The sequence below is a fragment of the Aggregatibacter kilianii genome, from assembly GCF_003129965.1.
GTDB classification, from domain to species: Bacteria; Pseudomonadota; Gammaproteobacteria; order Enterobacterales; family Pasteurellaceae; genus Aggregatibacter; species Aggregatibacter kilianii_A.
Map to the genome: position 1 here is coordinate 1 of NZ_NRCJ01000005.1, position 115,343 is coordinate 115,343.

Sequence of the window (115,343 nt, forward strand, 5' to 3'; positions counted from 1 at the left end):
GCGGTGGGCCCACCTGACTCCATACCGAACTCAGAAGTGAAACGCCGTAATGCCGATGGTAGTGTGGGGTATCCCCATGTGAGAGTAGGTCACCGCCAAGCCTAATTGAAAAGCAACCCCTGATGTGGAAACACGTCGGGGGTTTTTGGTTTTTTAGGCATAGGGTTTTTAGATTAAATAAAAGGTATGATAAACAGCGTAAAAACAAGAACAAAACACAAGCAAAAACCGCACTTAAGTGAATAAAAGTGCGGTCCGTTTTTAAAATGTTTTTAGTGTTTCACCATTTTTTTTAGCTGATACAAATACGCCAATGCCTGTTTTGGGCTTAATTCATCAGGATCTAATTCCTGCAACATATGCAACAGCATATCCTGCTTTTCATCTTCTTCATTATCAAAAGCTAATTCGCCTTGGCGTTGATTGAGCAAACGCAGATCTTGAATTTGCTGATTCGTATTTTGATGTGACAATTTTTCCAATTGAGCCAATTTTTGTTTTGCTAATTTGATCACTTGCTGTGGCACCCCGGCTAACGCGGCGACCGCTAAGCCGTAACTTTTGCTCGCGGCGCCGTTTTGCACGGCATGCATAAACGCTATCGTGTCATTATGTTCTATGGCGTCTAAATGAATGTTGCCGATACCGTTGACCTGTTCCGGCAGTACGGTGAGCTCAAAATAGTGCGTGGCAAATAAGGTTAACGAGCGAATTTTCTTCGCCAACCACTCTGCACTCGCCCAAGCAAGTGATAAACCGTCGTAGGTGGATGTCCCACGTCCGATTTCATCGATGAGGACTAGGCTTTTCTCGGTTGCCTGATGCAAAATATTTGCCATTTCCGTCATTTCGACCATAAAGGTGGAGCGACCGGAAGCCAAATCATCGGAGGCGCCGATACGGGTAAAAATACGATCAATCGGCCCGATTACGGCGCTGTCCGCCGGCACGAAACTGCCCATGTAAGCCATCAAGGTAATCAACGCGGTTTGTCGCATATAGGTGCTTTTACCGCCCATATTCGGTCCGGTAATGATAAGAAAATGCTGCTGCTCGGTAAGCACCGTCGGATTGGCGATAAACGGCTCTTTTAACACTTGTTCGACTACCGGATGACGCCCATTTTGAATGTGAATGCCCGCTTGTTCCGAGAAGCTTGGTGCCACATAATTCAAGCTTTCCGCCCGTTCGGCAAGATTGGTGAGCACGTCCAATTCGGCTAATGCCAGACCGGCGAGTTGTAGTCCGCCTAAGTGCGGTAATAATTGGTCGAAAATTTCATCGTATAACTGTTTTTCCAGCGCCAACGAAGCCCCTTTCGCTTTCAGCACCTTATCTTCATAAGTTTTCAGTTCGGGAATAATATAGCGTTCGGCATTTTTCAGGGTTTGCCGGCGCACATAATGAATCGGTGCTTTATGCGCCTGCCCTTGACTGATTTGAATGTAATAACCGTGCACGGCATTAAAGCCGATTTTCAACGTATCAATGCCAGTGTTTTCCCGCTCCCGCTGCTCCAAATCTTCCAGATAACGAGTAGCGCCGTCGGCAAGCTCGCGCCATTCATCCAATTCCGCATGGTAGCCCGGTGCAATGACACCGCCGTCACGAATTAAGACCGGCGGGTTTTCAATAATTGCCCGTTGTAAGAGCTCAAATTGCTCCGAAAAATCACCTAATTGCTGATAAAGTGCGGTCACAAAATCCAACGGATTTTGAACGTTGGCTTTGCCAACGGCCCCATTGGGGCGAACAATCGAATTTGATTCGATTGTGAGTAATTTTTCGGATGTTTTTTCTGCCAGCAGATGTTTAATATAAGGAATCTGTTCCAATGCAGTGCGTAAACGGGTTAAGTCTCGCGGACGTGCCGTGCGCAACGCCACGCGCGCCAGAATACGTTCCATGTCGCCCACTTGTTGCAAATAAGGCTGCAAATCCGCCACTAAATCTTGTTCTAAAATCGCGCTGATCGCTTGTTGCCGCTGCGTGAGTTTCATCACATCGCAAATCGGCTGATGAATCCAGCGTTTGAGCAGGCGGCTGCCCATCGGCGTAACACATTTATCCAACACTGCCGCCAGCGTATTTTCCGTGCCGCCTGCCAGATTTTGGGTGAGTTCCAGATTACGTCGGGTTGCCGCATCAAGCTGAATGTTTTCGCTGTGTTGAATCAGGTGAATGCTTTGAATATGCGGCAACGTGCTGCGCTGAGTTTCGCGTGCGTATTGCAATAAACAACCGGCGGCGCATAAGCCCAGAATCGCTTTTTCCACGCCGAACCCGCGTAAATCTTTGGTGTTGAACTGATGACAAAGCTGTTGAATGGCGGTTTTCAGCTCGAATTCCCAAATGGGACGACGGCGTAAACCTTTGGCGTGTTCAATCAAATGAAAGTCGGCAAAATCTTCGCAATAAAGCAATTCCACCGGCGCAATGCGTTGTAATTCCGTTTGTAAATCCGCTTGGGATTGCGGTTCGGACAACTGAAAACGACCTGAGGTCATATCCAGCGTTGCCAAACCGAAGTGGTCTTTTTCCTGATATACGGCGGCAATGAGGTTGTCCTGACGTTCCGGTAACAAGGCTTCATCACTTACCGTGCCCGGCGTAACAATGCGCACGATTTGGCGTTCGACAGGGCCTTTCGCCGTATTTGGATCGCCGATTTGTTCGCAAATTGCCACGGATTCGCCCAGTTGCACCAGCTTTGCCAAATGGCCTTCTACGGCATGATAAGGCACGCCTGCCATGGGAATCGGCTGCCCTGCGGATTGTCCGCGCTTGGTCAATGAAATATCCAACAGCGCGGAGGCGCGTTTCGCATCGTCGTAAAACAGTTCGTAAAAGTCGCCCATGCGATAAAACAACAAAATATCTGGGTTCTCCGCTTTGAGTTGCAGATATTGTTTCATCATCGGTGTATGCTGTTCGAAATTTTCTTTTGACATCATCTTGTTATCTTATTTTGCGGTTTCCGTAGCGGCAGTTGCGCTTGGTTTGCGGCGTTTGCCGATATTTTTACGATCCTGGTGGCGTTGTTTGATTTTTTTCTCCGCTTTCTTTTGCGCTTCGCGTTTTTCCTGCTTCTTCGCTTTTTGTTTTTTGCTGACGGTTTTGATTTCACCGTCTTTAGGCGCTTTCGTGCGAGGCTCCAAACCTTCAATCACGCGGGCTTTCAGGATTTCGCCGGTATAACGTTTGATTTTGCCGAGCAGGCGATAATCGTGCGCTTCCACGAAAGACACTGCAGTGCCCTTTTTGCCGGCGCGTGCGGTGCGTCCGATGCGGTGCAGATAAGTATCGGCGCTGTACGGCAAATCGAAATTCATAATGTGACTGACGTCATCAATATCAATGCCGCGCGCGGAGACGTCCGTAGAGACCAACACCGCGACCACGCCGCTTTTCAGTTTATCTATGGCATTGTTACGTTGGGTTTGCGCCATTTCGCCTTCCAGATAGGTGCTACGAATGCCGCGTTTACGCAGATTTTCCGCCAATTCGCGCACATCTTCACGACGGCGGACAAACACAATGCCTTTGCTCACTTGTTCCTGCTCAATGAAACGTGCCAATAACTTGAATTTATGTTCGTTGCTGTCCGCATGATAGTACCATTGCTGAATTTTCTTGCGTTCGCGACGGCTCGGTTCCGCATCGATTTTTACCGGCTCGTTTAACGTGCGGGCGGCGAAATCTTCCAATAACTCGCCTTCCAGCGTCGCCGAGAACAATAGGGTTTGCTTACGCCAACGGGTTTCCGCCGCGATCTTCTCCGCATCCTGCCCGAAGCCCATTTGCAGCATTCTGTCCGCTTCATCAAAAATCAGAATTTCTACCGCGCGGCAATCGAAATTTTCTTCTTTAATGTATTGCAACAAACGCCCCGGCGTTGCAACTACAATATCCTGATTTTTATTGAAAATTTCCCCGTGATTTTGATATGCTACGCCGCCCGTAATGGTAGCGATGCTGAGTTTGGTGAAACAGGCAAGTGCTTTCGCCTGTTCTGCCACCTGCATGGCAAGCTCACGGGTTGGCGTCAACACCAACACGCGCGGCGCACCCGGTTTACGGCGCGGATAATCCAGCAAATGCTGAATCGCCGGCAGTAAAAACGCCGCCGTTTTGCCGGTGCCGGTGGGCGCGGAACCCAGCACATCGTCGCCTTCCATTGCCGCCGGAATGGTTTCCTGCTGAATGGCGGTCGGGCGTTGGTAGCCTTTTTTTTGAAGTGCGTTGAGTAATTCGGGCGCGAGATCAAAATCTGCAAATTGGATGAGGTTTGTCATTGGTATTTGTCGTTCATTAGCATTAAAATTGCGCCGAATTATACCGCACTTTGCCTTTAAAGTGCGGTCATTTTTGACGGTGTTTTTTAATGAGTAAGACGGGTTTTCGGTTTAAACAATTTCGGGTGAATCACGATCGCTGTGCCATGAAAGTGGGCACGGACGGCATTTTATTGGGCGCATGGGCGGATGTGGCACAGGCAAAACGGCTGTTGGATTTAGGCTGTGGCAGCGGGCTTATCGCGTTGATGTTGGCGCAACGCAGCGCGCCCGAAAGCCGAATTTGCGCGGTGGAAATCGATCCTGCCGCCGCACAACAAGCGGGTGAAAATGTCTCGGCGTCACCCTGGAAGAATAAAATTCAGGTGTATCAACAGGATATTGCCGCTTTTTGTACGCAAACCGAAGAACGCTTTGATGTGATTGTCGCCAATCCGCCTTATTTCTACGCGGGCGTCGATTGCCGCAACGAGGAACGCAATACTGCCCGTTATTTGAGCGCCCAAACCCATTTGCATTGGTTAGAAAGCGCTGCTTCTTGCTTGGTGCCGGAGGGTAAAATCAGTTTTGTATTGCCTTTTGAGGCGGGCGAAACGCTGCTAAAAAGCACCGCACTTTATTGTGTCGAGCGTTGCGATGTGATCACCAAGCAAGGCAAAGCGCCACAGCGCATTTTGCTGTCTTTTGCCAAACAACCGCAAACCTTGCGGCATAGCGAGCTGGTCATTTACGACGAACAGAATCGCTATCACGCGGATTTTGTGGCGTTGACGCGGGCGTTTTATTTGGCGTTTTGAAAATGTTAAAAAAGATGACCGCACTTTTGTATGAGTAGCAAAAGTGCGGTCGGTTGTTGATGTGAATTTCAGGCTATCAACCTTGTTTCGCCAGTTTCGTCCAGTTGTAATAACCGTATAGCGAGTTGAGCAAATAGGCACTGTACATCAGATACATTGCCGGCGTTTCCGCCCACAAGGCGATGGACAAAATGTTTAGCAAAATCCACAGTAGCCATTGTTCGCGATAGCGTAAAATCATCAATAATTGGGCGGCGACGGTGATGATGGTAGTTAAGCCGTCCAAGCCGGTGGAACTGCCGCCTGCCGCATTCAGCGCCTGTACGAATAACAGCGTGCCGATGCCAACCGTGGTGGCGAGGACAATCCAGCCCTGTAAGGTCAATGATTTGGTGATAACGCTTTCGCCTCCGCTACTTTCCTGCTGCATGTGGGTTTTCCACATGAAATAGCCGATAAATTGCGCAGGAATGTAAACGTAGAGTACGGTGTTCATTTCGCCGATGAAATTCGAGCCCCAAGCCACATAAAAATAGGTGTAGGCAAAAATTAGTCCGAAGAAGTAGTTACTGATTTTCCCTTTACTGACAAACACTACGCAAATGACGCCCGCAATGCCGGAAATCATGGCTAATGGGGATTGTGGGTCTAAAACAAAAGCAATAATTTGCGCAACGACAAACAGCAGTAGCCAAAAAACCTCAAAGGGTTTCCAGTCGGAAAAGAGTTCCTGTTTGACTTTGTGTAAAAGTTGTTCCGAATTCATACTCACCTCGCTTATGACATAAAGTGCGGTCATCTTAGAAAGTATTTTTAAAAATGTAAAGGATTTGCTACGTTTTTGTGGGGTAGATCACAAAATTTTGGTAAATTTGATATTCACAAAAAATGAATAGCGCGTTTATTTTTCAAGCGAACGCCGCTAAAATAGCGCCTTTTTACGAACAGAGAGAACATCATGACTTTTGCGGTTGGGCAGCGTTGGATCAGTGAAACGGAAAATCATCTGGGGTTGGGCAGAATTGCGGCGATTGAAAATCGCCAACTTGTGATTGATTTTCCGGCGGCGCAGGAACAGCGCATCTATGCCCTGCAAAATGCGCCGCTAAGCCGAGTACAATTTCGTATCGGTGATCAGATTCAACATGTGGAAGGCTGGCGCGGTGAAGTGATCAATATAATGGAAAACAATGGCTTATTGTTCTATTTGGTGCGTCAGCCGAATCAACAGGAAACCGTTGTAGCCGAAATGGCACTGGCGCATCAGATTTCCTTCAGCCGACCGCAGGAACGTTTATTTTCCGCACAAATTGACCGTAGTGAGCATTTCGCCCTGCGTTATCAAGCGCTGCAATACCAAAAAGCGCAATTTCAATCGCCGTTGCGCGGCTTGCGTGGCATTCGCGCCGGGCTGATTCCCCATCAGTTGCATATTGCCAACGAGGCTGGGCAGCGCATTGCGCCTCGCGTATTATTGGCAGACGAAGTGGGGCTGGGCAAAACCATTGAAGCGGGCATGATTTTGCAGCAGCAATTATTTGCCGAAAAAGTACGGCGCGTGCTGATTATCGTGCCGGAAACCTTGCAACATCAATGGCTGGTTGAAATGTTGCGCCGTTTTAACTTGCCTTTTTCCCTGTTTGACGAAGAACGTTGCGCCGATTTTGCCGCCACCGACGAGCGTGAAGAAGTGAATCCGTTCACCATCGAATCGCTGATTATTTGTGCACTGGATTGGCTGGTGCAAACGCCGAAACGCGTACAACAAATTCTCAGCGCGGATTTTGACATGCTGATTGCCGATGAAGTGCATCATTTGGTGTATGACGAGGTGAAGCCGAGTACGGAATATCAGCTTGTGCAGCAGTTGACGCAACAGATTCCCGCCGTGCTATTGCTCACCGCCACGCCGGAACAGCTCGGGCAGCAAAGCCACTTTGCCCGTTTGAATTTGCTGGATGCCCACCGCTTCCATGACTATCAGGCATTTTTACAGGAGCAACAGAATTATCAGCCTATCGCCGAAGCAGCACAGGCGTTGTTGGCAAATCGCGCCTTAAGTGCGGTGGAAAAAAACAGTATTTCCGCGTTGCTGGGTGAGCCCATTGATTTTGAAAACGTGAATAAAGCGGCGTTAATCAAGCAGCTTATCGACCGCCACGGCACGGGGCGTTTATTGTTCCGTAATACACGCCAAAGCGTGCAGGGCTTTCCGAAACGGGTTTATCACCCCATTGCCTTGCCGTTGCCGACGCAATACGCCAATTTAGTGAAAAGCTTTACCGCTTTCGGCGGAGATCCGCTACAAATTGCCCTTTATCCTGAACATTTCATGACGGAACTGAATCCGGAGGCGGCATGGTGGGATGCTGACCCGCGTGTATCGTGGCTGATGGATTTTATTGCACAACATCGCAGAGAAAAGGTGTTGGTGATTTGCCGCTATGCGAATACGGCGATTCGATTGGAACAGATTCTGCGAGAAAAACAAGGCGTGCGCAGTGCCGTGTTCCACGAAAAAATGTCCATTGTGGAACGGGATCGGGCGGCAGCTTATTTTACCCAACAGGAAGGCGGCGCACAGGTGTTGTTGAGTTCGAGTATCGGTTCCGAAGGACGCAACTTCCAGTTCGCTAACCATTTGGTGCTGTTCAACCTGCCGGAAAATCCCGATTTGCTGGAACAATGTATCGGGCGTTTGGATCGTATCGGACAGACCCGCGATATTCAGATTTATCAGCCGTATTTCGCCGACAGCGCGCAAGCGGTGCTGGCGGATTGGTATCATTTGGGCTTAAATGCCTTCAATGAAACCTGCCCGATGGGTGCGTTGTTATTTGAGCAGTTTGACGAGGAACTGCAAAAAACGCTGGAAAATCCCACCGCACTTGAGGCACGTCAAAACGTCATTGAGCGCACTCGGGCGGAACGGTTACGCCTAAAACAACTGCTGGAACAAGGACGCGATGTGTTGTTGGAACTGAACTCCAACGGCGGCGAGCAGGCGAAACAGTTGGCACAGGCGATTGCCGCGCAAGACGGCAGCCCCGAGTTGGTGAATTTTGCCTTGAATCTGTTTGATGTCATCGGTGTGGAACAGGAAGATTTGGGCGAGCAATCCATTGTGATTACGCCCACGGGCACGATGCTTATGCCGGATTTTCCGGGGCTAAAAGAAGAAGGTGTGACGGTAACCTTCGATCGTCAACTGGCGTTGGCGCGCGAGGAATTGGAGTTTCTCACTTGGGATCACCCGATGATTTACCACGGCATTGATTTAATTGTTTCCGGCGACATCGGCAAAACGGCAGTCGCCTTGCTGGTGAATAAAAATCTGCCGGCAGGCACGCTGTTGCTGGAGCTGATTTATGTGGTGGAAAGCCAAGCGCCGCAAGGGTTACAATTAACCCGCTTTTTGCCACCGACGCCGATTCGTCTGTTATTGGATAACCGTGGCAACGATTTGGCGGCACAGGTGGCGTTTGACACATTACAACGTAAATTGAAACCGATAGATCGCAATGTAGCGAACAACGTGGTGAAAATGCTCCGTCCGAACATTGAAGCCCTCATTGCACAAGGCGAGCGTTTGGTGGTAGCGCAAAGCGAACACATTATTGCCGATGCGCAACAACAGGCGACACAGCAACTGGACGCGGAACTCAACCGCTTAATCGCCTTACAAAAAGTAAACAAAAACATTCGCGCAGAAGAAATTCTCACGTTAGAAAATCAACGCACGCAAATTTTACAGTTGCTACAACAGGCAACGTGGCGTCTGGATTGCCTGCGCGTGATCGTAACCAATAAGGAATAAACATGGCTCTGATTGAATATAATCCACCGCTGGAACCTTGGCTGGATTTGGTGTATCGCGATGATTACATCGCCGTGGTGAACAAGCCGAGCGGCTTGCTGTCGGTGCCGGGCAATCAGCCTCAATATTATGACAGTGCCATGTCGCGGGTGAAAGAAAAATACGGTTTTTGCGAACCGGCGCATCGCCTGGACATGGCGACCAGCGGCATTTTGCTGTTTGCTTTGAGCAAAGCGGCAGATCGCGAATTAAAACGCCAATTTCGCGAACGCGAACCGAAAAAATATTATCAGGCGCTGGTTTGGGGACATGTAGAGCAAGATCACGGCGTGGTGGAATTGCCGCTGATTTGCGATTGGGAAAACCGCCCGCGCCAGAAAATTTGTTTCGAACGGGGCAAAAGAGCGGTCACGTTTTACGATGTTTTACAGCGTTACCCGAATAACACCACCCGCGTCAAACTCACGCCTATTACGGGACGTTCCCACCAATTACGCCTGCATATGTTGGCGCTTGGACACCCGATTTTAGGCGACAAATTCTACTCCCATCCACAAGCTAAAGCCCTCTCTCCACGCCTTTGCCTGCACGCCGAAAGCCTGCAAATTCAACATCCAATCACGAGAGAAACCATGGAATTTACCGCGCCGGTGGGGTTTTAAGAAAAAGTGCGGTGAGAATTTCAGGCGTTTTCCCCAAAAAACTACGGAAAACTGACCGCACTTTTACCTCTCATTGGAAATAAAAAAAGCAATGAATTCACTTCATTGCTTTCGTTATCTCATTATATTGTCAAATATTTTTCCTTTTTAATCATCGTCATCATAGTAACGATGGTGATGTCTTCTGTGATGGCGGCGGCGCTCCCAACGGTCGTCGTCATCATAATCTCGATCTTTTTGGATTTGGCTACCGATGACACCGCCTAATGCGGCGCCTCCGAGTGTTGAGCCCATATCTTTGCCCAGCCAGTTACCGGCAAGACCGCCGATTGCCACACCGGCCGCGGTGTTGCGTTGCGTTCTGTCCATTTCGCAGGCAGAAACTGAAGCGACCAATGCTATAATAGTTAACCCTTTGATAAATTTAGATTTCATGAATCTACTCCTCGTTTATTAGGGATAATTAACGTTACATCGTGTAACGGAATGTAAAACATTCATGGGTGTAAAAATCGATTTATCACTTATCGGATAATCATCGTATGGCTTTTACCGACACTTTGACTGCGGAGGAAAGAAATTAGTTCAAATTTGGCGTTAGGTGGGAGGAATAACGAGTGGAGAAAATATCGTAACTGATTGTGAATTCATGTTTTTTTAAAGAAAAAGTGCGGTGTAAAAATACCGCGTTTTTACACCGCACTTTGCTTTCGATGTCGTCCGACTACAAAATTACCTCTAATTTATCGTAAGCGCGACGGGCTTTTTCCAAGGCTTTTTCGACGCTCACATCACGTGCCAAAATCACACCCAGACGGCGATGTCCGTTGACTTCGCCTTTGCCGAAAAGGCGCAAGTTGGTTTGCGGTTCGGCAAGTACTTGCGCTAGGTTGGCGAACTGTACTTGTTTGGATTTGCCTTCCACCACAATGGCTTTGGAGGCGGACGGGCTGATAAAGTCGATGGTCGGAATCGGCAAGCCCAGAATGGCACGCGCGTGCAGGGCGAATTGTGACAATTCCTGTGAAATCATGGTAACCATACCGGTGTCGTGCGGGCGCGGGGAGACTTCGTTGAAAATCACTTCATCGCCGCGTACGAACATTTCGACGCCGAAAATACCGCGTCCGCCGAGCGCGCCGGTGATTTTTTTGGCGATCTGTTGCGCTTTTTGTAATGCGCTTTCCGACATGGCTTGTGGCTGCCAGGATTCGCGGTAGTCGCCGTCAACCTGAACGTGTCCGATTGGGGCGAGGAAGGAGGTGCCGTTGATGTGACGCACAGTGAGCAGGGTGATTTCGTAATCAAACTGAATGAAACCTTCTACGATCACGCGACCTGCGCCGGCGCGTCCGCCTTGTTGTGCATAATCCCAAGCGGATTGGATTTGGTCGAGACTGCGAATAACACTTTGTCCGTGTCCGGAGGAGGACATGATCGGCTTGACCACGCACGGAACGCCGATTTTTTCCACCGCACTTTTGAAGTCTTCAAAGTTATCCACGAATGCGTAAGGTGAGGTCGGCAAGCCTAATTCTTCCGCGGCAAGACGACGAATACCTTCGCGGTTCATGGTGAGTTTGGTGGCTTTCGCCGTCGGAATGACGGTGAAGCCTTCCTGCTCTAATTCAAGCAAGGTGTCGGTGGCGATGGCTTCCACTTCCGGCACGATAAAATCCGGGCGCTCCTTTTCCACCAAGGCACGCAATGCGCCGCCGTCCAACATGGAAATGGTGTAAGCGCGGTGTGCTACTTGTTGTGCGGGCGCGTTTTCGTAGCGATCTACCGCAATCACTTCAACGCCCAGGCGTTGTAATTCAATGACAACTTCTTTGCCCAATTCGCCGGCGCCGAGCATCATGACTTTCAGCGCTTTTGGGGTTAATGGCGTGCCGATGGTGGTCATAAGTGTCTCCTTATTGTTTCAGCAGGCTTTCGTCTAAGGTTAAATCTTCGTTCTTATTGACGCCGATACCGCGATCTAACACATTTTGCGCAATTTGATGGGCTTCTTCCAAAGAATGCTCGGTGTAAGTGCCGCATTGATATTCATTGAGCTCCGGAATTTCGCTTTGTTTCTTTACATTCAGAATGTCCTGCATAGAAGCTGCCCAAGCCTGTGCTACCTGAGCTTCATTTGGAGTGCCGATGAGGGACATGTAAAAACCGGTGCGGCAACCCATCGGGGAAATGTCGATGATTTCCACCTCCTTGCCGTTTAAGTGATCGCGCATAAAACCGGCAAATAAATGTTCGAGGGTGTGAATGCCTTTCGGCGGCAGGTTTTCTTTATTAGGAAGGGTGAAACGAAGGTCGAAAACGGTGATATTGTCTCCTTTTGGAGTGCTCATGGTCTTCGCAATTCGCACCGCAGGGGCTTTCATACGGGTGTGATCGACTTTAAAACTATCAAGTAATGGCATATTTTTTCCTCAATTTTAGCTGTTTTTGATTAAAAATTAAGCGTTCGTAAATTATTTATAAATTTTTGTAAATTTCTCCGAACTTTTTCCGTTATACTATTGTCATAGATTACGAGCAACTTGCAGTTGTTTTAATAAAATTGGTTCCTTAGGTTATTCGCCTCTCTTCGGAGAGGCATTTTTTTATCCATTTTACAGGAAAACCGCGGGGTTTACAGAAAAGCCACGCCTAAAAACAACAAAAAAACATACCGCACGATTTTACCCAGCGTAATAAAAATCAGACACGCCAACCAGTTTAGCCGCAACCAGCCCGCCACCGCGCAAAATAAATCCCCGATAATCGGTAACCAGCTGAAAAATAACATGACACTACCGTAGCGTTGCGTTTTTTCCAGTGCCCAAGCCAGTTTTGCATTTTCCGGCGGTTTGTTGAAAGCGGGTAGCCATCGCCCTAAAAGATAAGTGGTCAGACTTCCTAATGCATTGCCGATAACGGCAATCCATAGCAGATATTGAATGTCTGTAGAAAAATAATCGGCACCGGTCCACAGTAGAGGGGCGGCGATGGTGAGAAAAATAATTTCAGAATTGCCGGGTAATACGGTGGAACTGAGGAAAGCGCTGGCGAACATAATCCAAAGCCGATGTTCACCGAATACGGATTGCCACCAATCCCAGCTAAAGAGATCGAGCATCATTCAATGTTCGGCAAGTAAGTGCGCAGATAATGTTCACGATCTGCCGCATTGATTTGGCGCACCACGCGGCAAGGGGAGCCCATGGCGATGGCATTGGCGGGAATATTTTTGGTGACCACGGAACCTGCGGCAATTACCGCATTATCGCCGATAGTCACGCCGCCTAAAACCACCACGTTGCCGCCAAGCCACACGTTATTGCCGATGGTAATGGGTAACGCCTGCTCCCAGCCGGCAAGGCGCAATTCGGGATCGAGGGGATGCCCCACCGTGTATAAACTCACGTTGGGCGCAAACATGACGTCATTGCCGATGGTGACCGGCGCGTTATCTAAAATTGTGCAGTGATAATTAGCGAAGAAATTTTTTCCCACTTTAATATTGCTACCGTAATCGCAATAAAAAGGCGCATTGACGTGAGTCGTTTCGTCGGCTTTACCAAACAATGCCAAAATCAACCGCACTTTTTCCGCCTTATTGCTCGGGCGGGTTAGAATATTGAAGTCATAAAGTAACTCTTTAGCCCGCAAACGCATCGCCGCCAGTTCCTCGGTGTAAGGCTGGTGGGCGAGCCCTGTGAGCATTTTGTCTTTTTCGCTTAGCATCAATTTTCTCTCAGTAGTTTATTTACGCGCACATCAAACACATCCATGCCCGCACGTAATCCCGCCTGAATGCCCAAATCGCCGTCTTCAAACACCAAACAACGTTGCGGTTTCACTTTAATCAGCTCGGCGCAGCGTAAAAAGGTATCGGGCGCAGGTTTGTGGTGTTGGATGTCTTCGGCGGTGACAATGGCGGAAAAATATTTCTCAAAATCGAATTTATCCAACAGAATCTGTGCAATGGGGCGGTAGGAGCCGGTGCCCAGTGCCAACGGTTTTTTGTTATAAAATGAGCGGACGACATTGGCGGCAGGTAACAGCGTTGCGTGCTGCATAATTAATTTTTTGCCGTATTCCCGTTTTAATTCAATCACATCATTTAATTTATCTAATGGCATGGCATGACGTTTCATCATTTCTAAAGCGATAGCCCCCACTGTTGCGCCGCCCATTTCATATAACAAATTGCCGTCAAACGGATAGCCAAAATGCTGACCCACCATTTCCCACGCTTTGGCGTGGCTTGGCATGGTGTCAATTACCGTGCCGTCCATGTCAAAAATTAAACCGTCATATTGGTTTATTACATCATTATCTAACATATTGCCTTCCGCATTGTCTTAGTTACAACAAGTAAGGTGGCTATTGTGCAACAAATTTGTGATCCGTGCATCGTTTAATTTCAGCGGATGCGGTTATACTTAGCTAATTTGATGTGAGAGCAGGTAAATGGATATTCAACAACGGCTGTGGGTTTTTCAAACGCGGGAGTTCATTGATGATCATATTGTCGAAACCGTGTTGAACATACGCCGGCATTTGCAGCAGCGGTGGCAGGTGGATGTGGAAACCGAGCAGGTAAAAATGATGCTGGTACACATTGCCAGCGCGTTGGGACGAATTCAGCGCGGGCATTGCGCTTCGCCGTTGTATGCGGAATTTTTGTTGGAAATCAAAAGTGCGGTCATTTTTCCGCAAGTTTTGCAAATTCATCAAAAGGTGCTGGAATTAATCCCGTTGGATATTCCGGAAGAAGAACAGACCTATTTCTTAGCGAATGTTTACGGTTTGGTGCTAGATCAGCCGCAAGTGTTGGAACGGGTGAGCTAAAAAACGCATAGAAAAACGACCGCACTTTTTGCGTCTGAAGAAGAAAGTTGGAAAGTATTAAAAAGTGAAATGGCGCACCCGAAAGGATTCGAACCTTTGACCGCTCGGTTCGTAGCCGAGTACTCTATCCAGCTGAGCTACGGGTGCGTAGTGAATGTTTAATTCGCTCAAACCATTTTAAACAATAGAGTCGATTTAAAATGGCGCACCCGAGAGGATTCGAACCTCTGACCGCTCGGTTCGTAGCCGAGTACTCTATCCAGCTGAGCTACGGGTGCGAGACAAATTAAACAAATGGCGGTGAGAGAGGGATTCGAACCCTCGATGGAGTTTTTGACCCCATACTCCCTTAGCAGGGGAGCGCCTTCAGCCTGCTCGGCCATCTCACCACAATCGGTTTGTGGGCGGTATGATACGGGTTTATGACAATAAGTCAAATTATTTTTTCCGAAAACTGCCTGAAATCAAGTTGGTTGGCTGATTTCTGGACAACTTCCGACACGCATTTTCGCCCTTATTTTCCGCGTAAAATCGCCCGTAAATTGGCAATGTGGCTTTGCGTTTTTGCCTGTTGCTGCTCCGCGCTTAACGGCGGTTTATCCCGCTCCCATTGCAAATCATTTTCCGGCAATTCCAACAGAAAGCGGCTGGGTTCCGGACGAATTAATTCGCCGAATTGACGCCGTTCCTTACACAACGAAAACCACAGATTCTGTTGCGCACGGGTGATGCCCACATAAGCCAAACGGCGTTCTTCCTCCACGTTGTCTTCGTCAATGCTGGTTTGATGCGGCAAAATGCCTTCTTCCATGCCGATTAAAAACACATGGGGAAATTCCAGCCCTTTGGAGGCGTGCAACGTCATTAACTGCACTTGATCGCTGTCGTCTTCCTCTTCGCCGCGTTCCAACATATCCCGCAAGGTTAAGCGGGTGACGATTTGGTTCAGGTTCATCGGTTCGTTAAATTCGTCGCCTTTCAGCATACCGGCGACCCAATCGAACAACGTCGCCACGTTTTTACTTTGCATTTCCGCCGCTTTCGGGCTGGTGGCGTATTCGTACAAATATTCTTCATAATGTAACGCTGACAGCATAGAACGCACCGCCCGCTCCGGCTCGGCACGCTGAATTTCGTCGTTCAGTTCCACAATCCAACGGGCGAATTTCTGCAACGCGTCGTAGGCTTTCGGCGTGATCCGTTGAATCAGTTCAAAATCAAAAATCGCTTCAAACAAACTGACGTGTTTTTCCTGCGCCAGCGAACCCAACTTTTCCAGCGTCGCCGTGCCGATTTCCCGCTTCGGCGTGTTCACAATGCGTAAAAACGCCGCGTCATCGTCCTGATTCACCACCAAACGCAAATATGCCATCATGTCCTTAATTTCCGCGCGGGAGAAGAACGATGTGCCGCCGGAAATTTTGTACGGAATGCGGTTTTGCATCAGGATTTTTTCCAGCAGGCGCGATTGATGGTTGCCGCGATACAAAATCGCATAATCGCGATAATGGGTTTTGGCGATAAAACGGTGGGCAATCAGTTCGCCCACCACGCGCTCCGCTTCGTGTTCCTCGTTTTTCGCTTCGATAATTTGTAGCTTTTCTCCTTCGCCCAAATTGGAAAACAGTTTTTTATCGAAAACGTGTTCGTTGTTATCAATGAGAATATTGGCGCAATGCAAAATCCGCTGGCTGGAACGGTAGTTTTGTTCCAGTTTAATCACCTGTAACGCCGGGAAATCGTCGCGTAGTCGCACCATATTCTGCGGGCGCGCGCCACGCCAAGAGTAAATGGATTGATCGTCGTCACCCACCACCGTAAAACGTGCACGGCTGCCCACCAACAGCTTAATCAGCTCATATTGGCTGGTATTGGTGTCCTGATATTCGTCCACCAACAGATAACGAATTTTCTCCTGCCATTTTGACCGCACTTCGGCGTTCTGTTTAAACAGCAGGGTCGGCAGCATGATCAAATCGTCAAAATCCAAGGCGTTGTAAGCACGCAGTTGCTTGTTGTAGCGATCATAACAATGAGCGAAGGTTTGTTCCTGATTATCGTGCGCCAACGCCATTGCCTGTTGCGGGCTGCGTAAGTCGTTCTTCCAGTTGGAAATGCGGTTAATCAGCGTGCGCAGTAGTTCTTTGTCTTCCTGCAATAGGTCGGCGGTGAGTTCTTTTAACAACGCCATTTGATCATGTTCGTCAAACAGCGTCATATTGGATTTAAAGCCTAAGTGTTTGTATTCACGCTTAATAATGTCAAAACCGAGGGTGTGGAAGGTGGACACAATCAGACCTTTGGATTGTTCCTTGCCGATGGATTGTGCCACGCGCTCTTTCATTTCGCGGGCGGCTTTGTTGGTGAAGGTGACGGCGGCGATTTGCTTCGGGAAATAACCGCACTTATCGATTAAATGGGCGATTTTGTTAATAATCACGCGGGTTTTGCCGGAACCGGCGCCCGCCAAAACCAGGCAGGGACCGGAGACATATTCCACGGCTTGTTGTTGTTGCGGATTGAGTTTCATATGATTATTCGCTTTGCGACCAGGCATAAGGCAACAGCGCGGTATCCAGCAGGAACGACAGCGGCAAATCCAAAATCGGCAAGCCCCAGCGTTTTGCCATCTCGAAGTCGTACTTGGTGCCGGCATAGGCGCTGTAAGGTTCTGTCGGATCGATCAGTTTTACCACCGTGCCGCAACCGCCAAGCGTAAAAAGTGCGGTCGAAAATAAAAGTGTTTTTAGGGGTTGTAAGTTCATAAGCGGGCGGATTTTACACCAAATCGGCGCAAAGCAGGAGAAGGGCGCATAAAAATATTGCGCCGCAGGTTGCCCGGCAGCGCAATGGTATGGCAATGAATTCAGCTTAGAAACGATAAGTGGCGTTTGTGCTGAACGTGTTGCCTCTGATTTTCGCACCTTCAAATTTGTCGTGGGTTCTTAAATATTCCACTCCCAATTCAAAGTTTGGTGTTAAAGCGGCTTTCACACCGGCACCGAAACCGATACCGTTTTTGGTGTCGCTGTGTGTTGAGGAATAGCCACCGTCTCTCCATTCACTTTTGAATTTGGTGGTTTGCAAGCCTACTTTTGCGTAAGGAAGAATGTTTGGTGTCACACGATAACCTTGTAAGTAACTCACGCCTAAACGTGCTTTTTCGGTGAGTTTGTAGTGGTAACCCGGACCGTTGTCATCATGTAAAGTAGATTTGTTTAATTTCAATTTACCTTCGATGATACCCACGAAGTTGTTACCGTAGTCGATACCATAGTCAGCGATTAAATCAACGTTGGAAGTGCGTTTTGCATCTTTGTACTTTGTCGTACCTACACCCACACCCACACCAAAGCCGGTAAAATCAGATGCCACCGCGGAGGTTGACACAAGAACAGCTGCGCTAAGCGCTAAAAGAGTTAATTTTTTCATAAAAGTCCTCTGTTAGATTTAATTAAAATCGGCTTGAGTATAGGCACTTTAGCTAGACGGATCAAGATCTTTCGTTGTTTTTGCGGATCCTGAACCTTAAAGTGCGGTGGTTTTTCCCTGTAATTTTAACCGCTTATCCGCACCGCATTTTTTATGCGTCACCCCCTGATTTTCGCTATAATGCGGCAATGATTTATCAACCTTACGAGATGATTATGGCAACGATTGCACCCAACCCGCTTGTCCTGGTGGACGGCTCTTCTTATTTATATCGCGCGTTTCACGCCTTTCCGCCGCTGACCAATTCCGCCGGCGAGCCGACAGGCGCCATGTACGGCGTGCTGAATATGCTGAAAAGCCTGATTTCACAAGTGCAGCCGAGCCACATTGCGGTGGTGTTTGATGCCAAAGGCAAAACCTTCCGTGACGAAATGTTTGAGCAATACAAATCCCACCGCCCGCCGATGCCGGACGATTTGCGCAAACAAATTCAGCCCTTGCACGATATGATCTGCGCCCTCGGTATTCCGCTGTTGGTGGTGGAAGGGGTGGAGGCCGATGACGTGATCGGCACGCTGGCGCGCCAAGCTTCGCAAAACGGACAAAAAGTGCTCATCAGCACCGGCGATAAAGACATGGCGCAGCTGGTGGACGACAATATTATGTTGATTAACACCATGAACAACAGCCTGCTGGATCGTGCGGGCGTGATTGAAAAATATGGCATTCCGCCGGAGCTGATCATTGATTATCTGGCGCTCATGGGCGACAGTTCCGACAACATTCCGGGCGTTGCCGGCGTGGGCGAAAAAACCGCGCTGGGGCTGTTGCAGGGCATCGGCAGCATGGCGCAGATTTATGCCAATTTGGAGAAAGTCGCCGAGCTGCCCATTCGCGGCGCGAAAAAATTGGGCGAAAAATTGCTCGCCGAAAAAGCCATGGCGGATTTGTCTTACGCTTTGGCGACCATCAAAACCGACGTGGAACTGGCATTTTCCCTACAAGAACTCACCTTCGGCGACAGCAATAACGACGCGTTGATCGAATATTTCGGGCGTTACGAATTTAAACGTTGGTTGGGTGAAGTGATGAGCGGCACAAGCTCCGTGACGCAGCCTGCCGAACAGTCGGTAAAAATCAACCATTATCAAGCCACGCCCGCCGCAAAAATCAATGAAAGTGCGGTCGAAAATACCGTTAAATTTCACATTGACCGCAGTCGTTACGAAAACATCCTGACCGAAGCGGCGTTGGCGCGCTGGCTGGAAAAACTGAGTGCCGCCAAACTGATCGCCGTGGACACGGAAACCGACGGGCTGGATTATATGTCCGCCAATTTGGTGGGCGTTTCTTTTGCCTTGGAAAATGGCGAAGCGGCATATTTACCTTTCCATTTGGATTATCTCGGCGCGCCAAAAACACTGGAAAAAAGCACCGCTCTTTCTGCCTTGAAGCCGATTCTGGAGAACCCGAGCATCGGCAAAATCGGGCAAAATCTCAAGTTCGATATGACCATTTTCGCCCGTAACGGCATTGATTTGCAGGGCATCGAATTCGACACCATGCTGCTTTCCTACACCTTGGACAGTACCGGACGACACAACATGGACGACTTGGCGAAGCGCTATCTCGGACACCAAACCATTGGTTTTGAAGACATCGCGGGCAAGGGGAAAAATCAGCTGACGTTCAACCAAATCCCGTTGGAACAGGCAGGCGAATATGCGGCGGAAGATGCTGACGTAACCCTAAAATTACAGCAGGTGTTGTGGGAAAAATTACAGCCGCAGGCAAGTTTGGTCGAACTTTATCAATCCATCGAATTGCCGTTGCTCGGCGTGTTGTCGCGCATGGAACGTTGCGGCGTGCTGATTGATTCCGACGCGCTGTTCCTGCAATCCAACGAAATTACCGAAAGATTGACCGCACTTGAAATGCAGGCGCACGCCCTGGCGGGGCAGCCGTTCAATTTGGCGTCCACTAAGCAGTTGCAGGAAATTCTGTTCGACAAACTCGGCTTGCCGGTGTTGCAAAAAACCCCGAAAGGCGCGCCGTCCACCAATGAAGAAGTGCTGGAAGAGCTGGCGTACAGCCACGAATTGCCGAAAGTGCTGGTGGAACATCGCGGTTTGAGCAAGCTGAAATCTACGTACACCGACAAACTGCCGCAAATGATTAACCCGCAAACGGGGCGCGTGCATACCTCTTATCATCAGGCAGTGACGGCGACGGGGCGGCTTTCTTCCAGTGATCCGAACCTGCAAAACATCCCGATTCGTAACGAAGAAGGGCGTCGCATTCGCCAAGCCTTTATCGCGCGCGACGGCTATAAAATCATCGCCGCCGACTATTCCCAAATCGAGCTGCGTATCATGGCGCATTTGTCCAACGATGCGGGCTTAATCAACGCCTTCGCGCAAGGCAAAGACATTCACCGTTCCACCGCCGCCGAAATTTTCGGTTTGCCGTTGGAACAGGTCACAAGCGAACAACGCCGCAACGCCAAAGCCATTAACTTCGGGCTGATTTACGGCATGTCTTCCTTCGGGCTTTCCCGCCAACTCGGTATTTCCCGCGCCGACGCGCAGCGTTACATGGATTTATATTTCCAACGCTACCCGGGCGTGCAAACCTTCATGCACGACATCCGCGAAAAAGCCAAAGCGCAGGGCTATGTGGAAACCCTGTTCGGGCGCCGTTTGTATTTGCCGGAAATCAATTCTTCCAACGCCATGCGTCGCAAAGGCGCGGAGCGGGTGGCGATTAATGCGCCGATGCAAGGCACCGCCGCCGACATTATCAAACGCGCCATGATTAAACTGGACGAAATCACCCGCGACGACCCGGACATTCACATGATCATGCAGGTGCACGATGAATTGGTGTTTGAAGTGCGGTCAGAAAAAATCGCGTTTTTCAGCGACCTCATCAAACAACAGATGGAAGCCGCCGCTGAGCTTGTCGTTCCGTTGATTGTGGATGTGGGCGTGGGCGAAAATTGGGACGAGGCGCATTAAGGCTAAAAAATAAGTATTTAAGTATTAAGGAATCAATTTATGAAAAAAGTTTTGTTCATTTTAGGATTGTTATCACCATTGTTAGTGAATGCCGAAACGGTTACGGTAGGGGATTCGCAAATCGAGTTAACCGGACCTCACGGCATGGTAAAAGTTTCGCCTGAAATGGGGGAGTTTTTTACACTTCTTCAAGCAGCCAATAAGGAATTTCAGCCGATGAATTGGGTTATTGCAAATTATGTTTTTCAGGAGAATCTGGAAAATGATGAAGAGGATATGGGCGAGTGCAGTATTACTATTCCTTATAAACTGGTAAATAAGCCGCCCGTTTCTAGCGATTACTTTAATCAGGTTACAACAGGATTAAAACTTTTTTTAGGGAATTCAAACCACAAGAAAACAGCCTTGTTGGAAAATGTTGTTGAAAGAGAAAAAAAAGCCTATACCGCGTTATCTCTTGAGACACCAAATAATATTGAAAAAGATCTCAATCAGTTGGAAGTATTACAAGAAAATGATCGCTCAAGTATTCTTCTGACGACACTTGTCGAGAAAATAACGAATGCGGATAACAGAGAAGAAGTGAGCATAGAAAAAACCGCTTTGGCGACAATTTATGTGAAGGACAAAATATTGACGTTAAATTGCAGAAGCCCATATTCTAGGAATGATTGGCTTAAATCAACAATAATAAATTGGACAAATGAAATACTGACTAAAAATGAATAAGTAATGGTTTTATTCATTAACGAAATATATTCAAAATATCGGAGAAACCATGACACACAAAATCATTCGTAGCGCAGACTTCACCGCCGCCCGTGCATGGGGCGGTTTGGACATCACCGAAATGAACGGCATCAGCGTACGGTTACATTGGACGGACGAGCCTTACAAATGGCACATCAATGACGGTGAGGAAGTGTTCGCCGTGATGGATGGCGCGGTGGAAATGCACTACAAAGAACACGGCGAAGCCAAAAGCGTTTGGCTTGAAACCGGCGACATTTTCTACGCCGGCATCGGCACCGAACACGTTGCCCACCCGCAGGGCGAAGCGCGGATTCTGGTGATTGAAAAGGCGGGCAGCGTTTAACGCATAAAGATAACAAGTGCGGTCAAAAAACGCAGAGAATTTCAATCGCACTTTATAACAAGAATAACAAGAACTTGAGACCATTTTGATGATTGATAATACCCGATTGGAACAAATTGAAGACGCGTTAATTGCTATCGTAAAATGCGATGTTGTGCCCGCTTTGGGCTGTACGGAGCCGATTTCCCTCGCGCTCGCTTCCGCCACGGCGGCGAAGTTTTTGGGCAAAATGCCGGAACGCATTGAAGGCAAGGTGTCGCCGAATTTAATGAAAAACGGCTTGGGCGTTGCCGTGCCGGGGACGGGCATGGTGGGTTTGCCGATTGCGGCGGCGATTGGCGCCCTCGGCGGTGATCCTGACGCGGGATTGGAAGTGCTGAAAAACATCACGGCGGAACAGGTCGCCTGCGCCAAAAACTTGTTGGCGGAAAAGCGGGTGACGGTGGGCATTCAACAAACCGAGCATATTCTGTATTCCGAAGCCACCTTATTCGCCCGCAATGAACAGGGCGGCGAAGACCGGGTGAAAGTGGCGATTCAGGATCAGCACACCAACATTATTTTGATTGAGAAAAACGGCGAGGTGTTGCACCAAAAAGCCAAAACAGACCAAAGTGCGGTGGATCCTTACGTCGTTTTTCAAACAGTCAAAGCGCGTGAAATTTTTGAGTTTTGTCAGCAGGTGGCGGCGGAAAAAATCCGCTTTATCGAACAGGCGGGCGCGCTCAATCAAGCCTTGTCGCAAGAAGGCTTACGCGCCGATTACGGTTTGCACATCGGGCGCACGTTGCGTAAACAGGTAGGCAGCGGCTTGTTGTCCGATGATTTACTCAGCAAAATCATGATTGAAACCACCGCCGCTTCCGATGCCCGTATGGGCGGCGCGACCCTGCCCGCGATGAGCAATTCCGGCTCCGGCAACCAAGGCATTGCCGCCACCATGCCCGTCGTGGTGGTCGCCGATTATCTTAAGGCAGACGAAGACAAACGCCTGCGCGCCTTGTTTCTGTCGCATTTAATGGCGATTTATATTCACAGCAAACTGCCGAAACTCTCCGCCCTTTGCGCCGTCACAACCGCCTCCATGGGCAGCTGTGCGGGCATCGCTTATCTGCTCACGGGGAAATTTGAAACCGTTAGCATGGGCATTTGCAGCATGATCGGCGACATCAGCGGCATCATCTGCGACGGTGCGGCAAACAGTTGCGCTATGAAAGTCTCCACCAGCGTGGCGTCGGGCTACAAATCCGTGCTCATGGCAATGGACGAAACCCACGTCACCGGCAACGAAGGTATCGTGGAGCACGATCTCGACCGCACCATCGACAACCTCTGCGCCATCGCCAGCAAAAGTATGCAACACATCGACCGGCAGGTGATTGAGATTATGGTGAGTAAGCCTTGTCCGTAATCGTTTAGTTATTTCATTTTCAACAGGAGCCCCAATTATGAAAAAAAATGTCATTTCATCTTTAATTTTAACCGCACTTTTCCTCACCGGCTGTGAAGACAAGGATGGCAAAATTGCCCAGCTGCAGCAAACGCTGACTCAACAGGAACAAACCATTAACCAACTGAATCAGGAAAATACGCAGTTAAAAATCGAACTTGCTACGGGAAAAGCCAAAATTCCGGCTGTCATGGGTGAAAAACAGGTGATTTTCGAGAAAGGTGAAAACGTTAAATTTGCGCAAAAAGATGAATTCGCAGGGGATGAAGGTGTGCTAACTTACAGCATTAGTACCTTTAAAACGAATATTGACTGGCTAAATAAGGCATTGTTACAAGCCATTAGCTTGGGAGACGATGACGACAATATGGGGGACTCGGTTGAGCAACTTCAACAAGTGCTTACCAAACACTTTGAAGCGCATAAAAAAGAGCTCGCCGAGATGCCGGTGAGTGGCATTGATCGTTCTTCTTGGGCGAATTTTATTTCCCAAAGAGGCAAACTGGCGTTGTTTGAAGTGGCTAACTACGCTTTTGATGGGGGCGCTCACGGCTTTGGTTTTTCGCAATATTGGAATTTTGACTTGGCACAACAAAAGGCATTGAAGTTGGAAGATATCTTTGAACAAGCACAATTAGAGAAAGTTAAAGAACAGCTTTGGAAACGTTATCTGGAAGAATTTAAATGGGAAGAAAGCGAGGCGTTTACCAACAAGGCGAACTTTTATGTCAGTACTAATTTTTACCTAACTAATGATGGCATGACTTTTAGCTACGCCCCTTACGCAATAGCCGCTTATGCCGTAGGACAACCGGAATTGTCGCTTACTTGGGGCGAACTGAATAAACTCGTTAAACCTGAATTTAAACAACAGGGATATTATTCCTACAACGAATAGCCTTAGCATCATGGCGTGATGGCGAATTAAGTGCTTAAAAGTGCGGTCGAAAAATACAATGAATTTCGACCGCACTTTTTCTTTTAGAACCAAAAAACATACCTCGTAGCCAAAAGTTATTGGCGTTTTCCGCCTGCTTTTTTGGAGAATATTCCTTCTTATGGTCTTAACTAGAAGGAATGTTTTATGTTATTAACCGGCTTGCTGTGCGGTATTTTGCTCGGCTTCGTCATGCAACGCGGACGGTTTTGCCTTACCGGAGCGTTTCGCGATATGTATGTGACAAAAAATAACAAAATGTTTATTGCGCTGTTATTGGCGATTACCGTGCAATCCATAGGCTTCTTTTTGTTAAAAGAAATCGGCGTGTTGAACGTGGATCCAGCCGAAAATTTTGCTTTTTTGGCGGTGATCATCGGTGCTTTTGTGTTTGGTATCGGTATCGTGTTGGCAGGCGGTTGTGCCACCGGTACCTGGTATCGTGCGGCTGAAGGTTTGGTCGGCAGCTGGGTGGCGTTATTCACGTATATGCTGCTCAGCGCCATGATGCGTACCGGTCCGCTGGGCGAATTTAACCGCACATTGCGCGGGATTAATATCGAACAACGCAATATTTATGACACGTTCGGCATTTCCCCTTGGTGGTTGGTGGCGCTGCTCACTTTGGTGACCGGCTATTATGTGTACCGTCATTTAAGCAAGCCGGCCCCGAAAATGGCGACATTAAAACCGAAGAAAAGCGGGCTGGCGCATATCTTATTTGAAAAACGCTGGCATCCTTTCGTGTCAGCTGTGTTGGTCGGGCTTATCGCTTTATTGGCATGGCCGCTAAGCGTGGCAACAGGGCGCGAATTCGGGTTAGGCATTACCGGTCCTTCCGCCAATATTATGCAATATCTCGTTACAGGTGACGGTAAATTCATCAACTGGGGCGTATTTTTGGTGTTAGGTATTTTCATCGGATCCTTTATCGGTGCGAAGGCAAGCAATGAATTTCGGGTGCGCGTGCCGGATGTGACCACCATTTTACGCAGCGCTCTGGGCGGAATTCTGATGGGCATCGGCGCCACCCTGGCAGGCGGATGTTCTATTGGGAACGGTTTGGTAGAAACCGCTTTTTTCTCGTGGCAGGGCTGGGTTTCATTGCCGTTAATGGTGCTGGGCACTTGGGTCGCCGCGTATTTCACGATTATCCGCCCGCAGCGTTTAAGAGCCGCGCGGGCGTAAATTATGTTATTAGGAGAATAAAATGATTGTTAAATTACCTACCTTGGGTTTGGTTTGCCCGTTTCCGTTAGTGGAGGCAAAAGAAGCTATGGCGAAATTGAATAAAGGCGATGGGCTGGAAATTGAATTTGACTGCACACAGGCCACCGAAGCCATTCCTGCATGGGCGGCGGAAGAGGGTTATGAGGTCACGAATTTCGAGCAGATTGATGATGCCAAGTGGACCATTACCGTAGTGAAATAAGGTAAAAGTGCGGTCGAAATTCATTGTGTTTTTCGACCGCACTTTTTCATTTAATCAACCGCCGTCCCCAGTGCATCAGGGCAAGTCCGGAAACCGCTAACAGCCCGCCGATAAATAATGACGAATCCACTTGCTCCTTCAACCAAATGGCGGAAAAGATAATGCCGAAGATCGGAATGAGCACGATGTAAGCGGCGGCATTGCCTGCACCTAAATGTTTCACCCCGTCAAAATACCACGCGTAAGCCAACACCGTGGCGCCTAAAGATAACCCGATTAAACTCATCCAAACGCTCTGCGACAGCGTCAGCACCGAGCGCCAGTCGGTGGTGTTTTCCAGCGTTAAGGCGGCGATAAAAAGTAAGAGGAAGCCGAACACGGACGACACGGTGGTGGCGGTGAGAGAATCAATGCCTTGTAAGACTTTGCGCGCTAACAAGGTGTAACTGACCCAGCAGAACATCGCACAGATGAGCAACACTTGCCCGAAGCCTAACGCCTCCAGCATTTGCAACGGATGCCCTTTCGTGATGGCGATTAACGGCCCGCTAATTGCCACCGCCATGCCCAGCAAAACCCATCGATTCCATTTTTCGTTAAAGAGGAAAATGGCAAAAATCATGGTGAACACCGGATTGGTGGTGACAATCACCGCCGCCTGCCCTGCCGGCACATATTTCAAGCCCCAGATAAAAAACGTGGAATAGGCGAAAATCCCTAACACCGCCGTGAAAAACAAGCCAAACCACTGCGCGGGACGTAGTGTTTTCACATGTTTAAACCTTGTGGCGGCATAAAGCCAAATCAACAGCGGAAAAATGGCAATGAAAAAACGGCTTGCCGACGCCGTAAAAGTCGGCATCGCTTGCGCCACCACTCGTCCCCAAGGCCAAGATGCACCCCATAAAATTGCCATGCCGATAAGTTGGAGGTGGATGCGGAGGTGGTTCATGTCGAGCGCCTTGTGATGAGAGAAGATGAGCAAATTTTACACATTAGTGTGTAAGATGGCTATGGGAGATTGTGGGGCTTCGGCGCATAAAGTGCGGTGAAAATAAAAAACGTTTTTAAAACTGACCGCACTTTTGGGCAATGAGGTCTGACCTTTAAATGCACGCCACTTTTTTTGATTTATGTCAGATACGAAAAGCACATTTTCTTTTTTAATGAAAAGGCAGTTCATTATTCCGGGAGAATATGATGGAAAAAACAATTCATTTAGCAATTAACCGCAGACTACTTCTTAAAACCGGCGCAGCCCTTGCCACGGTTTCTCAATTAAACCTTCCTTTTACCGCCAAAGCGGAAACCCGACCTATTACGGCATCTCACGAAAAAACCGTGTGGAATACCTGCCCCGGCAACTGTCACAGCCGTTGCGCACTTCGTTTACACGTGAAAGATAATGAAGTCTATCAAGTGGAAACGGACAACACCGGCGACGATATTTATGGTAATCACCAAGTGCGCGCCTGTTTGCGCGGACGTTCTATTCGTCGGGTGATGAATCATCCTGATCGCTTGAAATACCCTATGAAACGGGTGGGCAAACGCGGTGAAGGTAAATTTAAACGCATTAGTTGGGAAGAAGCCTTCGACACCATTGCCGATAACCTAAAACGCATTGTGAAAGACTACGGCAATGAGGCGGTGTACATCAATTACAGCTCCGGTGTAAGTGCAGGAAATATGCTCCGCTCGGCGGCACCGACATCTCCCTTTGCTCGCTTAATGAATTGCTATGGCGGTTATTTGAGTTATTACGGCACTTACAGCCGCGCCCAAGTTTCTATGGCGATGCCTTATACTTATGGCACGAACGAAGGCAATGCAACCTCTGACATCATCAACAGCAAACTGGTGGTGTATTTTGGCAATAACCCGATGGAAACCCGCATGAGCGGCGGTGGCATTACCTACCACTTGGAACAAGCACGCGAAATCTCGAAAGCGAAAATGATTGTCATCGATCCGCGTTATACCGATACCGCAGCCGGGCGTGAAGATGAATGGGTACCGATTCGTCCCGGTACAGATGCTGCATTGGTTGCAGGCATGGCGTATGTGATGATCAGTGAAAATTTGGTGGATCAAGCATTTTTAGATAAATACTGTGTAGGTTACGACGAGAAAACCTTGCCGCCGAGCGCGCCGAAAAATGCCCATTACAAAGCCTATATTCTCGGCTATGGTGAAGACGGTATTGCTAAAACGCCAAGCTGGGCGGCAAAAATCACCGGTATTCCGGAAGAAACCATTATTCGTCTCGCCCGAGAAATCGCTATGACCAAGCCTTGTTGTATCGTTCAAGGCTGGGGAATTCAACGTCAATCTAACGGTGAGCTGGCTGTCAGAGCAGTCGCGATGTTGGCTATTTTAACGGGCAATGTTGGGATTCACGGTGGCAATTCCGGTGCGCGTGAAGATACTTACAAAATTACCAATGTTAAATTCCCAACCCTAAAAAATCCGGTAAAAACCAAAATTTCTGTATTTATGTGGACGGATGCCATTGAAAGAGGGGCAGAAATGACCGCACTTCGCGATGGTGTGAAGGGCAAAGACAAACTCGATGTGCCAATTAAATTCATCTGGAACTATGCGGGTAATACCATCACCAACCAACATTCCGACATCAACAAAACTCATCGCATTCTGCAAGATGAAAGCAAATGTGAAATGATTGTGGTGGTAGAAAATTTCATGACGGATTCCGCCAAATATGCCGACATTTTATTACCGGATTTGATGATCACCGAACAAGCGGATCTCACCCCAAATGAATACGCCGGCAATATGGGTTATTTGATTTTCGGGCAACCTGCCACTAAAGCAAAATTTGAACGCAAACCGATTTATGAAATTGCTGGCGAGATAGCTAAACGCTTGGGGCAAGACGTGTACGATAAATTCACAGAAGGCAAAACCCAAGAGGATTGGATAAAGTTCTTGTATGCGGAAATGATGAAAAAAGACAAAGATCTGCCGGATTATGAAAGCATGAAGAAAATGGGTATCTTCAAAAAACGGGACCCGAAAGGGCATTTTGTGGCGTACAAAGCTTTCCGTGAGAATCCCGAAAAAAATCCGTTGAAAACGCCATCGGGTAAGATCGAAATCTATTCCGAAGCCTTAGCCAACATTGCGCAAACTTGGGAATTGGACGAGCAGGATGTGATTCATCCGTTGCCGATTTACCATGCCGGTTTTAACGGTGTAGATGATCCGAAACGCAAAGATTATCCATTCCAAATGATTGGTTTCCATTACAAAGCGCGTACCCATTCTTCCTATGGTAATGTGGATATTTTACAAGCGGCAAACCGCCAAGAAATTTGGATTAACCCGATTGACGCTCAAGCTAAAAATATCCAAGATGGCGCCATAATCCGCGTGTTTAATGAAAATGGCGAAGTTCGCATTGCCGCCAAAGTCACCCCACGCATCATGCCCGGTGTGCTTGCTATGCCACAAGGTGCGTGGCATAAAGCGAATATGCACGGCGATCAAATTGACCATGGTGGTTGTATTAATACGCTCACCACACTCCGTCCTTCCCCACTGGCGAAAGGTAATCCGCAACATTCTAACCTAGTGCAAATTGAGGCTATTTAATAACAATTATCATTATATCAATTTGATTTTAATCATCTTTTTAGCGTTTTTTTCTATTCATTTTTGTTCGTGTGATCGGGCTCAAATTTTGATTTTTTAAAAGATGATTAAATCAAAACTCTTTAGTAATTACTCAATCTGACTGTGGGGGAACGATATTATGAGTAATTTTGATCAAATGAGTCGCCGAAATTTTATTAAGGCGTCATCGGCAGGTGCGGCGATTGTCGCGGCAGATATCTCTCTGCCTTTCAATGCCATGGCGGCAGAAATGCCTGCTACACCTGAAAACAATGAAGAAAAAATTGTTTGGAGTGCGTGCACGGTAAACTGTGGAAGCCGTTGCCCGTTGCGTATGCACGTGAAGGATAATCGTATTACTTATGTGGAAACGGATAATACGGGCACGGAAACCTATAACGTCGATCACCAAGTGCGCGCCTGCTTGCGTGGACGTTCCATGCGCCGGCGCGTGTACAATCCTGACCGTTTGAAATATCCAATGAAACGCGTGGGCAAACGTGGCGAAGGCAAATTCAAACGCATTAGCTGGGATGAAGCCTTAACGGAAATTGCCGATGCACTCAAACGCAATATCGAGAAGTTCGGTAACGAATCCATTTATTTGAACTATGGCACAGGCACGCTTGGCGGCACGATGGCGAAATCTTGGCCGCCTGCATCCACCATGGTGGCGCGTTTTATGAACTGTATCGGCGGTTATTTAAATCACTATGGCGATTACAGTACCGCGCAAATTGCCGTAGGCTTGGATTACACCTATGGTGGTGGCTGGGCGTTAGGCAACGGCATGGCAGATATTGAGAATACGAAACTTATTGTGCTATTCGGCAATAACCCTGCTGAAACCCGTATGAGCGGCGGTGGTTTGACGTATTGTATCGAACAAGCCAAAGCCCGTTCTAACGCCAAAATGATCATCATCGATCCGCGCTATAACGATACCGGTGCCGGTCGTGAAGATGAATGGATTCCAATTCGCCCGGGTACGGATGCTGCGCTTGTCTCTGCCTTAGCCTATGTGATGATTAAAGAAGATCTCGTTGATCAACCTTTCTTAGATAAATATTGCGTAGGTTATGACGAAAAAACCTTGCATGCCGACGCACCAAAAAATGGCCACTACAAAGCCTATATTCTCGGTGAAGGCGATGACGGCATTGCCAAAACGCCTGAATGGGCGGCGAAAATCACCGGTATTTCGGCTGATCGCATTATTAAACTCGCCCGTGAAATCGGTGGTACTAAGCCGGCATTTATTTCGCAAGGTTGGGGGCCACAACGTCGCAGCAACGGTGAATTAATTTCTCGTGCCATTGCCATGTTGCCGATTTTAACCGGTAATGTTGGCATCCATGGTGGCAACACCGGCGCACGCGAAAGTGCTTACAGTATCCCATTTGTACGCATGCCGACTTTAGAAAATCCTGTGAAAGCCAGCATTCCGATGTTCTTATGGACAGATGCCATTATTCGCGGCACGGAAATGACCGCACTTACCGATGGTATTCGCGGCGTAGATAAACTTCCCGCGCCAATCAAAGTGATTTGGAACTACGCAAGTAACTGCTTGATTAACCAACACGCACAAATCAACCGCACGCACGATATTTTGCAAGATGACAGCCAATGCGAAATGATTATCACCATTGATAATCACATGACATCTACCGCGAAATATAGCGATATTCTGCTACCGGACTGTACCGCTTCCGAACAAATGGACTTCGCTTTAGATGCTTTTGTGGCAAACATGAATTATGTGATTTTTGCCGATCAAGTGATTAAACCCTCTTTTGAATGTCGTTCTGTTTACGATATGTTGAGCGATTTAGCAGAAAAAATGGGCGTGAAAGAGAAATTCACCGAAGGCAGAACGCAAGAAGAATGGTTACGCCATATTTATGAACAATCCCGTGCGCAGTTGCCTGAATTACCAACTTTTGAAGATTTCAGAAAACAGGGCATCTTCAAAAAAGTCGATCCAAATGGCTTTAAAGTGGCATATAAAGAATTCCGTGAAGATCCGGAAAAACATCCACTAAAAACCCCATCAGGCAAAATTGAAATCTATTCTTCTCGCTTAGCGGAAATTGCGAAAACATGGAAGTTGGAAAAAGATGAAGTGATTCATCCGTTACCGGTGCACGCACAAAGTTTCGAGCATTACGGCGATCCGCTCATGGAAAAATATCCGCTACAACTCAGCGGTTTCCACTACAAAGCCAGAACCCACTCTACTTATGGAAACGTAGATGTGTTGAAAGCCGCCAATCCGCAGGAAGTGTGGATGAACCCGATTGATGCGGCACCACGCAACATTAAAAACGGCGACATGATTCGCATCTTTAATGATCGTGGCGAAGTGCGCATTAATGTGAAAGTCACCCCGCGCATTATCCCTGGGGTGGTGGCATTAAGCGAAGGGGCGTGGTATGCACCGGATAAAGACCGTATCGACCATTCCGGCTGTATTAATGTACTGACAACGCAACGTCCGTCGCCACTGGCGAAAGGTAATCCGCAACATTCTAATTTGGTTCAAGTGGAACGCTTGTAGGGAGTGAATAATGGAACAATATGGTTTTTATTTTGATTCTGAACGCTGTACAGGCTGTAAAACGTGCGAATTAGCCTGTAAAGATTACAAAGATCTTGGCACGGACGTGAATTTCCGTCGCATTTATGAATACACAGGCGGCAACTGGAACCAACAGGCAGACGGTTGCTGGCATCAAGATGTGTTCGCGTATTATATGTCCATTTCATGTAACCACTGTGCCGATCCTGCTTGTACCAAGGTTTGTCCTACAGGTGCGATGCACAAAAATGAAGACGGCTTCGTAATTGTGAATGAAGAAACCTGCATCGGCTGTCGTTACTGCCACATGGCGTGCCCTTATGATGCGCCACAATATGATGCTCAAAAAGGTCACATGACAAAATGCGATGGTTGCTATTCTCGCGTGAAATCAGGTCAAAAACCGATTTGCGTGGATGCTTGCCCATTGCGCGCCTTGGATTTTGCCCCAATTGATGAACTTCGTGCAAAATATGGCGAACAGGCTTCTATCGCCCCATTGCCACCGGCTGAAATAACCCATCCGAATTTAGTGGTGAAACCAAACAAACACGCCCGTCCAAGCGGCGATACGAGTGGGTTCTTAGGCAACCCGAGAGAGGTGTAAGATGAACGCAGGATTACATGAACTTCCGTTAGTTTTTTTCACCGTGTTGGCACAAAGTGCGGTCGGTGCGTGGCTTGTTTTTACGTTCGTGCTACTTAGCGAAAAAAGTGCGAAAAGCCGCGCTTACGTTCACAAAGTGATGTTTGTGCTTTTAGCGTGCCTAGGTTTGGGATTTGTCGCTTCCATTATGCACCTAGGTTCCCCAATGCGTGCCTTCAACTCATTGAACCGTGTCGGCGAATCTATGATGAGTAATGAAATTGCAACAGGTGCAATTTTCTTTGCTCTTGCCGGTTTCTACTGGCTAATTGCCATGACAGGCAAAATGCCGGCAGCGCTTGGCAATTTATGGCGAATTTTGACCGCACTTGTGGGTGTGGTGTTTATGTATGCGATGAATCAGGTTTATCATATCGCCAGCGTACCAACGTGGAACACACCATTGACATCCTGGTCTTTCTATCTCACCGTGGCGTTAGGCGGTTTGGCGTTATCTTATGCGTTATTGATGCCGAACAAATCACGCGATTATCAACTCCATTTCGTGCCAAGCTTATTCACTCTTGCGGTGTTGTTCGTCGCCGTGGTGGCGGTATATCAAGGCTTTAGCTTGCAAGGCATTCATAGCGCCATCCAAAATGCTGCGGCGCTTGTGCCGGATTATGCCGTCATGAACGCGGTGCGCTTATGCTTGTTAGCGATTGCAGCATTCCTTTTATTCCGCGCGAAAAATGCCGGATTATTAGGCGCCGCAGTGATTCTTACTTTATTCGCTGAAGGCATTGGTCGTGTGATTTTTTATGGATTACATATGACTTACGGGATGGCAATTAGCGGTTAATACTAATTCAAAGTGCGGTCATTTTTTTCGGAGATTTTATGCAACACACCTTTCAACAGATTTCCCTTTACGGGCGTTTACTCGGTGCGGCTTTTTATTACGAACCGAGCGATTCCCGCCTTGCCGGCATTTTAGATTTCTTTCGCCAACCCACTTGGGCGCAAGAATGGGAAATTGAATGGGATGAAAAAACGCGCGAAAAAATCACCGCACTTATTGAACAAGGGTTACACCAAGATCTAAACGATCAATACCAACGCTTATTTATCGGCCCGAACGCTTTGCCCGCACCGCCTTGGGGTTCTGTTTATCTGGATCCGGAATGTGTCATTTTCGGTAATTCGTTGCTGGAATTGCGTGAGTTTCTTCGCCAGCACCAAATTGAATTCCAATCCCAGCAAGATGAACCGGAAGATCATATCGGGCTGATGTTAATGCTTTCTGCCTATCTTGCTGAAAATCAACCGCACTTGGTTGCAGAATTTTTGCGTCGTCACTTGCTTACTTGGGCACCTCATTGCCTGCAACAGCTTACCGCACAGGATGATTGTCCGTTTTATCAGGGGCTGGCGTTACTGACATTAACCACGTTGGAACAATGGCGCCAAGCGCTAAATCTCGTTGTACCGAACGTCCGTTTTTATCGTTAACGGGGAAGCGAAAATGCCAAAAAATGAAGCCTACTACCAAGCCTATTTAAGTCATAACCAAATTTCCCGTCGGGGGTTATTTCGCGGCATTTTCAACACGACGGAATACCCGCCTGTCGAAACTCGACGTACCGCAAATCGCCCGCCTTTTGCCGCGCGGGAGGATTTATTTTTGGCGGTATGTAACGGTTGTGGCGCATGCGTTTCCGCTTGTCAGAACGGTTTATTACGGGTGCAGGAAAACAAGGCGATATTGGAATTGGATTATCTGGCGTGCGATTTATGCGGCAAATGCGCTGAAGCCTGTCCGACTCACGCCTTGTATCCGCATTTCCCCGCCGACACCGAACTGCGCCCGTCATTCTCCGCAGAATGCCTGAAAAAACGGGGGCAATACTGCAGCGCTTGTATGGACATCTGCCCGCAACATGCCATTGACGCCGATTTAACGATAAACTGCGACCTATGCAATGGTTGCGGCGAATGCAAAATCGCCTGTTTTGTTTCCGCCATTCGGCTTGAACGCGCATAAAGTGCGGTCAAAATAAAAAACGTTTTTAACACCGACCGCACTTTTCCCCAACCTTATCCTGCCAACAGTTTTTGATAAATTTCCCGGTCCAAATCCTTAAACACATTAAATATCACACACATTTCCGGATTTTCCACCAAAAATGCCCGCACGGTTTTCACCGCAATTTCTGCCGCTTCTTGGTTTGGGAAACGAAATTCGCCGGTGCTGATGCAGCAAAATGCGACGGATGTTAGACCGCTTGTTTTGGCAAGTTTCAAGCAGGAACGATAGCAATCGGCAAGTAAAGTGCGGTCGGTTTCGGAAACGGCATCGTAAATAATCGGCCCGACGGTATGCAGCACAAAACGTGAAGGCAAATTAAATGCAGGCGTGATTTTCGCTTTGCCGGTGGCTTCCAATTCGCCTTGTGCGTTCATCAAGTCAAAACAGGCTTGGCGCAATTGTAAGCCGGTGGCGGAGTGAATGGCGTTATCGATGCAGGCGTGTAGCGGGTGGAAACAGCCGAGCAGTTGGCTATTTGCCGCGTTTACAATGGCGTCCACTTTCAAGCGGGTGATGTCCCCTTGCCAAAGGTAAATTTGCTGTGCGATGGGGGTGAGATCGTCCAAACTCACCACACCTTTTTGTCGGGTTTCCGCTTGTAACAGTTCGTCTTGCGCCACCCAAAATGTATCAGGGATTGGATCATTCGGGTTGTGCACGTTCATCACCGCGCGCAATAGTTGCCGTTGTTCATGGGGATTTTCTGGGACGTCCAAATCGGGGCGAAGGGTTTGGATAAGGAATTTGGTTTTGTTCATTTTATGCTCCTTAATTTCCTCTCACCCGCTTGCGGGAGAGAGACAGCCGTAAAGTGCGTTTAGCACTTGGAGGCAGAGAGAGGGGAAACGAGGCTAATTTTCCCCTCTTCCTCCAAAAATTCTACGAATTTTTTCCACCCTCTCCCGTAAACGGGCGAGGGGAAGTTAACGCAGAGATCACTTCCTTCGGAGCTTCCGTAAACGCTACCGTTCTTCCTGCCGTTTCCGCAAACCCTTCTGACTCATCACGGTTTAATCGCACTAACAAGCCGTTCGGGTTGTGGTAAACCATTTGCTCGAAAGGGTAGCGAATGAGCGTTGGCGTGTTAAAGCCTACCCCCAATTCTAAATAGACCGTTTCGCCTTTGAGGGCTTGTTCGGCAAATGCAACATAACGGGCGTGGGCGGCGTGCCAATCGGCGTTTTCCACAAAATTGCCGTCCACCCGTAAGTGCATTGCCATTTCGCCGCCGCATTTTGGGCAATGCGGCACAAGTGCGGTTGGAATTTCCAGCGTTTTTTCATCGGTTTCAGCAAGCCATTGTTTGACTAATTCTTCGTTGCTGTAAAGCGTATCATGGCAGGCGCGTTTGCATTGCAATTTGCCGTAGTCCCCTTGCATCGCGAACAAGCGGTTTGGGTTGAAGCCTGCTTTCTCAAATTGTGCGTCCACGTTGGTGGTGAGAACGAAATAGTTTTTATCTTTCACCAGCTCAAACAATGCACGATAAAGCGGCAACGCATCGGGCTGCCAGCGGTTGTGCCAAACGTGTTTCGCCCAATACGCCCATTTTTGTTCGGGCTTGTCGAAGGGATAAAAGCCTGCGGAATACATATCCGTCATACCGTATTTTTCGATAAAAGGTTGGAAGTTTTGCGTGAAGCGCACGCCACCGTAAGTTAGCCCTGCTGCTGCCGAAAAGCCCGCACCTGCACCGATAAGGATGAATTTTGCATTTTGTAGCGCGGATTTGACCGCTTGTAATCGGGTTTCAAAGGTCATTTTGTCTCCTTAAAGACGAAAAAGCCTAGGGTAACAAGTTACCCTAGGTTAGGCATAATTCAACCCCTTTGGGGTTGGACGTTAGAAGTTCCCCAAAGGGGAATGTTTATGCATAACCGTGGGCATCGATACCCACGGATCAAGCGGTTGATTACAGAGCCTGTTTAACCGCCACTTCTAACCCTGCTGTCGGGCGACCCAACAATTTCTCAAGAGTTTTGTCTTCTGAGAATAACGCACCGTTTGACGCGTCCACGTCCCATTGGGCGATTAAGCCTGCGAAACCTTCGTCTAAGCCTGCTTGTACCAACGCTGCGGCATAGTCTGCTGCGGGAATATCAACGTACGGGATGTCTTTGCCGGATTGTTTGCTGATTTCAGCGGCTAAGTCTGCCAAGGTGTAGCTGGTTGAGCCTGCAAGTTCGTAAGTTTGGTTTTCATGCCCTTCGCCTAGGGCAACGTTTACCGCTGCTTCGGCTAATTCAGCACGCAGTACCGATGCAATTTTGCCGTTTTTTGCCGAACCATAGAATGCGTTGTTTGCAAGTGCTGCCGGGATTGAAGCGGTGTAGTTTTCGGTGTACCAGCCGTTGCGTAAAATGGTGTAAGGGATGCCTGAGGCTTTTAATGCCGCTTCCGTTTCAACGTATTCGCCGGCGAGTGATTTCACGGTGTTATCGTTGGTTGCGCCTAATAAGCTGGTGTAAATAATGTGTTTCACGCCTGCTTTTTTCGCGCTTTCAATCACGTTGTTGTGTTGTGCGAAACGCTGACCGATTTCGTTGCTTGACACTAAAATCAAGGTGTCCACGCCTTGTAAGGCTTCTACTTGACCTTCGGTTTTTGAGTAATCAAATTTTCGGGCTTCAACACCGGAGATTTTTTCCGGTGAACGCACAAGGGCGATGACGTTGGCATTTTTCGCTTTTAATAAATCTAATGCGATAGCACCAAATTGACCTGTTGCACCTGTGATTGCGATAGTTTTGTTAGACATAATGTTTTCCTCTTTAAGTTTAAATTGACGTTGAACATTTGATTGTTCGCTTGATGTGACGTATTATATTTCATAACTTACTTTTGAGAAGTACTTACATAAACGTAAGTTTTGAGATTTTTTGAAAATAAATTTTAAGCGATTGATTTTTAAGGAAATAAAAATGGGAAAAAGTGTTGAGCGCGGCAATGTGTTGGCTTCTGCCTGCCCTTCCCGCCAAATTTTGCAGCATTTAACCAGCCGTTGGGGGGCATTGGTATTAGTGAGTTTGCATTCGGGAACGAAACGTTTTAGCGAGCTGCGCCGATCTGTTGGTGGATTATACGTTCACGGAGTTTGGTTTACAGGTGTTGAATAAATGCGTTGAATTAGGAAGATTGGATTAAATGATATGACGTTAATTATTTTGGTTTTGGGTATGTTCACTCACTTCTAAACTTTCCATTTTTTAGCTTATTTTTCAAAGCAGTATACTGCTTTTACTTTACCTTGACAGCTAAAGTAAAAACATATTGCTAAACAAAAAGAAAGTTAAAATTTATGGGAAGTTTTAATTACCATTCGGGCGTTAATTGGAATTTAGTATTAGATGCTGAACAATTATTGATTAGTCAAGTAATTGAACGCCGTAATATCCGCTGGCTTTGTCATTTTACCCCTCGCTCAAATTTAGAAAATATCAAACAGAATGGTCTAAAAACAAGGGATCAGCTTTTTTATGGGGAAGTGAAGGTGACAGATCCTTCTCGTTATGATCAATATAGTAATGCAATTTGTTTGTCTATTAGTCAGCCCAATAAATGGATGTTTAATAAGAAACAAGAGCAAGGTTTTGATCTTTGTTTACTATTAATTAATCCTGAAGTTTTATATCGGAAGAAATGTCTTTTTTATCCCCATAATGCTGCAACTGCAAGTTATCGTAATATTAATGTTGAAAGTCTAAAAGGCGAAAATGCATTGGAAAATATGTTTGCTAATCCGATTTCTTTCCAGAAATCAGGTAAAGCTCCTCAAGATATTTTTCGATTTCACTATTTATTAGATTGTGAAGCAACATCAGATCAAGCAGAAGTGCAATGTTTAGAAAATATAGAACTCCAATATATTAAGCATGTTTTTGAAGAGGATATTCCTTTAACTTATTATGAAATTTTAAATCAAATGGAACCTTCAAAAGGTTTTTATCCATCTATACAGGAACAATCTCAATTAGTTAAAGAAAGTACAGAGAGAAAATCAATTAGAGAGTTATTCCCTCATTTAGATACGCAAGCGGTAATTAGCGATATTGGAACAAATAAATGGAAGAACTCTAAAACTGAAAGATGGAATGATTCCTCTTTAGAAAGTGAGCTAGAGTCTAAAAAAGAAAAAATAGTTTTAGAAACTCAGAAAAAAGATGAAAATTATTCTAAGCCTGAACCAGATATAGCTGATTTATTAGGTTTGCTTGATCGAGTTGTGGATAAAACATTAGATGGTGTAGATAAAGCATTATACAAAGTAGCAGATAAAGCAGATGAGTTTTTAGAAAAAGATAAACCTAAGAAAAATAATTCTTCAAATTCAAGTTCATCAGGCGATGGTTGCTTAGTCTTTATTATTCTTATTATTTTAATAATCATTTTTGTGTTATAGGTAAAATATGGCAAAAACTATTGGGAAAACAATTAGACCTATTTTTATTCCTCAAAAAAATGGAATTGGTGTTATTGAACAAAATATCGAATTTGATTGGCATATGGGAATGAGTGCTGAGGTGCGTAGACGTTCCATTATAAGCCTGCATGAAAAAGCGAAAGAAGCAGGTTTTAACTATATTTTGGAAGCTTCAAGTAAGTCAGAACAGTCTATTGGAATTCAGTTAAGTGCTTTTTTCTTAAAGAATATTAAAGGTTATCCCGTCGAAAACCTTTTTCAAAGTAGCAAAGTGTTTGTAAATGGCGGACCTTATCGTGACCTTTTAACCGTTACACCGAGAGAAGCAAAAAAAGATAGTCGATTAAGAGAAAGTGGTGAGATGATTAAATTTACCTTTAATCAAAAAGATTTTCCGCTAGAGCCAAAAAGCCTTTTTTATGATTGGTTATATCTGAATGTGTTATTTTCTGATCGCAATATTGATTTAAAAGATGAATTTTTTAGTAACCATTTTGATGCCTTTAGCGATATTGAATTTAATCCACAAAAATCATTTAGTTGCCAAGCAAGAACATTAGCATTGTGTGTTTCGCTCTATGAAAATGAGAGTGTGCAAGATTTTATTCAAGATCCTGTGAATTTTTCACAACAATTTGATTTATATGAGAAAAAAACGCAAGAAAATATTCAACTTGGTTTAGGTATTTAGGAGGAAATGATGTTTCAGAAATTATTTCAGCAGATTTTCTCGTTTCAACCGGATCATGTAAAAATAATTTACAATGATGGTGTGAATGCATTAGCAAGAGGAGATCTAGATAAAGCAATTCCACTGTTTAAACAGATTTGTGAACAGCACCCTTCTGCTGCTTATAATTTAGGGCTTATCTATCTCGATGGAGCAGGACAAATTACACCTAAATATGGCTTGGCACGAAAATATCTTCAAATAGCGGATAGTTTAGGACATGAAAGAGCAAGAACTTCTGCCCAAATTATTGGCTTGAATGGCGAGCGTAAATTTTCACAACAAGAGCAATTGGAAGCTTTTTTCTTTGCTGTTGCACAATATGTTGCAGGTCGCCAACAATTAGGTAATTTAGCTTACATGATAGCTTATGATATTAAACGTAATATCTTAGAAACAAGTTCAAACGAGTGGTATAGTTTAGAACGTTTCTTATCTTATGAAGTATATTGTATTCGAAATTATGGTGATGAAGATGTGATGAAATTGTATGAAACTTCATCTCTAACTGATTGGTATATTACAGATGAAGAAGATTGGGAAAATGGTGAAACAGCGATTATTTCCGATTATCTAAATGAAAAAGTATTCGCAGCTATTATGCAATTAGGTCAAGGTGAATTGCAACTTAATAAGTTGGGAACGCTTAGATTGGCGGCTGTGAATGCTGTGTATGAGAATTATCTGTAAAAGTCTTAATTGTATATGAAATGACTAGATTGGCTTGAAAAATGGAAATAAATGCATACCACTAGAAAAAATGGAAAATTGGTTGTTACCTGGCATTCTTCATAGCCATTAGGAAATTTAGTAAATAAAATCGCTTTAAAAAGCGGTTTTTTATTGCTTAAACTTCATTTCTTACTTTTGGGAAGTAATTATGTTAAAGTAAGTTACTTTCATAAATTTATTAAGGAAATAAAAATGGATAAAAGTTTTGATCGTGGCAATGTGTTGGCTTCTGCCTGTCCTTCCCGCCAGATTTTGCAGCATTTAACCAGCCGTTGGGGGGCGTTGGTGTTGGTGAGTTTGCATTCGGGAACGAAGCGTTTTAGCGAACTGCGCCGATCTATTGATGGTGTGAGCGAACGTATGCTGACGAAAACGTTGCAGGAACTCGAAACGGATGGGATGTTGATTCGTAAATCCTATAACACCGTGCCGCCGCAAGTGGATTACACGCTCACGGAGTTTGGCTCGCAGGCATCCAATAAAATGTTTGAGTTGGTGGATTGGTTGGAAACGAATTTAGGGGAGATTTTGGCCGAGCGCGCGGGCAACGCATAGCATTTGCTGCGTCATTCTTCTTAAAGTGCGGTTGAAAATCCACGTGTTTTTTGCACCGCACTTTTTTCCGCCTTTCCTTTATCCCGCCTTGTGTTTCCAGTATAATGGCGCATATTTTCAACCCTTCAATTTATAGAACCGATGATGACAACATTTAACGTAAAAACTTTTCAGGGCATGATTCTTGCCTTACAAGAATACTGGGCGAACCAAGGTTGTACGGTAGTGCAACCCTTTGATATGGAAGTGGGCGCGGGTACATCGCACCCGATGACCGCTTTGCGTGCGTTAGGGCCGGAGCCAATGGCATTTGCTTATGTGCAACCGTCCCGTCGCCCGACCGACGGTCGCTACGGCGAAAACCCGAACCGCTTGCAGCATTATTATCAATTCCAAGTGGTGATTAAACCGTCGCCGGACAACATTCAAGAGCTTTATTTGGATTCCTTAAAAATGCTCGGTTTCGACCCGACGCAAAATGACATTCGTTTCGTGGAAGACAACTGGGAAAACCCGACGCTGGGTGCTTGGGGTTTAGGCTGGGAAGTGTGGCTGAACGGCATGGAAGTAACCCAATTCACGTATTTCCAACAAGTGGGCGGTTTGGAGTGCAAACCGGTGACCGGCGAAATCACTTACGGCTTGGAACGCTTGGCGATGTATATCCAAGGCGTGGACAGCGTGTATGATTTGGTGTGGTCCGACGGCCCGCTCGGCAAAACCACTTACGGCGACGTGTTCCATCAAAATGAAGTGGAACAATCCACTTACAACTTTGAATACGCCGACACCGATTTCTTGTTCTACTGCTTCGATCAATACGAAAAAGAAGCGCAATCCTTATTGGCATTGGAAAAACCGCTGCCGTTGCCGGCTTACGAGCGCATTTTAAAAGCGGCGCACAGCTTTAACTTGTTGGACGCGCGCAAAGCCATTTCCGTCACCGAACGCCAACGTTACATTTTACGTATTCGCGCCCTCACCAAAGGCGTCGCGAAAGCCTATTACGCCAGCCGCGAAGCCTTGGGTTTCCCGGGTTGTAAGAAGTAATGCAGAAAAGTGCGGTGAATTTTTACCGCACTTTTTAGTGGAGTTCATGATGAAACCGATTCTTTATTATGCCGAACAATGCCCCGACACTGCGCCGTTCGTGGCGGAATTAAAACGCCTAGGCGTGGAATATGAGGCTGTGGAAGTGCTGTCTTCCATTCCGAACCTGAAACAATGGTTGCGTTTGCGTGATCGCCATGCCGCCTTTGATAACGCTAAAGCACAAGGTTATGCCGGCTTTCCCGCCTTATTGCTCGAGGATGACCGTGTCATTTTAGACCTTAATTTGCTGCAAGAGACGTTTAAAAAATGATGAAAAAAGTCTTAAGTGCGGTCATTTTTAGCGGTGTTTTAAGCGCCTGTGCACACACTCAAAACGAACCGATTGGCGGACAAAAAGATGCACACGGTTGTTTGATTGCAGCGGGACAGAGTTATTCCTTTTTAAAACAACAATGTGTTCAAGTATTTGATATAGCGGATATTAAGTTCAACGATCCGACGAACGATATGCTGGCGGTATTGGGCATTTTATCCGAAGATAAACAACAAGTAGAAATCTTCGCTGCCGGTTTACCTGAAAACACGATTTTACAGGCGGTGAAAGGCGGCTATGCCTCAAAAGACCGTAAAGTGCGTTTAATCAAAACGAAGAAAAGTTGGAAAATCCGTAGATGATGCCAAAGCAGAAAATCAGTTTTTGGCAATTTCTGTTTAAAATTGGCGATGATTACCTGATGTTTTTACGCAATTTAACGCCGGTGATTTTATTTTTATCACTGGCGTTATTTGCATTGCCGCACATTCGTGTCGAACGCTGGAATATGGATGATGTTATTTTGGCGATTTTTTCCGCTAGCGCTTTTTTCATTGCCGCCAGCGTGATGTTGGTCAATTTGGTTTCTTTTGCCAAAAAAACGTTGAAAGCGTTACGAATTTTGCATAATCAGGAAGAAAAAGACACAGAAGGTTGCTTTGAAACCTTGAAAGAACTATGGCATGCAACCAATGCCAAACAGCTACTGTTTTTTCTGACGGTGACCGTCGCCGCCATAATTATGGTGCTGATTTACGGCATGAACTACGCTTTTAATTTTTATCGAACCATTGCCAGTATTGCGGAATAAGATAACCGCACTTTTATCATTATATTTCAATTTATTAACCTACCAATTTTATGAAAAAAACAATCTTTAAACCGAATTTATTAACCTTATTTATTTCCTCCGTTCTTACGTCCTCCGCTTTCGCCGGACACGTCCGTTCCGACGTGGATTATCAATATTTCCGTGATTTTGCCGAAAATAAAGGCAAGTTTACGGTGGGGGCGAGCAATATTGAGATTTTTGATAAATCAGGCAATTCGTTAGGCTTGATGATGAAAAATAACATTCCGATGCTTGATCTGGCAGTCTTGAGCCGTAGCGGTGTCGGCACCTTGGTGGGCGATCAATATATCATCAGCGTGGCGCATAACAGCGGCTATGGCGATGTGGATTACGGCGCCGAAGGAAACAATCCCGATCAAAAACGTTACAGTTATAAGTTGGTGAACCGTAATGATTACCCCAAAAAACCAACAGCCGAGCACCCACTTCCATGGGATTATCATCAGCCGCGCCTGAATAAATTCGTTACCGAAGTGGCACCCATTGACATGATCGAAGATGGTATGCACGGTAGTATTTACAATAATCGTACCCGTTATCCAATGCGCGTGCGTGCAGGTACCGGTATTCAAAAAATTCGTAATCCGGATGGTTCTTTAACGGATTTGGTGCGCGCTTATAACTATCTGACTGGCGGTAATGCACAAATTGGTGGTGGTCGTGATAGCTGGATTGACATGGGCGGCGATTTATTTGTTGCCAATGATTACGGTCCGATGCCGATTGTGGGCGATGGTGGCGACAGCGGTTCACCGATTTTTATCTATGATGCAAATAAACAAAAATGGTTTGTCAATGGCGTGCTAAATTTCGGTAACGGCGGGCAGGGCAATACTTACAGCGTGGTGCGCCCTGACTATTTTTATGAAATTTTAGAACGCGATTCTTCTACTGTTATTCAAAATGCGAATCCGAAAAATACTTATCTTTGGCGCAACGAAAATAATGGTAACAGCACATTTAGCCTAAATGGCAAAACCGTTGCCAAATTGGGACTTGCCAACAATGCGGATGTTGATCATGGTAAAAATATTACCTTTGTAGGTTATCAACCCGCAACCGTTGAGTTGGAAAATAGTATTAATCAGGGTGCCGGCGGGCTGTACTTCCAAGGCGATTTTACCGTTCGCAGTAAAAATAACAACGACACTTGGTTGGGCTCGGGGATTTCTATCAGCGAAGACAGCACTGTGAACTGGCAGGTAAAAAATCCGAAAGGGGATCGCTTATCAAAAATTGGCGTCGGCACGTTGGAAGTCAATGGCACCGGCGAAAATCTGGGCGACATCAGCGTGGGCGACGGCAAGGTGATTTTAAACCAAACGGCAGACGCAAACGGCAAACAGCAGGCATTTGCCAATGTGCAAATCGTCAGCGGTCGCCCGACGGTTACTTTGGCTGCTGAAAACCAAGTCAATCCAGACAACATTTCCTTTGGTTTTCGTGGCGGACGATTGGATGTCAACGGGCATGATTTAACCTTTAACCGCATTCAAAACACCGATGAGGGTGCGCGCATTGTCAATCACAATAAAGACAAAGCGGCAAATATCACGATTCTTGGCAACAAAACCATTAACAAAGAAAGTGATATTAACCAGTCTAAAGCCATTGCCTTTAACGGCTGGTTTGGCGAAACCGATAGTGGATTGCATAACGGCGAGTTAAATTTAACCTATGCACCGACTCATGCCGAAAGCCAATTATTGCTTTCGGGCAGCACAAATCTAAAAGGCAACATTACACAAAAGGATGGAACGCTGGTATTAAGCGGTCGCCCAACGCCACACGCCTATAATCATTTAAACAATAAAAAAGCCATTGATTATCCAAAAGGCGAAGTTATTTTTGAAGATGATTGGCTTAATAGAACATTCAATGCCGAAAAATTTATCATCAACGGCGGAAGTGCGGTCGTTTCCCGCAACGTTTCTGAAGTACGTGGCGATTGGCAGTTAAGCAACAACGCGAGTGCCACTTTAGGTGTTGCCGATAAGCAAGAAAACTTTATTTGCCAGCGTTCCGACTGGACGGGGCTGACCACTTGTAGCAATCAAACCCTATCCGACAAAGCCTTTGCCAGCATTGAACGCACACAAATTAAAGGCAATTTTACCCTTAATAACACCGCTAAATTGTCAGTGCTTGGGCTTGCTGACGTAACGGGCAATGTGGCGTTAAATGCACAAAGCCAATATCGTTTAGCCCATAACGCAACGCAAACCGGCACGCTTGCGGTGAATAACCAGGCGACGGCAACGGTAGAAAAGGCGACGTTGAAAGGCGATGTTACGCTTTCTGATCAAGCAAAATTAAATTTAATCAATACCCGTTTTGATTATCAAATTCAGGGAAGCAAAGACACGCAGGTTTCCTTGTCGGATAACGCCAACTGGACGCTGCCAAGTAGCACAACGATTGGCAATTTAAATCTTGATAACAGCCAAATTACGCTGAATCCGGATTTTACCGCTCAAGCCAACAACCAAACCTTTAACACGCTTACCGTGCAAGGCGATTTAAGTGGAAACGGCACCTTTAATTACCGCACTTATTTGCAGGAAAACAAAGGCGATCACGTGGCGGTAAACGGTTTGGCAACAGGGAATTTTGTGCTAAACGTGCGTAACACCGGTTCGGAGCCACAAACGCTGCAAGAGTTAAGCTTGCTAACACTTAAAAATGCGGCTCAGACGAACAATGTGAATGTTTCTTTAGGCAGTAACACCGTTGATTTGGGCGCGTACCGTTACGAGCTAAAAAATGACAACCACGACTACCGCTTATACAACCCGAAAAAAGAGCAAGAATTGGCAGAACAAGCTCGTTTAGCGGAAGAAAAACGTAAAGCGGAAGAAGCTGCACGAATCGCTGAAGAAAAACGTAAAGCGGAAGAAGCCGCTCGTTTAGAAGAAGAAAAACGTAAAGCAGAAGAAGCGGCTCGTCTCGCGGAAGAGAAACGTAAAGCCGAAGAAGCAGCTCGTTTAGCGGAAGAAAAACGTAAAGCGGAGGAAGCAGCCCGTTTAGCAGAAGAAAAACGCAAAGCAGAAGAAGCGGCTCGTCTGGCGGAAGAAAAACGTAAAGCGGAAGAAGCCGCTCGTCTCGCGGAAGAAAAACGCAAAGCGGAAGAAGCAGCTCGTTTAGAGGAAGAAAAACGCAAAGCGGAAGAAGCGGCGCGTTTAGCCGAAGAGAAACGTAAAGCGGAAGAAGTCGCGCGTCTAGCGGAAGAAAAACGCAAAGCCGAAGAAGCCGCGCGTTTAGCGGAAGAAAAACGTAAAGCGGAAGAAACCGCGCGTTTAGCGGAAGAAAAACGTAAAGCGGAGGAAGAAGCCCGTTTAGCAGAAGAAAAACGCAAAGCAGAAGAAGCGGCTCGTCTGGAGGAAGAAAAACGTAAAGCGGAAGAAGCCGCGCGTTTAGAGGAAGAAAAACGTAAAGCCGAAGAAGCGGCGCGTTTAGCGGAAGAAAAACGTAAAGCGGAAGAAGCCGCACGTTTAGTGGAAGAAAAACGTAAAGCAGAAGAAACAGCACGTTTAGAAGAGGAAAAACGCAAAAATCAACAACCAAAACAAAAAGAGTTGATCAGTCGTTATTCTAACAGTGCGCTTTCTGAGCTTTCTGCAACGGTAAACAGCGCGTTATTGGTGCAGGAGCAAGTCAATAAACATTTGGAATCGGATGACCGCGCTCAGGTCTGGGCGAATACGTTGAATGCTTCCCGTCGCTATGACGCCGATGAATTCCGTGCGTATAAACAGAAAACTTACCTCAATCAAGTGGGCGTTCAACATATTGATGATCGCTACAGAATGGGCTTGTTGTTCTCTCACGCGAAAGCGGATAATACCTTTGATGACAATATCAGTAGCAAAAATAGACTCACGATGTTGTCTGTTTTTGGCAAATACGATTTTGAGAATGGATTAAATGTCATGGCTGATGCCGGTTATGGCATAAGTGCGGGCGAAATTCGCGGTGAATCGCAAGATGGCAAAATGAAACGTCATGTGACATCTTTTGGTGTCGGCATTGGTTATAAATTAAACATTCATAACTTCTCGATTAAACCGAATGTGAGCGTGCATCGCTATTTCCTATCTTCCGATAGCTATAGTTATGACAACGTTTATGTTCATTCGCCATCCGTGAATTTCAATGCTTACCAAGCGGGTGTGACGGTGGATTATGCCTTTATGCCTTGGCAAGGTGTGACAATCCGCCCGTTGGTTAGCGTGAATTATGTGGATGCCTCCGATTCCAAGCTGACTGTACAAGTCAACCAAGTGCCGTTGATGCAACGTTTTGACCGTTATTGGCAACAAGAAATTGGTGTAAACGCCGGTTTTGGCGGCTGGCAGATTGGCACTTATGCGTCCCAATCTCGTGGTAAACAGTTGGATAAACAACGTCAACTTGGTTTGAAAGTGGGTTATCGCTGGTAACGAAAAAAGAGGAAAACATGCATATCCATTTCATTAAACACGAAAGTTTTGAGCAGGCGGGCGCTTATTTAATTTGGGCGCAACAGCGCGGTTATGAGATTTCTTTCAGCAATGTGTATCTGCGTGACAAGCTGCCGGATTCTGCCGATAAAATGGATATGCTGATTGTGTTAGGCGGACCACAAAGCCCGGAGAAAGACGAAACGGCATTTCCTTATTATGATCCGCAGGCGGAACAACGCCTAATTCAACAGGCGATTCGCGCCGACAAAGCGGTGGTGGGCGTCTGTTTGGGCGCGCAACTGATTGGTGCAAGTTATGGCGTGGGGTTTTCTCACAGCCCAAATAAAGAAATCGGCAATTTTCCGATTTTTCTGACCGACGCCGGCGCTAAAGATGATAAAATCGCCCACATCGGTGCGCAGTTGACGGTGGGACATTGGCATAACGATATGCCGAACCTCACCGAACAGGCAGAAGTGCTGACATATAGCGAAGGTTGCCCGCGACAAATCGTGCGTTATGCGGAGTTAGTTTACGGTTTGCAATGCCACATGGAATTTACGCAGAACATAGCGCAGGATATTGTGCACATAGAAAAACAATTAAATCGCTTAAGCGAGCAATATCCTTATGTGCAAGCTGCTGAGCAAATTGTCAATTTTGATTATCGGAAGATGAACGAGGCGCTATTTCTGTTTTTGGATAAACTGGTTGCGGCGTATTTAAAACAGAAGGAAAAAACGTTTTAAAAAATGACCGCACTTTAATTAGAGTTTGCTTTGATATAGATAGAATGTTCTTATGCAACCTTATGAAAAGTATTTAAAAGTCAATGCTCAGAAGCTTCGAGCCAATCAAACCGATGCGGAAAATAAACTTTGGCAAAGAATCAATCGGGATCAATTATTAGATTTTCGGTTTAATCGCCAAAAGCCACTTTTAAATTATATTGTGGATTTTTATTGTGCTAAGGCGATGTTGATTATTGAGTTAGACGGTAGCCAACATTATGAGCCTGAATATCAAGAAAAAGATGCATTGCGAGATGCGGAGTTGGCTTCGTTAGGTTTTACCGTGATGCGGTTTAGCAATGATGAAGTGATGCTTGAAATTGAGAGTGTGGTTGAGCAGATTTATTTATTTTTAGAGAATGTAAGGGTTAATTGAGTATGAGGTTGGATTAATTTCTGCCACAAACGCTTGCGTTTGAACGTTGCTTTAGCAACGGCACGAAGTGCGAGCGAAGCGAGTAAATCTCCCCTACCCCTCTTTGCTAAAGAGGGGAATTCTTTAGTAAATTAATAGCAACTGGCTCATTTACATTTTTAATCACTGCGACTTATTCACATATTCATTTTGAACGATGTTAAAGTAAAACACTGATATTTAACTCTGCAGCGATCCAATCCCCTCTTTAGCAAAGAGGGGTAGGGGAGATTTGGCAGAGGTGAAAACGAAGAAAATAAGAATTTAATCCACGGAATTTTTAAATAAGAGAAACAAAATGACAACCCAAAACTTCCTAGTAGAAATCGGCACGGAAGAGCTGCCGCCAAAAGCTCTGAAAACATTAGCGACTGCCTTTGCGGATAACGTGCAGGCGGAATTGAACCAAGCAGGCTTATCTTTCGACAAAATTGAATGGTTTGCAGCGCCACGTCGTTTGGCGGTGAAAGTGTTGGCACTTGCTACACAACAGCCAAGCAAAGAGATTGAAAAACGTGGGCCTGCGGTGTCAGCAGCGTTTGATGCTGAAGGCAAACCAACCAAAGCGGCAGAAGGCTGGGCGCGTGGTTGTGGGATTACCGTGGATCAAGCGGAACGCCTTGCGACCGACAAAGGCGAGTGGCTGGTTCACCGTGCGAAAATTGAAGGTCAGCCGACCAAAAACTTGCTCACTGATATCGTGGCAAATGCTTTGGCGAAATTGCCAATCCCTAAACCAATGCGTTGGGCGGACAAAACTGTGCAATTTATTCGCCCTGTTCACACGGTAACCATGTTGCTCGGCGATGAGTTAATCGAAGGCGAAATTTTAGGCGTGGCGAGCGCGCGCACTATTCGTGGTCACCGCTTCTTAGGCGAATCTGAGTTTGAAATTCAACACGCTGATCAATATCCGCAATTGTTGCGTGAAAAAGGTTCTGTGGTGGCAGATTTCAACGAGCGTAAAGCAGAAATTTTGGCAAAATCTCAGGCAAAAGCGACCGCACTTGGCGGCGTGGCTGACATTGAAGAGAGCCTGCTGGAAGAAGTCACTTCCCTTGTGGAGTATCCGAACGTATTGGCGGCGAAATTTGAAGAACGCTTCTTAGCCGTGCCGGCGGAAGCCTTGGTTTACACCATGAAAGGTGACCAAAAATACTTCCCGATTTATGATAAAGACGGAAAACTTCTACCGCACTTTATTTTCGTATCGAACATCAATCCTGAAGATCCAAGTGCGATCATTGAAGGTAATGAAAAAGTGGTGCGCCCACGTTTAACGGACGCGGAATTCTTCTTCAAAACCGACTTAAAACAAAAACTCGTGGATCGCTTACCTCGCTTAGAAACCGTGTTGTTCCAACAACAACTCGGCACATTACGCGACAAAACCGACCGCATTGAGCAATTAGCAGGCGAAATTGCGAAACAAATCGGCGCAGACGAAGCGAAAGCGAAACGCGCAGGCTTGCTCTCAAAATGTGACTTGATGACCAATATGGTGTTCGAGTTCACCGACACCCAAGGCGTGATGGGTATGCACTACGCCCGCCACGACGGCGAAGATGAAGAAGTGGCTGTGGCATTAAACGAACAATATATGCCACGTTTCGCAGGCGATGAATTGCCGAAATCTTTAGTGGCAAGTGCGGTCGCGTTGGCGGACAAATTCGACACCTTAACGGGTATTTTCGGTATCGGACAAGCGCCGAAAGGCAGTGCCGACCCGTTCGCCCTTCGCCGTGCGGCATTGGGTGCGTTACGTATTATAGTAGAGAAAAACCTTCCTCTTGATTTGGATGATTTAGTAAGAAAGTCTATTGGAACATATAAGCACTTATTAGGATCTGGTCGTCGCTCTCCAGAACAAAGTCCATTTACTCGTTATAAGGGGATTATTACGAGCAAAGATGGGGTAACTGCTCCAGATGCATCAGTTCCAACTGTTGATGAGGTAACAAATGAGGTAGTAGATTTCATGCTCGGTCGTTTCCGTGCGTGGTATCAAGATGAAGGCATCGCGGTGGACGTAATCCAAGCCGTATTGGCTCGTCGCCCAACCCGCCCGGCAGATTTCGACGCTCGCGTGCGTGCGGTTTCACACTTCCGTACTTTAGATTCTGCAGAAGCCTTGGCAGCCGCAAACAAACGTGTGGCAAATATTCTTGCGAAAGCGGATAGTGCAATCGGCGAGATCAATTTAACCGCTTGCGTAGAGCCGGCAGAAAAAGCCTTGGCGGAAGCCGTGCTTGCGTTGCAAACCGAAGTGCAGCCGTTAATCGCACAAGGCGAATATACTGCCGTGTTGGATAAACTGGCGAACCTCCGCACGCCGGTGGATAACTTCTTCGACAACGTGATGGTCAACGCGGAAGAGCCAGCCCTGCGCCAAAACCGTTTGGCTATTTTGAACACGTTGCAAGGGTTATTCTTACAGGTGGCGGATATTTCCTTGTTGCAATAAAGAACAAAAGTGCGGTTAAAAAAACACATGGATTTTCGACCGCACTTTCCGTACAAAAAAAGCCGAATATCACTATTCGGCTTTTTCTTTTCATTTTTTATGAGTTACTTATTTTTCCCTTCCAAATACAACCATTCCGCCACTTGTTTGGCGAAGTAAGTGAAGATGCCGTCGGCGCCGGCGCGTTTGAAGCAGAGCAGGGATTCCATGATACATTCTTTTTCTTTCAGCCAGCTGTTTTGGATTGCCGCCATGTGCATGGCGTATTCGCCGGAGACTTGGTAGGCGAAGGTCGGCACGCCGAATTGCTGTTTTACACGATAGACCAAATCCAAGTATGGCATGCCCGGTTTCACCATCACCATGTCGGCGCCTTCTTCCAGATCTAACGCCACTTCCTGCAAGCCTTCGTCGCTGTTGGCAGGGTCCAGTTGGTAGGTTTTCTTATCGCCGCCTTTTAAGTTGCCGGAAGAGCCTACCGCGTCGCGGAACGGTCCGTAATAGTTGGAGGCATATTTGGCGGAGTAGGCCATGATGAGGGTGTTAATAAAACCGTGTTGTTCCAAAGCATTGCGGATTCTGCCGATACGACCGTCCATCATGTCACTCGGCGCCACCACATCCGCGCCTGCTTCCGCGTGGGAAAGGGCTTGTTTGATTAGCACCTCGGTGGTGATGTCGTTCAGCACATAACCTTCTTCGTCGATAATGCCGTCTTGTCCGTGCACGGTGTAAGGGTCAAGCGCCACATCGGTTAATACGCCAAGTTCCGGATAAGCGGCTTTCAATGCTTTCACCGCGCGTTGTACCAAACCGTTCGGATTATAGGCTTCCTCCGCCATTAAGGATTTTTTCGCCTGCTCCACCACTGGGAAAAGTGCAATCACCGGCACGCCGTATTTCATCAATAAGCCCGCTTCGATTAACAGTTGGTCAATGGTTAAGCGTTCTACATTCGGCATGGAAGGGACGGCTTCGCGATGATTTTCGCCTTCAATAATAAACACGGGATAAATCAGATCATCAACGGTCAGTTTGTGTTCCGCCATGAGGCGACGGCTGAAATCCTGCTTACGCATGCGGCGCAAACGGCGGGTCGGGAAACCGGTGAAAATTTGTTGTGTCATATTCTCTCCTGAATTTGATTATTGATTACTGTTGTCGCTTTCATTTTGTTTATTTTCATCATCTTCACGCGGGCGATAGAAACGGGCGAACAGTACGCCCACTTCAAACAACAGACACATGGGAATGGCGAGCAGGGTTTGTGAGAACACGTCCGGCGGGGTTAAAATCATGCCGATAAAGAACGCGGCGACAATAATATAAGGACGTTTGGCTTTCAAATCTTCCGGCGTGGTGACGCCCGTCCAACAGAGTAAAATAATGGCGACCGGCACTTCAAAGCACACGCCGAAAGCGAGGAACAGAGTGAGCACAAAATCCAAATAGCTGCTGATGTCCGTGGCGATGGCGACGCCTTCCGGCGCGGTTTTGGTTAAAAAGCTGAACACCAGCGGAAACACCACATAATAAGCGAATGCCACGCCTAAATAAAACAGCAGGGTGCTGGAAAATAACAGCGGGTAAATCAGGCGTTTTTCATGTTGATATAACGCCGGCGCCACAAACGCCCAAATTTGGTAAAGCAAATACGGCACGGAAATAAAAATGGCAACCACGCCGGTGAGTTTAATCGGGGTGAAAAACGGTGTGGCGATGTTGGTGGCGATCATGCTGGAGCCGTTCGGCAGGTTTGCCGTTAAGGGTGCTGCCACAAAGTTATAGATTTCGTTGGAAAAGTAAACTAATGCGACAAACACTACAGCAACAAAAATAATGCTGCGTAATAAGCGGTTGCGTAGTTCTACCAAGTGAGTGATGAGGGGTTGAGTGTCGTCAACGCTGGTCATAAGTTATCCTGATGTAAGGCGATGCGAAAGGGTTAACTTTTCTCTGAAGTTTTGTCCGACGTTTCTGCGTCTGTGTTGGCAGGCAACGGATTGTCGGGATCATATTGATTGATGTAATGCGCCAACTTTTCATCCAGCTCGATTTCTTCCTGCTCCGCCTGTTCCGCCGGAGAAAGTGCGGTCAAATTTTTCGACATTTCTTCCACCGCTAAAGCGTCGGTGTGTTCGGCATAATCTTCCACATCGAGAATGTCGTAATTTGCCATCGGGTTGTGCTGGTTTGCGCCGGGGTGGATGTACTCAATTTCTTCGGCAGTTTGCACCGCACTTTTGTCTGCTTGAGCCTGTTTCAGCTGATCAACCTGATCTTGGAAGGTTGTGTTGGTGTCGTTGGCTTTTTGTTCCAACTCGGAACGCAGTTTGTCGGCGGAGGCTTTCAGTTCTTCCACGGTTTTGCCTAATTCCGGCGACAACGCTTTCAGATTCAGGCTTTCCGCTTTTTTAATGCTGTCTTGCAATTCCTGCAATTTTAGTTCTTGCTTGAGCTCGTTTTGCACGTTCGCCGCCAGGCCGCGAATGGTACGCACCCAAGTCATGACGGTACGAATTGCCACCGGTAAACGTTGTGGGCCTAGTACCACTAAGCCCACAATGCAAACTAATACAATCTCGGAAAAACCAATATCAAACACGGGTTATGCCTGTTCTTTGTCTTTGCTTTTTTCTTGTGTCGGTTGTGCGTTTTGTTTTTGTTCAACCTTGTCGAACGTCGTATCTTCCGGTTTGGCTTCTTCGTTCATGGCTTTTTTGAAGCCTTTCACGGATTCACCCAAGTCTGTGCCTAAGGTGCGTAATTTTTTCGTTCCGAACAGCAATACGATGATTAAGACTAAAATCGCTAATTGCCAAATGCTAATACCGCCCATAAAAACCTCGTTATTTTGTCGTAATTGATAAGTAAAAACGTGCCTGACTATACCCGTTTTACGCGGTTTGAACAATAGTCAGGATTGATTATTTTTGCATTTCTTGACGTAGTTCATATTACCTTTTCCGCTTGGCGGGCAAGGGCTAACACAACAGCAAACCGAGCAGCCAAATCACAAAAGCCAGTGAAAAAAGCACCGCACTTAACCAGCCCGGCAACTGCGGGAATTGCCACATGGTCGCAAGAAACACCAGCGCGCCGATGATTAAGCTATAAGACTTGCCAGCAGCGTTTTGTTTTTTCTGCATTTTTCGATTTAATTCAATCAGTTGATTGGCGATAACCCGTTGTTGTTGTAATGCGTCCATCACGTTTTCCGGCAGCTCGGCAAAATGCTCGCGCCAATACGGCAGTTTTTGTTTTACCGTTTTCAACACCGCTTTCATGCCCATTTGTTCATCCAGCCAGTTTTGCAGGAACGGCTTGGCGGTGTCCCATAAATCCAGTTGCGGGTAAAGCTGACGCCCCAAGCCTTCAATGTAAAGCAAGGTTTTTTGCAATAACACCAACTGCGGTTGCACTTGCATATTGAATTCGCGTGCCACGTTAAACAGATTAAGCAACACATGCCCGAAGGAAATTTCCGATAGCGGTTTGGCGAAAATTGGCTCGCAGACTTCGCGGAACGCCTGCTCGAATTCGTCGATATTGGTGTCGGCGGGCGTCCAACCGGATTCCACGTGCATTTGTGCTACGCGGCGATAATCGCGGTTAAAGAACGCCACAAAACTTTCCGCCAAATAGCGTTTGTCGTGGTCGTTCATGCGCCCCACAATGCCGCAGTCGATGCCGATGTATTGCGGATCTTCCGGGTGTTGCGGATTGACGAAAATATTGCCCGGGTGCATATCGGCGTGGAAGAAACTGTCGCGGAATACCTGCGTGAAAAACACCTGCACGCCGCGCTCCGCCAGCAGTTTCATGTTAGTGCCGTTTTGTTCCAAGGTCGCCACATCGGACACCGGAATGCCGTAAATGCGCTCCATCACGATAAGGTTTTGGCGGCAGAAATCCGAATACATTTGCGGAATGTACAACATCGGGCTGTTTTCAAAATTGGCGCGCAGTTGAATGGCGTTTGCCATTTCGCGGCGCAAGTCCAGTTCGTCGCGCAAGGTTTTTTCATACTCGCGCACCACTTCCACCGGACGCAGGCGATGCCCTTCCGCCGATAAACGGGGGATCCAGCCAGCAAGGCGATACATCAGCGCCAGATCCGCATCAATTACCTGCTGAATATTCGGACGAATCACTTTCAGCACCACTTCCTGTCCGGCTAACGGCTGGTCGACATTGAATTTCGCCGTGTGCACTTGGGCGATGGACGCGGACGCCAGTGCGTTTTCATCAAATTCGTCAAACCAAGTTTCCAGTTTTCCGCCCAGCGCACGTTCAATTTCCGCACGCGCCAGTCTGCCGTCGAAAGGGTCCACTTGATCTTGTAACAAGGCCAGCTCATCGGCAATTTCCGGCGGGAACAAATCCCGTCGGGTGGACAGCATTTGCCCCAGCTTAATCCACACCGGGCCGAGTTCCTGCAAGGCTAAACGTAAGCGCGCACCGAAGGATTGTTGCGGGTGCTTGTTGCGCAGCCAAAACAGGGTTTTACGCCAACAACGCAGCGGACGGGTATAGCGATTATGCGGTAACGCCTCGTCAATGCCGTACACCAAAAAGGTGTGAATAATTTTGTACAATCGTTTCAGATTTGCCAAATTCATCGGGTTTCCATGAGTTGATTAATTTTTTGTTCTAAAAGTGCGGTCTGTTTTTCCAACGTTTTTACCTGATCGCCGAAATCTGCGAGGGCAAGGCTTGGTGAAATCACCTGCCATTCTTCCGTTAGGCGTTCGCCCCAATAACGTTGGCTTTGGCTGATTTTTTGTTTGCCCACGGCAAGAATTTTGCGTAAAAAATTGACCGCACTTTGCGCCGCAATGTCGCCGACATAAGGCGACAGCAGTTCCGCCGGATCTTTTTCCAGAAATTCCACCAGCGCGGCGAAATCCTGCAATACCTGCAAGTCGCCTTCCAATATCAGCGATTTATCGTTAATCCATTGACTGATTTGGGATTTTTTCAGCGGCGTGAAGAGCAGATTCGGATTGAGGGTAACGGCGCAATCGGGAGTCGCTTCATATTGGTGCAACACGTCGATGCGTTGTTCGGAAAACAGAAAATAAAAGGTGGTTTGTACGCCTTTAATGCGAATTTGCAGGCTTTTGTCCGCCAGTTTGCGCAAATAAGGCGCGCAATGCGCGGTGCGTTGAATGAGGTGATTTAACACCCTTTCCAGCCCGCTGTTCAAAAGTTGCGGCAACATCAGTTGTTGCGGTAATTGTTGCGAGAGTGCACTGAGGTTGAAAAGCATAAGCCGTCCTTCATTAGCCTTAGAATTTATAACCGCGATGCAACGCCACAATGCCGGCGGTGAGATTGTAGTAACCCACCTGTTCAAAGCCCGCCTGTTGCATCATCTCTTTGAGCGGTTCCTGTGCCGGGTGCATACGAATGGATTCCGCCAAATAACGGTAACTTTCGCTGTCGTTCACCACCACTTCGCCGATTTTCGGCAAAATATTGAAGGAATAGAAATTGTAGGCTTTGCTTAAGGGATCCAAAATCGGTTTGGAAAATTCCAACACCAACAAACGACCGCCCGGCTTCAGCACGCGATACATGGAGCGCAGGGCTTTGTCTTTGTCCGTCACGTTGCGCAAGCCGAAACTGATGATCACGCAATCGAAGGTGTTGTCGGGAAACGGCAGGGCTTCTGCGTTCGCTTGCACATAATTGACGTTGCCCACCACGCCGAGATTGCGCAATTTCTCACGCCCCACCTGTAACATGGAATCGTTAATATCCGCCAACACCACTTCGCCGCTCGGGCCGACCAAACGGGAAAATTTCGCCGTAAAATCGCCTGTACCGCCTGCCAAATCCAACACTTTCTGCCCCTTACGCACCCCGCTGCAATCAATGGTAAAGCGCTTCCACAGGCGATGAATGCCGAACGACAGCAGGTCGTTCATTAAATCATATTTGCCTGCTACGGAATGAAACACATTCGCCACCAGTTTTTGTTTTTCCGCTTTAGCAACGGTTTGAAAGCCGAAATGGGTCGTTTCCTGATGGTCGGCTTGGGTAAAGTGCGGTTGATTTTCAGCGTGTTTTTCAGTTTGTGAAGGGGAATTTTGTTCGCTCATATTCGGCTCGGCTCAGTTAAAAAATGATGCCTAGCATAGCAAAAAAACGGGCGGTTTTCTTGGGGAAATGGCGGGAATGTTAAAAATCCATTGGATTTTTTGACCGCACTTTACGGTTTGTGTGAGTAGGAAAATATTTTCAGTGCATTTCCATTGAAATTCTGATAGTTTTCATCGGATTTATTTTCTCCTAACCAAAGGAATACTATTGTGAAAAAATGGCTACCGATTTTATTGTTGATAATAGGTGGGAATGTTTATGCCTATGATGCAACGCGAGGCGCATTACAAAATGATCCGTCATTGTGTGGATATGGATATAATCCAAATTGCTCATCCGGAAGCGGAACATCCGGAGGCTCTTCAGGAACTTATTTTGCTCCACTTCCCAACTTTTATTATTTTGGTGTAATCGCTGTAAATCCCAAAACAGGTGATTGGGGGTGGTCAACAGGGAATACGTCTTTAGATTTAGCTAGACAAGTTGCAATTGAGAATTGTGAAAAGTCCGGTAGGGGTGAATGTCAATGGGTCGTTACTCAATCTAATGGTTGCATCGCAATGGCATCCTATCGTGGTAAAGATGGCAGTTGGGGACATTCTTGGTCTGAGTCAGGCATTTGTGGACAAGTTGAAAAAGAAGCATTAAAGGCTTGTAATGCCAATAAACCCAATAAAGGGAAAAAGTGTAAAATTGAAATCCCGCAACTAGATGTCCGTAATAGATATTATTAATTTATTGCTTAATAATATGCGTTTCTTTAGTTTGTGCCTAATGTAAAAGAAAAAGGCACGCGTTGGGAAACGCGCGCCAGCGGTGTTGTTAAAATTCTCCAAAGGGGAATAACGCTACTTAACTTAGAGCAACTCGTTACCCTAGGGCAGTCTAAACCGCTTGTTTTAACTTCTCAATCGCCTCTTTATTGAACAAATAATGCGTGCCGCAGCATTCGCATTGCATGTCGATGGTGCCTTGGTTTTCGGCAAGGATTTGTTCGATTTCGTCTTCCGGCAAGAGCAATAAGGCGGAGCCGGAGCGTTCTTGCGAGCAGCCGCAGTGGAAGCTCACGGCTTGCGGCGCGAAGAGTTCGACGGTTTCTTCGTGGTATAAGCGATACAGCAATTCTTCCGCGCTTAAGCCGAAAATTTCCTCGTCTTTGATGGTCGCCGTTAAGGTTGCCAAATGTTCGAAATCTTCCGGGGAGCCGGAACCGTCCGGTACGATTTGTAGCAACACGCCGGCACTGACCGGTTTGCCGTCGTATTCGCCGGTGCGGATAATCAACTGGGTTTGTAGCTGTTCGGAACGCACGAAATAGTCTTCCAGGCATTCGCTGATGGTCGGTTTATCCAGCGGGACAATGCCTTGATAACGCTCGCCTTCTTTAGGTGCGATGGTGATCACCAACACGCCTTTGCCGATCATTTGGTGCAGGCTCATGCCGCTGTCAATATCGCCTTGCAAGCGGGCAAGGGCGCGGATTTGTTGTTGGTCGTTGCCGTTCACCAGCGCCAGTTTTAACGGACCGTTGCCTTGAATTTGCACGGTGATGTCGCCGTTAAATTTTAAGGTGGCAGTGAGTAAGCTGGTGGCGACCATCATTTCGCCCAATAAATTGCGTACCGCTTGCGGGTAATGATGGGTGTTTAAGGTGTCGTTAAAGGTTTGGTTTAAGCGTACCCATTCGCCGCGCACCGAGCGATCTTTGAACAGATAGCGATAAAGTTGGTCGTTGTCTTGAATGTAATTTGTCATCTTTTTTGTTCCTAAATGAATCACGTTCGCCAAATATGTGGGCGTTTCCGCCGATTACAAGGGCGCGCTTATTCTTGGTTTTGGTGCTTGAATTTGAGTAAATCGCGGCGTTCTTTTTTGTCGGGGCGGCGATCAGGATGCGGCATGGAAAGGGCGTTCATTTTGCGTGCCATGGCGAGTTTTTCACGGTTGGCGACGCTTTGTTCCGTTTCGCGATAAAGCAATTGTGCTTCCGGTGCGCCCCGCCGTTGGGCGGAAAGGGCGAGCACGACAATTTCCTTTTCTTCGTTGCCTTGACGTAATTTGAGGGTAGCGCCCACCTCCACGATTTTGTTCGGTTTGCTGCGTTGCCCGTTGTAATGCACTTTGCCGCCGTCGATCATCTCTTTGGCGAGGGTGCGGGTTTTGTAAAATCGAGCCGCCCACAGCCATTTGTCCAAACGCACTGCTTCTTTTTCTTCCGTTGCCTGAGCATGTTTTGCCATGGTGTCGCTCCGTTACAGTAAAGTGCGGTAGTTTTTGATGGAGAAATGCCGTTCGAAGGATTTATCCGCCAAGGTGCTGTCGGGATTTTCTACGCCGACGGTGTAGGCGATGCCGAATTGTTTGGCGCTGTCGAGCACCGGTTCGGTGTCGTCGATGAAAAGGGTGCGACTCGGATCGAACGGGGTGAATTGCTGCAAACGGTGCCACAGGGATTGTTCCACTTTCGGCGCGTTAAATTGGTGGCTGGAAAGTAGCAGATCAAAGTGCGGTGCTAAATCGCAGTGTTTTAGTTTTTCCGCCAAACTGAACGGGTGGCTGTCGGTGAGCAAAATCAATTTTTTGCGACGCTCACGGGTAGCCTGTAAAAACGGGTACACATCCGACCGCACTTTGATGTAGTCGCGCTGTTGCTGCAACAATTCACGCAACGGCAAATCCAGATTTTCCGCCCAGAAATCAATGCAATACCATTGCATACTGAATTCCACCTGCTGATAACGGCGATGAATCAACTCGCGGCTTTGTTCCACGGACAGCTTGAATTTGTCCGCGTATGCCTGCGGTACGACGTTTTTCCAGAAACGATGATCGAAATACAGATCAATCAGTGTGCCGTCCAAATCCAGAATCACGGTGTCGATTGCCTGCCAGTTAAATTTTTGTTGTGCCATCCCGTTGCGGTCCCTTTTCTTTGTGAAAATAGTGGGGTATGGTATCGCTATTTCGGCAGTTTGTAAAACGAGGGAACAACATGACGGGGTTAGTCAAACCGCAAATTTTAAATATAAAAACGGTAGCAAAATCAACCATTTTTGAAATTCAGTCGGTGGATTTGAAATTCGCCAACGGCGAGCACCGCACTTATGAGCGTTTTCGCCCCGGGAAGTATGCGGCGGTGATGGTGGTGGCTATCGACGGTGAGGATTTATTGCTGGTGCGCGAATATGCCGTGGGCACGGAGCGTTATGAATTGGGCTTTGTGAAAGGCAGAATGGACGCGGGCGAAACGCCGGAGCAGAGCGCCAATCGCGAATTGCAGGAGGAAATCGGTGTCGGCGCGAAATCCTGGGTGCATTTGCGCACTGTTAACTCGTCCGTCGGTTTTATGAACAACCCGATGCATATTTTACTGGCGCAGGATTTTTATCCAAGCAAATTGGAAGGCGACGAGCCGGAACCGCTGGAACTGGTGCGTGTGCCGTTAGCAAATATTGACGAATTGCTGCACGATCCGGATTTCAATGAAGCGAAAAATCTGACCGCACTTTATTTGGTGAGGGACTATTTACAGCGAGAAGGGCGGCTTAATAAATAAACAACTTAACAAATAGATCCGGTTACATTAAACGGTATTTGCCCGGAGAAACGCCGTAGTAGGATTTAAAGACTTTGGTAAAATGCGTGTCCGATTGGTAGCCCACTTCCGAGGCAATGACGGGAATGGATTTTTGGCTGTTTTTCAGTAACATTCCCGCCATGTTCATGCGCATGATGGTCAGAAATTTACCGGGTAAAATCCCGGTTTTTTGTTTGAACATGCGGATAAAATTCGCACGGGACATCGCGCAACTTTCCGCTAAGGCCTCCATGCTCCAGCTTTCTTTAGGATGGCTCATAATGGCGTTGACGGCATTTTTTAACCGTTTGTCCTGCAATGCACCGAGTATCCCTTTATTTACCTCATTGTGTTGGAGATAGTCTCTGATTAGGTAAGTAAAAAGAATATTACATAACGCATTGACGACTGCTTTATTGCCCAAGTTATCTTCCGTTTCTTTGCGTAATAACTCAAGCAACGCCATGATCGAGGCATTATTGGTGGAAAGATGCCAGTGGGGCAGATTAAACAAGGCGCTTTGGGCGACGTTTAGATAACGAAAATAGCCGCAGAACATTTCGAAATCGTCGGCTTCTTTTTCGTTATTGCGATGAACGGTAAATGCGCCTTGTGTGCTTTCGGTAATGGACGTTTCGGTATTGGTGCCGTGATAAATACTATGTTCTTCGCCGTAAGGCAGAAAAATCACATCCCCCGGTTTGAGATGACAAGTTTGGTGTTTTAGCCGAATTTGGCATTCGCCTTTGGATACAATATGAAATTTGCCGATTAAATTCGGTGCCTGTTTTTGGTGAACCAGCCAGTCGCCCTGAAAACGGCAGAGTATATTGATTTCTCCTTCAATACCCGATAGTCGAATAAGCTGATCTAAATAGTCCATGTTTTTATTTTTACCTTAAAGCGAAGAAGCCTATCACAAGGTGATAAGCTTCATTGCGGTTTTATTTATTAGGCGGATTGTTTTTGCTTCAGCCAGCGATTCGCACATTCGGCAGCGGCAACCAATCCTCCCGCCATCATAATAATATCTTTAATAATCAGTCGTCCTGCACCGGATAAATAAGGGAAGCCATAATTCGGTGTCGGGAAATCCCCACCTAGGTTCGGTACCCAGGTTTCCGGCGTGAAAATGAGAAACGACAGGGTGACGATAGACATACCGAACGTCAGTAAGCCGCCGAATAATCCCAAAGTCGGTGACCAGATACCCGCCAAGGTTAATAGACCGATGGTCACAATCATAGCGCCGATAATGTAAGACGCGGTATAGGTACCATTGGCTTTATGCCATTCGATATTTTTCGCTACCATTTTACCTTCAGGATTCTTATAAAGGGTATATTCTTTGACTAATTCGCCTTTATCATTTTGTACTAAATTCGATCCGTTTTTATAGAGGAAACTTAAAAAGGGGCTATTTGACACGAAATGTGCAATACCGTCTGCTTCATATTGACAGACTTTTAAACCGCCGATCCATACCATGACAATACAAATGGCAATGCGTACAAAATTAATAAATTGGCGTTGCATCGGCGCAACGATTTTAGCAAGTAATTCAACTAATGCATTCATTTTCCAGCCTCACGGAAATTCATAATTAAGTGGATGATACAAAACTTTTAAGGGTTATCTACCTAAATAGAATTAGGTGCGGCGCACTATATCGGATATTAAAAATAAATAAATTGACGAGATTCGCTATTTTTTGCGGTTGAGACTAAAGCAGATGAATTTAAGATTATAACGCCGTCAGGCAGATTCTTATTTGTGGGGGGGGGGGATATCCGATGAAAAGATTTAGCGTTAGAAAAAAAATTTAAAAATATGCGGTTATTTTAAATAAAATTCAATTTAAACAAAATTAACTGAATGAATCTTGATTGTTTGGCGTTTTTTTGCCAAGGTAACGCGGTTTTTTTATAAAAATTAATGAACAGGTATATTATGCAATCGACAAATTTAAAAGAACTCACTTTCCGAGGTATGTTGCTCGGGGCGTTGATTACGGTGTTGTTTACCGCATCCAACGTGTATTTGGGACTGAAAGTCGGGATGACCTTTGCGTCTTCGATTCCGGCGGCGGTAATTTCCATGGCAGTGCTGAAATTCTTTAAAGATTCCAGCATTTTAGAAAATAATATGGTGCAAACCCAAGCTTCTTCGGCGGGTACGCTGTCTTCCGTGATTTTCGTCTTGCCGGGCTTGTTAATGATGGGCTATTGGCAAGACTTTCCGTTTTGGCAAACCATGTTGATTTGTGCCGCAGGCGGTACCTTGGGCGTGTTGTTCACGATCCCTTTGCGTCGTGCTATGGTGGTAAACAGCGACTTGCCTTATCCGGAAGGTGTTGCGGCGGCGGAAATTTTGAAAGCCGGCAACCATTCTGACGGCGATAGCGGCGTGAAAGACATTGCTTACGGCGGTATTTTTGCCGGCTTGGTAGCGTTCTTGACCAATGGTTTACGCGTGATGGCGGACGGAGCAAGCGCATGGATTCAAACCGGAAAAGCCGCTTTCCAACTGCCAATGGGCTTCTCGTTAGCTTTGCTTGGTGCGGGTTATTTAATCGGTATCGTGGGCGGTATTGCGATGTTAATCGGTGTGATTTTAACTTGGGGCGTTGCCGTGCCATTCTTTAGCGCGTCAGGTGATGTCGCAACGGATGCCAGTTTAATCGATACTGCGTGGACAGTATGGAAAACCAAAGTGCGTTTTATCGGCGTGGGCACTATCGGTATCGCGGCAATCTGGACATTATTGGTGTTGATGAAACCAATGGTTGAAGGCATGGTGCATTCTTTCCGTATGTTAAAAGGCACACATGGCGAGTCAGAACATCGCATCGATATCGATCTTTCACCAAAAACCATGATTTACATCTTAATTGCTTCCGTGGCGTTAATCGTGATTTCCTTGCATCACTTCATCGCAGCTGCGCCGATTTCGCCTGAACTGGCGTTGTTATTGGTTGTCGTTTGTACTTTCTTGGCGGTGTTTATTGGTTTCTTTGTAGCGGCAGCGTCAGGTTACATGGCGGGGCTTGTGGGCTCCTCCTCCAGCCCGATATCCGGTATCGGGATCATTTCCGTCATCGTCATTTCCTTGGTGTTGGTGTCTATCGGTAATGCTTCCGGTTTATTTGAAACTGCCGACGGACAGAAATTTTTGACCGCATTGACGTTGTTTACTGCGTCCATCGTATTGACTACGGCAACCATTTCCAACGATAACCTACAAGATTTGAAAACGGGTCTATTGGTGGAAGCGACACCATGGCGTCAACAGGTGGCGTTGATTATCGGTTGTTTCGTGGGGGCGTTGGTGATTGCGCCGGTATTGGAAATTCTGTATCACGCTTACGGCTTCACAGGCGCGTTACCGCGTGCCGACATGGATCCGGCACAAGCCTTATCCGCTCCGCAAGCCACCTTAATGACCACCATTTCACAAGGGATCTTCTCCAATAAATTGGAATGGACTTACATCTTAACCGGTGTTGGTTTAGGCGCGGTATTAATTATTATTGACAGCTTCCTGAAAAAAGTGAGCGATAAAAAATTCGCCTTGCCGGTACTTGCCGTGGGGATTGGTATTTACTTACCGCCGTCTATCAACATGCCGGTCGTTTGTGGCGCGTTCTTAGCTTGGATCATTAACCGCCATATCACAAAATACGCCGCGCGCACCGGCGACAAAGACGTCGGCAAACGTGCGGAACGTTTCGGTACCTTATTCTCTGCCGGTTTAATCGTGGGTGAAAGCCTGATGGGCGTGATTTTAGCCTTCATTATCGCCGCCTCCGTGACTTCCGGTGGATCCGAAGCGCCGTTGGCGTTAAATCTGGAAAATTGGGATACGATTGCCGAAGTGCTCGGGTTAGCCGTCTTTATTGCCGGCGTCGTGATTTTCACTTCCCGCGTATTGCGTGCAAAAAAATCTGCGTAATTGTTAAAATTCCTCTACAATAGGCGATCCTTGGATCGCCTATTTTTTTACTCGGGAACCCTATGTCGTTAAAATATCCTTATATTAAAACATTGGTTTTATTTCCTCTGCTTGCTCAAATTATCGGCACCATCGTCAGCATTTGTGTGGATGACAATGCAGACGGCGTATTTAGCACTGCCGATTTGGTTTTGTTTAGTCTGTTATCGACTTTTCTCGTGGCAACTGTGCCCGCTTTTCTCATTGCTTTGTGGACAAAAATTTATCGCTATACGCGCTATAACATGGTGGCGATTGTGTTAATCTCGCTGATTATCGCTTTTTGTTATGGCAACATAGTGAGCTTTATCTACATGACGCTCTCTCAGCCGAACATGACGTTTGGCATTTGGCTGCGTGGCGGTGGTATTGATATGGCGTTTTTACTGAGTTTCGGTATGGCGTTGTATTCGGTTCTCGTCTTGCCCTTGCTGTTACCGAAAACCAGATAAAAACGGCGAACTACGATTGCGAACATAGGAGGGAAAACTATGCCAATCCTCACGACCCATTTATTGCAGGATGTAATAGATATCGCCCAACAGGCGGGTGAGCATTTACGTCGCTTTTATCAACGTTCGGTGGCGGTTCAAATCAAAGAGGACAACACACCGGTGACCGAGGCGGATTTATTCGTCAGCCAATTTTTAACGGAAAAACTGACCGCACTTACACCGCAGATTCCCATTTTATCGGAAGAAAATTGCCACATTCCCCTTGCCGAGCGGCAGGCGTGGCAGTCTTATTGGTTAATTGATCCCCTCGACGGCACACAGCAATTTATTAATCGCACAGACCAATTTGCCGTGTTAATCAGCTTAGTAAAAAATCACCAGCCTGTGTTGGGGGTGATTCATGCACCGATGTCAGGCTGCACCTACTATGCTATGCAAGGCTTCGGTGCCTATAAACACCATGACGGGCAGCACCTCAAACTCACTTTCCGCGATATCGATCCCGACAGTGCCTTACGCATCGCCGTGGGATCCGCCTCGGCGGCAGAAAAAGTGCGGTCGATTTTAAACAAGAATTTAGCCTACGAATTTCATATTTGCGGTTCCAGCGGGCTGAAAAGCACCTTGGTGGCGGACGGCGTGTGTGATTGTTACATTCGTTTAGGTTGTACCGGCGAATGGGACACTGCCGCTGCTGAAATTTTACTGGCGGAAATGGGCGGAATTATATTTGACCTGAATTATCAACCGCTTACCTATAATAAACGGGAATCTTTCGTGAATCCGAATTTTGTCATGGGCATTACGCAGGATTTCCCGTGGGATAAAATCTTTCACTCCGATTAATTAGAGCGATTGGAAAAGCGGGATAATTTTACCTATTATACGAAGCATTTATTCAACATATAACATCAACGTGGTAACAAAATGAAAGCAGAAAATTGTTGTATTGTGATCTTTGGCGCCTCCGGCGACCTGACCTATCGTAAACTTATCCCGGCTTTATATAATCTCTATAAAATTGATCGACTGGGCGAAGATTTCTCCGTGCTGGGCGTGGCGCGTACCGAACTGAACGATGAATCTTTCCGTGAAAAAATGCGTCAAACGCTCATTCAAAACGAGGGCGCGGAAGGTGAATGTTTGGAGCAGTTTTGCAGCCACTTGTATTATCAGGCGGTGAATACGGCGGACAAAGCCGACTACGCCAAACTCATCCCGCGCCTTGATGAACTGCACGAAACCTATCGCACCGAAGGCAACACTTTATATTATCTCTCCACGCCGCCGAGTTTGTACGGCGTGATTCCTGAATGTTTGGCAGAGCAGGGCTTGAATAAAGAAGACCACGGCTGGAAACGCCTGATTGTGGAAAAACCGTTCGGTTATGACCGCAAAACCGCTGAAGCCTTAGACATTCAAATTCACCGCTTCTTTGAAGAACATCAAATCTATCGTATTGACCACTATCTCGGCAAAGAAACCGTTCAAAACCTACTCGTATTGCGTTTCTCCAACGGTTGGTTTGAACCGCTGTGGAACCGTAATTTCATTGATTACATTGAAATTACCGGTGCGGAATCTATCGGCGTAGAAGAGCGTGGAGGCTACTACGACGGTTCCGGCGCCATGCGTGATATGTTCCAAAATCATTTGTTGCAAGTGCTTGCCATGGTGGCGATGGAACCGCCAGCGATTATTAACGCTAACTCCATGCGTGACGAAGTGGCGAAAGTGCTGCATTGTTTGCGCCCACTGACACAGGAAGATGTGGAGCATAATCTGGTGCTGGGGCAATATGTCGCCGGCGAAGTGGATGGCAAAATGGTGAAAGGCTATCTGGAAGAAAAAGGTGTGCCGCCGTATTCTACCACGGAAACCTACATGGCGTTGCGTTGCGAAATTGAAAACTGGCGTTGGGCGGGCGTGCCGTTTTATGTGCGTACCGGTAAACGCTTGCCGGCACGCGTCACCGAAATCGTAATTCACTTCAAAACCACACCGCACCCGGTGTTTAGCCAAAATGCGCCTGAAAACAAACTGATTATTCGCATTCAACCGGACGAAGGCATTTCCATGCGTTTCGGCTTGAAAAAACCGGGTGCAGGTTTTGAGGCGAAAGAAGTCTCCATGGATTTCCGCTATGCCGATTTAGCCGGTGCTACCGTCATGACCGCTTATGAGCGTTTGCTGCTCGACGCGATGAAAGGCGACGCCACTTTATTCGCCCGTACCGACGCCGTGCACGCCGCATGGAAGTTCGTGCAACCGATTCTGGATTACAAAGCGCAAGGCGGCAGAATCTATGATTATGAAGCCGGCACTTGGGGACCGACGGCAGCCGATAAACTCATTGCCAAAAGCGGCCGCGTATGGCGTCGCCCGAGTGGTTTGATGAAGAAAAAAGTGTAGTTGGCAAACCTAGGGTAGGTATACCCTAGGTTAGTCATCATTCTACCCCGCTGGGGTAGCGCATTTATTCCCCCTATTCCCCAAAGGGGAATCACTATAACTAACCGTGGGTATACTTACCCACGGCATAACAACGGAATAGCCATGAACACCATCACCTTCCCCACCGCCCAACACGCGGTCGAAAAAATCGCCCAAGAATTCGTGATTTACAGCCAAGTCAATCACCCGGTACACATTTCCCTTTCCGGCGGTTCTACCCCGAAATTATTGTTTAAAACCCTTGCGCAAGCGCCTTATGCCACAGCAATTAACTGGAATAATCTGCATTTCTGGTGGGGCGATGATCGCATGGTTCCGCCGTCCGATCCGGAAAGCAATTACGGCGAAGTGCAAAAATTATTGTTCGATCACATTCAAATTCCTGCGGAAAATATTCATCGAATTCGCGGCGAAAACGAACCGCACTTGGAGCTTAAACGCTTTGAGGAAGAATTAAGTGCGGTCATTTCTGACGGCGTTTTTGATTGGATCATTCTCGGCATGGGGGGCGACGGTCACACGGCTTCCCTTTTCCCACATCAAACCAACTTTGATGATGAAAACCTTGCTGTCATCGCCAAACACCCTGAAAGCGGGCAAATCCGCATTTCCAAAACCGCAAAATTAATCGAACAAGCGAAACGTATTACCTATTTAGTCACCGGCGAAGGCAAAGCGGAAATCTTAAAAGAAATCCAAACCACACCGGCAGAAAACCTGCCCTATCCCGCAGCGAAAATTCACGCGAAAAATGGCGTGACGGAGTGGTATTTGGATAAAGCAGCAGCGGGATTGTTATAAGGAATCACATGAAAAAATTTTTATTGTTCACCTTGTTGCCTATGGCAACTTTTGCTACGCCGATTAAAGGCTTTGAAGCCAACTATCAAGATTGGGATTTGGTTTGTGATAATACGGGCACTTGCCGTATGGCGGGCTATCAAAATGAGGAAAAGGATGAGGCACTCCCTGTATCTCTTTTATTTACTCGTTTGGCTGGTGAAAATGCTTCCGTTTCAGGCGAGCTTTATATTTTGCCGATAGGGGAAAATGAAGAAGATGTTAAAGCAGGCGAAAATATTGAAATTTGGCTAAATGGGAAATCATTAGGAACGATCACACATCTTTCCGATGAGAATCCCGATAAACTGACACCCACTCAAACCAAGGCGTTACTGAACGGGCTGAAAAAATCAAGCGAGATCCGCGTTACCTATGGCAAAAACTCTCGCCCGCTATCCGATAAAGGCGCTATGGCGGCTATGCTTAAAATGGATGAATTCCAACAGCGATTAAACACGCCGTCGGCACTGATTCGCCAAGGTGAAAGCAAAAAAGCGGTGTTAGCACCGCAAAAAGTGCCGACGATTCAAGCAGTGAAAGTGCCAAATCAAAAAGAAACGAGGATTGAACGGGGTTCGGCACAGTTTGATAACCTGTTGGCGTTATTACGCCAAGCAAATGGCACTGATGAAAGTAAGGATAATTATTGCTATGGTTTGGAATCCAATAAAGAGTATCCGACTACAGAAGCAATCACGATTTATCCTCTCACGCAAGGTAAAGTGCTTGCTGAAGCGCTTTGTTATGGTGGCGCCTATCAATACACGAATTTCTATGCAGTGCTAGATGATAAACTCACTAAAGTCGATCAAGTGCTTGCTAATCAATATAACGTCGCAGGTTACGATAAAAAATCGGGCTATGCCTATGTGGCGGGCGAATTTAAAGCGCGTGGCTTAGGCGATTGTTGGGTTTCAGAAGAAGCTGTGTGGAATGGCAAAATCTTCTTACACAGCGGCAAAGGCAGCAGTGGTAGCTGCAAAGGCTTTGGTGGCGGTGCTTGGGGGCAGCTCCCAATTTTTAGCACGAACATTGTGACAAAATAAGGTGAATGTGGCGATTTGTAAAATGACCGAAAAAATGACCGCACTTTTGGAGCACATGGGAGATTGAAATGAAAACATTAGGTATTCTCGGCGGAATGAGTCCGGAAAGCACAGCGACTTATTACACTGAAATAAATCGTTTAGTCAACCAACAAAAAGGCGGTAATGTTTCAGCACTCATTGTGATGTTCAGTGTGGAATTTGAAGAAATCGTGCAATGCCAAAAGCAAAGTGAGTGGCAAAAAGCGGGTGAGATTTTGGCGCAAGCGGGCAAAAAATTAGAAACGATTGGTGCGCAGGGCATTGTGCTTGCGACCAATACCATGCATAAAGTCGCGCCGCAAATTGAAAAGGCGATTTCTATTCCGTTTCTCCATATTTTAGATGCCACGGCGAATGCCATTAAAGCGCAAGGGTTTCATAAAGTCGCTTTATTAGGCACAAAATTCACCATGAGCGATAATTTTTATCGCGATGGTTTAGTGGCGCGCGGTATTATGCCAATTGTGCCGAATGAGGAAACTCAAAATGAAATTCATCGCATTATTTTTGATGAACTTTGTGTGGGAAAATGCCTGCCGCAATCAAAAGCGTTTTATTTAGAGACGATAGAATCCTTAAAACAACAAGGTGCCGAGGGCGTGATTTTAGGTTGTACGGAAATCGGTTTATTAGTGAATCAAACCGATTCTCCGTTACCGTTTTTTGATACCGCCAAATTGCATTCGCAAATGGCGGCAGAATTTGTTTTGGACGTAAAAAACACTTAGAAAAACGACCGCACTTTTGGGTTTTTGATAGCGCACGCTTCATAGCGTGTGCTTGTAGATAAAGGCACACGTTGGGAAACGTGCGCTATCAGAGGTGATAGTAATGTCAAATTTTATAAAATTAATACAGGAATATAATGAGATAATTCCTACTATAATAACAGCAGTAGGCGGGATATATGGACTATTTAAAAGCGCTTCAAATTTCACTCAAAATGCCGCAATAAAGAAGTTAGAGTTATTTAAAAAATATTTTTCAAAAGAAGAGATCAGTAAACTAGATCAAGAGTCTAAACTAATTCAATCACTTACATGTAATGTATTTCCTTGTTTTGCTGGAATTACCTATAAAGAGGTAAAGAAATTAGTGAAAGCTAATATTGATCATAATTTCCTTATATTTTTTGAGCTATATCAGAAAAAGCTGGTAAATATAGATGCAAAATTGACATCAGAAGGTAAAAAGAAGATAGAGAAAATAAAACTAAAGAAATATTCTTTTATTGGTCTTTTTGTATTGTGGTGTATAGCTATTATTATATTTCTATCGTCTTACTTCCCTTTGCCATTAAATATTAGTGGTTGGTTTATTTTAGGTATAGGAGTAGGTATTCCAGAAATTTTTTTGTTAAATTATCTTGAGTTAAGAAAAAATTTAGAAACGTTTAATAAACCTTAAAAAGATCATAATCGGTGGGATTATCCCACCCTACCAACAGGAGAAAAACATGTCAGTAAAAGGCGACATCGGTGTTATCGGCTTAGCCGTGATGGGGCAGAACCTCATTTTAAATATGAACGACCACGGCTTTAAAGTGGTGGCGTTTAACCGTACCACGTCCAAAGTGGATGAATTTTTGGAAGGCCCGGCGAAAGGCACGAACATTATCGGCGCGTATTCTTTAGAAGATTTGGCGAACAAATTGGAAAAACCGCGTAAAGTGATGTTGATGGTGCGCGCGGGTGACGTGGTGGATCAATTTATCGACGCATTACTTCCGCACTTGGAAGAAGGCGACATCATCATCGACGGTGGTAACTCCAACTATCCGGACACCAACCGTCGTGTGGCGGCGTTACGCGAAAAAGGCATTCGTTTCATCGGTACCGGCGTTTCAGGCGGTGAAGAAGGGGCGCGCCACGGGCCATCCATTATGCCGGGCGGTAACGAAGAAGCATGGCAATATGTGAAACCTGTGCTACAAGCCATTTCCGCCAAAACCGAACAAGGCGAACCTTGCTGTGACTGGGTGGGTAAAGACGGCGCAGGCCATTTCGTGAAAATGGTGCATAATGGTATCGAATACGGCGATATGCAATTAATTTGCGAAGCCTACCAATTCTTAAAAGAAGGCGTGGGTTTGTCTGATGACGAATTACAAGCCACTTTCAACGAATGGCGCAACACCGAATTAGACAGCTACTTAATCGACATCACTGCGGATATTTTGGGCTACAAAGATGCGGACGGCGCACGTTTAGTGGATAAAATCTTAGACACAGCCGGTCAAAAAGGGACAGGTAAATGGACAGGTATCAACGCATTGGATTTCGGTATTCCGTTGACACTCATCACCGAATCCGTATTCGCCCGTTGCGTATCTGCCTTTAAAGATCAACGCGTTGCGGCAAGTCAATTGTTCAACAAAACCATCGGCAAGGTGGAAGGCGATAAAAAAGTCTGGATTGAAGCGGTGCGTAAAGCGTTATTGGCATCTAAAATCATCTCTTATGCACAAGGCTTTATGTTGATTCGTGAAGCGTCCGAAAACTTCAACTGGAACATCAATTACGGCAACACCGCGTTGTTGTGGCGAGAAGGTTGTATCATCCGCAGCCGTTTCTTAGGCAACATCCGCGATGCCTATGAAGCGAATCCGGACTTGATTTTCTTAGGTTCCGACAGCTACTTCAAAGGCATCTTAGAAAACGCCATGGGCGACTGGCGCAAAGTGGTAGCGAAATCCATCGAAGTGGGTATTCCAATGCCTTGCATGGCGTCAGCAATCACCTTCTTGGACGGCTACACCTCAGCCCGCTTGCCGGCAAACTTGTTGCAAGCGCAACGTGACTATTTCGGCGCACACACTTACGAACGCACCGACAAACCGCGTGGTGAATTCTTCCACACCAACTGGACAGGTCGCGGCGGTAATACGGCTTCAACCACTTATGATGTGTAGTCTGTAAAAACACCCTGTAAATCGACCGCACTTTTTGAGCGAAAGTGCGGTTATTTTTTCCCTTATTTTGGAGGAAAGCATGCTATCTCAAGAACGATTAAATCAACTCACCAAAATGGAAAGCATCTTGAATGAATCCAATGATTTTCTAGCTGAAGCAGAACAATTCCTAGAAAAATGGCAGGCGTTTTTGCCGAAGATGAAACAGCTTGAACATTATTATTTTGATGGCAACTGGCGTGAAGATTTTGAGGCTTATGAACAAGGCGAGGTGCCAAAAAATGTAGCCTGCGGTGTGTTATCTGAAGATTTAGTCTTTAACGCCAGCGTCGGACAACAAAGCCTTGCGATTGAATATCTCAAAGTGATTACTGCAATTTTAGATCAGCAAAATCGCTAAGCATGTTTGGTACCTTTATTGTTTGCTCTAATCAAACATCACAAAAACAGCGTGGAGAGATTCTGATTATTCATCACTTAACCGAATACGTCCATGACGCAGGTAAGTCTTACGCTGTTCAGTAAACGCCCACCAAGGCTTAGCCTCGTTTCCTTGCATAAAGTCGGTTAAGGAGAGAAATACGTCAATCATACAAGGATCGTGCTGCGTTCCGGTTAATTCACAGAGCTCATAATACATGGCATAAGCATCACGTCCCGTCAAATCCTGTGGCTTGTTAATCCCGAGTTTTCGCAGGTCATCTGCAACCGCTTTACCGACATTCGGTAAATCCGTCAGTTGCGATAATTTGTCCCGATTGACTTTGGTTGGATTCATTTTACTATCTCCCATCGGTTATGATTTGCTGACGCACCATCAGAAGTGAAAAAGTGCGGTCGTTTTTCCCGACGTTTTTCACCCCGCCAGCGCTGCCTGCAATCTTCCCTGATTCCGTGCCAAAACCGCTTCCGCCTGTGCTTTATCCAACCCGCTTAACAACATCATGATCGCCAGTTTGGCGTTGCCGTCGGTGGTGTGCAGGGTGTGTTCGGCGGTGGTGGCGTCGCAGTCGGTGGCTTGCATGACAATGCGGATGGCGCGGGCTTTGAGTTTTTGGTTGGTGGCTTGCACGTCCACCATCAGGTTTTGGTAGCATTTGCCGAGGCGAATCATGGCGGCGGTGGTGAGCATATTCAGCACCATTTTTTGCGCCGTACCGGATTTTAAGCGGCTGGAGCCGGTGAGGGCTTCCGGCCCGACCGCGGTGGTGATGGCGATGTCTGCGATGTCGCTCATGGGCGCATTCGGGTTACTGACTAAGGACACCGTCGTCGCGCCGAGTTGTTTGGCGTAGTTCAAGCCGCCGATCACATAAGGCGTGCGACCGCTGGCGGCGATTCCCACCAACACGTCTTTAGCGCAGAAATGAATATTGCGTAAATCCTGTTCGCCTGCCTCAATATTGTCTTCCGCCCCTTCCACGGCGTTGCGCAATGCCGTTTCGCCGCCGGCGATTAAGCCCACCACCATGCCGGATGGCACACCAAAGGTCGGCGGACATTCGGAGGCGTCCAGCACGCCAAGGCGACCGCTGGTGCCGGCACCCATATAAACCAAGCGTCCGCCCGCCTGAAATGCCGCTACAATGCGTTCCACCGCCTGCGCAATGTGCGGCAGATTTTCTTCCACCGCCAACGCCACCCGTTTGTCTTCGTTATTTAATAAGGTCACGATGTCCAACGGCGACAGGGAATCAATATGCAAGGTGTTCGGATTGCGTTGTTCGCTTAACATTTTTGCGAGGCTGTTTAATAGATTCTGTTCGCTCATGAGATTTTCTCCGCAGGAAAAATAGCGCCCAAACTGACCGCACTTTGGGCGCCGGTCACGCTTGGCAAATTGGAAGGCAGGTTATTAATGCGACGATAGGCAAGCCAAGCAAAGGCGGCGGCTTCCACATAATCGATGTCTAACCCCGCATCGTTGGTCGGAAGGCATTGCCATTGCGGCAGTAACGCTTGTAAACGTTCCATCAGCAAGCCGTTTTTCGCCCCGCCGCCGCACACCAACAAACGGCGTGGTAGTTCGGTTTTAAGCTGATTTAAGGCAAGGACAATGCTTTGTGCAGTGAATTCCAGCAAGGTGGCTTGCACGTCTTGCGGCGGAATGTCGCCTAAAAGTGCGGTGGTTTTTTTCAGTGTTTTTTCAAGCCACGCAAGATTGAACAATTCGCGCCCCGTACTTTTCGGCGGCGGCAGTTGGAAGTAAGGCTCCTTCAGCATTTCCGCCAGTAATTCCGACCGCACTTTGCCGCTGCGCGCCCATTGCCCGTCGGCGTCATAAGGTTTACCCAGATGGCGCTCGATCCAGCCGTCCATTAAGGCGTTGCCCGTGCCGGTGTCGTAGCCGATAATCGGCTGATTGGGAAACAGCACGGAAATATTGCTGATGCCGCCGATGTTCAGCACCACTGTCGCCCAACGTTCATCATAAAACAGCGCTTGATGAAACGCGGGCACCAGCGGTGCGCCTTGCCCGCCGAATGCCATGTCCTTACGTCGAAAATCGCCCACCACGTCAATGCCGGTGCGTGCGGCAAGCAGATTCATGTCGCCTAATTGCATGGTGAACGGGAAATCGCCCTGTGGCGCGTGCCACACGGTTTGTCCGTGGCAGCCGATGGCGCGGATGTGTTGCGGTTGAAGGTGATGGGTGGCGAGGAAACGATTAACGGCGTCGGCGTATAACAAGCTCAAACGGTGATCCAGTTCGCCCAGTCGTTGCAATGTGGTGCTGCCTTGAGAAACTAATTGCAATAAATCTTGTCGTAAATCCGACGGCATAGGCGTAAATTGACCTGCGATAAATTGCGGTGGTTCGGTGAATGCCATCAGGGCGATGTCCACGCCGTCCAAACTGGTGCCGGACATGATGCCGAGATAATATTCCTGTTGCATATTGCGGCTTATCCTTAACTTAACTCGAAATTGCAAGAATGATATACTAGCGCGCAATTTTTAGCGAACAAAAGAGACATTTTTATGACAACTCAAGCACTCAGCGTAGTAATTCTGGCTGCCGGCAAAGGCACCCGTATGTATTCCGATTTACCGAAAGTGTTGCACCCTATCGCGGGCAAACCGATGGTGAAACATGTGATCGACACCGCCAAACAGCTTGGCGCGCGCAATATTCATTTGGTTTACGGACACGGCGGCGATTTAATGCAACAACGCTTGGCAGGCGAGCCGGTGAACTGGGTGTTGCAAACGGAACAGCTCGGCACGGGGCACGCTATGCAACAGGCGGCACCGTTTTTCGCCGATGGTGAAAACATTTTGATGGTGTATGGCGATGGACCGATGATTACACCTGAAACTTTGCAAAAGTTGATTAATGCCAAACCGGAAAACGGTGTTGCAGTATTGACGGTAGTATTGGATAACCCGACAGGATATGGTCGAATTTTACGTGAAAATGGTAAGGTTGTTGGAATTGTGGAGCAAAAAGACGCCTCACCGGAGCAGCAGGAAATTCGGGAGATTAATACGGGGGTTTTGGTTGCCGACGGTGCGGGTTTTAAAAAATGGCTTGCTCAATTAGATAACAATAATGCGCAGGGTGAATATTACATTACGGATGTAATTGGTTTGGCAAATCGTGACGGATGTTCGGTCGTTGCTGTGCAAGCAACAGATTTTATGGAAGTTGAAGGCATTAATAATCGCCAACAATTAGCGCGTATGGAACGTTATTTCCAACGTAAACAAGCGGATAAACTGATGTTAGCCGGTGTGATGTTGTTAGACCCTGAACGTTTTGACTTGCGTGGCGAACTGACTCACGGCAAAGATGTAGAAATTGATGTGAATGTGATTTTAAACGGCAAAGTGCGGTTGGGAAATCGGGTGAAAATCGGTGCCGGTTGCGTGCTGACCAACTGCGACATCGGTGATGACGTAGAAATTAAGCCTTATTCTGTGCTGGAGGATGCCTCCGTCGGCGCCAACGCCGCTATCGGGCCGTTCTCCCGCTTACGCCCGGGGGCAGAACTCGCCGAAAACACCCATGTGGGCAACTTCGTGGAAATCAAAAAAGCGCACATCGGCAAAGGCTCAAAAGTGAACCACTTAACCTATGTGGGCGATGCGGAAATCGGCAAAGATTGTAACATCGGTGCAGGCGTCATCACCTGCAACTACGACGGCGCCAACAAATTCAAAACCACCATCGGCGACAACGTGTTCGTCGGTTCCGACAGCCAACTTGTCGCCCCGGTCACTATCGAAAGCGGCGCCACCATCGGCGCAGGCTCCACCATCCGCTATGACGTCAAACGCGACGAACTGGTCACCACCCGCGTCCCGCAAAAACACGTTCAAGGCTGGGAAAGACCGACAAAGAAGAAATAAGTTGTTGAATTAATTTGAAAGATAAAGAGCAACATGGCTAGGCTGTGTTGCTCTTTTTGATAGACGAAGTGCGGTGGGTTTTAAAAACGTTTTTTAAATCCACCGCACTTTTTATTACCGTATCTTATTTCTCGGTTTTCTTGGCACTGAACGTGCCTACGTACTTATCATGATCGTTATACACGCCCGCCATTTCCGCCGCATTCGGACCAAAAAATCCGCCGTTGACGGAAAACACATCCTCGAGGTTTAGCGTCGGATCTCGCTCGGTGGCAAACTTGTTGCCGCTGATTTTGGCGGTAAACTGATTACTCAACAAGTTTCCGTTGACGGTTTTTTCACCAAAATTAACCAAAAACGTGTTTTTATGATCGACATATTCGGCAGTGCCGTTCGTCGGCATATCTAGGGTTTCGAAACCTTGGACAAAATAAATATGTTTAGGTAAGTTAGGATCATAACCTACCGAACTTAAACTATCTCTATCGATTTCGCAGTTTATATCGCCCGCAGCACAAGGTTTGTTTGTGGGATAGGTATAAGCGCCGGTAACAGCATACTGCAAATCGGTATTCAACTCTTTAGTGATGATCACTCTGCCATGCTCATTTTTCTCTTGTGTTTCGATTGTTCCTCCTATTTTTGCGCCCTCAGGGAGCATATCAATCTTTTGTCCATCGACCACCAATGTGTACAGATTATCGGTTTTTTCCGTTTTCATATAGGTGGCTTCTAAGGGATCGATATAAGGCGGCATTTCTCTAAGACGGGGCTCCATATATTGCCGTGAAAACCCGGTGATTTCCTTAGCGATATTTTCCGTCGGTTTTGCAGGCTCGGCAGGCTTAACTTGTTCGCTCGGTTTTTCCGGCAGATTATTCGCGGTGTTATCGGTTGGTTTTTCTGATGGGTTATTTGCGGGGTTATCAGTTGGTTTTTCCGGCGGATTACTTGCGGTGTTATCAGTCGGTTTATCTGTTGGATTTTCAGCAGGCTTGTCTGTCGGAACATCAACCACCGGCGGTTTTGCAGGTTCTTTTTGTGGCTCGGTTACCTTGCCCTGTGTCATGTTCTCCTGATTCGCTTGGGTGTTACCTGTTCCGTTGTCTTGCGGTTTTACGGTTTGTTCTGCCTGAGTGGCAGATTGAGGCGGTGTAGGATTGGCAGCTGGCGTTGATTTGTTCCCTGAGCAGGCGGACAAAATTAAAGCGGTAAGTACAATCGGACAGCTACGTACAAATATTGATGACATAAAAACTCTCCTTTTGAAAATAGATTGGGAATTGTGGTGTAAATGCTGATTTCTCAGCAGAAATATTATAGCACTTTGTATAATTAATAACCGTTTTAGGTGGGCTTTTTAGAGGGAAAAAGTGCGGTCAGAAATGTTTGTGTTTTAGAGTGAAATTGTAGGGAACCATACAAATAGTACGAGCTTCATAGCGTGTACTGTAACTTATTGATATAAAAGATATGGGCAGGGCGTGTACTATCGGTTGGCGTGTTCCGACCATAAAAAAGTGCGGTGAAAATTCACAGCGTTTTTCAACCGCACTTTGGCTTGGGATGCGACCCAATTGCATTGCAAGATTAATCTTGTAATGCTCCGCTATTAAACATTGGCAAGCCCATGGTTTTTAGGCTGTCGCGATAGATTCCCAGTAAATCTTTTTCACTCACTTTTTGTAACTCGTCCAACGGCTTATCCAGCGCCGCGACGGTTTCGATTTTGATACCCTGCGGGCCGGATTCCAAGACGGCGATTTCAAATAACGCTCGACCGCGTCGCACATGGCTACCGGAGCTGATAAGCACCGCCTGTTTGATGTGGTGTTTCGCCAAGGCATAACGGGAGAACAGGGCGTTTTCCACAGTGGAACGGGCGTAATTGTCGGCATAAATACGTTTGGCGTCGATGCCTTTGTCAATCAGCCATTGCTTCATTAACGCGCCTTCCGTTTGGTTATTTTGCGGTACACCACCGGTGACGATGATCAAGGCGTCCGGGTTTTGCTTGGCGATTTCCAAGGTTTTTTCCAAACGTTGAATCAAAATGTCGTGCATGCTACCGTCCGGATTTAACGCGTAACCCAAGGTGATAATGGCGGAATCCGCCGGCAGTTTATGTTCTAACTTATCGCTAATCGGCTGACTTGCGGCGTTATCAATAATTTTAAACACATCCTCCAATTCTGCCGCTTTTTGCGGTGCCAGCGCTTTTAAACGGGCGAAATATTTATCAGACTCCCCTTGGTTTTGTTTAAAACGGTTCCACGCGGTTAAATAAATATGCGCTTTCACATCATCGGGCGCCACTGTGAGCACTTTTTGATAAAGCGCAATGGCTTTGTCCGTGTTGCCGTTGTAAATATTGGCGTTTGCCGCGCCGAACAGAAAATCAACGCGATACGGCTCCAGTTCATAGGCTTCCAATAAAATGGCGGCGATACGTTCCATGTTGCTCGGCAACTTCGCCGTGAAGCCTGCATTGGATACCCGGGCCGGGGAGTTTTGAATTTTTACCGCCTGCGCGATTAAATCGTCCACCACCTGACGTTGGGTGAGCAACTGTTGATAATTAACTTGGGGTTCCAACACCTCTATGGGGTGCGTATTTGCCGTGGCGTTAAACGCTAACGCGGAAAGCATGGCAAGCAGGGAAATTTTTAAGGTTTTCTTCATCCTATTCTCCTTGGATTGTTGTTTATAGTGTATTGCAATGAGATTTTAAAACTGCGATCAGGATCACATTTTTGGCTTTTTTTGTTTAAAAAAACGCCATGAATATCATGGCGTTTGGATTGATTTTTTATTAAAAGGCATAGCGTAACTGCGCATTCACACCATTGGATTGGGTATCACGATTGTATGCACCTTGATAACCCACTTTTACACTCAATGCCGGGGTAATATTCGCTTCAAGCGCCACACCTGTGGTGACTAAATGAGTGAGTTTTTTACCATAAAGCACGGCTTCTGCATTATCGTTAACCACCATGGTAGCTTGTGGGGCACGATCATGATGGAAACGATGATAAGCTACGTCGCCTTGTAAACTCAAGGACACGCCACCTAAACTAAACGGAATGCTTGGACGCAAGCCCATAGAAGTCACAAGCAGATTGCGTTTATTCTCTTTCACGCGAATTTCACCTTCTGTGAAACCATCGGTTTTAATATGCAGATAACTTACGCCGGCATAAGGCTCAAGGGCAAAATGTTCGCTTTGCACCGCGTTATACGCCAATTCTGCAAACACATCTGCCGTTTTACTATGGGTTTTATGTTGATTAGCAACGGCAAGGCGTTTTTCCTCTTTGCCCCAAGAATGAATGAGTCCGCCTTTCACGTTGAGATTTTCGGTGAGGGCATAATCGCCGTACACGCCTAAATGCAATGCGCGATCTTTAGAAGTGCGGTCATTTTTGTGGGTGTTTTTTGTTGCGCCGAAAAACACGCCAAGGTTGGCGTTATCCGTCACGGCTGTATCTACACCCAAAAGTTGATTATAACTGCGGGTGCTTAATCCATCGGTACTTAAATGGTGATAAGTGCCACTCGTCCAAAGCTGAGTGCTTTGATTAAGTTTTGCTTTCACGCCTGCCGGTTGAGCAAGTTGTTGACGCAACATAAAATTGTTCACCAAATTATGTTGTTGCGCGGCAAGATCCGAATCGTAACTCAAACGATTAAGTTGATCATAAGCATTGGCTTGATTGGATAAAATTAAGCCCTGATAAATCGCACTTCTGCTTGAGTTTTCAATCGCGCTCAATAATGCCGCTTCGTTATCGTTACGCGCAGTCTCTGCCATCGCTTGTTTTTCAAAGGTATTGGCTTCCGTTGTTTTACTGAAGAAAGCGTAATTATCCGTTAATGTTTTACTTAATGATGACAACAATGCGCCATTATCAAATACGATGCTGACATTATTCACACCATCATTGAGTAAATATTTACCGCCTTGATGAATTGTTGCCGTTACCGTTTGTGGTAGTGAAGTAATCGTGTCTGTCACAAAGCCGTTTTTACCCGGTTTTGTCACGGCGGCCTTAGGCAACATTTCTAATGCTCCGCCTTGATTGACTACCACTTCTTTTGAGGAAGCAAGCGATTGATTCAACGCGGAAAGCTGTCCTTCGTTGACAGTGACTGTGCCGGTAAATGTATTGGTTCCGGTTAACGTTAAGGTGCCCGTGCCATTTTTTACCAAAGTGCCTTCGTAGCCTTGTGCAACACGTTGGTTACGTGCAGTTTCACGATCTAAGCCCACTTGGTATTCCGCTTTTTCTTCAGCGGTGGCACCGGCTCTATCCTGCATTGCAGCTTGTAAAATTGGTTTACGTGCCGCCCATTCTTTCGCTTCTTGCTCATCTTCCACTTTGCGGGCTTTAATGGCTTTATCGCTGATATCGTTAGACCAAACGTCATCTTGATTGAGGGAAACGTTAAATTCACCGAGGAATTGTCCCGGTCCGAACATCGCTTTGCCTAAATCAAGAATACCCCAACCCCACACTTTGCTTGGTACGCCAAGTTCTGATTCCCAACGTTCTAATTTTTGTCCTTCAATGCCTTTGCGCATGGTGGTTTGGCGCGCGGTGGTGAGCATGACATCACGGGCTTGATCCGTCGTCATATAAGGATAACGGGAGAAAATCACGCCTAATGCGCCGCTGACGTGTGGCGCTGCCATGGAGGTGCCGCCGGCGGAGCGATACATTGCCTGCCCGTAAGTTTGATCGTTTTGCAGTTCAACATAAGCGGAATAAATGTTTTCTGCCGGCGCGGCAATCGTCCACCATTTTGAATGCCCGGCAAGGTTGAATTCTTGTATGTCCGAGGCGGCTTTATTATCGTAAACGTCGCGACTGGAATCGTTTGGATAGCCTTCACCCCCAGCCTGACCGGTGACATTCACCCAATATTTTTCCGCATCCGGTCTGAAATAAGGCAACATGGCGCGGGTAAAAGATTCCGCCATCATGCTACGATTTCCCGCTGTGAAAACCTGAATCACCTGTTTATTTTTCGCGACTTCATACGCCGCATCTACAAAATTTTTCTCGCTGCCGGTGACGAATTGGTAGTAGGCTTTTTTGGCTTCCGTTAAATCTTTTAAATAAATGTGGGCGCTTGGATCGTTAATCGGGTCTGGGGCTTTTGCCACATCATAATATTCCACACCATATTCGGGCACATCGCGCCATTCATATTTTGCTTTATAACCTAAGGCGCCGTTAAAGGAAGAATTTACTCTGCGGTTTGAGCCCCAGCTGTTATTAATTACTTTCGCCCCTGCATCAGCAAGCGCGGTGTAACCTTTCAAAAAGAATTGATAATCTTGGTTCGGGCCGTAAGTCATGTTGTCGTTGCCGCCCGTATTTGCCGAATATAAATTGGATTCGAACGCCACGCCGTGCATTTCGCTACCGTCACGACTTGCCGCCATGGTGCCGCCGACGTGTGTACCATGGGCGTCATTGGTAAATTTATGCCACGCGCCGTCAATATCAAAGGTTTTGCCTTTCTTGAAATTGCCGTTGTCGGTTTTGTCAAAATTCCGTTTGCCGTCTTTCACCGGTGCGTTTTTGTTAATCGGTCCGTTACCATAAGCTGCATCGGGATAGCGCATTCCATCCTTATCGTAAGTGCCAGTGGTTTTGACAACATGAATACGCCCGTCCTGAAATTCAGGATGGCTTAATAATACGCCGGAATCCATTACACCGATGTTCACGCCTTTGCCGGTAAAGCCCATCGCATAAGCGGTGGAGGCATTCATGGAAGTCAGCCCCCAGTCTTTTTGATATTCGGCACTTTCCCAGCTTTTTATGTTACCTAACTGCCCGGCTTCGGTGTAAGCGAATGCGCTACCGGCATAAATACTGACAAAAAGCGCAACTGCGGTTTTTCGGAGGGGGATAAGATGTTCCATTTTTCGTTCCTTCTAAAAATAGGTTATTGACGGTATCTTCGGATGAATTTGCGTTATTTCACCAACATCTTCGGCACGTCGCCAAAGCCTGCCGGCAAGGGTTGGTTGGAAATCAGCAGATCAAATTGCGCCAGTTCGCCGATGTAGGCTTGTTGGACTTTGTGCACTTTGTGGTGATCAAAAACCAAAATGGCTTGTTGGGTTTTTGCTATGGCTTTTTGTTTCACTTTTGCTTCCTCCACGCTAAAGCAGGTTACGCCTTGCTTCACATCCACGCCGGCGGCGGAAATAAAGGCTTTGGTGGTGCAAATGGCATCCAGTTCGCTGTGTAATTGCACGGAGGTCAGGAAAGAATTATGGCGCGAATAATGCCCGCCGCACAGAATTACTTCGCAGTGCGGCTTATCTTGCAACGCCAGAAAACTATTTATGGAGCAACAAAGTGCGGTGAATTTTGTTTGCGGATCGATTTGCGAAATGATAAACGGAATGGTGGTGCCACAATCGAAAAACACCGTGTCGCCGTCCTTGATGAGGTTGGCGGCAAGTTTGCCGAGCCACATTTTTTCCGTAATGTGGCGCGCCTGTTGGTCAAAAATCTGATAATTGTTTCCGCTTTTTTGCGGATTCATCACAATATAACCACCCAGCAACACCACATTGCCGCCGTCGGAACTCAAATCCCGCCGTAAGGTCATTTCCGATACATCCAACATTTGTGCCGCATCGCGCAGATGGATTTTGTCCATTTGCTTGAGCAAAAATTCCAGTTTTTGCACCCGTGAAGTTTGTTTTTTCTCCATATACTTTCCTAACACATTGATTAATAAGTGCTATCGGAATCTTGCAAGCCGTGGATAATGGCAATGCCTGCACTCGCGCCGATACGGGTGGCGCCCGCGTCAATCATGGCTAAGGCGGTTTGCGTATCGCGAATGCCGCCGGAGGCTTTCACGCCGATGTCGCCTACAGTGCGTTTCATCAATGCCACATCTTCCACGGTGGCACCTCCCTTATTGAAGCCGGTGGAGGTTTTCACAAACGCCACATTCAACGCTTTGCAGATTTCGCAGGCGTGCACAATTTCTTCTTTGCTCAGCAAACAGGTTTCCAAAATGACTTTTAACGGCGTGCCGTTGCAGGCGGCAAGTACGCCTTGAACGTCCTCTTTCACCGCCTGCCATTTGCCGGATTTAATCCAGCCTACGTTAATCACCATATCGATTTCATTGGCACCGGCGGCAATAGCTTCTTTCGCTTCAAAGGCTTTCACGGAAGTTAAATTCGCCCCCAAAGGGAACCCCACCACCGTGCAGATTTTTACATCGGAACCGGCAAGTTTTTGTTTTGCCAACGGAATATGGCAGGAATTGATACAAACGGAAAAGAAATGATGTTCAAGGGCTTCGTCACACAGCTTCAAAATATCCGCTTCGGTTTTCTCGGCAGTGAGGGCGGTGTGGTCAATATAGCGTGCGATTTGTTTTGCGTTCATCGATAACTCCTTATTGCAACAAATAGTGAAGGAATTATAACGAAAATAATTTTTAGGAACGTGATCTGTTTAACATTTTTGAGGTTTTCTATTGGGCGACGTGGTTTTTGTGAGATTTGTAACATTGCGGGGCGAAAAAGTGCGGTGGTTTTTTAGGGCGTTTTAGTAGGGTGGGATTTATCCCACCATTTTATTAATTTATGTTGAGCGGTGGGATAAATCCTATGATAGCGCCAGCGTCTACGCTGGTGCTTTTGGGTCCAAGCGTGGACGCTTGAACCATCGTAGGGGTGGACGCCGGCGCTATCATAGGTAAAACGGGAGAAAAAAGTGCGGTCGAAAAAACACTTAAATTTTTAACCGCACTTTTGGCTTAAAACGTTGCCGTTAAGCCCAGCTTCACGGTTCTGCCCGGGCCCGGCATGGAGGAGCGGGTCATTGGGTCGAGGTAGTAGCGATCCGTTAAATTGGTGACGGAAAGGGTGGCGGCGAAGTTGTCGTTGAATTTGTAATTCATGTACGCATCCACCAAGAATACCGGCTGCCAGCGCGGGTTGTTATTGTCGTTGGCGAACCAGCCCGCATCACGCAAGGATTTGTTGCGGGTTTCTTTCACATTGGTGTGATACACCATGCGCGTGCCGATTTCCAACCGTTCTTCCAAGAAGCGCAAGCCGAGGTTGGAGGTAATGCTGTATTTCGGCAAAATGGTATTTTTTAAATAACCATTTTCGTTGCCGCCGTTCACGCATTCGGGAAGCGGTTCAAATGCATGCAAATCACCAATGTTGCCAACATCCCGAATTGCCGAGCTTTTATCGCAGAATTTATTTTTGATGTTGTAGCTAATGCCGAAATCGGCGAAGAATCTGCCTTGGTCGTAGCGGGCGGAAAATTCCACCCCTTCCAGAATCCGCTTGTCGAACTGTTTCATTTCATAGGTGATGTCACGATCGAAAATGTTACGGGTGGTGTTTTTATACCAATTTATCCGAATATCGGCGCGCCGCAGGCTCGGGAAGAAGCCGCGCAAATCATGCACATAGCCCACTTCGATGTTTTTGCTGTGTTCCGGTTTGCGTTTGTAAAGGGGCGTGAGAATATCAATAGAATAGCCGATGGTGTCTTCAAAAATGCTTGGCATGCGCTTGGTTTCGTCATAACGTACATACACGCGGGCGTTGTCGGTAAGAAAAACGGTGGCGCTAAAAGAAGGCGCCCACGCATGATCTTTGCGTTCCGCTTTTTTCATTTGCTCCCATTGCGCTTTGGTGATGGGGATCACCTCCGGACGGTTGGTAAAATTCAGATCCATTTGATAAATAAAATTAGAACCGGGCTTGTCCAGAATAATCCCTTTTTTGGTCAGCATTTCTTGGGTAATGCGTCCGTCGGTAAGGGGGAAGGTTTCCGCCGGGAAGTTGCCGTATTCATCCCGTTCCCAATAAATGGTTTGATCATGTTCCGTTTCATAGAAATCATCTCCGAAAGCGAATTTGAGCAATATCTCTTCTTCTTCCGGAGTCAGGGTCGGCATACGTTCCTCAATATAGGTTTCACGTCTATTATTCCATGCATCATATTTTGCCCCATTATCTTCGGTAATATCCGGTGGTGGATTATTTTCCTCAAATGCAGAATTAAGTTTATCACGCATACCCTGTTTTTCGATTGCACTAACATAGAGGCGATTTGTTTCCGGATCGACTTGTTTGTACTTTCTGATTCTAAAAGGAATGCGCCCGTGAGTCGTCACGTCTTCCATGTTCATGCCGGCGATTTTTTCCTGCAAACCGCGATCTTTGGATTTGTAATGAGTATATTTCATGCCGGCGGTGAGCAACAACCAATCCGTCGGGGCATATTCAAATTTAAAACCGGCGGTGAACTCGTTGCGTTTGCCTTTGCGATTGCCCGAACGGGCGGAATTGGACATCCGACAAATCCCTTGGTGATCACTATCAACGCATGAGAACGTGCCGGTTTCCGTCGTATCGGTTGTCTGGTCGTCATAGCCATAAGCATTAATGGAAGACACTTTATATTTGTCCCAAAGTTCATACACGTTGGTGCTGTCTAAGGTTTCGCGCCGATAGTTCGCCATCACGCTTAAGCGCAATTTCGGCGTGAGATCCATGGCGTTGCTGAAGGTAATGCCCATGTGATTATCACGGGCAAATTGCACCTGCGCAGGTTGGGTGTTAAAAATGCCGTCGATGTTTTTAAATTGCGGGTTTTTCATGTAGGCTTCGACTTTCGGGTTATAAAGGTCATAAAGTCTTTGTAAAACCCGTTCTTTTTCCACCGGATCTTGAATTTCACTTAGCTCATACGCCTTCGTCTCGCCTACTTCTGCCGCCAGTTCATTGCGGCTCTCTACAGTAAAGACGGAAAGGTTCCCGTCACTGAACAAAATATCGCCGGGCGAACCGCCGGAGGTGTTGGTTGCCGTGGTGTTTCTCACCGCCCAAGCGCCCACTTTCAAATCGACCCATTTGTTATCGGGCGGGTTGTAAGAAAATTCCACGCTACCGGTTTTTTGCTTCACATCGGCAAGCGGCCATTCCGCCACTGTCTTGTTGGTGGAAAAGTTATATCCCAAGCGGGAAGGCATAATGTCGCCGTAATTGATTTTGGTGTCGCGGAAATTGGCGGAAAGAGAGGTGTGTTTGTTGAAATGCAATTTTCCTTTCCACAACCAAGAACGGCTTTCATACGAGGTGTTCGGCACTTCTTCGCCCGGTTTATAAATCAGCGCAATTTTCGGTACATACGGGTCGTCGGAATTGAGTTCGGCAACGGCCTTCGCGGTTTCTTCGGTTAATCCTTGCCCGTATTTCTTGCCACCTTTGTTGCCGGCAAAATAATTGCCCTTGGAACGATAAGCATAGGCGCCCAAGATTTCATAATTATCGTCTTTTGCCGCTAAGGCCAAGCGCACGGCGTTATCTTTTAACGGCTTATTGCGCCCGCGCTGGCGCGGCACCACGCGGTCGTCATCTTTATAATACACCGCCCATTCGTTCCATTGGGCGCTGCCGTCCGACGCCACCAGCCGATAATCCTGCCCGATAGGCACGCCCTGATAAGGACGGGCTTTAATGGAGTTATTCGCGGTTTCGGTTTTTAGCTCAATGCCCCATTTTTTGCCGGGTTTGATGATGTCGTCGGGATTTAAGGTCGTCATACGAATCGTACCTGCCGCGCCGGAGCGCAAAGTGCGGTCTAAATTCGGGCCTTTTTCCACGTTCACCGAACTGACTAAAAATGGGTCTAGATAGTTGCGGTTATTCACCCCGGCATAACCGCGCCAAATGGTAATGGATTGCTCGGTGTCATCTACCACGACCGGAATTCGCCCTTGACCCCAAGAGCTGCGAATAATCGGGTCAATCGCCCCGCCGTTACGCGCATCGCCGCTATACACGCCGGTCACGCCGCTTAATAAATCGGCAACCGACTGGTTGTGGAACGTTTCAATTTCCTTTTTGCTTTTGTATTCCGTGCTGTTGTTTTTGCTGTAAACCTCGTCCTTGCCGGCAATGGCCTTATTCTCGGCGGTGGCGTTCACGTTGATGGTCTCTAATGTGGCGGAATCACCGTCTTGATCGGCAAGTGCCGAGAAAGACAAGCCCAGCAACGTGAACATGAGTAGGGTGGCGAGGGAACGGGGTGGGGTATTAGTTGAACATATCATGCTTTCCTCCATGAAATAAAATAAGAACGTTTCTCATTCTAGAGAGTGAAAAGCAAGATTTGTAAAATTTATGTAAAAAATGAAACCTGGATCACAAAATTTTGTATGAAAATTCACCTATCATGTCTCACATACACATCAAATCGGTGATTTTTGGTTTCGCGGGAAAAGTGCGGTGGTTTTTGGGCGAGAAAATCGGCGTAGTCGGGGCGTTTCACCACCACGCGTTGGTGGGCGAGTTGTAGGGCGGGGGCGAGCAGTTCGTCGGCGTCTAAATCGGTGCCGACCAAGTGTTGAAAGACGCGCATTTCTTTTTTCACCAAGGCGCTTTTGGCTTTGTGCGGATACATGGGGTCGAGATACACCACGTCGGCGAAATCCGTTTCGGGGTTGAGTTGATTGATGTGTTGATAAGGCAACAGTTGCATATTGCGTTGCATCCACGCGCCGATTTCCTCATCGGCGTAAGCGCGTTGCAAACCGTCCTGTAACAGCAGGCGAACGACGGGGTGGCGTTCAACCAATTTCACTTGGCAACCGAGTGCCGCCAAGACAAACGCATCGCGCCCCAAACCTGCCGTGGCGTCAATGACTGTGGGTACATTCTCCTGTTTCACGCCGACTGCTTTTGCCACCGCTTCACCGCGTCCACCGCCGAATTTGCGTCGGTGCGCCATCACGCCGCCCACAAAATCCACAAACACCGCGCCCAGTTTGGGTTCGTCCAATTTGCGTAATTCTAACCGTTCCATGCCGTCCGCATCCGTCCACACCAGCGCCAACGGGCTGTTCGGATCGTGCGTTAAGCCGGCTTCGGCAAAAAGTGCGGTCGATTTTTGCGGTGTTTTTGTTTCGCAGAGAAGTTGGATGTTCATGTTTTGCCTTTGATTATTAAAAACTTCCCCTCGCCCGTTTACGGGACAAATGCTTGCATTTGAACGTTGGCTTTGCCAACGGCCCCGCAGGGGGGAGCGAAGCGAATATTGGGTGGAGAAAATCCAAGGGATTTTCGGAGGGAGAGGGGAAAAACACCGGAAAAAGTTACCGCACTTTCCCCCCTCTCTCTGACTTCAAGTGCTGAACGCACTTTTCGTCGTTCTCTCTCCCGCAAGCGGGCGAGAGGAAGAGAATTTAGCCTGTTTTCATGATTTCCTCACCAACCAAACGCCCGACTCCATGTGTTCCGTATAAGGAAACTGATCGAACAGCGCGGCTTTTTCAATGCGGTGGGTTCGGCTCAACGTTTGCAGGTTGTCGCATAGGGTGTGCGGGTTGCAGGAAATGTACAGAATGCGTTCGTATTGCTGCACCAGTTTGAGGGTTTCGTCGTCCAAGCCGGCGCGTGGCGGATCGACGAAAATCGTGTTGCATTGGTAAGATGTCAAATCAATGCCTTTGAGACGATTAAATTCGCGCACGCCTTGCATGGCTTGGGTGAATTCTTCGGCGGACATGCGGATAATCTGTAAATTGTCCACGTTGTTGGCGGCGATGTTAAATTGCGCCGCCGCCACGGACGGTTTGGCGACTTCCGTGGCGAGGACTTTGCGGAAATTCTGCGCCAAGGCGACGGAAAAATTGCCGTTGCCGCAGTAGAGCTCCAGTAAATCGCCACGGCTGTTGCAGGTGCAATCCACCGCCCATTCCAGCATTTTGCCATTCACCGCCGCGTTGGGCTGGGTGAAGCTGTTTTCCACTTGGCGATAAATGTAATTTCTGCCGTGTACGCGCAGGATTTCATCGACATAGTCTTGTTCTAAGCAGATTTTCTGTTTGCTGGCGCGTCCGATGATTTGCACGTTAAAGCCTTGTTGTTGCAACTGTGAGCGCAAATCTTGCGCGGCGGCTTGCCAGTTGTCGTCTAAGGTTTTGTGATACAGCAAGCTGACGATAATCTGTTGGCTTTGGGTGCTGAGGTAATCGATTTGGAATAGTTTGTGGTGCAACACCGGCGGTTTCAGCAGCGGCAACAACGCCGTCATCATGCGGTTAATGAGTTCGCTTGCAATGGGGAATTGATCCACCCGATAACGTTGCTTGCTTTGTTGGTTGAACATGATGTGATAGAAATCATCGCCCTCGTGCCAAATACGAAATTCTGCCCGCATGCGGAAATGCTGTGTAGGCGAGGGAAAAACCTGTAATTCAGGGGCGTGAAACGGCGATAAAAGTGCGGTCAGTTTTTGCTGCTTTTCCGCAAGCAGTTCGGGGTAGCGTTCAACGGGTAAATTCAACATAGAAATCATTGGGTTGTCGGTAAAACAAAAGGCTCGGAATCCCAAGCCTTCTGATTGTTATGTAAGCGATTTAGTCTGCCGAGTAGTCGTCCAGATTGTCCACACCGACCACGCCGGATAAGGTGTAAAGACGTTTGTTGGTGGAGATGCGGCTGCGATATTTATGCCAGGTTTTCTCGAAGAAAGTTTCCGCTTCACGTTCACCGCGACAGAAAGCCACAAAGTCTTTTTCTTCTTTGGTTGTCGGTTTGCGCTCGCCGGCATCCAGCGCACGGAATGCTTGTCCGTATTGCTCTAAAGCCTGTGCTTCTTTAATGGTGTAATCGCCGTGGCGGGCAAAACCGCGCGGGTAATTTTTATCGTCGAAAAAACGACGGGTGACGCTAAAACTCTCAGCCATATAATCCTCTAACATACTGTTCAAAAATAAAATCGGCAGGCATTAAACCAATTTTTGTTTATTTTTGCAATAAACCTTTTACGGTTTCCACATATTCGGTGACGAAACCATTTTCGTTATGCGCCAAACCTTCCATGTTCACGCGGTATTTGCCGTTCACATAGAAATCCGGCACGCCGCGAATTTGGTATTTTTCCACCAAATTTTGTTGTTTGGTAACCAAACCGTTCACCGCAAAGCTGTTGATGCCGCCGTCAAATTGCTCGGCAGAGATGCCGTTATCAATAAAGATTTGACGGATGTCATCCATGGAACGTAGCGCATTGTTTTGCGCGGCTTTAAATAATGGCATTCTGACTTTATCTTCCGCCTTAATCGCCATTGCCAACGCCCAAGCGCGGGTCAAATTTTCCGATTGGCGACCTAAGAAATCCACATGATATTGTTTGAAAGACGTCCCTTCCGGCAAGGCTTCGGCAATTTTTTGCGGAATCTGATATTGCGCTTCAAACGAGTAACAATGCGGGCAATAGAAAGAGAAGAATTCCATCACTTCCGGTTGGGCGGTACGTTGTTGACCTTCTACCACAACGTATTGTTTATTTTCGACTAAATCCAGCGCTTGTGCGGAAAGGGAAAAGGTGGCGGCAAGGGCTAAAAATAACCATTTCTTCATTTGTGATCCTTAATATAACTACTTGATAATTCCACGCGCTTTTAATAACGCGGTTTTAAAGTCTTCTTCGTAATCTTTTTTAATGCCGGGAATCGGCTCGAATTTGTCTTTTCCCGCCATTTTCAGGTGATAAATAATCACTTCGTCGGGCAATTCGGTTAACGCTTTATCAAATCCCGCTTCGTCGGCGATTTTTTGTAAAATCTGCATTAAAGATAAATCGGAGTCTTTAGACCAGTAAGGTTGTAAAAGTTCCAACACTTCATTCAGGCGATGACATTTCATACGCTTTTCCTTATGATTAAAAAAATAAACGGGCGAGATCATACTTGAATTACTTCGAGAAGAAAACACAACGGCGGCAGAAAACATGACAATTTCAATCAGCGCGGTGATTTTGGCCGGCGGGCGGGCAACACGCATGGGCGGCGAGGACAAAGGCTTGCAGTTATTGCATGGCAAACCGCTGTTTCAATATATTTATGACCGCCTGCATACGCAGGTGGAACAGGTTTCCGTCAATGCCAACCGCAATCAGGGAATTTATGCCGCCTCCGGCTTGCCGGTGTTCGGCGATAACATTGAGGGCTTTCAAGGCCCGTTAAGCGGGATTTTAACGGCGTTGGAACGATCCGACACAGATTTTGTCTTATTTGTACCCTGTGATAGCCCGTTCTTCCCCGATAATTTGTTGGAAAAGCTTAAAAGTGCGGTCATTTTTCACGGCGTTTCGATGGCTTACGCTCACGACGGCGAACGGGAGCACCCGACGTTTTGCCTGATGGCGCGCAGTCTGAAAGACAAACTTGCCGCCTATTTGGCGTCGGGCGAACGTAAAATGCTGCATTTTATGCGCCAAAACGGTGCCGTTGGCGTGGATTTCTCGGAAAATAAGCAGGCATTTGCCAACATTAACACCTTAGCGGATCTGCGCCGATTTAACGGACAATAAGAACTATTCTTCGCTATTTATTGCGAAACGGGGCGTAAGCAGTATAATGGCTGCCACGCTTGAGTTCACTTAATGTTATTTGATCTAAATTCAAGGATTTTTATGTTAAAAAAACTTTCCGTTCTTTTTTTAGCCTCCCTGTTGAGCGCCTGTTCCCTTTCTTCTTATGTGCCTTTTATGGGCGACAAAAAAACCGTCATTAACTTAGACGAAGACAAAATCGATCAAAAATCCTATGCCACCGCTTATGAAGCCACCGTGGAAACTTTCCGTGATCGTGTTCATGACAACTACAATGTCAACTCCTTTGCCAGCGGCGCAAAAGACTGGTACCTAGGCAGAATCCTCATTCCGATCGAGCAAATCAAAGAAAAACTTTACAGCCCGCAAGGTCAGGATTCCGATGTGTACGCTTATTACAGCGGGGTAATTCACGCGGAAGCGTTGCAAACCAATTTTGCCAAACTGAATCCGGATTGCTGGAGCCAAATTGATACGCCGAGTGTCACCCAGGGCATTTATGATGCCATGTTAGATTTGCAGAAAGGCAAAGTGCGGTCAGAAAATGATGAATATATCGTGCAGGGTTCCGAGCAGCTGCTCAAACTTTGCACCGGGAAATAAATGAAAAACTGTCGGTTTTTACCGGCAGTTTTTTGTATTTTTAACCTCAGGCTGAAAGGTTTTTGCGTTATTCAGCACCTTATTTATCCCTCGTAGAGACAAGGAGACAGAATGTTTAATTTACCTGAAAGTAACATTCATTTGGCGGCGAGCGCCGAGAATAAGCAGCAAGCCATTGAATTGGCGGCAAATGCGCTTGAACAGGCGGGTTATGTGGAAAGCGGTTACCTGCAAGGCATGTTAGGACGCGAACAACAAACCTCGACATTTTTGGGTAACGGCATCGCCATTCCGCACGGCACATTGGAAACACGCGGCATGGTGAAAAATACCGGCGTGCAAATTTTCCAATTTCCGCAAGGCATTGAATGGGGCGAAGGCAACATCGCTTATGTGGTCATCGGCATTGCCGCGCGCTCCGACGAACATTTGGCGTTATTGCGCCAGCTTACCCACGTTTTGGGCGACGAAGACACCGCCGCCAAACTGGCTACGCTCACCGATGTAAAAAAATTCCGCGCCATTTTAATGGGCGAAGCGGAGGAATTGAACGTTACCGCCGACAATATCAGTTTAGATGTGGACACGTCCAGCTTATTGACCTTAATCGCTATTAACGCGGGCAAATTAGAACAACAAAGTGCGGTCAATAATCAGTACGTTTCCGAAGTCATCTCCAATCCGGCATTGCCGTTGACGCAAGGTTTGTGGGTCACTGATGCGGCAGTGGGCAATCAAAAGAACGCCATCGCCTTCAGCCGCGCCAAACAGGCATTCAACTTGAATAATAAAGCCGTACATGGCGTTGTCACCGTGGCGTATGCCAACGATCAAATTAACGACGCGTTGACCCGTTTATTGGACGCGAAAGTACAACAAACCTTGTTAAACGGCGACAGCGCACAAATCGTAGCGGCATTAAACGGTGCGCCGGTTCCGGAAGCGGCGACTGCGCCGACACAAACTGAAGCGAGTGCACCTGTGGCGGGCGGCAGTGTGGTGGGGACGTTTACCATTCGTAACGAACACGGTTTACACGCCCGTCCGAGCGCCATTTTAGTCAACGAAGTGAAAAAATTCGGCGCAAAAATTAATGTAGAAAACCTGACACGCGGTAGCGCACCGGTGAGCGCCAAGAGCCTGATGAAAATCGTGGCGTTGGGCGTAACTCAAGGTCATCGTTTACGTTTTGTGGCGGAAGGCGATGACGCGCAAGCCGCGATCGAAGCCATCGGCAAAGTAATTGCCGCCGGTCTTGGCGAAGGTGTTTCCGCCGTGCCGCCAAGCGAACCGGATACCATCGAAGTGGTGGGACAACCCGCACCGGCAGCCGCCGCGCCAAGCAGTGAAAGTGCGGTGGAAAATCCGAATGAATCTGTGGAAGGCATTTTTGAAGTGAAAAACGAACATGGATTACATGCCCGCCCGGCAGCGATTTTGGTTAACGAAGTGAAAAAATATAACGCCAATGTGGCGGTGCAAAATCTGACCCGCGAGTCACAATTGGTCAGCGCGAAAAGCCTGATGAAGGTGGTGGCGTTAGGTGTCGTGAAAGGGCATCGTTTACGTTTTGTTGCGACGGGTGAACAGGCGCAACAAGCTATCGACGGCATCGGTGCGGCGATTAACGCAGGATTAGGGGAATAATTATGGCAAAAGTAGCAACCATCACCTTAAACGCCGCCTATGATTTGGTCGGGCGTTTAAAACGTATCGAATTGGGCGAAGTCAACACCGTGGAAACCCTCGGTTTATTCCCGGCGGGCAAAGGCATTAACGTGGCGAAAGTGTTAAACGATTTGGGCGTGGATGTCACCGTGGGCGGTTTTCTTGGCGAAGACAACCAAGGCGATTTCAAAACCCTGTTCGATAAACTGGGGCTTCAAGACAAATTCCAGCGCGTGCCGGGCAAAACCCGTATTAACGTGAAAATCACCGAAACGGAAGCGGACGTAACGGATTTGAATTTCTTAGGCTATGAAATCAGCGAAAGCGCTTGGCAACAATTCGTGGCGGATTCTCTGGCTTACTGCAAAGCCTTCGACATCGTCGCCGTATGCGGCAGCTTGCCTCGCGGCGTAACGCCGGAATTATTCGCGCACTGGTTAACACAGCTACATCAAGCGGGCGTGAAAGTGGTGCTGGATAGCAGCAACGCGGCATTGACCGCCGGTTTAACCGCGCAACCTTGGTTGGTGAAACCAAATCATCGCGAACTGGAAGCTTGGATTGGTCACGCGTTGCCGACCTTGGACGACATCGTTGCGGCGGCGAAAAAACTGAAAGCGCAAGGCATCGTCAACGTGATTATTTCCATGGGCGCCAACGGTTCATTATGGTTGAGCGATTCCGCCATCGTGCAGGCGCAGCCGCCGAAATGTGAAAATGTGGTGAGCACCGTGGGCGCGGGCGATTCCATGGTCGCGGGCTTGATTTACGGCTTAATTAACGGGCTTTCACAACAGGAAACCTTGGCTTTCGCCAGTGCCGTGTCGGCTTTCGCCGTATCGCAAAGTAACGTGGGCATTTCTGACCGCACGCTACTCGAGCCGATTTTAAACAATGTCAAAATCACTGTCATTGAGGGATAATTTTATGCATATTTATTTCACTCCATCCGCCAATTTCGGCAACGCAAAAGCCTTTTTACTGCGCCAAATGTTCAGCGCGGCGGCGACCCAACATCAAATCGTGGATAACGCCGAGGCGGCAGAGCTAGTGATCGTGCTAGGCGATCAGCTGCCGAACAATGCTAAATTCAATGGTAAGAAAGTGTTTTTGGCAAATATCGACGAACACTTTAACGCCCCTGAAACGCTGTTAGAAACCGCCGTTGCACAAGCGCAGGATTATGTTCAGCCGACAGAAAGTGCGGTCGTTTCTAGCAATAAAATGAAAAACATCGTGGCGGTGACCGCCTGCCCGACAGGCGTGGCGCATACCTTCATGTCCGCCGAAGCCATCGAAACCTACGCTAAACAACAAGGCTGGCAGGTGAAGGTGGAAACCCGCGGGCAAGTGGGCGCCGGCAATGAAATTACGCCGGAAGAAGTGGCGGCGGCAGATTTGGTATTTGTCGCGGCGGATATTGATGTGCCGCTGGATAAATTCAAAGGCAAACTGATGTACCGCACATCCACCGGGCTTGCGTTGAAGAAAACCGCGCAGGAATTTGACAAAGCCTTCAAAGAAGCCAAGGTATATGAAGGCGGCGCTACAGCCGTGAAAGCGGAGGAAAGCGGTGAGAAGAAAGGCGTATACAAACACCTGATGACCGGTGTATCGCATATGTTGCCGTTAGTGGTGGCGGGCGGTTTGCTTATCGCCATTTCCTTCATGTTCGGCATTGAGGCGTTCAAAGACGAAACCATCGCCGGCGGCTTGCCGAAAGCCTTAATGGACATCGGCGGCGGCGCGGCGTTCCACTTAATGATCGCGGTGTTTGCGGGTTATGTGGCGTTTTCTATCGCTGACCGTCCGGGGCTTGCGGTGGGCTTAATCGGCGGTATGCTTGCCACCACGGCGGGTGCCGGGATTTTGGGTGGGATTATCGCCGGTTTCCTTGCCGGTTATGTGGTGAAAGGCTTGAACAACGCCATTAAATTACCGCCAAGTTTGACTTCCTTAAAACCGATTTTGATTTTACCGTTACTCGGCGCGCTCATTGTGGGTCTCGCCATGGTTTACCTCATCAACCCGCCGGTGGCGAAAATCATGACCGCCTTGAGCGACTGGCTGAAATCCATGGGCGATATCAACGCTATGGTGCTCGGCGTGATTATCGGCACCATGATGTGTATCGACATGGGCGGCCCGGTGAACAAAGCGGCTTATACCTTCTCCGTGGGGATGTTGGCATCGCAAGTGCATACGCCGATGGCAGCCGCTATGGCAGCGGGTATGGTACCGCCAATCGGCATGGCAATCGCTACTTGGTTAGCGCGTAACAAATTCACCGCTAACCAACGTGACGCGGGCAAAGCCTCTTTCGTACTCGGTTTGTGCTTCATCTCCGAAGGTGCATTACCGTTCGTGGCGGCAGATCCGCTACGCGTAATTATCAGTAGTGTCCTCGGTGGTGCTACCGCCGGGGCGATTTCCATGAGCTTCGGCATTGCGTTACAAGCGCCGCACGGTGGTTTATTCGTGATTCCGTTCGTTTCCCAACCGCTCATGTACCTCGGCGCTATTGCTATCGGCTCGGTAGTGACCGGCGTGGTTTACGCGATAATCAAACCGAAAGCGGAAGCTTAAAATGTAGGATGGGTTTGCTAACCCATCAGTTCTCTTTTTGATGGCGCGCGTTTCCTAACGCGTGACTTTTTATCAATAGGTTACAGCACACGCTGGGAAGCGTGCGCTATCATGAGTCCACGCAGGTGCTCTTTGATCCAAGCGTGGACGCTTGAACCATCATAAAGACAAAAGTGCGGTGGATTTAAAAAACGCTTTCAAAACCGACCGCACTTTTTATCCTGCAAGGAAAACAATATGCCATTTAGCGAATCCGAAAAACGCGATCTGCTGTCGCAAAAAGGTATCGGCACAACTATCTTAACGCGTTTGGAGGAAATGGGGTTGAATGACGTCAAAATACTGGCTGCCACCAGCCCGGATTTTATTCTCCAACGCGGTGCCGAAATCACCGGCTCTACCTGCTGGCGAAACAGCCCACAAGCCCGAAAAGCCATTGAAACGGCGGTGGATTGGGCAAAAAGCAAGATTTAAAAAGACATATTTGATGGTGCGTATAAGGCACGCGTCAGGAGACGCGCGCCAACTAAATCATCATAAGGTCGAAAGTGCGGTGGATTTAAAAAACGTTTTCAAAACCGACCGCACTTTTTATCCCCAATCCTACCGATTCCTGCTATGATTTTCCCCGTTAATCATCCTTTCTTATTTTTGAGAGCCAATATGAAAAAATCTTTTGTCTTAACCATCAGAATGCAAAGCGGACTTCCAAGTGCAGGAAAAAGATTTCCTACCGCAGCAGGATTTGGAGGTGTTGTATGTGCCGTAACACAATGAGTGAGGAGTAAAAATATGCGCAAGTTCATGGTGATGATCGCAATGTTGTGGAGCCTGTTTAGCTATGCAAAAGAGGACCGTTTTTATCCGCCGCAACCGCCTAAATTAGACTTCCCCATGTATTGGAGCGTGATTGCTTATAATCCGCAAAGCGGTGCTTTTGGCTACGGCGATAATGGTATGTCCAAAGCGGCGGAAAATGCGGCATTGCAGGGATGCGTGCAGGCATCAAACGATGACAACACGCAAGATTGCCGCATTGTGGTTTCCGGCAATCACGCTTGTGTGACACTCGCCGTCGGGCAACAACCTCACATTTATGCCGCCGCGCAAGCCGACTATCGAGACCCGGAAAAAGCGGAACAGAAAGCCTTGCAACAATGTAATGCGCATGGCGGAAATTGTTCTGTGGTGCTTTCCGCCTGCGGTAAATAAAAGGAATCACAATGGCTCAGCTGAATATTGAAAACGCACAATTTCTGTTGCATGAAAAACGCTTGCTAAATCTACCGCACTTTTGTGTGAAGGCGCGGGATTATTGGGTTGTGATGGGCAGCAACGGCAGCGGTAAAACGGCGTTTTCGTTGGCGTTACAGGGGGCGTTGCCGCTTGAGTCGGGCGAGTATCATTGCGATTTTAACGGCATTCGGTTGTTATCTTTTGAACTGCAACAGCGAATTTTGGAACAGACCTTCAAAGACCGCAACAATGACGCGGTGAGCCCCGACGATTTTGGAAAAACCGCGCGACAAACCATTTTGAACGGTAGCGATAAAGCCGCGTTATGTGAATCTTACGCGGCGCAGTTGCATATTACGCCGTTACTGGAGCGTCCGTTTATGTTGCTTTCCACCGGCGAAAGCCGCAAGGTTCTGTTGGCGCAGGCGTTGGTTGCCGAACCGGAATTGTTGATTCTGGATGAACCTTTTGAAGGGTTGGATCATCAATCGGTGCAGGATTGGCAGCAATTGTTACAACAGCTCAATGAAAACATGGCGTTGGTGCTGATCGTAAACCGTTTTTCCGATATTCCGCCTTCCGCCGATCATCTGGCGTTGCTGGATAACAATCAGTTGATTTTACAAGGCGAACGGGCGGAAATTGAAGCGCAAAGCCTGTTCCAACAATTACAGTATGCAGAACAAAACGTTGATGTGCCATTGCCGGAAAGCGCCGCGCCGCCGATAAAATTGGCGCCAAATCAAAATCCTTTTGAGCTAAAAAACGTGACCGTTCGATATGGAGATAAAGTGATTTTGGATAAGTTAAGCTGGACGGTGGCACCAAAGCAACATTGGTGGATTAAAGGCCCGAACGGTGCGGGGAAATCTACGTTATTGTCGGTTATTTGCGGCGATCATCCGCAATCTTACGCCAATCATGTGGTGTTGTTCGGCAGGCAGCGCGGCTCCGGCGAAACCATTTGGGAGATTAAACGTCATATCGGTTATGTAAGCAGTCAGCTGCACATGGATTATCGGGTCAATTGTTCCGCGCTGGAGGTGATTTTGTCGGGCTTTTTCGACAGTATCGGCGTATATCAGTCTGTGCCCGGCGCGTTGCGCATTAAAGCCCTGCAATGGCTGACCCGACTGAACATGGCAAACCTCGCTAATCGCCCGTTTCGTTCCCTTTCCTGGGGGCAACAACGTTTGTTGCTGATTACCCGCGCCATGGTGAAACACCCGCCGATTTTGATTCTGGACGAACCGCTACAAGGCTTGGACGGCATGAACCGCAAACTGGTGAAACATTTCATTGAGCAACTGGTGAACAATAGCGAGACCCAACTGCTCTTCGTTTCTCATCAGGAACAGGACGCACCGAATTGCATTACCCACTTGTTTGAATTTATTCCGCAAGGTGAGGGGTATGTTTACCGCCAAAGTGCGGTGTGATTTTTAATTATTTTTTACGAAGAAACTCATGGACATCGCACTCATCCTCGGCACTAAAATCATTGAACTGACCCTGATCGTATTAATGGGCTACGGTTTGGTGAAGGCGAAATTGCTCAAATCGGAGGACAGCAAACCGTTGTCTATCATCGGCTTGTATATTATCAGCCCGGCAGTGATGATTGAGGCGTTTCAGATTGATTACACGCCGGAAATTCTGGAGGGGTTGATGTTGTCGCTTGGTATGGCGGTGTTTTTGCACGTCATGCTTATCGCTATCGGTGCATTGCTGAAACGAACCTTGAAACTGGATCCTATCGAACACGCCGCCTCCATTTACTCCAATTCGGGTAATCTGATTATTCCCCTTGTGATGGCGTTGTTCGGCAAAGAATGGGTGATTTACGCCACCTGTTTTATCGTCGTGCAAACGTTCTTGTTCTGGACGCACTGCCGCATGATTATTGTCGGCAAAGGCAATCTGACGCTGAAAACCATGCTGACAAATATCAACATCTGGTCCATTATGATCGGCGTGGCGATGTTCGCTTTTCAGATTAAGCTGCCCGCGATGATTAACGGCACCTTGTCTTCTGTGGGAATGTTTATCGGACCGAACGCCATGCTGATTGCCGGCATGCTGATCGCCGCCATCCCGTTGCGTAGCATAGTTTCCTCCAAACGTATTTATTTAGTAACGTTTTTACGTTTGTTGCTGATCCCGCTTTTCCTGCTGGTGGTGATCAAACTTTGCGGCTTCGCCGGTTGGGTGGAAAACGGCGAAACCATCGCCCTGATTAGCTTCCTTGCCACTACCAGCCCCGCCGCTGCGACCGTTACCCAAATGGCGTTGATTTTCGGCAACAACCCGCAAAAAGCCAGTGCCATCTACGGTGTGACGACGCTACTTTGCATGTTCACCATGCCGCTGATTATTGCGTTGTACCAGTTGTGGTAAAAGTGCGGTGGGTTTTTGGCGCGTTTTTTAGAGGAGAGCAACATGACCGATAAAATTTATCTGTACCGCCCGCTACATACGCTGAAGCCCGTTGCCGAGAATATTTGGATTGCCGACGGCGATATAATTCACATGCGTTTCCCGCTTGGTATTCAAATCCCCTTTAGTACGCGTATGACAATCGTACGTTTGCGTGACGGCGGCTTGTGGTGTCATTCGCCCATTACGCCAATGCCGTCGTTATTGGCGGAAATAAATGCGCTGGGTGAAGTCCGTCACCTTGTGTCGCCGAATAAAATTCATTATGCGCATATTGCCGCGTGGAAAAAAATTTATCCGCAGGCGACCGCTTGGGCGAGCGAGGGTGTGCGTGAACGCGCCGTCTCACAACAGATTGACGTAAATTTTGATGCGGATTTAACCGATCACGCCCCGCCACAATGGGCGAAAGATCTGGGGCAGCTTACCTTTAAAGGTAGCTCAGTGATGCAGGAAAGCGTGTTTTTTCATTACGCTACCCGAACGTTGATTGTTGCGGATCTCATCGAAAATTTTGAAACGAAGAAGTTTCACAGTTGTTTTTGGGCACACATTATGCAATTCGCCGGCATTGCCGATCCGGACGGCAAAGCCCCCGTCGATTGGCGCGCGACCTTTAAGGATAAATCCGGTGCCCGCCAATGTTTGGCAACGATGTTGGCATGGCAACCGGAGAAAATCATCCTCGCCCACGGACGTTGTTACGAAAGCAACGGCACGGAAGAATTACGCAGAGCGTTTCGTTGGCTTGAAGAATAAAAAAGTGCGGTGAATTTTGACCGCACTTTTTATCAAATAAAGGGTAACAACGGGTTAAATATACCCGCGTTCCTTCGCCTTCTCCAATAAAAACGTAATCACTACCTGCACCTTTTTCGCTGTGTTGCAGGATTTTGAACCATTACAGTTCAAAAAACATTTTCAAGCCGGTAATTTCTTAATGCTCGGCCCCTATACTGACACAGACAAACATGAAGGTGCGATTTTTGCGGAAACCGAAAGCCGTGAAGAATTACAAAAAATTCTGCAAGAAGATTGCTATTATCCCGATTTAGCAGAATACGAAATTCGTGAATTTGCGCCGAAAATGATCTCGGCGGATATTCAAAAAGCGGTGAAGGCGTAATTTTCTGCATAGGGTAAACAAATTACCCTAGGTTAGGCATAATTTAGCCCCCTTTGAGGCTGTCTAACTTGATACCCAATGGGGTATGACTATTATTAAGGAACAAAAATGATGAAATTTTTCACCACACTTTTACTTCGCCTCTTTTATAAAGCGATATGACAACACTTGCATTTCACAGGTTTTATCAATTGCATTAGGGTTAAACGGGTCGGAAAAGTGCCATTGGGCGATATCTTTTTCCAGGTGGGTGAGATAAATTTCCGTACTGCTATCGTAGCTACATCTGCCCAGATGCAATTTAGGCGAATATTCCGAGATATAACGTAGGCTAACGGCTTGAACTTTTTGTTGTGAATCAGTGAAAAATGCCGTTGGGGCGAAACGGATTCCCTGTTCATCCGATTGGATGATAAGCTGTGGTTCGACCCATTCGGCGGTATTTTCCCAAGTATCGGGCAAGGTTTGTTTTAAATATTCATGCAACCCGTTTTTCCATCGACTTGGATCATCTAATCTACGGTTTTGATAACGGCGATGTTCTGCTTTCAGTGTCATTTGTGGCGTGATGATGTCTCCGCCTTTGACGTCGCAACTTAACAGGGTGAAATCCTCGTAATGCATTGTCGGTTTAGGTTTGCCTGTGCGCAAAAATAAAAATTCCCCTTGGGTTTCGCAGGGCTGTTCGTTTAGTGTGAGCGTGGCAGGCATGGCAGGGGAAGTATCAAGTGCTGCACCTTTATTCGCAAGCGGGTTAATGGCGAGCCGATCGTTATTGATTTGTAGGTAGTTCAAGGTGAAGTCGCCCCATGAAAAATAGGCATGGATTTTTGATGAATCTACTGCCATCGGGTTGAGCGGATCTAGTACATAAGCTATTTTTGCATTTAAGGGCAAGTTTGAAATGCCTTCCAGATAGTTTGTATCCTCCGCCGTGATTGTCCGATAGGAAACCGGCGCGCTCATTAAGGTTTTGCCGTCAGGCTCCGGTGGTGTCGGGTCAACGACAAACTCCAAGTACGCCCAAATGCCTACGGTGATTATCACGGCGGTTGGTACGAGAATCAGACCGGCGTTACGTGCGAAATGCGAGCGTTCGTTTTTGGCTTTATGGCGATTAGCCCATGCTTCCCAACTCCAACCGCAGAGGGCGAGGAGGGCTAAAAACCAGATAGCGGTGATAAGGAGAATGTCCATATTATTTCCGAAAAAAGAAGGTGGTGGCTGAAATGGGTGCACTTTACTGATTTTTATGCATTTTTTCCATGAATATTTCGCATATTTTACAGGCGCAATGATGATTCTTTATTTTTCATATAGAAAAAGAAGTGAAATGACGATAATACGTTGATTTAAAATCACACGACGCTTTTCCTGCTTGCACGTGAGCAAATGCACAATTTTAATTATGAAACTGCAAAATTAACTGCTATAATCCTGCGTTCGAAAAAGGATCCCTGTTTTTAAAGTTACATAATGGATAAATTTTTATGGCATTAGACATTGAGAAAAAGAAAAATGCGCCTGAGGCTCCCGTTGAAAAGTCTAAGGGGTTAAACATTTTTTTATGGCTGCTGACAATTGTGATTATTGCAGCTGCCGCGTTTGGTAATATCTATTTCCAAGATCAATATTCCACTCCGATCCGCGTTGTGGCGGTGGTTGTGTTGTTATTGGTTTCTTTAGGTGTCGCAGCGACTACCAACCAAGGCAGAAAATTCCTTGGCTTCTTTAAAGATTCCCGTACCGAATTACGTAAAATCGTCTGGCCAACCCGTCCTGAAGCGACTCAAACCACATTGATGGTGGTTGGCGTAACGGTGTTTGTGTCCTTGATTCTTTGGGGATTAGACTCAATTATCGTCAGCATTATTACCTTTTTAACCGACTGGAGATTCTAAAATGAGCGAAACCGCAAATAAAAAACGTTGGTATGTGTTGCAGGCGTTCTCCGGTTTTGAAGCGCGCGTGGCAACCACATTGCGTGAGTACATTAAACTTCACAATATGGAAGAACAGTTCGGCGAAGTGTTAGTGCCGACGGAAGAAGTCGTGGAAAATGTGGCAGGTAAACGTCGTAAAAGCGAGCGCAAATATTTTCCGGGCTATGTGTTGGTGCAAATGGAAATGAACGACGACACTTGGCATTTGGTGCGTAGCGTGCCACGCGTGATGGGCTTTATCGGCGGCACACCGGATAAACCGGCGCCGATTAGCAATCGTGAGGCGGATATCATTTTAAATCGCTTGGAACAAAACAGCGACAAACCGAAACCAAGAACTACTTTCCAACCGGGCGAAGAAGTACGCGTGACCGAAGGTCCGTTTATGGACTTCAACGGTACGGTGGAAGAAATCGATTACGAAAAAGGCCGTTTAAAAGTCTCCGTGTCTATTTTCGGTCGTGCGACGCCGGTTGAACTTGAGTTCGGTCAGGTAGAAAAGAATAGCTAGTAAAAATGCAAGAATTTTCCACCGCACTTTTTAAAAGTGCGGTTGGTTTTCCCGGTGTTTTTACTTGAAAAACCGGTTGCGTTTGTTTAGAATGCAACCCTTTTTAACAACAGGGGAGCTAGCAATAGCGTTATTACCCATTCAGAGGAAACTAAAATGGCAAAAAAAGTCCAAGCCTACGTTAAGCTGCAAGTCGCAGCCGGTATGGCAAACCCATCACCACCGGTTGGTCCTGCATTAGGTCAACAAGGTGTGAACATCATGGAGTTCTGTAAAGCATTCAACGCTCGTACCGAGAGCTTAGAAAAAGGTTTACCGATTCCGGTTGTTATCACCGTTTATGCGGACCGTTCATTCACTTTCGTTACTAAAACACCACCGGCAGCAGTTTTATTGAAAAAAGCTGCAGGTATCAAATCCGGTTCCGGTAAACCGAACAAGGATAAAGTGGGTAAAGTAACTTTAGATCAAATCCGTCAAATCGCTGAAACGAAAGCAGCTGATATGACTGGTGCGACTGTCGAAACGAAAATGAAATCAATCGCTGGTACTGCTCGCTCTATGGGCTTAGTGGTGGAGGAATAATACGATGGCTAAATTGACTAAAAAAATGAAAGCAATCAAAGCTGGCGTAGATTCTACCAAAGCATACGAAATCAACGAAGCAATCGCGGTATTAAAACAATTCGCGACCGCTAAATTTGTTGAAAGCGTTGACGTTGCAGTAAACTTGGGTATCGACCCGCGTAAATCAGACCAAAACGTACGTGGTGCAACTGTATTACCACACGGTACTGGTCGTGAAGTTCGTGTAGCTGTGTTCACCCAAGGTGCAAACGCAGATGCAGCTAAAGCAGCAGGTGCTGATTTAGTGGGTATGGAAGATTTAGCAGAGCAAGTGAAAAAAGGCGAAATGAACTTTGATGTTGTTATCGCTTCTCCAGATGCAATGCGTGTTGTTGGTCAATTAGGTCAAGTATTAGGTCCACGCGGCTTAATGCCAAACCCGAAAGTAGGTACCGTAACACCAAACGTTGCTGAAGCAGTAAAAAACGCTAAATCCGGTCAGATCCGTTATCGTAACGACAAAAACGGTATCATCCACACCACTATCGGTAAAGCGAACTTCTCCGAAGAGCAATTAAAAGAAAACCTTCAAGCGTTGTTAGCCGCTTTAACTAAAGCGAAACCTGCAACCTCTAAAGGTATCTTTATCAAGAAAGTGAGCCTTTCTACCACAATGGGTGCCGGTGTTGCAATCGATCAAGCTTCACTGTAAACCGTAGAAATACAATGAAATATGACCGCACTTTTAAAAGTGCGGTTATTTTTTACGGCGTTTATTTCGGTTGAACAGATGATTTTTTGTCGTCAGGCTTTACAAATGTCGTTTCGATCGTTATAATTTGCGTCCTTTTTAGACCGCAGTTTATTTGCGGTTTAGCATTTCTGGTTGGTGCTTGACCTTATTCAAGCCCCGTCCAAGACCGTAGGGGAGCAATCTTAATTATCCTACGTAGATGGTGAACAGAATAAGAATCTTCTTGCTTCTGTGCACCGAATTCGTCCTAATATGTTGTTGATATTAGGTATTTAAATTCCGAGAAATCGGAGTGTATTCAGGAGCTATCAGCCAATGGCATTAAATCTTCAAGACAAACAAGCAATTGTTGCCGAAGTAAATGAAGCAGCCAAAGGTGCCCTTTCTGCTGTGATCGCGGATTCCCGTGGTGTTACTGTAGATAAAATGACCGAATTGCGTAAATCTGCACGCGAAGCCGGTGTTTCTATGCGCGTTGTACGTAATACTTTATTACGTCGTGCGGTAGAAGGTACTGAATTCGAGTGTTTGAAAGACACATTTACCGGTCCGACACTTATCGCATTCTCTAACGAACATCCTGGTGCTGCGGCACGTTTGTTCAAAGAATTCGCGAAAGCAAACGATAAGTTTGAACTTAAAGGTGCAGCCTTTGAAGGTAAGATCCAAGATGTTGAATTCTTAGCAACATTACCGACTTACGACGAAGCAATTGCACGTTTAATGGGCACAATGAAAGAAGCTGCGGCAGGCAAACTTGTTCGCACTCTTGCGGCATTACGCGACAAATTACAAGAAGCAGCTTAATTTTAAGCAGATACTTCTTAACTCGTTTAACTTTATTTATTTTAGGAATTGATTGTTATGTCATTAACTAACGAACAAATCATTGAAGCGATTGCTTCTAAATCTGTAACTGAAATCGTTGAATTAATCACAGCGATGGAAGAAAAATTCGGTGTTTCAGCAGCGGCAGCAGTAGCTGCAGCTCCGGCAGGTGGCGCAGCAGCGGCAGCAGAAGAAAAAACTGAATTCGACGTAGTTCTTGCTGAAGCAGGCGCTAACAAAGTAGCGGTAATCAAAGCAGTACGTGGTGCAACCGGTTTAGGCTTAAAAGAAGCTAAAGACTTAGTTGAATCTGCACCGGCTGTATTGAAAGAAGGCATCGCTAAAGCAGAAGCAGAAGCACTTAAGAAAGAATTAGAAGAAGCTGGCGCGAAAGTAGAAATCAAATAATTTTGATTCGATTTCGTCCTGTTTCTCAGGCTAAATGGCTGGTGGGTAACCATCAGCCATTTTGTGCTATCAAAAACAGAAGTAAATTTGCCGTTTGATTACTTTTGTTTCCTCAAATTAAATCAAGCATGTTAATTTGAGTCACCCACTCAAGAAGTAAGGTTCATAGTGCGGTCATCTAAAACGGTATCTAATACATTATCACCAATATTTGCCCAAATTATTGTGTGTTGATTGTGGGTCACTGAACAGCAAGCAGAGGAACCCTATGGTTTACTCCTATACCGAGAAAAAACGAATTCGTAAAGGCTTCGGCAAACGTCCGCAAGTTCTCAATATTCCTTATTTATTAACTATCCAGATCGATTCTTTTGAAAAATTTATTAAAAGAGATCCTGATGGACAACAAGGCTTAGAAGCCGCTTTCCGCTCCGTATTTCCGATTGTCAGCACAAACGGGAATACCGAATTACAATATGTCAGCTATCAATTAGGCGAGCCGGTATTTGATGTACGTGAATGTCAAATTCGCGGTACCACTTATGCTGCACCGTTACGTGTGAAATTACGTTTGGTCAGTTATGACAAAGACGCTGCGCCGGGCACCATCAAAGATATTAAAGAACAAGAAGTTTACATGGGTGAAATCCCATTGATGACCGATAACGGTACTTTCGTGATTAACGGTACCGAGCGTGTTATCGTGTCGCAATTACACCGTAGCCCGGGTGTATTCTTTGATAGCGATAAAGGCAAAACCCATTCTTCCGGTAAAGTGCTGTATAACGCACGTATTATTCCTTACCGTGGTTCATGGTTAGATTTTGAATTTGATCCGAAAGATAACTTATATGCGCGTATCGACCGTCGTCGTAAATTGCCGGCAACCATTATTTTGCGTGCGTTAGGTTACACTACCGAACAAATCTTAGATCTTTTCTTTGATAAAATCGCTTTTGAAATTAAAGATAACAAATTACTAATGACCTTAGTGCCGGAGCGTTTACGTGGTGAAACCGCTGCGTTTGATATTGAAGCGAACGGTAAAGTGTATGTAGAGCGCGGTCGTCGTATTACGGCACGCCATATTAAGGCATTGGAAAAAGATAAAGTCACGCAAGTGGAAGTGCCGACCGAATATATTATCGGTAAGGTCGCCGCTAAAGATTATGTGGATTTAGAAACCGGCGAATTGATTTGCCCGGCGAATATGGAGCTTTCCCTTGAATTGTTGGCGAAATTGACACAAGCGGGTTATACCACCCTTGAAACGCTGTTTACCAACGATCTTGACTACGGTCCTTATATTTCCGAAACCTTGCGTGTTGATCCGTCTAACGATCGTTTAAGCGCCTTGGTAGAAATTTACCGCATGATGCGTCCGGGCGAGCCACCGACAAAAGAAGCGGCAGAAGCTTTATTTGATAATTTATTCTTCTCTTCCGACCGTTATGATTTATCTGCGGTAGGTCGCATGAAATTCAACCGCTCTTTAGGTATTGAAGAAACCACCGGCATCGGTACGTTAAGCAATGAAGATATCGTCAGCGTGATGAAGAAATTGATCGATATCCGTAACGGTCGTGGTGAAGTGGATGACATCGACCACTTGGGTAACCGTCGTATCCGCTCTGTGGGTGAAATGGCGGAAAACCAATTCCGTATCGGCTTGGTGCGTGTTGAACGTGCGGTGAAAGAACGCTTATCTTTAGGGGATTTAGAAGCGGTTACCCCGCAAGATCTGATCAATGCGAAACCGATTTCTGCGGCGGTAAAAGAATTCTTCGGTTCATCCCAGCTTTCTCAATTTATGGACCAAAACAACCCGTTATCGGAAGTGACGCACAAACGTCGTATTTCCGCATTGGGTCCGGGCGGCTTGACGCGTGAACGCGCCGGCTTTGAAGTGCGTGACGTACACGCTACTCACTATGGTCGCGTGTGTCCGATTGAAACCCCTGAAGGTCCGAACATCGGTTTGATCAACTCCCTTTCTGTTTATGCGCGTACTAATGACTACGGTTTCTTAGAAACCCCGTATCGTAAAGTGGTAAACGGTCAGGTTACCGAAGAAATCGAATATTTATCCGCTATTGAAGAAGGTAAATATGTTATCGCACAGGCGAACTCCAATCTTGATGAAGATTTCCGCTTTACCGATGCGTTTGTTACCTGTCGTGGCGAACACGGTGAATCAGGTCTTTATAAACCTGAAGAAATTCACTATATGGACGTTTCCACCCAACAAGTGGTGTCTGTTGCGGCGGCATTGATTCCGTTCTTGGAACATGACGATGCGAACCGCGCTTTGATGGGCGCGAACATGCAACGTCAAGCGGTGCCGACATTGCGTGCGGACAAACCGTTAGTGGGGACCGGTATTGAAAAAGCGGTTGCCCTTGACTCCGGCGTGGCGGTCGTGGCAAAACGCGGCGGTACGATTCAATATGTAGATGCTTCCCGTATCGTGGTGAAAGTCAACGAAGACGAAACCGTTGCGGGTGAAGCCGGTATTGATATTTATAACCTGATCAAATATACCCGTTCTAACCAAAATACCTGTATCAACCAAATCCCTTGTGTGGAATTAGGTGATCCGGTTGAACGTGGTGAAATCCTGGCAGACGGTCCTTCCACCGACTTAGGTGAATTGGCGCTCGGTCAAAACATTCGCGTGGCGTTCATGCCATGGAATGGTTATAACTTCGAAGACTCCATGTTAGTTTCCGAGCGCGTAGTGCAACAAGATCGTTTCACGACTATTCACATTCAAGAGCTTTCTTGTGTGGCGCGTGATACCAAATTAGGCGCGGAAGAAATTACCGCCGATATTCCTAACGTGGGTGAAGCGGCATTAAGCAAATTGGACGAATCCGGTATCGTGTATATCGGTGCAGAAGTGAAAGGCGGCGATATTCTGGTGGGTAAAGTGACACCGAAAGGTGAAACGCAATTAACCCCGGAAGAAAAATTGTTACGTGCCATCTTCGGTGAAAAAGCGTCTGACGTGAAAGACTCTTCTTTACGCGTACCAAACAGCGTTTCCGGTACGGTTATCGACGTACAAGTATTTACCCGCGACGGCGTGGAAAAAGATAAACGTGCGTTAGAAATCGAAGAAATGCAATTAAAACAAGCGAAAAAAGACTTGAGCGAAGAGTTCGAGATCTTGGAAGCCGGCTTGTTTATGCGCGTCCGCAATCTGTTGTTATCCGGCGGTTTCGATGCGAAATCCTTGGATAAATTAGACCGCACTAAATGGTTGGAACAAACCTTAGATAACGAAGAAAAACAACACCAATTAGAGCAGTTGGCGGAACAGCACGAAGAATTACGCAAAGAATTTGAACGTAAATTGGAAGTTCAACGCAACAAGATTATCCAAGGCGACGATTTGGCACCGGGCGTGTTGAAAGTGGTTAAAGTGTATCTTGCGGTGAAACGTCAAATTCAACCGGGTGATAAGATGGCGGGTCGTCACGGTAACAAAGGGGTTATCTCCAAAATTAACCCTGTGGAAGACATGCCATACGATGAAAACGGTCAACCTGTCGAAATCGTATTGAACCCGCTAGGCGTTCCGTCCCGTATGAATATCGGTCAGATCTTAGAAACGCACTTAGGTTTGGCGGCGAAAGGCATCGGCGATCAAATTAACGCGATGATCAAACAGCAACAATCTATCGCGAAATTGCGTGAATACATGCAAAAAGCCTATGACCTTGGCGGCGGTTCACAAAAAGTGGATCTCAGCACCTTTACCGATGAAGAAGTCATGCGTTTGGCGCAAAACTTACGTAAAGGCTTGCCGATTGCCACACCGGTATTTGACGGAGCACATGAAAAAGAAATCAAAGGCTTATTAGAGCTTGGTGGTTTACCGACTTCAGGTCAAATTACCCTTTATGACGGTCGCACAGGTGAAAAATTCGAGCGTCCGGTAACCGTTGGTTACATGTACATGCTCAAATTGAACCACTTGGTCGATGACAAAATGCACGCGCGTTCAACCGGTTCTTATAGCCTTGTTACCCAACAACCGTTGGGCGGTAAGGCACAATTCGGTGGTCAACGTTTCGGTGAGATGGAGGTGTGGGCACTTGAAGCTTATGGTGCGGCTTATACCTTACAAGAAATGTTAACCGTGAAATCCGATGACGTGAACGGTCGTACGAAGATGTATAAAAACATCGTCAGCGGCAACCAACAAATGGATCCGGGCACACCGGAATCTTTCAATGTAATCATGAAAGAAATCCGTTCACTTGGTATCAACATCGACTTGGACGAAGAATAAGTCAGGGTATTGACCCCTAATTGAGCCCAAGTGCGGTCGATTTTAAAAACGTTTTGAAAAACGACCGCACTTGAATAAGTTTAACTCCGACAGGAGCAAATCTGTGAAAGACTTAGTTAAGTTTTTAAAAGCACAATCAAAAACCGCTGAAGATTTTGATGTGATTAAAATCGGTTTAGCCTCACCTGACATGATCCGTTCTTGGTCATACGGTGAAGTTAAAAAGCCTGAAACAATCAACTATCGTACCTTTAAACCGGAACGTGACGGTCTTTTCTGTGCCCGTATTTTCGGACCGGTAAAAGATTACGAATGTTTGTGCGGTAAGTACAAACGCTTAAAACACCGTGGCGTGATTTGTGAGAAATGTGGCGTTGAAGTGACCCAAACCAAAGTGCGTCGTGAGCGTATGGGTCATATCGAGCTTGCTTCACCGGTAGCCCATATCTGGTTCTTAAAATCCCTGCCGTCCCGTATCGGTTTATTATTAGATATGCCGTTGCGTGACATTGAGCGCGTGCTTTATTTCGAATCTTACATTGTGATCGAACCGGGCATGACCGATCTTGAACGCGGTCAGTTGTTAACCGAAGAACAATATCTTGATGCGGAAGACCGTTGGCAGGATGAGTTCGATGCCAAAATGGGTGCGGAAGCGATCCAAGCCTTGTTGCGCGGTATCGATTTGGAAGCGGAATGCGAAAATTTACGCGAAGAATTACAAGAAACCAATTCCGAAACCAAACGTAAGAAAATCACCAAGCGCTTAAAATTATTGGAAGCTTTCTTACAATCCGGCAACAAACCGGAATGGATGGTAATGACTGTATTACCGGTGCTTCCGCCGGATTTACGTCCGTTAGTGCCGCTTGATGGCGGTCGTTTTGCGACTTCAGATTTGAACGATTTATATCGTCGCGTAATCAACCGTAACAACCGTTTAAAACGTTTATTAGATTTAATCGCGCCGGATATTATCGTGCGCAACGAAAAACGTATGTTACAAGAATCTGTGGATGCCTTATTAGATAACGGTCGTCGCGGTCGTGCAATCACCGGTTCTAACCGTCGTCCATTAAAATCATTAGCGGATATGATTAAAGGTAAACAAGGTCGTTTCCGTCAAAACTTACTTGGTAAACGTGTGGATTACTCCGGTCGTTCTGTAATCACCGTAGGTCCATATTTACACTTACACCAATGTGGTTTGCCGAAGAAAATGGCATTGGAATTATTCCGTCCGTTTATCTACGCGAAATTAGAAAGCCGTGGTTATGCAACCACTATTAAAGCGGCGAAGAAAATGGTGGAACGTGAAGACGCTATCGTTTGGGATATTCTTGCAGAAGTTATTCGCGAACACCCGATTCTATTGAACCGTGCGCCGACACTTCACCGTTTGGGTATCCAAGCCTTTGAACCGATCTTAATCGAAGGTAAAGCGATTCAATTACACCCACTTGTTTGTGCGGCGTTCAACGCGGACTTCGATGGTGACCAAATGGCGGTACACGTGCCGTTAACGTTAGAAGCGCAATTAGAAGCGCGCGCGTTAATGATGTCCACCAACAACATTCTTTCTCCGGCGAACGGCGATCCGATTATCGTTCCGTCACAAGACGTGGTGTTAGGGCTTTACTACATGACCCGCGAAAAAGTGAACGGCAAAGGCGAAGGCATGTTATTGCAAGATCCTCGCGAAGCGGAAAAAGCCTATCGTACCGGTCAGGCGGAATTACATTCCCGCGTGAAAGTACGTATTATCGAATATGTGAAAAACGAAGCCGGTGAGTTTGAGCCGAAAACCACGTTAACCGACACCACTATCGGTCGCGCCATCTTATGGATGATCGCACCGAAAGGTATGCCGTTTAGCCTGTTTAACCAAACTCTCGGCAAAAAAGCGATTTCCAAGCTGATTAACGAAAGCTATCGTCGTTTGGGCTTAAAAGCCAGCGTCATGTTCGCCGACCATATTATGTACACCGGTTTCGCTTATGCGGCGCGTTCCGGTTCCTCCGTGGGTATCGACGATATGGAAATTCCGGCGAAGAAATACGAAATTATTTCCGCAGCAGAAGAAGAAGTTGCCGAAATTCAGGAACAATTCCAATCCGGTCTTGTGACTGCGGGCGAACGCTATAACAAAGTGATCGATATTTGGGCGGCGGCTAACGAACGTGTTGCCAAAGCCATGATGGAAAACCTTTCTACGGAAGAAGTGATCAACCGTGAAGGTAAACCGGAAAAACAAGCGTCTTTCAACAGCATCTTTATGATGGCGGATTCCGGTGCGCGTGGTTCTGCGGCACAGATTCGTCAGTTAGCGGGTATGCGTGGTTTGATGGCGCGTCCGGACGGTTCCATTATCGAGACCCCGATCACCGCGAACTTCCGTGAAGGTTTGAACGTTTTACAATACTTTATTTCTACCCACGGTGCGCGTAAAGGTTTGGCGGATACTGCGTTGAAAACCGCAAACTCCGGTTACTTAACCCGTCGTTTGGTTGACGTGGCGCAAGACTTGGTGATCGTGGAAGATGACTGTGGTACGCACGAAGGTATCGTGATGACCCCGTTAATCGAAGGCGGCGATGAAAAAGTGCCTCTACGTGAACTTGTTTTAGGTCGTGTGGCGGCAGAAGACATCTTAAAACCGGGTACGGAAGAAGTCTTAATTCCACGTAATACCTTACTTGACGAAAAACTGTGTGATGTGTTGGACGAAAACTCTGTGGACAGCGTAAAAGTACGCTCCGTAGTAACCTGTAACACCGACTTCGGTGTCTGTGCGAAATGTTACGGTCGTGACTTGGCACGTGGTCACCTGATTAACCAAGGTGAAGCCGTGGGGGTTATCGCCGCGCAATCTATCGGTGAGCCGGGTACACAGTTAACCATGCGTACCTTCCACATCGGTGGTGCGGCATCTGCGGCAGCGAAAGAATCCAGCGTCCAAGTGAAAAACAACGGTACGTTGCGTTTAGCCAATGCGAAATTCGTCACCAATAATGAAGGCAAGTTGGTATTAACGTCTCGTAATACGGAATTAACCGTGGTCGATACGTTCGGTCGTACCAAAGAACACTATAAAGTGCCTTACGGTGCCATTTTAAGCAAAGGCGATCACCAAGAGGTGAATGCCGGTGAAACCATCGCTAACTGGGATCCGCATACGATGCCGGTTATCTCCGAAGTGGGCGGTTTTGTGAAATTCGTGGACATCGTGGACGGTTTAACCGTTACCCGTCAAACCGACGAACTAACCGGTCTTTCTTCCATCGTGGTGCAAGACGTGGGTGAACGTGCGACAGCGGGTAAAGATTTGCGTCCGGCAATCAAATTGGTGGATGACAAAGGCAACGATGTATTGGTACCGGGCACTGACGTGGCGGCGCAATACTTCTTACCAAGTAAAGCTATCGTGACCTTAGACGACGGCGCGGAAGTGCATGTGGGTGACCCGTTAGCGCGTATTCCGCAAGAATCCGTGGGAACCAAGGATATTACCGGTGGTCTTCCGCGCGTGGCAGACTTGTTCGAAGCGCGTAAACCGAAAGAACCTGCTATCTTGGCGGAAATTTCCGGTATCGTCTCTTTCGGTAAAGAAACCAAAGGTAAACGTCGTTTATTGATTACGCCGGCAGAAGGCGAAGTGTACGAAGAAATGATTCCGAAATGGCGTCAATTGAACGTATTCGAAGGTGAAATGGTACAACGCGGTGATTTAATCTCCGACGGTGCGGAAACG

105 protein-coding genes, 3 tRNA genes, 1 rRNA gene and 1 pseudogene (1 of these 110 running past the window's edge) are annotated in these 115,343 nt (G+C 47.0%); 64 read left to right on the plus strand and 46 right to left on the minus strand.

The window, feature by feature from the left end:
* Positions 1 to 101 (plus strand): 5S ribosomal RNA (rrf, locus tag DK430_RS04410); the annotation flags it as partial.
* A 171-nt stretch (positions 102 to 272) separates the two neighbouring features.
* Here the strand turns inward: rrf and mutS are convergent.
* Together mutS and srmB are read right to left on the minus strand one after the other, a co-directional pair.
* On the minus strand, positions 273 to 2,954 hold the full coding sequence (gene mutS, locus DK430_RS04415) for a DNA mismatch repair protein MutS (protein WP_109077903.1): 2,682 nt from the start codon (positions 2,952 to 2,954) through the stop codon (positions 273 to 275).
* A 9-nt stretch (positions 2,955 to 2,963) separates the two neighbouring features.
* On the minus strand, positions 2,964 to 4,295 hold the full coding sequence (gene srmB, locus DK430_RS04420; RefSeq protein WP_109077904.1) for an ATP-dependent RNA helicase SrmB: 1,332 nt from the start codon (positions 4,293 to 4,295) through the stop codon (positions 2,964 to 2,966).
* A gap of 89 nt (positions 4,296 to 4,384) precedes the next feature.
* Between srmB and DK430_RS04425 the strand changes: the two genes are divergently transcribed.
* Positions 4,385 to 5,092 carry a tRNA1(Val) (adenine(37)-N6)-methyltransferase gene (locus DK430_RS04425; protein WP_109077905.1) on the plus strand — a complete coding sequence of 236 codons (708 nt, stop codon included), beginning with the start codon at positions 4,385 to 4,387 and terminating at the stop codon, positions 5,090 to 5,092.
* A gap of 76 nt (positions 5,093 to 5,168) precedes the next feature.
* On the opposite strand, the gene pnuC is transcribed toward DK430_RS04425, so the two are convergent.
* The gene (pnuC, locus tag DK430_RS04430; RefSeq protein WP_109077906.1) at positions 5,169 to 5,858 is read right to left on the minus strand and encodes a nicotinamide riboside transporter PnuC; all 690 of its coding nucleotides are present in this window, start codon (positions 5,856 to 5,858) and stop codon (positions 5,169 to 5,171) included.
* Positions 5,859 to 6,050: 192 nt separating this feature from the next.
* On the opposite strand from pnuC, the gene rapA reads away from it, so the two are divergent.
* Positions 6,051 to 8,909, plus strand: coding sequence for an RNA polymerase-associated protein RapA (gene rapA, locus DK430_RS04435; protein WP_109077907.1), 2,859 nt, complete (start codon positions 6,051 to 6,053; stop codon positions 8,907 to 8,909).
* Between the two features lie 2 nt (positions 8,910 to 8,911).
* Complete coding sequence (gene rluA / locus DK430_RS04440) at positions 8,912 to 9,571, plus strand: bifunctional tRNA pseudouridine(32) synthase/23S rRNA pseudouridine(746) synthase RluA (RefSeq protein ID WP_109077908.1); 660 nt, start codon at positions 8,912 to 8,914, stop codon at positions 9,569 to 9,571.
* 147 nt (positions 9,572 to 9,718) lie between these two features.
* Here the strand turns inward: rluA and DK430_RS04445 are convergent, their stop codons facing one another.
* The 6 genes from DK430_RS04445 to DK430_RS04470 form a co-directional block, all read right to left on the minus strand.
* Positions 9,719 to 10,006 carry a YMGG-like glycine zipper-containing protein gene (locus DK430_RS04445; protein ID WP_109077909.1) on the minus strand — a complete coding sequence of 96 codons (288 nt, stop codon included), beginning with the start codon at positions 10,004 to 10,006 and terminating at the stop codon, positions 9,719 to 9,721.
* A gap of 289 nt (positions 10,007 to 10,295) precedes the next feature.
* Positions 10,296 to 11,477, minus strand: coding sequence for a formate-dependent phosphoribosylglycinamide formyltransferase (purT, locus tag DK430_RS04450; protein ID WP_109077910.1), 1,182 nt, complete (start codon positions 11,475 to 11,477; stop codon positions 10,296 to 10,298).
* Positions 11,478 to 11,487: 10 nt separating this feature from the next.
* Complete coding sequence (gene luxS / locus DK430_RS04455; RefSeq protein WP_109077911.1) at positions 11,488 to 11,994, minus strand: S-ribosylhomocysteine lyase; 507 nt, start codon at positions 11,992 to 11,994, stop codon at positions 11,488 to 11,490.
* Between the two features lie 212 nt (positions 11,995 to 12,206).
* A complete protein-coding gene (locus tag DK430_RS04460; protein ID WP_109078057.1) occupies positions 12,207 to 12,692 on the minus strand; it encodes a YqaA family protein in 486 nt (161 codons plus the stop codon).
* Positions 12,692 to 13,300 carry a sugar O-acetyltransferase gene (locus tag DK430_RS04465; RefSeq protein ID WP_109077912.1) on the minus strand — a complete coding sequence of 203 codons (609 nt, stop codon included), beginning with the start codon at positions 13,298 to 13,300 and terminating at the stop codon, positions 12,692 to 12,694. The genes DK430_RS04460 and DK430_RS04465 overlap by 1 nt, the downstream gene beginning before the upstream one ends.
* Complete coding sequence (locus tag DK430_RS04470; protein WP_109077913.1) at positions 13,300 to 13,902, minus strand: beta-phosphoglucomutase family hydrolase; 603 nt, start codon at positions 13,900 to 13,902, stop codon at positions 13,300 to 13,302. Before DK430_RS04470 ends, DK430_RS04465 begins: the two co-directional genes overlap by 1 nt.
* A gap of 127 nt (positions 13,903 to 14,029) precedes the next feature.
* Here DK430_RS04470 and DK430_RS04475 point away from each other — a divergent pair, with 127 nt between their 5' ends.
* Positions 14,030 to 14,410, plus strand: a complete 381-nt coding sequence (locus tag DK430_RS04475; RefSeq protein ID WP_109077914.1) for a PRD domain-containing protein — start codon at positions 14,030 to 14,032, stop codon at positions 14,408 to 14,410.
* A 70-nt stretch (positions 14,411 to 14,480) separates the two neighbouring features.
* Here DK430_RS04475 and DK430_RS04480 read toward each other — a convergent pair.
* From DK430_RS04480 to DK430_RS04505, 6 genes are all read right to left on the minus strand, one after another.
* Positions 14,481 to 14,557 (minus strand) — tRNA-Arg (locus tag DK430_RS04480).
* A gap of 54 nt (positions 14,558 to 14,611) precedes the next feature.
* A tRNA-Arg gene (locus DK430_RS04485) sits at positions 14,612 to 14,688 on the minus strand.
* 17 nt (positions 14,689 to 14,705) lie between these two features.
* Positions 14,706 to 14,799, minus strand: a tRNA-Ser gene (locus DK430_RS04490).
* Positions 14,800 to 14,924: 125 nt separating this feature from the next.
* A complete protein-coding gene (gene rep, locus DK430_RS04495; protein ID WP_109077915.1) occupies positions 14,925 to 16,940 on the minus strand; it encodes a DNA helicase Rep in 2,016 nt (671 codons plus the stop codon).
* Between the two features lie 4 nt (positions 16,941 to 16,944).
* The gene (locus DK430_RS04500; protein WP_109078058.1) at positions 16,945 to 17,175 is read right to left on the minus strand and encodes a YceK/YidQ family lipoprotein; all 231 of its coding nucleotides are present in this window, start codon (positions 17,173 to 17,175) and stop codon (positions 16,945 to 16,947) included.
* A gap of 106 nt (positions 17,176 to 17,281) precedes the next feature.
* Positions 17,282 to 17,842, minus strand: a complete 561-nt coding sequence (locus DK430_RS04505) for an outer membrane protein (RefSeq protein ID WP_109077916.1) — start codon at positions 17,840 to 17,842, stop codon at positions 17,282 to 17,284.
* Positions 17,843 to 18,057: 215 nt separating this feature from the next.
* Between DK430_RS04505 and polA the strand changes: the two genes are divergently transcribed.
* The 7 genes from polA (at position 18,058) to DK430_RS04540 (ending at position 25,774) form a co-directional block, all read left to right on the plus strand.
* Positions 18,058 to 20,859, plus strand: coding sequence for a DNA polymerase I (gene polA / locus DK430_RS04510; protein ID WP_109078059.1), 2,802 nt, complete (start codon positions 18,058 to 18,060; stop codon positions 20,857 to 20,859).
* A 39-nt stretch (positions 20,860 to 20,898) separates the two neighbouring features.
* Positions 20,899 to 21,588: a hypothetical protein gene (locus DK430_RS04515; protein ID WP_109077917.1), complete on the plus strand. Its 690-nt coding sequence runs from the start codon at positions 20,899 to 20,901 to the stop codon at positions 21,586 to 21,588.
* Positions 21,589 to 21,637: 49 nt separating this feature from the next.
* Positions 21,638 to 21,955, plus strand: a complete 318-nt coding sequence (locus DK430_RS04520) for a cupin domain-containing protein (RefSeq protein ID WP_109077918.1) — start codon at positions 21,638 to 21,640, stop codon at positions 21,953 to 21,955.
* 88 nt (positions 21,956 to 22,043) lie between these two features.
* Positions 22,044 to 23,366: an L-cysteine desulfidase family protein gene (locus DK430_RS04525; RefSeq protein WP_109077919.1), complete on the plus strand. Its 1,323-nt coding sequence runs from the start codon at positions 22,044 to 22,046 to the stop codon at positions 23,364 to 23,366.
* Positions 23,367 to 23,403: 37 nt separating this feature from the next.
* On the plus strand, positions 23,404 to 24,303 hold the full coding sequence (locus DK430_RS04530) for a DUF3298 domain-containing protein (RefSeq protein WP_109077920.1): 900 nt from the start codon (positions 23,404 to 23,406) through the stop codon (positions 24,301 to 24,303).
* A 186-nt stretch (positions 24,304 to 24,489) separates the two neighbouring features.
* The gene (locus DK430_RS04535; RefSeq protein WP_109077921.1) at positions 24,490 to 25,530 is read left to right on the plus strand and encodes a YeeE/YedE family protein; all 1,041 of its coding nucleotides are present in this window, start codon (positions 24,490 to 24,492) and stop codon (positions 25,528 to 25,530) included.
* 22 nt (positions 25,531 to 25,552) lie between these two features.
* Positions 25,553 to 25,774: a sulfurtransferase TusA family protein gene (locus tag DK430_RS04540; protein WP_109077922.1), complete on the plus strand. Its 222-nt coding sequence runs from the start codon at positions 25,553 to 25,555 to the stop codon at positions 25,772 to 25,774.
* A gap of 46 nt (positions 25,775 to 25,820) precedes the next feature.
* Here DK430_RS04540 and DK430_RS04545 read toward each other — a convergent pair whose 3' ends face one another.
* Positions 25,821 to 26,726: a DMT family transporter gene (locus DK430_RS04545; protein ID WP_109077923.1), complete on the minus strand. Its 906-nt coding sequence runs from the start codon at positions 26,724 to 26,726 to the stop codon at positions 25,821 to 25,823.
* A 245-nt stretch (positions 26,727 to 26,971) separates the two neighbouring features.
* Between DK430_RS04545 and DK430_RS04550 the strand changes: the two genes are divergently transcribed.
* The 6 genes from DK430_RS04550 to napF all read left to right on the plus strand — a co-directional run bounded on the left by DK430_RS04550 (position 26,972) and on the right by napF (position 34,621).
* The gene (locus DK430_RS04550) at positions 26,972 to 29,389 is read left to right on the plus strand and encodes a DmsA/YnfE/YnfF family dimethyl sulfoxide reductase (RefSeq protein ID WP_109077924.1); all 2,418 of its coding nucleotides are present in this window, start codon (positions 26,972 to 26,974) and stop codon (positions 29,387 to 29,389) included.
* A gap of 160 nt (positions 29,390 to 29,549) precedes the next feature.
* Positions 29,550 to 31,970, plus strand: a complete 2,421-nt coding sequence (locus tag DK430_RS04555; RefSeq protein WP_109077925.1) for a DMSO/selenate family reductase complex A subunit — start codon at positions 29,550 to 29,552, stop codon at positions 31,968 to 31,970.
* A 10-nt stretch (positions 31,971 to 31,980) separates the two neighbouring features.
* Positions 31,981 to 32,598, plus strand: a complete 618-nt coding sequence (locus DK430_RS04560; protein WP_109077926.1) for a DMSO/selenate family reductase complex B subunit — start codon at positions 31,981 to 31,983, stop codon at positions 32,596 to 32,598.
* A 1-nt stretch (position 32,599) separates the two neighbouring features.
* Complete coding sequence (locus DK430_RS04565) at positions 32,600 to 33,439, plus strand: dimethyl sulfoxide reductase anchor subunit family protein (RefSeq protein ID WP_109077927.1); 840 nt, start codon at positions 32,600 to 32,602, stop codon at positions 33,437 to 33,439.
* 38 nt (positions 33,440 to 33,477) lie between these two features.
* Positions 33,478 to 34,089, plus strand: a complete 612-nt coding sequence (gene dmsD / locus DK430_RS04570) for a Tat proofreading chaperone DmsD (RefSeq protein WP_109077928.1) — start codon at positions 33,478 to 33,480, stop codon at positions 34,087 to 34,089.
* 13 nt (positions 34,090 to 34,102) lie between these two features.
* Positions 34,103 to 34,621: a ferredoxin-type protein NapF gene (gene napF, locus DK430_RS04575; RefSeq protein WP_109077929.1), complete on the plus strand. Its 519-nt coding sequence runs from the start codon at positions 34,103 to 34,105 to the stop codon at positions 34,619 to 34,621.
* Positions 34,622 to 34,674: 53 nt separating this feature from the next.
* On the opposite strand, the gene DK430_RS04580 is transcribed toward napF, so the two are convergent.
* The 3 genes from DK430_RS04580 to DK430_RS04590 all read right to left on the minus strand — a co-directional run bounded on the left by DK430_RS04580 (position 34,675) and on the right by DK430_RS04590 (position 37,424).
* Complete coding sequence (locus DK430_RS04580) at positions 34,675 to 35,424, minus strand: protein-ADP-ribose hydrolase (RefSeq protein WP_109077930.1); 750 nt, start codon at positions 35,422 to 35,424, stop codon at positions 34,675 to 34,677.
* Positions 35,425 to 35,545: 121 nt separating this feature from the next.
* Entirely contained in the window at positions 35,546 to 36,427 is an 882-nt protein-coding gene (locus DK430_RS04585) for an SIR2 family NAD-dependent protein deacylase (RefSeq protein WP_109077931.1), read from the minus strand.
* A 151-nt stretch (positions 36,428 to 36,578) separates the two neighbouring features.
* Positions 36,579 to 37,424, minus strand: a complete 846-nt coding sequence (locus DK430_RS04590) for an SDR family oxidoreductase (protein WP_109077932.1) — start codon at positions 37,422 to 37,424, stop codon at positions 36,579 to 36,581.
* Positions 37,425 to 37,587: 163 nt separating this feature from the next.
* On the opposite strand from DK430_RS04590, the pseudogene DK430_RS04595 reads away from it, so the two are divergent.
* From DK430_RS04595 to glyS, 13 genes and pseudogenes are all read left to right on the plus strand, one after another.
* A pseudogene (locus DK430_RS04595) lies at positions 37,588 to 37,746 on the plus strand (winged helix-turn-helix transcriptional regulator); the annotation flags it as partial.
* 218 nt (positions 37,747 to 37,964) lie between these two features.
* Positions 37,965 to 39,065, plus strand: a complete 1,101-nt coding sequence (locus DK430_RS04600; protein WP_109077933.1) for a DarT ssDNA thymidine ADP-ribosyltransferase family protein — start codon at positions 37,965 to 37,967, stop codon at positions 39,063 to 39,065.
* A gap of 7 nt (positions 39,066 to 39,072) precedes the next feature.
* A complete protein-coding gene (locus DK430_RS04605) occupies positions 39,073 to 39,777 on the plus strand; it encodes a DarT1-associated NADAR antitoxin family protein (protein WP_109077934.1) in 705 nt (234 codons plus the stop codon).
* 6 nt (positions 39,778 to 39,783) lie between these two features.
* A complete protein-coding gene (locus DK430_RS04610; RefSeq protein ID WP_162616805.1) occupies positions 39,784 to 40,506 on the plus strand; it encodes an SEL1-like repeat protein in 723 nt (240 codons plus the stop codon).
* Between the two features lie 234 nt (positions 40,507 to 40,740).
* On the plus strand, positions 40,741 to 41,103 hold the full coding sequence (locus tag DK430_RS04615; RefSeq protein WP_109077936.1) for a winged helix-turn-helix transcriptional regulator: 363 nt from the start codon (positions 40,741 to 40,743) through the stop codon (positions 41,101 to 41,103).
* A gap of 144 nt (positions 41,104 to 41,247) precedes the next feature.
* Entirely contained in the window at positions 41,248 to 42,153 is a 906-nt protein-coding gene (gene glyQ, locus DK430_RS04625) for a glycine--tRNA ligase subunit alpha (protein WP_204352518.1), read from the plus strand.
* Positions 42,154 to 42,202: 49 nt separating this feature from the next.
* Positions 42,203 to 42,466: a hypothetical protein gene (locus tag DK430_RS04630; protein WP_109077938.1), complete on the plus strand. Its 264-nt coding sequence runs from the start codon at positions 42,203 to 42,205 to the stop codon at positions 42,464 to 42,466.
* Positions 42,463 to 42,831, plus strand: a complete 369-nt coding sequence (locus tag DK430_RS04635; protein ID WP_109077939.1) for a hypothetical protein — start codon at positions 42,463 to 42,465, stop codon at positions 42,829 to 42,831. Before DK430_RS04630 ends, DK430_RS04635 begins: the two co-directional genes overlap by 4 nt.
* Positions 42,828 to 43,280 (plus strand): hypothetical protein, encoded by a 453-nt coding sequence (locus DK430_RS04640; RefSeq protein ID WP_109077940.1) that lies wholly within the window; start codon positions 42,828 to 42,830, stop codon positions 43,278 to 43,280. Before DK430_RS04635 ends, DK430_RS04640 begins: the two co-directional genes overlap by 4 nt.
* Before the next feature lie 50 nt (positions 43,281 to 43,330).
* Positions 43,331 to 47,761 carry a S6 family peptidase gene (locus DK430_RS04645; RefSeq protein ID WP_109077941.1) on the plus strand — a complete coding sequence of 1,477 codons (4,431 nt, stop codon included), beginning with the start codon at positions 43,331 to 43,333 and terminating at the stop codon, positions 47,759 to 47,761.
* 17 nt (positions 47,762 to 47,778) lie between these two features.
* Positions 47,779 to 48,513, plus strand: coding sequence for a glutamine amidotransferase-related protein (locus DK430_RS04650; RefSeq protein WP_109077942.1), 735 nt, complete (start codon positions 47,779 to 47,781; stop codon positions 48,511 to 48,513).
* Between the two features lie 52 nt (positions 48,514 to 48,565).
* A complete protein-coding gene (locus tag DK430_RS04655; RefSeq protein WP_109077943.1) occupies positions 48,566 to 48,931 on the plus strand; it encodes an endonuclease domain-containing protein in 366 nt (121 codons plus the stop codon).
* Positions 48,932 to 49,268: 337 nt separating this feature from the next.
* Positions 49,269 to 51,434: a glycine--tRNA ligase subunit beta gene (gene glyS / locus DK430_RS04660; RefSeq protein ID WP_109077944.1), complete on the plus strand. Its 2,166-nt coding sequence runs from the start codon at positions 49,269 to 49,271 to the stop codon at positions 51,432 to 51,434.
* 104 nt (positions 51,435 to 51,538) lie between these two features.
* Here glyS and hemB read toward each other — a convergent pair whose 3' ends face one another.
* The 7 genes from hemB to ubiE all read right to left on the minus strand — a co-directional run bounded on the left by hemB (position 51,539) and on the right by ubiE (position 57,541).
* Positions 51,539 to 52,561: a porphobilinogen synthase gene (gene hemB, locus DK430_RS04665; protein WP_109077945.1), complete on the minus strand. Its 1,023-nt coding sequence runs from the start codon at positions 52,559 to 52,561 to the stop codon at positions 51,539 to 51,541.
* An 18-nt stretch (positions 52,562 to 52,579) separates the two neighbouring features.
* On the minus strand, positions 52,580 to 53,347 hold the full coding sequence (gene tatC / locus DK430_RS04670; RefSeq protein WP_109077946.1) for a twin-arginine translocase subunit TatC: 768 nt from the start codon (positions 53,345 to 53,347) through the stop codon (positions 52,580 to 52,582).
* Positions 53,348 to 53,379: 32 nt separating this feature from the next.
* Entirely contained in the window at positions 53,380 to 54,039 is a 660-nt protein-coding gene (tatB, locus tag DK430_RS04675) for a Sec-independent protein translocase protein TatB (RefSeq protein WP_109077947.1), read from the minus strand.
* Positions 54,040 to 54,042: 3 nt separating this feature from the next.
* Entirely contained in the window at positions 54,043 to 54,273 is a 231-nt protein-coding gene (gene tatA, locus DK430_RS04680; protein ID WP_109077948.1) for a Sec-independent protein translocase subunit TatA, read from the minus strand.
* Between the two features lie 145 nt (positions 54,274 to 54,418).
* The gene (gene ubiB / locus DK430_RS04685; RefSeq protein WP_109077949.1) at positions 54,419 to 56,056 is read right to left on the minus strand and encodes a ubiquinone biosynthesis regulatory protein kinase UbiB; all 1,638 of its coding nucleotides are present in this window, start codon (positions 56,054 to 56,056) and stop codon (positions 54,419 to 54,421) included.
* The gene (locus DK430_RS04690; protein ID WP_109077950.1) at positions 56,053 to 56,706 is read right to left on the minus strand and encodes a ubiquinone biosynthesis accessory factor UbiJ; all 654 of its coding nucleotides are present in this window, start codon (positions 56,704 to 56,706) and stop codon (positions 56,053 to 56,055) included. Before DK430_RS04690 ends, ubiB begins: the two co-directional genes overlap by 4 nt.
* A 19-nt stretch (positions 56,707 to 56,725) precedes the next feature.
* A complete protein-coding gene (gene ubiE / locus DK430_RS04695) occupies positions 56,726 to 57,541 on the minus strand; it encodes a bifunctional demethylmenaquinone methyltransferase/2-methoxy-6-polyprenyl-1,4-benzoquinol methylase UbiE (RefSeq protein WP_109077951.1) in 816 nt (271 codons plus the stop codon).
* 210 nt (positions 57,542 to 57,751) lie between these two features.
* On the opposite strand from ubiE, the gene DK430_RS04700 reads away from it, so the two are divergent.
* Entirely contained in the window at positions 57,752 to 58,276 is a 525-nt protein-coding gene (locus DK430_RS04700) for a DUF4189 domain-containing protein (RefSeq protein WP_109077952.1), read from the plus strand.
* Positions 58,277 to 58,427: 151 nt separating this feature from the next.
* Here the strand turns inward: DK430_RS04700 and hslO are convergent, their stop codons facing one another.
* From hslO to yrfG, 3 genes are all read right to left on the minus strand, one after another.
* A complete protein-coding gene (hslO, locus tag DK430_RS04705; protein WP_109077953.1) occupies positions 58,428 to 59,297 on the minus strand; it encodes an Hsp33 family molecular chaperone HslO in 870 nt (289 codons plus the stop codon).
* A gap of 68 nt (positions 59,298 to 59,365) precedes the next feature.
* The gene (gene hslR, locus DK430_RS04710) at positions 59,366 to 59,782 is read right to left on the minus strand and encodes a ribosome-associated heat shock protein Hsp15 (RefSeq protein WP_109077954.1); all 417 of its coding nucleotides are present in this window, start codon (positions 59,780 to 59,782) and stop codon (positions 59,366 to 59,368) included.
* Between the two features lie 12 nt (positions 59,783 to 59,794).
* Entirely contained in the window at positions 59,795 to 60,454 is a 660-nt protein-coding gene (gene yrfG / locus DK430_RS04715; protein WP_109077955.1) for a GMP/IMP nucleotidase, read from the minus strand.
* Positions 60,455 to 60,534: 80 nt separating this feature from the next.
* On the opposite strand from yrfG, the gene nudE reads away from it, so the two are divergent.
* Positions 60,535 to 61,098, plus strand: a complete 564-nt coding sequence (gene nudE, locus DK430_RS04720; protein WP_109077956.1) for an ADP compounds hydrolase NudE — start codon at positions 60,535 to 60,537, stop codon at positions 61,096 to 61,098.
* Positions 61,099 to 61,120: 22 nt separating this feature from the next.
* On the opposite strand, the gene DK430_RS04725 is transcribed toward nudE, so the two are convergent.
* Together DK430_RS04725 and DK430_RS04730 are read right to left on the minus strand one after the other, a co-directional pair.
* Positions 61,121 to 62,002, minus strand: coding sequence for a cupin domain-containing protein (locus DK430_RS04725; protein ID WP_109077957.1), 882 nt, complete (start codon positions 62,000 to 62,002; stop codon positions 61,121 to 61,123).
* 68 nt (positions 62,003 to 62,070) lie between these two features.
* Complete coding sequence (locus DK430_RS04730) at positions 62,071 to 62,697, minus strand: YkgB family protein (protein WP_109077958.1); 627 nt, start codon at positions 62,695 to 62,697, stop codon at positions 62,071 to 62,073.
* 372 nt (positions 62,698 to 63,069) lie between these two features.
* On the opposite strand from DK430_RS04730, the gene DK430_RS04735 reads away from it, so the two are divergent.
* From DK430_RS04735 to DK430_RS04780, 10 genes are all read left to right on the plus strand, one after another.
* Positions 63,070 to 65,070 (plus strand): OPT family oligopeptide transporter, encoded by a 2,001-nt coding sequence (locus tag DK430_RS04735; RefSeq protein WP_109077959.1) that lies wholly within the window; start codon positions 63,070 to 63,072, stop codon positions 65,068 to 65,070.
* Between the two features lie 62 nt (positions 65,071 to 65,132).
* Entirely contained in the window at positions 65,133 to 65,561 is a 429-nt protein-coding gene (locus DK430_RS04740) for an HI_0559 family membrane protein (RefSeq protein WP_109077960.1), read from the plus strand.
* A 39-nt stretch (positions 65,562 to 65,600) separates the two neighbouring features.
* Entirely contained in the window at positions 65,601 to 66,410 is an 810-nt protein-coding gene (cysQ, locus tag DK430_RS04745) for a 3'(2'),5'-bisphosphate nucleotidase CysQ (RefSeq protein ID WP_109077961.1), read from the plus strand.
* An 81-nt stretch (positions 66,411 to 66,491) separates the two neighbouring features.
* Positions 66,492 to 67,976 (plus strand): glucose-6-phosphate dehydrogenase, encoded by a 1,485-nt coding sequence (gene zwf, locus DK430_RS04750; protein WP_109077962.1) that lies wholly within the window; start codon positions 66,492 to 66,494, stop codon positions 67,974 to 67,976.
* A gap of 144 nt (positions 67,977 to 68,120) precedes the next feature.
* Positions 68,121 to 68,819 carry a 6-phosphogluconolactonase gene (pgl, locus tag DK430_RS04755; RefSeq protein ID WP_109077963.1) on the plus strand — a complete coding sequence of 233 codons (699 nt, stop codon included), beginning with the start codon at positions 68,121 to 68,123 and terminating at the stop codon, positions 68,817 to 68,819.
* An 8-nt stretch (positions 68,820 to 68,827) separates the two neighbouring features.
* Complete coding sequence (locus tag DK430_RS04760; protein WP_109077964.1) at positions 68,828 to 69,907, plus strand: DUF1176 domain-containing protein; 1,080 nt, start codon at positions 68,828 to 68,830, stop codon at positions 69,905 to 69,907.
* Between the two features lie 68 nt (positions 69,908 to 69,975).
* Positions 69,976 to 70,677: an aspartate/glutamate racemase family protein gene (locus DK430_RS04765; protein ID WP_109077965.1), complete on the plus strand. Its 702-nt coding sequence runs from the start codon at positions 69,976 to 69,978 to the stop codon at positions 70,675 to 70,677.
* A gap of 103 nt (positions 70,678 to 70,780) precedes the next feature.
* The gene (locus tag DK430_RS04770; protein WP_109077966.1) at positions 70,781 to 71,356 is read left to right on the plus strand and encodes a hypothetical protein; all 576 of its coding nucleotides are present in this window, start codon (positions 70,781 to 70,783) and stop codon (positions 71,354 to 71,356) included.
* A gap of 49 nt (positions 71,357 to 71,405) precedes the next feature.
* Positions 71,406 to 72,860 carry a decarboxylating NADP(+)-dependent phosphogluconate dehydrogenase gene (gene gnd / locus DK430_RS04775; RefSeq protein ID WP_109077967.1) on the plus strand — a complete coding sequence of 485 codons (1,455 nt, stop codon included), beginning with the start codon at positions 71,406 to 71,408 and terminating at the stop codon, positions 72,858 to 72,860.
* Between the two features lie 79 nt (positions 72,861 to 72,939).
* Positions 72,940 to 73,260, plus strand: a complete 321-nt coding sequence (locus DK430_RS04780) for a DUF4298 domain-containing protein (RefSeq protein WP_109077968.1) — start codon at positions 72,940 to 72,942, stop codon at positions 73,258 to 73,260.
* A gap of 66 nt (positions 73,261 to 73,326) precedes the next feature.
* Here DK430_RS04780 and DK430_RS04785 read toward each other — a convergent pair whose 3' ends face one another.
* The 3 genes from DK430_RS04785 to DK430_RS04795 form a co-directional block, all read right to left on the minus strand.
* On the minus strand, positions 73,327 to 73,638 hold the full coding sequence (locus tag DK430_RS04785) for a helix-hairpin-helix domain-containing protein (protein WP_109077969.1): 312 nt from the start codon (positions 73,636 to 73,638) through the stop codon (positions 73,327 to 73,329).
* A 78-nt stretch (positions 73,639 to 73,716) separates the two neighbouring features.
* On the minus strand, positions 73,717 to 74,631 hold the full coding sequence (murQ, locus tag DK430_RS04790) for an N-acetylmuramic acid 6-phosphate etherase (RefSeq protein WP_109077970.1): 915 nt from the start codon (positions 74,629 to 74,631) through the stop codon (positions 73,717 to 73,719).
* Positions 74,628 to 75,758 carry an anhydro-N-acetylmuramic acid kinase gene (locus DK430_RS04795; protein ID WP_109077971.1) on the minus strand — a complete coding sequence of 377 codons (1,131 nt, stop codon included), beginning with the start codon at positions 75,756 to 75,758 and terminating at the stop codon, positions 74,628 to 74,630. Before DK430_RS04795 ends, murQ begins: the two co-directional genes overlap by 4 nt.
* Positions 75,759 to 75,842: 84 nt before the next feature.
* Here DK430_RS04795 and glmU point away from each other — a divergent pair, with 84 nt between their 5' ends.
* Positions 75,843 to 77,213, plus strand: a complete 1,371-nt coding sequence (gene glmU / locus DK430_RS04800) for a bifunctional UDP-N-acetylglucosamine diphosphorylase/glucosamine-1-phosphate N-acetyltransferase GlmU (RefSeq protein ID WP_109077972.1) — start codon at positions 75,843 to 75,845, stop codon at positions 77,211 to 77,213.
* A gap of 124 nt (positions 77,214 to 77,337) precedes the next feature.
* Here the strand turns inward: glmU and DK430_RS04805 are convergent, their stop codons facing one another.
* The 11 genes from DK430_RS04805 to DK430_RS04855 form a co-directional block, all read right to left on the minus strand.
* Entirely contained in the window at positions 77,338 to 78,465 is a 1,128-nt protein-coding gene (locus DK430_RS04805; RefSeq protein WP_109077973.1) for a transferrin-binding protein-like solute binding protein, read from the minus strand.
* 338 nt (positions 78,466 to 78,803) lie between these two features.
* Entirely contained in the window at positions 78,804 to 79,895 is a 1,092-nt protein-coding gene (locus tag DK430_RS04810) for a YdcF family protein (protein ID WP_109077974.1), read from the minus strand.
* A 130-nt stretch (positions 79,896 to 80,025) separates the two neighbouring features.
* The gene (locus DK430_RS04815; protein WP_109077975.1) at positions 80,026 to 83,151 is read right to left on the minus strand and encodes a S8 family peptidase; all 3,126 of its coding nucleotides are present in this window, start codon (positions 83,149 to 83,151) and stop codon (positions 80,026 to 80,028) included.
* Between the two features lie 53 nt (positions 83,152 to 83,204).
* A complete protein-coding gene (gene deoR / locus DK430_RS04820) occupies positions 83,205 to 83,954 on the minus strand; it encodes a DNA-binding transcriptional repressor DeoR (RefSeq protein WP_109077976.1) in 750 nt (249 codons plus the stop codon).
* Positions 83,955 to 83,974: 20 nt separating this feature from the next.
* Entirely contained in the window at positions 83,975 to 84,646 is a 672-nt protein-coding gene (gene deoC, locus DK430_RS04825) for a deoxyribose-phosphate aldolase (RefSeq protein ID WP_109077977.1), read from the minus strand.
* A 373-nt stretch (positions 84,647 to 85,019) separates the two neighbouring features.
* A complete protein-coding gene (locus tag DK430_RS04830; protein ID WP_109077978.1) occupies positions 85,020 to 88,343 on the minus strand; it encodes a TonB-dependent receptor domain-containing protein in 3,324 nt (1,107 codons plus the stop codon).
* 113 nt (positions 88,344 to 88,456) lie between these two features.
* A complete protein-coding gene (locus DK430_RS04835) occupies positions 88,457 to 89,218 on the minus strand; it encodes a class I SAM-dependent methyltransferase (protein ID WP_109077979.1) in 762 nt (253 codons plus the stop codon).
* A 267-nt stretch (positions 89,219 to 89,485) separates the two neighbouring features.
* Positions 89,486 to 90,580 (minus strand): tRNA (uridine(54)-C5)-methyltransferase TrmA, encoded by a 1,095-nt coding sequence (trmA, locus tag DK430_RS04840; RefSeq protein ID WP_109077980.1) that lies wholly within the window; start codon positions 90,578 to 90,580, stop codon positions 89,486 to 89,488.
* A 70-nt stretch (positions 90,581 to 90,650) separates the two neighbouring features.
* A complete protein-coding gene (locus DK430_RS04845) occupies positions 90,651 to 90,980 on the minus strand; it encodes a MaoP family protein (RefSeq protein WP_109077981.1) in 330 nt (109 codons plus the stop codon).
* Positions 90,981 to 91,038: 58 nt separating this feature from the next.
* The gene (gene dsbA, locus DK430_RS04850; RefSeq protein ID WP_109077982.1) at positions 91,039 to 91,656 is read right to left on the minus strand and encodes a thiol:disulfide interchange protein DsbA; all 618 of its coding nucleotides are present in this window, start codon (positions 91,654 to 91,656) and stop codon (positions 91,039 to 91,041) included.
* Positions 91,657 to 91,674: 18 nt separating this feature from the next.
* Positions 91,675 to 91,941 (minus strand): YihD family protein, encoded by a 267-nt coding sequence (locus DK430_RS04855; RefSeq protein WP_109077983.1) that lies wholly within the window; start codon positions 91,939 to 91,941, stop codon positions 91,675 to 91,677.
* Positions 91,942 to 92,026: 85 nt separating this feature from the next.
* Between DK430_RS04855 and mobA the strand changes: the two genes are divergently transcribed.
* The 12 genes from mobA (at position 92,027) to DK430_RS04910 (ending at position 102,284) form a co-directional block, all read left to right on the plus strand.
* Positions 92,027 to 92,608 (plus strand): molybdenum cofactor guanylyltransferase MobA, encoded by a 582-nt coding sequence (mobA, locus tag DK430_RS04860; protein ID WP_109077984.1) that lies wholly within the window; start codon positions 92,027 to 92,029, stop codon positions 92,606 to 92,608.
* 102 nt (positions 92,609 to 92,710) lie between these two features.
* Positions 92,711 to 93,232 carry an HI_0449 family lipoprotein gene (locus tag DK430_RS04865; RefSeq protein WP_109077985.1) on the plus strand — a complete coding sequence of 174 codons (522 nt, stop codon included), beginning with the start codon at positions 92,711 to 92,713 and terminating at the stop codon, positions 93,230 to 93,232.
* A gap of 111 nt (positions 93,233 to 93,343) precedes the next feature.
* Positions 93,344 to 94,879, plus strand: coding sequence for a fused PTS fructose transporter subunit IIA/HPr protein (gene fruB, locus DK430_RS04870; RefSeq protein ID WP_109077986.1), 1,536 nt, complete (start codon positions 93,344 to 93,346; stop codon positions 94,877 to 94,879).
* Between the two features lie 2 nt (positions 94,880 to 94,881).
* Positions 94,882 to 95,823 carry a 1-phosphofructokinase gene (gene fruK, locus DK430_RS04875; protein WP_109077987.1) on the plus strand — a complete coding sequence of 314 codons (942 nt, stop codon included), beginning with the start codon at positions 94,882 to 94,884 and terminating at the stop codon, positions 95,821 to 95,823.
* 4 nt (positions 95,824 to 95,827) lie between these two features.
* Positions 95,828 to 97,486: a fructose-specific PTS transporter subunit EIIC gene (locus DK430_RS04880; RefSeq protein ID WP_109077988.1), complete on the plus strand. Its 1,659-nt coding sequence runs from the start codon at positions 95,828 to 95,830 to the stop codon at positions 97,484 to 97,486.
* Between the two features lie 237 nt (positions 97,487 to 97,723).
* Complete coding sequence (locus DK430_RS04885; RefSeq protein WP_109077989.1) at positions 97,724 to 97,960, plus strand: recombinase RecA; 237 nt, start codon at positions 97,724 to 97,726, stop codon at positions 97,958 to 97,960.
* A 144-nt stretch (positions 97,961 to 98,104) separates the two neighbouring features.
* On the plus strand, positions 98,105 to 98,263 hold the full coding sequence (locus DK430_RS13155) for a hypothetical protein (RefSeq protein WP_162616806.1): 159 nt from the start codon (positions 98,105 to 98,107) through the stop codon (positions 98,261 to 98,263).
* Positions 98,264 to 98,278: 15 nt separating this feature from the next.
* The gene (locus DK430_RS04890; protein ID WP_109077990.1) at positions 98,279 to 98,698 is read left to right on the plus strand and encodes a DUF4189 domain-containing protein; all 420 of its coding nucleotides are present in this window, start codon (positions 98,279 to 98,281) and stop codon (positions 98,696 to 98,698) included.
* Between the two features lie 11 nt (positions 98,699 to 98,709).
* Positions 98,710 to 100,161: a molybdate ABC transporter ATP-binding protein ModF gene (modF, locus tag DK430_RS04895; protein WP_109077991.1), complete on the plus strand. Its 1,452-nt coding sequence runs from the start codon at positions 98,710 to 98,712 to the stop codon at positions 100,159 to 100,161.
* Between the two features lie 28 nt (positions 100,162 to 100,189).
* Positions 100,190 to 101,119 carry an AEC family transporter gene (locus tag DK430_RS04900; protein WP_109077992.1) on the plus strand — a complete coding sequence of 310 codons (930 nt, stop codon included), beginning with the start codon at positions 100,190 to 100,192 and terminating at the stop codon, positions 101,117 to 101,119.
* Between the two features lie 42 nt (positions 101,120 to 101,161).
* The gene (locus DK430_RS04905; protein ID WP_109077993.1) at positions 101,162 to 101,917 is read left to right on the plus strand and encodes a DUF4336 domain-containing protein; all 756 of its coding nucleotides are present in this window, start codon (positions 101,162 to 101,164) and stop codon (positions 101,915 to 101,917) included.
* Between the two features lie 181 nt (positions 101,918 to 102,098).
* Positions 102,099 to 102,284 (plus strand): YciI family protein, encoded by a 186-nt coding sequence (locus DK430_RS04910; protein ID WP_109078060.1) that lies wholly within the window; start codon positions 102,099 to 102,101, stop codon positions 102,282 to 102,284.
* A 132-nt stretch (positions 102,285 to 102,416) separates the two neighbouring features.
* On the opposite strand, the gene DK430_RS04915 is transcribed toward DK430_RS04910, so the two are convergent.
* Entirely contained in the window at positions 102,417 to 103,481 is a 1,065-nt protein-coding gene (locus DK430_RS04915) for a hypothetical protein (RefSeq protein WP_109077994.1), read from the minus strand.
* 293 nt (positions 103,482 to 103,774) lie between these two features.
* Between DK430_RS04915 and secE the strand changes: the two genes are divergently transcribed.
* The 8 genes from secE to rpoC form a co-directional block, all read left to right on the plus strand.
* Positions 103,775 to 104,185, plus strand: coding sequence for a preprotein translocase subunit SecE (gene secE / locus DK430_RS04920; protein ID WP_109077995.1), 411 nt, complete (start codon positions 103,775 to 103,777; stop codon positions 104,183 to 104,185).
* Between the two features lies 1 nt (position 104,186).
* Positions 104,187 to 104,738 carry a transcription termination/antitermination protein NusG gene (gene nusG / locus DK430_RS04925; protein WP_109077996.1) on the plus strand — a complete coding sequence of 184 codons (552 nt, stop codon included), beginning with the start codon at positions 104,187 to 104,189 and terminating at the stop codon, positions 104,736 to 104,738.
* 156 nt (positions 104,739 to 104,894) lie between these two features.
* Positions 104,895 to 105,323, plus strand: coding sequence for a 50S ribosomal protein L11 (rplK, locus tag DK430_RS04930; RefSeq protein WP_109077997.1), 429 nt, complete (start codon positions 104,895 to 104,897; stop codon positions 105,321 to 105,323).
* 4 nt (positions 105,324 to 105,327) lie between these two features.
* Complete coding sequence (rplA, locus tag DK430_RS04935) at positions 105,328 to 106,017, plus strand: 50S ribosomal protein L1 (protein WP_109077998.1); 690 nt, start codon at positions 105,328 to 105,330, stop codon at positions 106,015 to 106,017.
* A gap of 357 nt (positions 106,018 to 106,374) precedes the next feature.
* Complete coding sequence (gene rplJ, locus DK430_RS04940) at positions 106,375 to 106,866, plus strand: 50S ribosomal protein L10 (protein ID WP_109077999.1); 492 nt, start codon at positions 106,375 to 106,377, stop codon at positions 106,864 to 106,866.
* Positions 106,867 to 106,923: 57 nt separating this feature from the next.
* Positions 106,924 to 107,295, plus strand: coding sequence for a 50S ribosomal protein L7/L12 (gene rplL, locus DK430_RS04945; RefSeq protein WP_005702046.1), 372 nt, complete (start codon positions 106,924 to 106,926; stop codon positions 107,293 to 107,295).
* Between the two features lie 268 nt (positions 107,296 to 107,563).
* Positions 107,564 to 111,592, plus strand: coding sequence for a DNA-directed RNA polymerase subunit beta (rpoB, locus tag DK430_RS04950; protein ID WP_109078000.1), 4,029 nt, complete (start codon positions 107,564 to 107,566; stop codon positions 111,590 to 111,592).
* Positions 111,593 to 111,695: 103 nt separating this feature from the next.
* Positions 111,696 to 115,343: the 5' portion of a DNA-directed RNA polymerase subunit beta' gene (gene rpoC / locus DK430_RS04955; RefSeq protein ID WP_109078001.1), read on the plus strand. The gene runs 621 nt beyond the window's last position; only the first 3,648 of its 4,269 coding nucleotides appear in the window; it begins with the start codon at positions 111,696 to 111,698; its stop codon lies beyond the right edge, outside the window.

What these genes read in the sequence shown, in the direction of transcription:
- mutS (WP_109077903.1), bottom strand. Translation starts at nt 2,954, where the DNA reads ATGATGTCAAAAGAAAATTTCGAACAGCATACACCGATGATGAAACAA.
- srmB (WP_109077904.1), bottom strand. Translation starts at nt 4,295, where the DNA reads ATGACAAACCTCATCCAATTTGCAGATTTTGATCTCGCGCCCGAATTA.
- DK430_RS04425 (WP_109077905.1), top strand. Translation starts at nt 4,385, where the DNA reads ATGAGTAAGACGGGTTTTCGGTTTAAACAATTTCGGGTGAATCACGAT.
- pnuC (WP_109077906.1), bottom strand. Translation starts at nt 5,858, where the DNA reads ATGAATTCGGAACAACTTTTACACAAAGTCAAACAGGAACTCTTTTCC.
- rapA (WP_109077907.1), top strand. Translation starts at nt 6,051, where the DNA reads ATGACTTTTGCGGTTGGGCAGCGTTGGATCAGTGAAACGGAAAATCAT.
- rluA (WP_109077908.1), top strand. Translation starts at nt 8,912, where the DNA reads ATGGCTCTGATTGAATATAATCCACCGCTGGAACCTTGGCTGGATTTG.
- DK430_RS04445 (WP_109077909.1), bottom strand. Translation starts at nt 10,006, where the DNA reads ATGAAATCTAAATTTATCAAAGGGTTAACTATTATAGCATTGGTCGCT.
- purT (WP_109077910.1), bottom strand. Translation starts at nt 11,477, where the DNA reads ATGACCACCATCGGCACGCCATTAACCCCAAAAGCGCTGAAAGTCATG.
- luxS (WP_109077911.1), bottom strand. Translation starts at nt 11,994, where the DNA reads ATGCCATTACTTGATAGTTTTAAAGTCGATCACACCCGTATGAAAGCC.
- DK430_RS04460 (WP_109078057.1), bottom strand. Translation starts at nt 12,692, where the DNA reads ATGCTCGATCTCTTTAGCTGGGATTGGTGGCAATCCGTATTCGGTGAA.
- DK430_RS04465 (WP_109077912.1), bottom strand. Translation starts at nt 13,300, where the DNA reads ATGCTAAGCGAAAAAGACAAAATGCTCACAGGGCTCGCCCACCAGCCT.
- DK430_RS04470 (WP_109077913.1), bottom strand. Translation starts at nt 13,902, where the DNA reads ATGTTAGATAATGATGTAATAAACCAATATGACGGTTTAATTTTTGAC.
- DK430_RS04475 (WP_109077914.1), top strand. Translation starts at nt 14,030, where the DNA reads ATGGATATTCAACAACGGCTGTGGGTTTTTCAAACGCGGGAGTTCATT.
- rep (WP_109077915.1), bottom strand. Translation starts at nt 16,940, where the DNA reads ATGAAACTCAATCCGCAACAACAACAAGCCGTGGAATATGTCTCCGGT.
- DK430_RS04500 (WP_109078058.1), bottom strand. Translation starts at nt 17,175, where the DNA reads ATGAACTTACAACCCCTAAAAACACTTTTATTTTCGACCGCACTTTTT.
- DK430_RS04505 (WP_109077916.1), bottom strand. Translation starts at nt 17,842, where the DNA reads ATGAAAAAATTAACTCTTTTAGCGCTTAGCGCAGCTGTTCTTGTGTCA.
- polA (WP_109078059.1), top strand. Translation starts at nt 18,058, where the DNA reads ATGGCAACGATTGCACCCAACCCGCTTGTCCTGGTGGACGGCTCTTCT.
- DK430_RS04515 (WP_109077917.1), top strand. Translation starts at nt 20,899, where the DNA reads ATGAAAAAAGTTTTGTTCATTTTAGGATTGTTATCACCATTGTTAGTG.
- DK430_RS04520 (WP_109077918.1), top strand. Translation starts at nt 21,638, where the DNA reads ATGACACACAAAATCATTCGTAGCGCAGACTTCACCGCCGCCCGTGCA.
- DK430_RS04525 (WP_109077919.1), top strand. Translation starts at nt 22,044, where the DNA reads ATGATTGATAATACCCGATTGGAACAAATTGAAGACGCGTTAATTGCT.
- DK430_RS04530 (WP_109077920.1), top strand. Translation starts at nt 23,404, where the DNA reads ATGAAAAAAAATGTCATTTCATCTTTAATTTTAACCGCACTTTTCCTC.
- DK430_RS04535 (WP_109077921.1), top strand. Translation starts at nt 24,490, where the DNA reads ATGTTATTAACCGGCTTGCTGTGCGGTATTTTGCTCGGCTTCGTCATG.
- DK430_RS04540 (WP_109077922.1), top strand. Translation starts at nt 25,553, where the DNA reads ATGATTGTTAAATTACCTACCTTGGGTTTGGTTTGCCCGTTTCCGTTA.
- DK430_RS04545 (WP_109077923.1), bottom strand. Translation starts at nt 26,726, where the DNA reads ATGAACCACCTCCGCATCCACCTCCAACTTATCGGCATGGCAATTTTA.
- DK430_RS04550 (WP_109077924.1), top strand. Translation starts at nt 26,972, where the DNA reads ATGATGGAAAAAACAATTCATTTAGCAATTAACCGCAGACTACTTCTT.
- DK430_RS04555 (WP_109077925.1), top strand. Translation starts at nt 29,550, where the DNA reads ATGAGTAATTTTGATCAAATGAGTCGCCGAAATTTTATTAAGGCGTCA.
- DK430_RS04560 (WP_109077926.1), top strand. Translation starts at nt 31,981, where the DNA reads ATGGAACAATATGGTTTTTATTTTGATTCTGAACGCTGTACAGGCTGT.
- DK430_RS04565 (WP_109077927.1), top strand. Translation starts at nt 32,600, where the DNA reads ATGAACGCAGGATTACATGAACTTCCGTTAGTTTTTTTCACCGTGTTG.
- dmsD (WP_109077928.1), top strand. Translation starts at nt 33,478, where the DNA reads ATGCAACACACCTTTCAACAGATTTCCCTTTACGGGCGTTTACTCGGT.
- napF (WP_109077929.1), top strand. Translation starts at nt 34,103, where the DNA reads ATGCCAAAAAATGAAGCCTACTACCAAGCCTATTTAAGTCATAACCAA.
- DK430_RS04580 (WP_109077930.1), bottom strand. Translation starts at nt 35,424, where the DNA reads ATGAACAAAACCAAATTCCTTATCCAAACCCTTCGCCCCGATTTGGAC.
- DK430_RS04585 (WP_109077931.1), bottom strand. Translation starts at nt 36,427, where the DNA reads ATGACCTTTGAAACCCGATTACAAGCGGTCAAATCCGCGCTACAAAAT.
- DK430_RS04590 (WP_109077932.1), bottom strand. Translation starts at nt 37,424, where the DNA reads ATGTCTAACAAAACTATCGCAATCACAGGTGCAACAGGTCAATTTGGT.
- DK430_RS04600 (WP_109077933.1), top strand. Translation starts at nt 37,965, where the DNA reads ATGGGAAGTTTTAATTACCATTCGGGCGTTAATTGGAATTTAGTATTA.
- DK430_RS04605 (WP_109077934.1), top strand. Translation starts at nt 39,073, where the DNA reads ATGGCAAAAACTATTGGGAAAACAATTAGACCTATTTTTATTCCTCAA.
- DK430_RS04610 (WP_162616805.1), top strand. Translation starts at nt 39,784, where the DNA reads ATGATGTTTCAGAAATTATTTCAGCAGATTTTCTCGTTTCAACCGGAT.
- DK430_RS04615 (WP_109077936.1), top strand. Translation starts at nt 40,741, where the DNA reads ATGGATAAAAGTTTTGATCGTGGCAATGTGTTGGCTTCTGCCTGTCCT.
- glyQ (WP_204352518.1), top strand. Translation starts at nt 41,248, where the DNA reads ATGACAACATTTAACGTAAAAACTTTTCAGGGCATGATTCTTGCCTTA.
- DK430_RS04630 (WP_109077938.1), top strand. Translation starts at nt 42,203, where the DNA reads ATGAAACCGATTCTTTATTATGCCGAACAATGCCCCGACACTGCGCCG.
- DK430_RS04635 (WP_109077939.1), top strand. Translation starts at nt 42,463, where the DNA reads ATGATGAAAAAAGTCTTAAGTGCGGTCATTTTTAGCGGTGTTTTAAGC.
- DK430_RS04640 (WP_109077940.1), top strand. Translation starts at nt 42,828, where the DNA reads ATGATGCCAAAGCAGAAAATCAGTTTTTGGCAATTTCTGTTTAAAATT.
- DK430_RS04645 (WP_109077941.1), top strand. Translation starts at nt 43,331, where the DNA reads ATGAAAAAAACAATCTTTAAACCGAATTTATTAACCTTATTTATTTCC.
- DK430_RS04650 (WP_109077942.1), top strand. Translation starts at nt 47,779, where the DNA reads ATGCATATCCATTTCATTAAACACGAAAGTTTTGAGCAGGCGGGCGCT.
- DK430_RS04655 (WP_109077943.1), top strand. Translation starts at nt 48,566, where the DNA reads ATGCAACCTTATGAAAAGTATTTAAAAGTCAATGCTCAGAAGCTTCGA.
- glyS (WP_109077944.1), top strand. Translation starts at nt 49,269, where the DNA reads ATGACAACCCAAAACTTCCTAGTAGAAATCGGCACGGAAGAGCTGCCG.
- hemB (WP_109077945.1), bottom strand. Translation starts at nt 52,561, where the DNA reads ATGACACAACAAATTTTCACCGGTTTCCCGACCCGCCGTTTGCGCCGC.
- tatC (WP_109077946.1), bottom strand. Translation starts at nt 53,347, where the DNA reads ATGACCAGCGTTGACGACACTCAACCCCTCATCACTCACTTGGTAGAA.
- tatA (WP_109077948.1), bottom strand. Translation starts at nt 54,273, where the DNA reads ATGGGCGGTATTAGCATTTGGCAATTAGCGATTTTAGTCTTAATCATC.
- ubiB (WP_109077949.1), bottom strand. Translation starts at nt 56,056, where the DNA reads ATGAATTTGGCAAATCTGAAACGATTGTACAAAATTATTCACACCTTT.
- DK430_RS04690 (WP_109077950.1), bottom strand. Translation starts at nt 56,706, where the DNA reads ATGCTTTTCAACCTCAGTGCACTCTCGCAACAATTACCGCAACAACTG.
- ubiE (WP_109077951.1), bottom strand. Translation starts at nt 57,541, where the DNA reads ATGAGCGAACAAAATTCCCCTTCACAAACTGAAAAACACGCTGAAAAT.
- hslO (WP_109077953.1), bottom strand. Translation starts at nt 59,297, where the DNA reads ATGACAAATTACATTCAAGACAACGACCAACTTTATCGCTATCTGTTC.
- hslR (WP_109077954.1), bottom strand. Translation starts at nt 59,782, where the DNA reads ATGGCAAAACATGCTCAGGCAACGGAAGAAAAAGAAGCAGTGCGTTTG.
- yrfG (WP_109077955.1), bottom strand. Translation starts at nt 60,454, where the DNA reads ATGGCACAACAAAAATTTAACTGGCAGGCAATCGACACCGTGATTCTG.
- nudE (WP_109077956.1), top strand. Translation starts at nt 60,535, where the DNA reads ATGACGGGGTTAGTCAAACCGCAAATTTTAAATATAAAAACGGTAGCA.
- DK430_RS04725 (WP_109077957.1), bottom strand. Translation starts at nt 62,002, where the DNA reads ATGGACTATTTAGATCAGCTTATTCGACTATCGGGTATTGAAGGAGAA.
- DK430_RS04730 (WP_109077958.1), bottom strand. Translation starts at nt 62,697, where the DNA reads ATGAATGCATTAGTTGAATTACTTGCTAAAATCGTTGCGCCGATGCAA.
- DK430_RS04735 (WP_109077959.1), top strand. Translation starts at nt 63,070, where the DNA reads ATGCAATCGACAAATTTAAAAGAACTCACTTTCCGAGGTATGTTGCTC.
- DK430_RS04740 (WP_109077960.1), top strand. Translation starts at nt 65,133, where the DNA reads ATGTCGTTAAAATATCCTTATATTAAAACATTGGTTTTATTTCCTCTG.
- cysQ (WP_109077961.1), top strand. Translation starts at nt 65,601, where the DNA reads ATGCCAATCCTCACGACCCATTTATTGCAGGATGTAATAGATATCGCC.
- zwf (WP_109077962.1), top strand. Translation starts at nt 66,492, where the DNA reads ATGAAAGCAGAAAATTGTTGTATTGTGATCTTTGGCGCCTCCGGCGAC.
- pgl (WP_109077963.1), top strand. Translation starts at nt 68,121, where the DNA reads ATGAACACCATCACCTTCCCCACCGCCCAACACGCGGTCGAAAAAATC.
- DK430_RS04760 (WP_109077964.1), top strand. Translation starts at nt 68,828, where the DNA reads ATGAAAAAATTTTTATTGTTCACCTTGTTGCCTATGGCAACTTTTGCT.
- DK430_RS04765 (WP_109077965.1), top strand. Translation starts at nt 69,976, where the DNA reads ATGAAAACATTAGGTATTCTCGGCGGAATGAGTCCGGAAAGCACAGCG.
- DK430_RS04770 (WP_109077966.1), top strand. Translation starts at nt 70,781, where the DNA reads ATGTCAAATTTTATAAAATTAATACAGGAATATAATGAGATAATTCCT.
- gnd (WP_109077967.1), top strand. Translation starts at nt 71,406, where the DNA reads ATGTCAGTAAAAGGCGACATCGGTGTTATCGGCTTAGCCGTGATGGGG.
- DK430_RS04780 (WP_109077968.1), top strand. Translation starts at nt 72,940, where the DNA reads ATGCTATCTCAAGAACGATTAAATCAACTCACCAAAATGGAAAGCATC.
- DK430_RS04785 (WP_109077969.1), bottom strand. Translation starts at nt 73,638, where the DNA reads ATGAATCCAACCAAAGTCAATCGGGACAAATTATCGCAACTGACGGAT.
- murQ (WP_109077970.1), bottom strand. Translation starts at nt 74,631, where the DNA reads ATGAGCGAACAGAATCTATTAAACAGCCTCGCAAAAATGTTAAGCGAA.
- DK430_RS04795 (WP_109077971.1), bottom strand. Translation starts at nt 75,758, where the DNA reads ATGCAACAGGAATATTATCTCGGCATCATGTCCGGCACCAGTTTGGAC.
- glmU (WP_109077972.1), top strand. Translation starts at nt 75,843, where the DNA reads ATGACAACTCAAGCACTCAGCGTAGTAATTCTGGCTGCCGGCAAAGGC.
- DK430_RS04805 (WP_109077973.1), bottom strand. Translation starts at nt 78,465, where the DNA reads ATGTCATCAATATTTGTACGTAGCTGTCCGATTGTACTTACCGCTTTA.
- DK430_RS04810 (WP_109077974.1), bottom strand. Translation starts at nt 79,895, where the DNA reads ATGAAGAAAACCTTAAAAATTTCCCTGCTTGCCATGCTTTCCGCGTTA.
- DK430_RS04815 (WP_109077975.1), bottom strand. Translation starts at nt 83,151, where the DNA reads ATGGAACATCTTATCCCCCTCCGAAAAACCGCAGTTGCGCTTTTTGTC.
- deoR (WP_109077976.1), bottom strand. Translation starts at nt 83,954, where the DNA reads ATGGAGAAAAAACAAACTTCACGGGTGCAAAAACTGGAATTTTTGCTC.
- deoC (WP_109077977.1), bottom strand. Translation starts at nt 84,646, where the DNA reads ATGAACGCAAAACAAATCGCACGCTATATTGACCACACCGCCCTCACT.
- DK430_RS04830 (WP_109077978.1), bottom strand. Translation starts at nt 88,343, where the DNA reads ATGATATGTTCAACTAATACCCCACCCCGTTCCCTCGCCACCCTACTC.
- DK430_RS04835 (WP_109077979.1), bottom strand. Translation starts at nt 89,218, where the DNA reads ATGAACATCCAACTTCTCTGCGAAACAAAAACACCGCAAAAATCGACC.
- trmA (WP_109077980.1), bottom strand. Translation starts at nt 90,580, where the DNA reads ATGTTGAATTTACCCGTTGAACGCTACCCCGAACTGCTTGCGGAAAAG.
- DK430_RS04845 (WP_109077981.1), bottom strand. Translation starts at nt 90,980, where the DNA reads ATGGCTGAGAGTTTTAGCGTCACCCGTCGTTTTTTCGACGATAAAAAT.
- dsbA (WP_109077982.1), bottom strand. Translation starts at nt 91,656, where the DNA reads ATGAAGAAATGGTTATTTTTAGCCCTTGCCGCCACCTTTTCCCTTTCC.
- DK430_RS04855 (WP_109077983.1), bottom strand. Translation starts at nt 91,941, where the DNA reads ATGAAATGTCATCGCCTGAATGAAGTGTTGGAACTTTTACAACCTTAC.
- mobA (WP_109077984.1), top strand. Translation starts at nt 92,027, where the DNA reads ATGACAATTTCAATCAGCGCGGTGATTTTGGCCGGCGGGCGGGCAACA.
- DK430_RS04865 (WP_109077985.1), top strand. Translation starts at nt 92,711, where the DNA reads ATGTTAAAAAAACTTTCCGTTCTTTTTTTAGCCTCCCTGTTGAGCGCC.
- fruB (WP_109077986.1), top strand. Translation starts at nt 93,344, where the DNA reads ATGTTTAATTTACCTGAAAGTAACATTCATTTGGCGGCGAGCGCCGAG.
- fruK (WP_109077987.1), top strand. Translation starts at nt 94,882, where the DNA reads ATGGCAAAAGTAGCAACCATCACCTTAAACGCCGCCTATGATTTGGTC.
- DK430_RS04880 (WP_109077988.1), top strand. Translation starts at nt 95,828, where the DNA reads ATGCATATTTATTTCACTCCATCCGCCAATTTCGGCAACGCAAAAGCC.
- DK430_RS04885 (WP_109077989.1), top strand. Translation starts at nt 97,724, where the DNA reads ATGCCATTTAGCGAATCCGAAAAACGCGATCTGCTGTCGCAAAAAGGT.
- DK430_RS13155 (WP_162616806.1), top strand. Translation starts at nt 98,105, where the DNA reads ATGATTTTCCCCGTTAATCATCCTTTCTTATTTTTGAGAGCCAATATG.
- DK430_RS04890 (WP_109077990.1), top strand. Translation starts at nt 98,279, where the DNA reads ATGCGCAAGTTCATGGTGATGATCGCAATGTTGTGGAGCCTGTTTAGC.
- modF (WP_109077991.1), top strand. Translation starts at nt 98,710, where the DNA reads ATGGCTCAGCTGAATATTGAAAACGCACAATTTCTGTTGCATGAAAAA.
- DK430_RS04900 (WP_109077992.1), top strand. Translation starts at nt 100,190, where the DNA reads ATGGACATCGCACTCATCCTCGGCACTAAAATCATTGAACTGACCCTG.
- DK430_RS04905 (WP_109077993.1), top strand. Translation starts at nt 101,162, where the DNA reads ATGACCGATAAAATTTATCTGTACCGCCCGCTACATACGCTGAAGCCC.
- DK430_RS04910 (WP_109078060.1), top strand. Translation starts at nt 102,099, where the DNA reads ATGCTCGGCCCCTATACTGACACAGACAAACATGAAGGTGCGATTTTT.
- DK430_RS04915 (WP_109077994.1), bottom strand. Translation starts at nt 103,481, where the DNA reads ATGGACATTCTCCTTATCACCGCTATCTGGTTTTTAGCCCTCCTCGCC.
- secE (WP_109077995.1), top strand. Translation starts at nt 103,775, where the DNA reads ATGGCATTAGACATTGAGAAAAAGAAAAATGCGCCTGAGGCTCCCGTT.
- nusG (WP_109077996.1), top strand. Translation starts at nt 104,187, where the DNA reads ATGAGCGAAACCGCAAATAAAAAACGTTGGTATGTGTTGCAGGCGTTC.
- rplK (WP_109077997.1), top strand. Translation starts at nt 104,895, where the DNA reads ATGGCAAAAAAAGTCCAAGCCTACGTTAAGCTGCAAGTCGCAGCCGGT.
- rplA (WP_109077998.1), top strand. Translation starts at nt 105,328, where the DNA reads ATGGCTAAATTGACTAAAAAAATGAAAGCAATCAAAGCTGGCGTAGAT.
- rplJ (WP_109077999.1), top strand. Translation starts at nt 106,375, where the DNA reads ATGGCATTAAATCTTCAAGACAAACAAGCAATTGTTGCCGAAGTAAAT.
- rplL (WP_005702046.1), top strand. Translation starts at nt 106,924, where the DNA reads ATGTCATTAACTAACGAACAAATCATTGAAGCGATTGCTTCTAAATCT.
- rpoB (WP_109078000.1), top strand. Translation starts at nt 107,564, where the DNA reads ATGGTTTACTCCTATACCGAGAAAAAACGAATTCGTAAAGGCTTCGGC.